Consider the following 115343-nt stretch of genomic DNA (forward strand, 5'->3'; position numbering starts at 1 on the left):
TGGATACGGCCGCCGAGTCCATCGGCCTCGATGCTCGACTGTGCCTGGTTCAGCAGGTCGATCATCAAGGACTCGCCCGCGCGGTCCTGTGTGAGCAGATCGCTGAGATTATCGCATTCGGCGGTGGCATATTCGGGGTGCGAGCCGACGTCGAGGTAGAGCCGGGAACCGTTGGGCAGGAACACGTTCGAGGAACGTCCCCATTCGACGATGGGTCGAAACAGATAGCGTGCGATCTCCTCGGGACCGATGCGTCGGTCACCCTCTCCTGCCGAATGGGCAAGCCCGTATTCGGTTTCGAGTCCGTAGATTCTGGCCATCAGTCCTCCCGCAGCTGCGCCATCATGGCGTCACTGAGTCGCTTGAATGTGCGGTGTCCGCTTGCATTCCGGTCGAGCACGGCTGCCTCGAGGTCCTGGGTCGGCAATGTGCCGGATGCCGCGGAGGCAAGAGCGCGCACACCATGGTCGAAGACCTCGCGCAGCGGCAGCACCGAGGTGGACAGGTCCTTCAGCGTTGCTGTGATGTCATCGGCCCGTCCCCCGATCGCCACATGTTCGGTCTCATCCATCACGGAACCGTCGTAGCTGAGCCGGTAGAGCTGATCGGTCTCGGCTGTGAGTCCGAGCTCAGCGACGACGAGTTCGACCTCGAAGGGCTTCGACTCGGTCGTGAAGACCCCGGCCAGCGTCTGCGCGTATGCGTTCGTCAGCCCCCGCGCGGTGACATCGCTGCGGTGGTAGAATATCCTCGCAGGTCCGCGTACCTCACACCGGCTTGGCGCATCGTCTCGAACTCGTTGTACTTGCCGACTGCGGCGAAGCCGATGCGGTCGTAGATCTCTCGCGATCTTGTGCAGCGTCGGAGAAGGATTCTCTGCCAAAAGGAGGATGCCTTCGTCGTAGCGCAGCACCACGACCGACCGACCCCGGGCGATGCCCTTGCGGGCGAAGTCGGCCCGGTCCTTCATCAGCTGTTCGGGTGAGACGTAGAACGGTGCCTGGCTCATGGGCGTGCCTCATTCATTACTGTGCCTTTTCTGGTCCGACGTTCGATGACCTCAGCGGCAATAGACATCACGTCGGCCGAAGGGATCTCGATAACCCCGTGCTCAAGGTCAACGGTGAAGATCGTCGGAGCGATCTGTCTGACGAAGTCAGGGCCACCGGTGGCCGAGTCATCATCAGAGGCATCGAAGAGGGCTTCAACGGCCACCGAGATCGCAGCATCGGTGTGAAGGTCGGGCTGCCACAGCTTCTTCAGCGCCCCACGCGCGTAGCCGGAGCCGGAGCCGATCGAATGGAATCGATGCTCTTCGTATTTGCCGCCGGTGACATCGAAGCTGAAGATCTGCCCGGCAGGAGTCGCTTCGTCGACGCCGGCGAAGAGCGGAACAACGGACAGCCCCTGCATGGCCAAGTTCAGGTTTCCGCGCAGCATCGACGCCAGACGGTTGGCCTTGCCTCCCAGCGACAGGCGGGCACCTTCGATCTTCTCGTAGTGTTCGAGTTCGAGCTGGTAGAGACGGATGAGATCGAGCGCGAGTCCCGCGGTTCCGGCGATGCCGATGACCGAGAAATCGTCGGCTGGTCGCACCTTCTCCATGGAGTGGGAGGCGATCATGGTCCCGATCGTCGCGCGCCGGTCTCCTGCCATGAGGATGCCCGTGGCGGTGCGGAAGCAGATGATCGTCGTGCCCTCCGGAGCCAGATTCCCCAGATCATGCCCGGCCGTGGTCGGCAGCGCCTCGGGTGCCACGGCTCGGGCGAGTTCGACGAACGAATTGCTCGTCGAACTCAGAAATGCAGGAGAGAATCCTGACATCTCATTGGCCGCCCTTCTGGACGAAGTTGCGCACGAACTCCTCTGCGTTCGATTCGAGGACTCCGTCGATCTCGTCGAGGATCGAATCCACGTTCTGAGTGTTGATCTGGCCCTGCACGGCCTCAGGCGGTTCCGCGGGTGGTTCTCCCCCCGCCCGAATGGTCTCTCTGAACCTGTTCCTGCGAACTCATTTCGCACCTCTTTCATCGTTCGTCGTTTTCAGTCTATCCACTCCCAGTGCCTGCAGCAGTGCCTGTGAGTCGTGCACTTCAGCCAGTCTGTCCTCGAGGAGTTCACGGTTGCCCTTGAGCGGTTCGCTCATCGGCAGACGCACGATTCCGTACTCTCCGGCGTCGAGGACGAGCGAGTCCCAGCTCGCTGCCACCAGTGAGTCCGAGAATCGGGTCACGGCCAGGGATCTCAGGTAGGCCCGGGTTCCGTCGGGCGCGGAGACCACGGCCTTTTCGACTTCACCATCGGTCGTCAGCCGTCGGATCCGGTCGGCTTTCTCAAGCTTGTAGAACAGACCCTTCTCGGGCCGAACGTCGTGGTATTGGACGTCGATGAGCGCGAGCTTCGGATGGTCCCAATCAAGGTTCTCCTTCTTTCGGTAGCCTTCGAGCAGCACCCATTTGGCAATCCAGTCGATGGAGTCGGACAGGCTGCGTGGGTCTGTGGCCAAGCCGTCGAGGAATCTCTTCCATTCGCTGAGAACCTCGGTGGTGTCTGCGTCATCTCCGGCGTGTTCGAAGCAGGCCGAGTAGTAGGTGTCCTGGATCTCGAGAGCCGTCATCGAGGTGCCGTCGGACATGGGCAGCTTCGTGCTCAGGCTCAGGTCATGGCTGACGTCCCACAGAGCCTGCATCGGGTCGGCGAGTTCGAGCCTGGGGACGAGTCCTGCCTCGATGAGGCCGAGCACGAGGGAGGTCGACCCGAATCTGACCAGCGTGGCCGGCTCGGCCATTGTGGCATCGCCGATGATGACGTGCAGCCGACGATATTTGGCCGGATCGGCGTGAGGTTCGTCGCGGGTGTTGACGATCGGCCTGCGCAGGGTGGTCTCGAGGCCCACCTGGGCTTCGAAGAAGTCCGCGCGCGAGGAGATCTGGAAGCCCGCGGTCTCACCTTCGCGTCCGATGCCCACTCGACCGGACCCGCAGAGAATCTGCCGGCTGATGAAGAACGGGATCAGTCCGGCGACGAGGTCGTCGAAATCAACTGCCCGATCAACGAGGTAGTTCTCGTGGGTGCCGTAGGAGGACCCCTTCGAATCGGTGTTGTTCTTGTAGAGGTTGACGGGTTCATCCGTTGCCTCCAGCCTGCGCACCGAGGCCAATGCCACCAGGTCTCCCGCACGATCGAAGGTGACGAGATCACGCGGAGTCAGCACCTCCGGTGAGGAGTATTCCGGGTGGGCGTGGTCCACGTAGTAGCGGGCGCCGTTCTCGGTCACGACATTGGCCAGGTACTGTGCTTCGACGGATTCCTGGGGCATGTGGGTGAGCTGGGAGATGTCGGCGTCGGCGACGTTCATGAAGAAGCCGCGTGCGTCCGCGAGTGGCGATTCGGTGGCGAAGTCCCAGAAGTTCTGTGAGGACCTGAGTCCGCGCGGTCCCGCGTAGGCGTCGACGACACGCGCCGAGTCACGCATCGGATTCGCTCCCGGATTGCCCGGTTGGCTCAGTCCGAACTCGGTTTCGGAACCCATCACACGGTGGACACTGAGCATCTGAACTCCCTCTAACGTTTAGACTCGGGGACGTGGCTGCGAAGAAATCTCATCTCCCGATCGCGTTGATCGTCGACCTCGTCCTAGTTGTCCTATTCACCATCATCGGTCATTACACACATTCTCATAATTTCGATCCCCAGGGGCTTCTGACCACAGCGTGGCCGTTCCTGGCCGGACTCGGCATCGCCTGGCTGCTCTCGGCAATCTGGGATCGCCCGATCGCCCCGTTGGCCACGGGGACCGCTGTGTGGGCGATCACCGTGCTGGTCGGGCTCGTCATCCGTGGCGTCACCGGTGCCGGAGGCGACCCAGGACAGGTGCCTGTGAGCTTCATGATCGTCGCCACCAGCCTCAACCTCATCACCCTGGTCGGATGGCGGCTCATCGCCACGGCCGTGACCGGCGGCACCAGCCCACGCCGACGCCGACGCTGATCCGCAGCCGGTGCTGATCCGTACCGGACAGGGCCGGAGAGCCGGCTCAGACCAGGTCTGAGTTCGGATACACCTCGGCGATATCCTTCTCGAGCGGAACCGCAGGAGCTCCACGCGTCGTATCCAGGTGCATCATCCGCAGATGTGTCACCCGCTCGCCCTTGCGACCGGAGATCCGCGCCCACTCGTCGGGATTCGTCGTATTGGGCAGATCCTCGTGCTCGCTGAATTCCTCGGCGATGGCCTCTTCGAAGTGCTTCGGCTGGAGACCGCGCTCACCGTTTCCAGCAGTGATTTGATCGCACTCTTCTTGGCCCGGTCCACGATGTTGTGGATCATGGCTCCGGAGGCGAAGTCCGCGAAGTGGAGAACTTCCTTAGCACCGTCGGCGTAGGTGACCTCGACGAATTCGTTCTCCGGTGACAGTGCATACATGCGGTCGACACAGAACGAGATCAGGGCCGACACCCCCTCGGCGGGGGTCTCATGACCGGTCTGCACGCTCGCATGCAGGGGCAGTTCTGCGGTGAGGTACTTCTCGAAGATGTCGCGAGCCGCATCCGCATCGGGACGTTCGATGCGGATCTTCACATCGAGGCGTCCCGGACGCAGGATTGCGGGGTCGATGAGGTCTTCGCGGTTCGATGCGCCGATCACGATGACGTTGTCGAGCTGTTCGACACCGTCGATCTCGGTCAGCAGCTGGGGCACGATGGTGGTCTCCACGTCAGAGGACTTCCCGGTACCGCGGGTGCGGAACAGGGACTCCATCTCGTCGAAGAAGACGACCACGGGGAATCCTGCAGAAGCCTTCTCCCTGGCCCGGGCGAAGATGAGACGAAGCTGACGTTCGGTCTCGCCGACGTACTTGTCGAGCAGCTCCGGGCCCTTGATGTTGAGGAAGTAGGTCTTGCGGGACTGACCGGCACCGGTCCGGTCGGCCAGAGAATTGGCCACGGCCTTCGCGATCAGGGTCTTGCCACAGCCGGGAGGGCCGTAGAGCAGGATGCCCTTCGGCGGTTTGAGACCGTGCTCGGTGTAGAGCTGCGGGTGCTCGAAGGGCAGTTCCACTGCGTCCTTGATCTGGCCGATCTGATCGGCCAGCCCACCGATGTCGGAGTAGGTGATGTCCGGGACCTCTTCGAGCAGAAGCGAAGAGACCTCCGGCTTCTCAACGACCTGAAGGGCATAGTGTGTGCGGGAATCGACGACCACGGCATCGCCGACGCGCAGGCCGGCATCGACGAGGTCCTCGCCGAGGATGAAGACCTGTTCGTCGTCGCCGGGAGCACCGACGAAGATCCGGGTGTCGTCGACGAATTCGCGCACATTGACGACGGAGCCGACCGGGGCGAAGGACCCGGTCCCGATGATGACGAGACCTTCCGAGAGCAGGACATCGGCACCGGCACGCAGGTGTGCCGGCTCCACCTCGGGTCCGACGGCGACACGCATTCTGCGGCCGCCGACGATCACGTCGGCGCTCAGCCCCGATTCACCGAGAGCGATGAGTGTGCCCCAGCTGTTGGGCGGCTCCGTCAGTCGACGGGCCTCCTCCTTGATCCGGTTCAGCTCATCTCGTGCTGTGCGCAGGGTCTTCGACAGGGCTTCATTGCGTTTCCCGGCGCTGAAGAGCTGTTGGCGCAATGACGCAGTGTCCTCGCGCAGTCGTTTGACTTCGGTCGTTGTTTCGGTCATTGGTCCTCCTTCGACCCGGGGGTGTTCGAGGCTTGGCTGGCTGGCTCTCGGTGGTTGGCTTCGAGGGTCGACAGTTCTTGGTTCAACCGTTTTCCCGCCTCACGCATGACGCGGCGCAGCTTCTTTCCCTGTGCGACTCTGGCTCCGACTGCTTCATCGGTGACTTCCGGCTTCGTCCACGCATCGACGTCTTCGGTCGATGCCGGGGTGCCCTGGGGTCGCTTTTTCTTCTCCAGCGGGGCCACTCCGGGTGCCATGCGACGGGCGATGACCAGGAAGCCGGTGTGCGCGATCATCCGGTGGTCGGGCCGCACTGCGAGCCCATCCACATGCCATCCACGGACCATGGCCTCCATGGACTGCGGTTCGCTGAAGCAGTCCGTGGCACGCAGCGCTTCGACGAAACGGGAGAGCTGTGGGACGGTCGCAACGTAGGCGATGACGACTCCCCCGGGTGCCAGTGCGGTGGCGACTGCGTCCAGGGTGTTCCATGGTGTGAGCATGTCGAGGACAACCCGGTCGACGGTGCCTGCCTCGTAGGAGCGGGGCAGCTCATCGGAGAGATCCGCCACCGTGACCGACCAGTTCTCGGGTCGACCATCGAAGAAGTCGGCGATGTTCCCGGCTGCGATGGTGGCGAATTCCTCGCGGAGTTCGAAGGAGTGGAGCCTGCCTGTAGGCCCGACTGCCCGCAGCAGAGCCATCGACAGCGCCCCGGAACCAACGCCGGCTTCTACGACCACTGCACCGGGGAAGATATCGCCGAGGGTGACGATGAGTCCCGAGTCCTTGGGATAGACGACCGCTGCCCCGCGGGGCATGGACAGGACGAAGTCCTCGTAGCGCGGACGGAAGACCTGGAAGTCGATGCCCCCGGTGTTCGCCACGATGATTCCCTCGGTGCGACCGATGATGGCATCGTGTTCGATGAGTCCCTTGTGGGTGTGGAACAGCTCTCCGGGAGCCAGCACGATCGTGTGCATTCGGCCCTTGGGGTCGGTGAGCTGAATCTTCTCGCCGGTCTTCAGGGCCCGGTCGGGTTCGGTATGGCTTGCCTCAGTCATGATGCGTCCACTCTACGCTGATGAGAAGTGTCTCAGCACACCCGGTTCAGGCTGCGAGCAGCTCGTCGAAGAATTCCTGCAGATCGATCACGCCGACGAGGGTGTTCTCGTCCATGACCAGGCTGAACTGCGCCTTGGGGCGATGGGTCAGGGACTCAAGCAGGTGCGGTGCCGTGATGTCCTTGGGGACTCCGATCCACCCGGCCAGGGGCCTGGCCACTTCGCCTGCCGGGACCTGGTCCAGAGACTCGGCCAGACGACCGGCTGCCGCATGCCTGTCGACGAGCCCGTAGGGCAGGCCTTTCTGGTCGAGGACGACGATGAGGGTGCGTTCCTTTGCGTTGCCCAGCGTGTTCGCATAGTCGAGTGTGTCGGCAAGATCCGCGTCCCAGGTTGCTGCGATGGCAGGCTGGATGACCTGCGAGAGGTCGTAGGTCTCCATCTTCCGGGCTCGCTTCGCATGAGTCGCGGCGTCCCCTGCGGAGAACCAGAGCATGATGGCGATCAGCGACATCCACGCCACGGTCAGCGGGTCAGGGCGCTCACCTGCCAACAGCGGTGTGATGACGGACCAGCCGATGAAGCCGACTGCGATGACTCGACCGACCCAGCTGGCGACGATCGTTCCCAGGTACTGCGAACCTGTCAGGGCCACATCAGGGCCTGCAGCGCCCACCCGCCGTCCAGCGGAATTCCGGGCAGGAGGTTGATGGCACCGAGTGCGACGTTCGCGAATGTCACTGCGATGAGCAGGAGCCATGGAACCGAGGTCGGCGAGACCGCGCTCAGACACCACCAGCCCAACAGGGCCAAGACGATGTTGACGATCGGACCGACGATGGAGATGACGAAGCTGGTCAGCGCGGCCTTATCACGCGGATTATCCGCCTGAGGCTCGAACCTGGTGAACCCGCCCCAGATATTGAGCTCGATCGCGGCGACCTTGAGTCCATAGAACTGTCCGGCGACACCGTGCGCCAGTTCGTGGAGGAAGACCGAGCCGAACAGCAGAACCGCATACGCGAACGCGACGAACCAGGCCCAGACACCGAGGTCGGGTCGGACGGTATTCACCCACGGGGCGAACAGAATCGTGATCACGAAAGCGGCGAGGAACCATGACCAGGCCAAGATCACCGGGGCGCCGAGAACAGTGCCCAGGCGCAAGCCCGAAGAGGCACCAGTCTGGTGTTTTTTCGCGGCCATCGATGGAGTTCCTCTAGCTTGGGGTCGGGTTCGCTCAGCCTATCAGCGACAGGCTCTCCACCACGGTCTCACGCGTCGTGTCAGACCAAGTCGTTACAGTGGTGACATGGCCGAGCTGATCAGTCTTTCGCCCTCACGGGCCAACGACTTCGTACAATGTCCCTTGAAATTTCGATTTCGCAGCATCGACAAGCTTCCGGAACCGCCGTCGCAGGCCGCTTTCAGAGGGACCGTCGTCCATTCCGTCCTTGAGAAACTCTTCGAACTTCCCGCGCCACAGCGGACGCAGGAGGTCGCCGAGTCCCTGCTTCGTCCCAGCTGGGACGAGCTCGTCGAGAAGGATCCAGCTGTGCTCGAGATCTTCGGCGATGAAGGCGAGAAGGAGACATTCTTCACAACTGCGGGCAAGTTGCTGCAGGCTTACTTCACGCTCGAGTTCCCGGAGCACCTCGAGCCCGATGAGACGGAGAAGTACGTGCGCACGCGGCTCGACAGCGGCCTCGAGCTGCGGGGCTTCATCGACCGCGTTGATGTCGCACCGGGAGGTGAGAAGCGTCTGGTCGACTACAAGACCGGAAAGCAGCCCAAGCCCCAGTACGGCAGGGAGGCCCATTTCCAGATGGGTTTCTACGCCCTCGTCGAGTATCGCCTCACGGGTGAGCTCGTGCACACGCTCCAGCTCATGTACCTGGGTCGCAGAGCATCCTCAAGTCTCACCCCACGATGAGTGACATCGAGCGTACGGAGTTCGAGATCGAGTCGATCTGGAAGGACATCATCGCTTCCGCCGAGGCGGACCGCTGGCGCCCGAAGAAGTCACCGCTGTGTAACTGGTGCACTTTCAAACCGCTGTGCCCGGCGTGGGGCAACACTCCCCCGCCGACCCCGGAGATCACACGGATTGTCGGGACGTGAGTTCTCTCAGGTCAGCAAGTCCGCGCCCTTCGAGGCTCGACCACAGGATCCGGCCGGGTCGCTCCTCGAGCTCCACCAGATGGGGAATGCCGATGGCGATGGTGCCTGCTGCTTCTGCGCTGGCGAGTCCTGGTTTCGAATCCTCGAGCGCCACACAGGCTCCCGGGTCGAGCTCAAGCAGCGCCGCTCCCTTGAGATAGGGCTCTGGATCGGGTTTGCCGGCGGTGACCTCGTCACCGGAGATGAGGCCGACGAAGCTGCCGTCCGGGCATGCTGAGATGACCGCCTCGGCGAGTCGCCGGTAGGACATCGTGACCATCACACAGGGTATGCCGGCGGTGACGATCGCAGCGAGGAACTCGAGAGCTCCGGGACGAAACGGCACTGCTTCCTCGATCTTCGCGACGACCTGGTCGAGAAGGGTGTCGACGATGACTGCGGCTGGAAGGTCGAGTCCAGCATCCTGCATCATCGCGGCGGAGGTGAGAAGATCGTTGCCCACGAACTCCAGACCCTGCTCTTCGCTCCAGCTGATGCCGTGCGCGTTCATCAGTTCGGTCTCGGCTCTGATCCAATACGGTTCCGTATCAACCAGAGTTCCATCCATGTCCCAGAGGACTGCGGCAGGATTCGTCATGATTCCAGCGTAATCTTGAAGCATGACTTTTCTTCCATCAGGGTCCGGGGCACTCGTGTTCATCGCCTTCGAAGGACAGGACGCGGATGCCTCCGAGGCCGCCAGTTCACTGGTCAAGGATCTCATCGAGTCATGGCGACTGGACGAGAGTGAGATCTTGGACACCGACGGATTCTACGAGTTCAGATTCTCAGAGCCTGAGATCGTTCGGGACGAAACGGGCCGAGCCACGATCGCGTGGCCGGGGATAGAAGTCCACCGGGGGCAGCATCTGGGCACACCGGTCACCGTCATCCAGGGACATGAGCCGGGACTGAAGTGGCGAGAATTCCTCTCGCTCATCCTGTCCGAGGTCACTGCCGAGGATCGTGTGGTCCTGCTCGGAGGTCTGCACGCGGAGGTCCCCCATACGCGGCCTCTGCCTGTCGTCGCGAACACAGAGGATGCGGTGCTCGCCGCAGATCTGAACATCGACGTCAACGGCTATGCGGGACCGATCGGCATCCTCGGCCTCCTCGGCGTCGAATGCGCCAGACGTGGACGCCACGCGATCAACCTGTGGGTCGGTGTCCCCGACTATCTCACCGACTCCCCTTCGCCCAAGGCTGAATTGGCTCTGGCGTCAGCGGTGGAGAAGTACACGGGACTCGAGATCGACATTCCCATCCTCGAGGAGGAGAGCCGCGCATGGGAGCTCGGTGCCGATGAGCTGGTCGCGAACAACCCGCACCTCGTCGAACTGCTCAAGGGACTCGAACAGCTCAACGATTCCACGGAGCTGCCCGAAGCCAGCGGCGATGCGATCGCCGCCGAGTTCGAACGCTACCTGCGCAAACGCGGTCGCGAGAAGTAGAGGGCTCCGGCTCAGCCGTGCAGGTCGATGCCGAGCAGGGCATCGACGGCGTCGGCGACCCGGTCACCGCACACCGGTGCGGTCTCGGCAGCGGGTGAGTCCGCATAGTGCTCGGCCCATTCGTCGAGGATTCCCAATGCACGGGGGCTGTCGAGGTCATCGGCCAGAGACTCACGCAGCAGACCGATGATGTGTCCGCGCAGCCCCTCCCGGCATTCGGCTTCGCACATTGCCGCATGCTTCCAGGCCTGCAGTCGCGCCGAGGCGGACTCGAGCAGATCGTCGGTGAAGATCCAGTCGCTGCGATAGTGGTTGGACAGCAGCACTGTGCGAATGACCATCGGGTCGACGCCCTGTTCGCGCAGCTTCGAGACGAGGACCAGGTTGCCCTTGGACTTGCTCATCTTCTCGCCCTGGTAGCCGACCATGCCTGTGTGCATATAGGTCCGGGCCAGCGGTTTCTGCTTCCACGCCGCTGCGTGAGCTGCGCTCATCTCGTGGTGTGGGAACACCAGGTCGCTGCCGCCGCCCTGAACATCGACGGGCAGTCCCGCGTAGTTGTTGGCGATGACGGTGCATTCGATGTGCCAGCCCGGGCGTCCCGGCCCGAGTTTCCCGCCGTCCCAGGACGGTTCGCCCTCGCGTGCGGCCTTCCACAGCAGAGGATCGATCTGATCGTCTTTGCCCGGCGTTTCCGGGTCGCCGCCGCGCTCAGCCGAGAGCTTGGCCATCGTGGCCCTGTCATCGTGGCTGACGCTGCCGAAGGGCGGATTGATCGGAGTTGAGACGCGGTAGTACACGTCCCCGTTGTCGAGGGTGTAGGCAGCCCGCGACTCGACGAGGTCCTCGACCGCTGCGACGATCTGTTCGACCGACTCCACGACGCCGATGTAGTTCTGCGGCGGAAGCACGCGCAGCGCCGCCATGTCTTCGCGGAACAGCTCGATCTGGGACTCCGCGAGTTCACGCCAGTCGACTCCGGTGGCGTTCGCCCTCTCCAGCAGAGGGTCATCGACATCGGTGGTGTTCTGCACATAGACGACGTCGAGCCCGGCGTCGCGCCACACCCTGTTCAAGAGGTCGAAGGCGACATAGGTCGCCGCGTGACCGAGATGGGTGGCATCGTACGGGGTGATTCCACATACATAGAGACCAGCCGCCTGGTCACGCCCTTTGAGTCTGCGTGGGCTCCGGGTGCCGGTGTCGAAGACTGTCGGCACCTTTCCGGAGCTGGTGAGGCGGGGTAGCTGAGGTTCGGACCATGACTTCACGGAGACCAGCCTAACCGAGTCATAGCAGAACGGCACCTCCGGTCTCAGACGGTGCCGTCTCTAGATCGGCGGCCAGGGAATGACGGTCCGATCCTGCGGCGGATCGGGGAACGTTCCGGCCTCCCCCAGACGCTCCGCCCGGGCGCGCAGGCTCTCGATCTCTGCCTCCTCCAAAGACTCATCCAACACGGTCCGCAGCTCCGTGGGCATTCGGACCACCTCGTCGAGGGCGTCGATCTCTTCGACCCTGAACGACTGATGAGAGAAACCCCACAGCACGGTGCGCACCTTCTCCTCGGCGTGGAACGTCAGACCGTTGTCGATGCCGTAGGTGCCGATGCTGGCCGCACCGCTGCCCGGCAGGTAGCTGCCGGTGATGATGTGGCCCGCCTTCCGGTCGGCGTTGTTCGCGAGGAGGTCGAAGAAGGCGATCGCGCGCAGCCCCTCCCGTGTGTCGTGGGACAGCACCAGATCGGTGCCGTCCTCGGTTCGCAAGGCGAACATCGGAGTGTGATCGGCAGGGATGCCGTCGACCCCGGTGAGGACGACGGCGTCATCGTCCCCGGAGTCCTCGACATAGGCCTGGAGCGACCCTGGCCCCGCTCCCAGGTCTGCTCGGAGGACGGTCGGCGGGACCACGTTCAAGTCGAGGTGAGCGCTCAGCCGGTAGGACGCCACCTCGCGCAGCGAGAGCGTGTGCGGTGGGAAGTCTGCCAGCGGTCGCTCTCCCGATGCCGGTTTGTAGACGGCTTTCAGGTGGGTGCCGGCGTGGTCGACGACCACGAGTCGAGTGTCGTTGCTGGCCCGCGGGATCGCTCCCATGACGGTGCAAGTGCCCTGTTCCAGGGCCTGCTGGGCGAAGGCTTCGTGCATGACTCTCTTAAACGCGGGCGATGCCGTTGGCACGGGGGCACAGGTGCCCTTCGGGCTCCAGCGGCAGCGAGCAGAAGGGGCAGTCGCCGCGACCGGCGGAGACGACCTGATCGGCCCGGCGGGCGAACTCGCGGGAACCGGCGGCGTCGAGAACGATGCGCAGCACCTCTCGCTCGACTTCATCGTCATCCGGCTCTGCTGAGGTGCCCGTCTGAGCATCCTCCTCGGTGAGTTCGAAGCATTCGACCACAAGCTCATGGGCGACCGTGTCCCAGCCAAGGCTCATGGTGCCGACCCGGAATTCAGGCTCGATCGGGACGTTGAGTCCGGCGTTGTCGATGCGTTCGTCGATCGCAGACTGGGGCACTCGCGCCGCGGGATCCTTGACCATGACCATATCGAGCAGTTCGGTGACGCGATCGGCGAGGATTTCGACCTGCTCCTTCTCGACCACCACTGTGGTCAGCGAAGTTCCGGATTTCGCCTGCAAGAGGAACGTTCGCTCGCCGGGCAGACCGATCGTGCCGACGACGAATCGATCTGGGGTGGGGTGGTCGTACAAAGCTGCCATGCCTTCAGCCTAGTTCAAAGACTTACATGTCCGACTTCCCTGGGATACATTTGAGTCATGAGCACTGATCCTCGTGAGGCCCTGGACGCATTCCTCGAAGCAGTGGGTGAACACTTCGCTGCATCCGCACACCGCAATGGAGACCAAGACCCCCGTGTCGAAGCCGCCTACATGGCCTTGGCCGACGCCTTCGAAATCTATGAAGACGCGATCTACACCGCGTACGACGAGGTCACCCCGTTTGAGCTCTTCGACGATGTCGAAGATGCCAAGGAGGACGACGAGAACAACGAACTCGACGGTGATTTCGCCATCGACGAGGACGACGAAGACGACTGAATCAGGTACGAACCGGCCGCAACCTCAGGAGATCTGGTCGAATTCAGGAGATCTGGTCGAGCACCTCGGCGATCTCGGGTTCGAGTTCGATTTCGCTGCTGAGCAGCTGAGTCATCTGCTCAGGGGTGCGGGCCGAGACCAAGGATGACGCGACTCCCTGGTACCTGTTGAACGCCAGCGCAATGTCTGTCGTCGTCACTCCCAGTGCCGCAGCCGCCTTGCGGACTCCTGCCAGCACGCGCGTCGCCCGCTCGTCGAGATAGGCCCCGACGTAGTCGGTGAGTTCACCCACCGCGAAGCGTGAGTCCTGTGGGGTGCCTCGCCGATATTTGTCGCTCAGCACTCCTCTGCCCAGGCCGGCACCGGCGATGAGTCCCACGCCTGCGTAGTTCGCAGCCGGCAGAAGATCGTGCTCTGCCTCCCGGTTGAGCAGGGAGTATTCGGCGATCGCGCAGGCGATCGGCAGACCTGCTCCGCGCATCTCCGCCAGCTCCCAACCGGCATGGTGGGACACGCCGACGTAGCGGATCTTGCCCAACGTCAGCAGGGTATCGATCGCCGAGGCGGTCTCTGCCCTGTCCACCACAGCATCGAAGACATCGAGGATGAGCATGTCAATGTGGGAACGTCCGGTGGCGCTGAGCAGGGCATCGACCTGGCTGAGAATCCGAGCCCTGCCCAGACCCACCTCGATGTGGGATGACTCACTCATGGACACGCCCACTCGGGCAACCAACACGATCTGCTCAGGAAGACTCAGCTGAGACAGCACCTGAGCCGCGTGCACTCCCGAACTGGGAAGCTCAATGAGGTTCCCACCAGCGTCGACGTACTCATCGACGAGTCGCTGTGCGACTGCGGCGTCGACTCGGTGTCCCCACTCGAATGTGCCGAGACCCACATCGCTGACTTCAAGACCGGTTCTGCCGAGGCGTTGATGCTTCATGATTGTTGAGGTTACCTGATTCGGCGACTACCGTGGTTTCGTTCCCATCCCACTTTCTCAAGGAGACGCATGTACGACTGGCTGGTCGCAGCTGTGCTTGGCATCGTTCAGGCACTGACAGAATTTCTGCCGATCTCGTCCTCAGCGCATGTGCGCATCGTCGGTGAGTTCATGTTGCCGGGCCAGGATCCGGGCGCGTTCTTCACCGCGATCATCCAGATCGGCACCGAGGCAGCTGTCGTCGTGTACTTCTGGCGCGACATCGTCTCCATCATCTCCAAATGGTGCAAGGCGCTGGTCGGCAAGCACGACCGCAAGGACCCTGAAGTCCGGCTCGGCTGGCTGATCATCGTCGGATCGATTCCGATCGTCATCCTCGGTCTGCTGTTCCAGGACGCCATTGAGGGCGCGCTGCGCAGCCTGTGGATCACCGCGACCATGCTCATCGTCTTCGGACTCATCATCGGCCTCGCCGACTGGGTGGGCAAGAGGGAACGCACCCTTGAGGACATGAGCTGGGGCCAGGGCATCGCCTACGGATTCGCCCAGGCGCTGGCGCTCATCCCCGGTGTCTCACGCTCCGGCGGGACGATCATGGCCGGACGCTTCATGGGCTTCGACCGTCCTGCCGCTGCCCGCTACTCGTTCCTGCTCGCCATTCCAGCGGTCTTGGGATCCGGTTTCTACAGCGTCTTCCAGACGCTCGGCACCACAGACATGGTCATCGGCTGGGGACCGACGATCCTGGCCACCATCATCGCCTTCGGACTCGGACTCCTCGTCATCCACTGGTTCCTCGGCTACGTGAAGACCAAGTCGTTCGCGATCTTCGTCTGGTACCGCGTGGCACTGGGCATCGTGCTCTACATCCTGCTGGGCACAGGAGTCCTCGCCGCCACTTGATTGGCGCAGGCTGATCGGCGCCGGCTGGCTCGGTTGTGCGTCAGCGCAGTCCGCCGCCGCCGGGTTCGCTCCCCTCGGAGAGCCCGGCGGCGGTGACCGACATCGCCGTCAGCACCGGCCGTGGCCCCGAGAAGTCGATGACGGTGAAGGAGCCCGGGGCAACGCTTATTCGTTGAAAATCATCGAGAGGCATCGCCAGCGCATCGGCAATGATCGCCTTGATGATGTCGCCGTGGGAGACGAGCATCGCCCAACGTTCGGCTCTGCCCTCACGATCCTCGATGCCGTGGCTGCGCTCTTCCTCGTCGCTGCGCTCTTCCGTGCGGAGCTCGTCGACGACGGTTCTCACTTGTGACACGGCACGGTCGGCCGCCTCGGCGATGGACTCTCCACCGGGGAACCGCGCCTGCGAAGCACTCTCGACGACGGTCTTCCACAGCTCTTCGCCGCCGAGCTCCTTCAGGCTCCGCCCGGTCCATTCTCCGTAGTCGAGTTCGATGAGGTCATCGACGGCGGCAACAGAATCGGCGGTGACCGCAGACGCCGCGATCTGAGCCGTCTGCTCACATCGCATGAGGGGCGAATGCAGCAGGCGGGAAAAGTGGCGGTGCGGAAGCATCTGCAGGGTGTTGCGAAGGGCGCTGACACCCTGATCGGTCAGCGACACGCCGGGAGCGCGTCCGGCGAGGATCCCTGCCGTATTCGCACTGGAGACGCCGTGCCGGAGGAGAACGATGACGGGCATATGATCAACACTAGCCCAGATCGTTTACAGTGGGCCTATGAAGCGTCAGCGTCCCAGCATGGCCTATGAGTTTCGCAAGGTCTCGTTCTCCAGAGAAACCCCACGATCTGTCAGTCTCCAGGAACTCAATGATGAGGCGGAGTACGGCAAATGGGAGCTCGCCCGGACCCGGATCTCCGTGGGAGGCACCAAGACCGTCTGGCTGCGTCGTAAGATCATGCCTCTGACATTGAGCAGCTGACACCGACCCTGTGAAGTCACCCGCTGCGCTCCTCCCCGTCCTCTTCGCCGGCCTCGTCACCATCGTGGCCGGCGGTGCCATGTCCCTCCAAGGTCGTGCCAACGGCCTGCTCGGTCCGATCCTGGGTCACTCTGTCTTCGCCGCACTCGTCTCGTTCATCATCGGACTCATCCTCGTGGGCACGACTCTGCTGTGCTCCTCCCGGTCTCGGGCCAGCGCCAGAATCCTGATCCGACTCCTCCGCACCCACGCGATGTCCTGGTGGATGCTGCTCGGCGGTCTCAGCGGTGGCCTCGTCGTCATCGCTCAGGCATCCACCGTGCCGATCATGGGCGTCGCGATGTTCACCATGGCCTTCGTCTCCGGCCAGGTGACCGGTGGTCTCGCCGTCGATTCCACACGCCTGCCACCGGGAGGGAGGCAGCGTCTGACGTTCTTCCGGGTCTTCGGGGTCCTCGTCGTCATCGCCGCCCTGGTCTACGGCGCGTCGGAGCGACTCAACCTGGGAGTCCCGCTCTGGGCCCTGCTGCTGCCCTTCGTCTCTGGTGCCCTGACCTCCGTCCAGCAGGCGTTCAATGGGCGGATCAAAGCCGCCACCGGCTCGGTCGTCGTCGCCACCACTGTGAACTTCGCCGTCGGCTTCCTCGCCCTGCTCGCGGCTGCTGGGGTCATCATGGCCTCCGGGGTGACCTGGACAGGATTTCCGACGGAGCCCACTCAGTGGTGGATGCTGCTCGGCGGCGCCTTCGGCGTCATCTTCATCGGGTTGACCGCGCTGACCGTGGCGAAGCTCGGCGTGCTGCTGCTCAGCCTCTTCTCGCTGTTCGGAAATCTCCTCGGCGCGCTCCTGCTCGATCTCCTTCTGCCCATGCCCGGATCCCTGGTGAGCACCACGACGGTCATCAGTGCCGCCCTGGTGCTCCTCGGGATCGCGATTACGATTATGCCTTCATCAGGAAATCGCCCAGAACCCTCGCCCCGAACTTGAGTGCGGAGATCGGCACTCGCTCGTCGACGCCGTGGAACATCGCAGGGAAGTCGAGGTCACCGGTCAGCTGCAGCGGCGCAAACCCGTAGCCGGTGATGCCCAGCTCTGCCATGGACTTATTGTCCGTTCCGCCCGACAGCGTATACGGCAGAACCTTCGCTGTGGGGTCGTCATCGAGCAGGCTCTTTTGCATCTGCGCGACCAGCGGCGTGTCGAAGGGCGCCTCCAAAGCATCTCCCTCGTCATTGGCCTCGATGTCGATGCCCTCCCCCGCGAGTTCCTTGATCTTGAGCATCACATCCTCGTGCTGACCTGGCAGGGTCCGGCAGTCGACGTAGGCCGTGGCCGTGCCAGGGATGACGTTGTGCTTGTAGCCGGCGTTGAGGAATGACGGATTCGAGGTGTTCTGCAGCGTCGGGGCGACGAACTTCTCGACAGAGCCGAGTTCGGCCAGGAGCTCACCGATCGTATCGGCCCGGAATTCGATGCCGGTGATCTCCGCAACTCCTTCGAGGAGCTGCCTTGTTGCGACCGGGATCTCCTGCGGCCATGGATATTCGCCGATGCGGGCGATGGCTGCGGCAAGCCGGGTGACCGGGTTGTCATCGTTGCGCTGGGAGCCGTGACCGGCCGTGCCATGGGCGATGAGGTTGAGCCAGGCGAGACCCTTCTCTGCGGTCTGGACGAGGTACACGCGCTGGCCGCGGACATCGACGGAATAGCCGCCGACCTCGGAGATGGCCTCTGTGGCTCCGGCGAAGAGCTCCGGGTGGTTGCGGACCATATAGCGGGCGCCGTAGTTCCCACCGGCTTCCTCGTCGGCGAAGAAGGCGATGATGAGGTCTCGGCGCGGACGCAGACCCTGGCGGAGCATATCGCGGACGGCGGCGATGATCATCGCGTCCATGTCCTTCATGTCAACTGCTCCGCGACCCCAGAGCAGCTCGTCCTTGATGACACCGGCGAAGGGGTCGACGCTCCAGTCCTCTGCTGCCGCCGGAACCACATCGGTGTGGCCGTGGACGACGAGCGCGTCAGCCTGGGGATCGGTTCCCTTGATCCGGGCGACCAGGGAGGCCCTGCCCGGCTCCGATTCGATGATCGTCGACGTCAGTCCCACCTCGTCGAACCAGCCTGCGATGAGATCCGCTGCTGGCCGTTCGGGGTTGACCTTGTTGCCTCCCCAATTCTGTGTGTCGATGCGAATGAGCTGCTGGCACAGAGAGGTGACCTCGGCCTCGGCGGCGCTGAAATCGTACACGGTGTCTCCCGTCGGATAGGTGCAAAGATGCTGACGTGATCCACGTTATAGCAACTGCGGCAGTCCGACCCATGGTGTCCGCCGATCGTGATTTCCGGGTCAGCGGCAGGAGTGAATGAGAAATGGCCTCCGGATCAGATCCGGAGGCCATTTCCTCTGTTGTGCGCGAAGGGGGACTTGAACCCCCACGCCCGATAAGTTGGGCACTAGCACCTCAAGCTAGCGCGTCTACCAATTCCGCCACTCGCGCTGGCAACAGAGATTACTTTACACGCGACTTTCGGCCGTGCAAAATCAGATCGGCCGATTGTGACGCACGGCACTCAGGCGATTCTGCTGAGGCGCTCACCGGGGCCTGCACAGGCTCATTCACGAAGTTCTGAGACCTCTGAGAGGATGTGCGGTTTGCCGGACTTGAGATCGAAGACGGCGAACTTCGCGGCCTCATGCCTCTGTCCCTCGGTGATGGCGAAGCCAACGGTCGAGGGCAGCAGCACGGGCTTGGCGAATGACACATCCCAGCGGTATGACTCGAGCCTCGTATCGACCGCGGACAGGGCGCGCGAGGCACCGTACATGCCGTGGGCGATGAGGCGCGGGAAGCCGAAGCCCTTCGCCGCCAATCCGTTGAGGTGGATCGGGTTGTAGTCACCCGAGGCGCGGGCATAGCGCTGGCCGATGATCGGGTCGAGTCGCCACAGTGCCGTGTGCCGAGGAGCAACGAAATCTTCCCGCTCCAGCTGCACCTTAGGCTCCGCGTTCGGCAGCTTCTTACCCTTGGCCAGGTACGTCGACGTCTCACTCAGCTTCGGCTCACCGTCGACCTTCATCGTCACGAGGACTTCGATGGTCGTTCCCGACGGATGCTGGAAAGGACCGGCAAGCTCCACGTGCATGTCGACGCTGTCTCCGATGTGCACCGGCCCGAGAACGTCGACCCGGTTGGCGACATGGACCAGGCCCATCATCGGCAGCGGCACCTCAGGGTCGCTGAGCAGTTGCATGCTCAGCGGGAAGCCAAGCACGTGAAGGTAACCCGGATGGACGATGTTGCCCAATCCGGCGCCGACGACGCTGGTGAACCCTGCATAGGCCTCGGCTTCGATGGGCACGCTGCGATCGAGCGACCGCTTCGGCAGGTCGGGACCGGTCCTGCCTCCCAGTGGCAGCGCCTTGAGCAGTGCCTTGCCGTAGATCGGCAGCATTGAGTCCTTGGCCATCAGGCACCCACCATGTTCTGGCCGCATACGCGCAGCGTCGTGCCGTTGATCCCGCGGGCTCCCGCCGAGGCGAGGAATCCGATGGTCTCAGCCACGTCGACCGGGTGTCCGCCCTGCTGCAGGCTGGAGAGGCGACGTGCGACCTGACGGGTCAGCGGCGGCATCTTCGCAGTCATGTCGGTTTCGATGAACCCGGGTGCGACGGCGTTGATCGTTCCACCGCGGTGGGCGAAGTCCTTCGCCGAGGCGGCTGTGAGTCCGATGACACCGGCCTTCGAGGTCGCGTAGTTCGTCTGCCCGCGGTTGCCCGCGATGCCCGAGGTCGAAGCCAGGGAGACGACCTGAGCGCCATCGGCGAACAGGCCTTTCCCACTCAGGTGGGCGTTGACCCGGGCCTGAGCGGCGATGTTGACGGCGATGACCGAGTTCCAGCGTGCGGCGTCCATGTTCGCGAGCATCTTGTCGCGAGTGATTCCGGCATTGTGAATGAGGATGTCGACGGGACCGCCGACCGCCTCGGCGATCTTCTGTGCCGCGGTCTCCGCGGTGATGTCGAGTTGGAGGGTCTTCCCGCCGATCTCATTCATCACCTCGGCCAGCGCCTGCCCTGCCTGGGGCATGTCGACGCCGATGACGTGGGCGCCGTCGCGGGCGAGGTTGCGGGCGATAGCGGCGCCGATTCCGCGGGCAGCTCCGGTCACGACGGCACTGCGGCCGGCCAGGGGGCCGGAGGTGCCGGTGGACAGGAACTGCTCCATGCTGACCGGTGTCCCCTCCGGCGAGGAGACCGTGACGAACTGGCCGGACACGTAGGCCGACTTGCCCGAGAGGAGGAACCACAGAGCGGTGGCCACCGATGGTGCCTGCAGATCGACACCGTCGACCAGGATGCCGTTGGCCGTCGAGCCTGCGCGCATCTCGTGTGCCAGGGAACGGGTCAGACCCGTGACGCCCTGGGCGGCCGCGGCGAGCTCCGGCGTCTGGTTCGCAGCGTCGGGTGCCTTCGAGATCGTGATGACACGGCCGCACTTGCCTAGTGAGCGCAGGGCGGCGCCGATGTCGAGCACTGTCTCCGACAGGTCGCTGGGCGTGTTCGCATCGTCGAGGACGGCGATGATCGCGCGCAGGGACTCCCCCGAGGCGGAGTGGCGGCGGACTTCAAGGCCGTTCTCCAGCAGCAGGTCGGCGAGCTTCTGCGCCTCCGGGCCGGCGCCCAGGACGAGGACAGGCTTGCGTCGATAGCTCTCAGGTGTCGAGTCGAAGCGCTGGAGCTCGACGGGCTGCGGCAGCCCGAGGGTCTTCGCGACCTGCTTCAGCGGACCGTTGACAAGGTTGAGGTATGTGTCTTTCATACTGCCTCCACAATCGCGGTGAGGCCCTGTCCGCCTGCTGCGCAGATCGAGACCAGTGACCTCTTCTTTCCGGTGAGCTTGAGGTGCTTCGCGGTGCTGGCGATGATGCGTCCGCCAGTCGCTGCGAAGGGGTGGCCAGCAGCCAAGCTCGAGCCCAGCGGGTTGAGCTTGGACCGGTCGATCGAACCGAGAGCCTTGTCGAGTCCGGCCTTTTCACGGCAGAACTCCTCGGACTCCCATGCGGCCATATGGCACAGCACGGTCGAGGCGAAGGCTTCGTGGATCTCGAAGACGTCGAAGTCGTCGAACGTCAGACCGTTGCGAGCGAGCAGTCGCGGCACCGCATAGGCGGGTGCCATGAGCAGTCCCTCAGCACCGTCGACGAAATCGACGGCCGCTGCTTCGGCATCGACCAGGCGGGCCAGCGGAGTGTAACCGTGCTCAGCGGCCCAGTCTTCGCTGCCGAGAAGGACGGAGGAGGCTCCGTCGGTGAGCGGAGTCGAGTTGCCCGCAGTCATCGTCGCCGCACTGGACAGCTTCTTGCCGAACACCGGCGAGAGCTTGGCCATTGTCTCCGGAGTCGAATCCGGGCGCAGGTTCGTGTCGCGGCTGACGCCGAGGTACGGGGTCGTCAAGTCGTCGAAGAATCCCTCGTCCCAGGCGGCCGCGAGATTGCGGTGCGAGGCCGCGGCGAGTTCATCCTGAGCCGCACGCGTGATCTGCCATTCGGCGGTCGTGATGGCCTGGTGCTCACCCATGCTCAACCCGGTGCGCGGCTCTCCGGTGGACGGAGCCTGCGGCGCCAGATGGGCCGGTCGGATCTGAGCGGCGATCTTCGCCCGCTGCGCCAGGGTCTTGGCCCGGGACAGGTCGAGCAGGATCTCACGCAGCGAATCGCTGACGGCGATCGGCGCATCCGAGGTCGAGTCCACGCCTGACGCGATGGCTGACTCGAGCTGCCCGGCGTTGATCTTGTTGTTGAGGCTGACGACCGCCTCTAGCCCTGTGGCACAGGCCTGACCGAGGTCGAAGGCCGGCGTCGTGGGCGACAGCGCAGAGCCGAGAACGGCTTCGCGGGTGAGGTTGAAGTCCTTCGAATGCTTGAGCACAGCACCTCCGGCGACTTCGCCGATGTTCTCACCGGCGAGGCCGAAGCGAGCAACGAGTCCGTCGAGGGTGCTCGTGAGCATATCGAGATTGCTGGCCTTCGAGTACTGCTTGTTCGAACGAGCGAACGGAATACGGTTACCGCCAAGGATGACGGCACGCTGATTGGGAGTGGACATTTGCACCTCCGGTATGTGGATTTAACTGTTACCGACAGTACCTGATACCGTCTGTCACATGAAATCGCTCACAGATGGCCGGTCCACTCGGTGGCAGCAGCATCGCGACCTCAGGCGCCGGGAGCTATTGCGCGCCGTCCGGCATGTCGTCGACGAGCACGGAGACGAGCTGTCGATGGAGCAGATCTCAGAGTATTCGGGCACAACAAAGTCAGTGCTCTACCGGTATTTCACGGATCGTGCCGGACTGCAGGCGGCAATGGGCGAATGGGCGATGGATGTCATCTCCAAGTCGCTCGATGACGCCACAGCAACCTCGGCGCAGGATGCACTCACCAAGATGATCCATGCGTTCGTCGCGCTCGCCGCAGAATCACCGAATATCTACCGATTCTGCGATACGGCAGTCAACCGCTTCGCACCCACGGAGACCGGCGGATTCTTCAATTCGATTGCCAGCCTCCTCGCCGATCGGCTTGTCCTCGAGGGTACTCAGGGACAGCTGTGGGCAGCAGGTGCAATCGGGTTCGTGCGTGCTGCGACCGAAAACTGGCTGGCCGATCCCAGCCGTCCCGATGAATTCGCCACCGCAATCAGTCAATGGCTCTGGGCCTCGTTGCCCGCAAAACTAGGAGTAGACGAATGAAGCTTTCCCTTGATCCAAAGGCGATCAACACCGCCCTCGACGGCCAGTGGGCCGAGGCCCGGCGCCAGGGACGGACCCTGGCACTCGAAGAGATCACTCATGAGGATCCCGCCGATGACCTTGAGACCACACGGGCGAAGACGCTCGCCGGTGTCGGGCTCATGGCTGACACCGGACTGCCGTTGCTGAGCCTGCCGACGTCCCTGGGCGGCCGCAACGAACATGCGGCGAACGTCTCGGCGTTTGAAGAGACCGTCACCGCCTCCCCCAGCCTCCAGATCAAGGCAGGCGTCCAGTTCGGCCTCTTCGGCGGGGCGATCCTTCACCTGGGCAACTCCGAGCAGCACGATGCCTGGCTGCTGGATGCCCAGAAGGGCACACTGCTGGGCTCATTCGCGATGACAGAGATCGGCCACGGCTCCGATGTCGCCGCCGTCGGGACCACCGCGACCTATTCGGTGGAGGACGAAGAATTCGTCATCACCACCCCTTTTCGGGCCGCGACGAAGGAATTCATCGGAAATGCGGCGCGTGACGCTCGTGCGGCTGTGGTCTTCGCTCAGCTCATCACCGGTGGGGTCAATCATGGTGTGCACGCGTTCTTCGTGCCGATCCGCGACGAAGACGGCGAGGTGCTGCCGGGCATCACCATCGAAGACGACGCGTTCAAGGGCGGTCTCAAGGGCGTCGACAACGGACGGATCTCCTTCGACGGAATCCGTATTCCAGGCTTCAACCTCCTCGACCGCTATGGTGCAGTGGCCGCCGATGGTGCGTATTCCTCGTCCATCGACTCTCCGGGACGTCGCTTCTTCACGATGCTCGGCACCCTAGTCCAGGGACGTGTCTCCCTCGACGGTGCAGCCATCGTCGCTTCGAAGTTGGCACTCGACATCGCCGTTCGCTACGGCCTCGAACGCAAACAGTTCACCTCAGTTGATGACATCAATGAGACCACATTGTTGGACTACCAACAGCACCAGCGTCGACTGATGCCGGCCATCGCCTCGGTCTACGCCTCGGCCTTCGCACACGAGAAGCTGCTGACCTCATTCGAAGAGGTGTTCTCCGGGGCCGATGAGAGCGATGAGAATCGTGCGCTGCTTGAGACTCGGGCCGCGGCATTCAAAGCCGACACCACATGGATGGCCCTCGACGTCATCCAGGAAAGCCGCGAAGCATGCGGCGGTGCCGGCTTCATGGCTGAGAACCGTCTTGTGGGTCTCCGCGCCGATCTCGATGTCTATGCCACATTCGAAGGCGACAACACTGTGCTCCTGCAACTGGCCGGTAAGCGCCTCCTCGGTGACTACGCCAAAGAACTCGCGCATATCGATGTCGGCGGAGCCGCACGCTTCATCGGAACTCAGGCCGCCGAACACACGCTCTACCGCACCGGCATCGCCAATGCGGGACTCGCGATCTCCGATGTCTTTACCCTGAACTTGAACGAGAAGCGGATCCGTTCCGGTAAACTTCAGCGTTCGTTGCTTGAGACCAGGCTCGAGGTCATGCTCTCGAATCTCGCCCAGGCACTGCGTCCTGCCGCGAAGATGTCGCAAGCCGATGCGGCGGAGGTCTTCAACGACAATCAGCACGAGTTCATTGAGATGGCGCGCGCGTACGTCGAACTGGAGAAGTGGAAGGCCCTCGATGAGACGATGAGGGAACAGACAGACCCCGAGCAGAGCAAGGTCTTCCGCCGTCTGCGCGATACCTTCGGTCTGACTCTCATTGAGAAGCATGTCGGCTGGCACCTCATGTACGGTCGCCTCCCGATGATGCGTGCCCGCCAGTTGAACGAGACGATCAACCGTCTGTGTGCGAAGCTCTCGGCCAACGCCTTGGACCTTGTCGACGCTTTCGGCTACGGTGACGATCATCGCCGCGCAACGATTGCGACCGGCATCGAGGCGAAGCGTCAGGCAGAGGCCGCAGACTACTACCGTCACTCCCGCGCGCAGGAGGATTACCCTGTCGAGGAGAAGCAGCTGCGCAAGGCTGCGAAAGCGGCGCAGAAGGCTGCCGGCAAAGGCGGACGCAAGGCGAAAGCTAGTAAGTAGCAGGTAGATAAGAAGATGCGAGAGGGGCCGTGCAGCTTGATTGCTGCACGGCCCCTCTCGCATGTGGCTCGTTTGCTCTGGGCTCGTTTGCTGCGAGCTCGTTCGGTTTCAGGCGCGGAGAAAGTCCTGCAGCGCCGCCGAGACCGCCGCAGTCTCCGTGAGGAAACCGTCGTGACCGACCTCGGATTCGATGACGTGATGGCTGACCGCTCCGGGCAGATTCTGCGCGAGCAGTTCGACCTGTGCGGTCGGGAACAGCCGATCGGAGGAGACTGAGACGACGAGGTTGTCGGTGCAGGCATCGGCCAATGCAGTCGCTAAGTCCTGTGAGCGACCGGTGCGCACGTCGTGGTCGCGCAGGGCGCGAGAAAGCACGACGTAGCTGTGTGGGTCGAATCGGGCGGTGAGCTTCTTCGCCTGGTAATCGAGGTACGAAGTGACCTCGTGATAGTCAGGCGATCTGCGCCGGCTGGAGAACCGGTGGTTGAGCTCCGCATCATTGCGGTAGGTCAGGTGGGCGATCTGGCGGGCCAGGCCCAACCCTTGTGCAGGGAAGGCGCCGACCGCGGTGTAGTCACCGGAATAGTAGTCGGGGTCGAGTTCGATCGCGCGTTCCTGCATCATCGCCCAGGCGATCTGATCGGCGTCGCAGAAGGCCGGTGCTGCGATGATCGCGCACTTCTTCACCTTGCACTTGTCGAGGAGTGCGAATTCGAGGGCTCTGGCTCCGCCCATCGATCCGCCGATGACGGCATGCCAAGAGTCGATGCCGAGGATCTGTGCGAGATTGTGTTCCAGTCGGGCCATATCGCGGATCGTGACCGCAGGGAATCGTGATCCGTAGGGCAGGCCGTCGTCATAGACAGACTGCGGACCGGTGGTTCCCGAGCATCCGCCGAGCGAATTCGCACACACCACGAAGTATTCGTCCGTGTCGATCGCCTCGCCCGGACCGACGATTCCTGCCCACCAGTCGGTGACGCTGGTATCGCCGGTCAGGGCGTGTTCGACCAGGATCGCATTGCTGCGGTCCGTGTTGAGTGTGCCGAAGGTCTCATAGGCGACTTCGACGGTCCCGAACGTGTGTCCGGATTCTGTGACGAAGCCCAGAATTCGCTCGACGGAAGTGCTCTGGGTAGTCATGTCAGGCGGCGGCCGATGCCTTCGCTGCGGCAGCGGCGAAGCCCTTGTCGATGTCGGCGATGATGTCGTCGCTGCCTTCGAGTCCCACGGACAGACGCACGAAGGCGGGGTTCACGCCGGCGGCGATCTGTGCCTCTTCGTCCAGCTGGGCATGGGTCGTCGATGCCGGGTGGATGACCAGCGAGCGGACGTCGCCGATATTGGCCACGTGGGAGTGCAGTTCAAGCGCATCGACGAATGCCACAGCGGCGTCGAAACCTCCGGCGATGTCGAAGCCGAGGACCGATCCGACACCGTTCGGCAGGTACTTCTCGGCCTTGTCGTGCCAGGGGCTGGACTCGAGTCCGGCGAAGGCGACCCGGCTGACCTGTTCGTGGTTCTCGAGGTAGGAGGCAACCTTGTTCGCGTTCTCGACATGGCGGTCGATGCGCAGGCTCAGGGTTTCGATTCCCTGGGCGATGAGGAATGCATTGAACGGGCTGGCGGCCGGTCCGAGGTCGCGCAGACCCTGCACACGGGCCTTGAGGCCGAAGGAGACGTTTGCACCGAACGGCGAATCCGCGCCGAGATCGCGAGCGTAGACCAGGCCGTTGTAGGACTCATCCGGGGTGTTGAAGCCGGGGAACTTCTCCGGCTGCGTGCCGTAGTCGAAGTTTCCGCTGTCGATGACGACACCGGCGATCGAGTTGCCGTGCCCGCCGAGATATTTCGTGGCCGAGTGGAGGACGACGTCGGCACCGTGCTCGATCGGACGCACCAGGTAGGGGGTGGCCAGGGTGTTGTCGGTGAAGAGCGGAACACCGGCCTCGTGAGCGATGTCAGCCACAGCGGCAATGTCGAGGACATCGGAGCGGGGGTTGGAGACGACCTCGGCGAAGAAGAGCTTGGTGTTGTCCTGCACTGCTGACTTCCAGCCATCGAGGTCATCGACGTCGACGAACGTGGTCTCGATGCCCAGCTTGCGCAGGGTCACGTGAAGCAGGTTGTAGGTTCCGCCGTAGAGGCTGGAGCTGGCGACGATGTGGTCACCGGCCTCGGCGATGTTCGTGATCGCCAGCAGGGCTGCTGACTGTCCCGAAGCTGTGAGTACGGCGTGGACGCCGCCTTCGAGGTCGGCGATGCGGTTCTCCACGACCTCGGTGGTCGGGTTGGTGATGCGGGTGTAGATGGGGCCGAGCTCGGCGAGTGCGAAGCGATTCGCGGCAGTCTCATTGCTGTCGAAGACGAACGAGGTCGTCTGGTGGATGGGCAGCGCGCGGGATCCGGTGACCGGATCGGGTGTCTGACCGGCGTGGATCTGGCGGGTTTCGAATGACTGAGCCATGATGTCTCCTTCGGATGCGGCGGGTTCGCCCGCAATCGTTCATGCGGGTGATGCGAGTGGTGGGGATGGCTCTACTCTCATGGACTCTGTGACTTCCCCGATGTGATCTCGTCATCTTCGTGTCATGTGTCGTCATGTTCCGTCACACATCATCAGCGGAAGTTGCGGGCCTTGGTCGGCAGCTGCACCTCGAGCGGGATGAGCTTGTGGGCGTAGAGGCTCACGACCTCTCCCCCGCGTTGGATCAGCCCGGTGACCACGAGCGCGTTGCGCGAGGTCGCGATCGGCCGGAACCGTTTCATCAGCCCGGCCGTGGCGACGACGTTGAGCATCCCGAATTCGTCCTCGAGGTTGATGAATGTGATCCCCGAGGCGGTGGCCGGGCGCTGTCGGTGTGTGACGATGGCGGCCACCGTCATCCGGGTCCCGTCCGCAGCCGCTGCGGCATCCGCCGTCGAGGCATAGCCCCGTTCGATCAGGGACGCTCGCAGGATCTCGGTCGGGTATCCGTCGACGGTGATTCCGGTGGAGAAGAGTTCGGCCAGGGTCGTGTCGAAGGCATCCATGGTCGGCAGGCTCGGCGCCGAGGAGATCGTGGCGGTTCCCGGGAGCACGCCCGGGTGTGCTCCCGCGACGCCTCCGGCCAGCCACAGCGCCTGTCTGCGGTCGAGATCGAAGCTGCTCAGTGCCCCTGCGGTGGCGAGCCCCTCGAGTGCCTGCTTTCCGATTCCGGTCCTCTCTGCCAGGTCCGTCACCGAGGTGAATGGTGCGCTCGCGCGTTCGGTCACGATCACCTCGGCGAAGGAGCCGACATGGGCCACAGAGTCCAGACCCAGCCGGATCCCGAACTCGCCTGAGGTCTCGACGCGCTCCAGATCGCTGCCGGCCATCGAGTGGCGAATGTCCACGGGCAGGATCTTCACACCGTGGCGACGGGCGTCGGCGACGAGGGACTGCGGTGAGTAGAAGCCCATCGGCTGACTGCGCAGCAGCCCCACGGTGAACGCCGCATGGTGGTGGTATTTGAACCAGGCCGACTGGTAGACGAGGTTCGCGAAGCTGATCGCATGGGATTCGGGGAACCCGTAGTTCGCGAACGCGGCAATCGTGGAGAAGATGGACTCCGCGGTCTCCTCGTCGACGCCCTTGGCTGCAGCCCCGGTCTGGAACTTCTGCGCCAGTTCGGTCATCCGCTTCTCTGACCGCCGTGATCCCATGGCCTGCCGCAGCTGGTCGGCATCGGCTCCGGTGAAGCCGCCGACGTCGATGGCCATCTGCATGAGCTGCTCTTGGAACAGCGGCACCCCGTAGGTCTTGGCCAGGGATTTCTGCAGCAGTGGGTGGAGGTATTCGACCTCGTCGAGGCCCTGCCGTCTGCGGATGTAGGGGTGGACGGATCCGCCCTGGATGGGACCGGGCCTGATCAGGGCGACCTGGACGGCGAGATCGTAGAACGTCTCCGGGCGCAGACGGGGAAGGGTCGCCAGCTGGGCTCGCGATTCGACCTGGAAGACACCCACCGCATCGGCTTTCTGCAGCATCTCGTAGACACGGTCGTCCTCGTCGTCGATGTGGGCGCGTTCGATGAGCTCACCCGTGTGCCGGTGGACGAGATCGACCATCTCGTGGAGTGCTGTGAGCATGCCCAGCCCCAACAGGTCAAACTTCACCAGGTCCATGGCGGCGCAGTCGTCCTTGTCCCATTGGACGACGGTACGATGGCCCATCGTGGCCTTCTCGATCGGGACGACCTCACCGATGGGACGGTCGGCAAGGATCATGCCACCGGAGTGGATGCCCAGGTGACGGGGTGAGCCCAGGAGGTCACCGGCGATTCTGAGCACCGGAGCCGGGACCGGGGAATCGGAGGCTTCGGGCAGGGTCGACCAGCGGTTGCTGGCTTTTGAGAACGCATCCTGCTGACCCGGTTCGTAGCCCAGGCTGAAGGCCGCGTCCCGGATCGCCGACTTCGCCCGGTAGGTGATGACGTTGGCGACCTGAGCGGCCCGTTCACGGCCGAAATGATCATAGACGTATTGGATGACCTCCTCCCGCCTGCCCGATTCGATGTCGATGTCGATGTCCGGATAGCCCTTGCGATCCGGTGAGAGGAAACGGTCGAAGAGGAGTCCGTGCTTGACCGCGTCGACGGCGGTGATGTCGAGGACATAGCAGACGGCGGAGTTCGCTGCCGAGCCTCTGCCCTGGCAGAAGATGGCCACCCGATGGCAGAACTCGGTGATGTCGTAGACGATGAGGAAGTATCCGCAGAACCCCAGCGTCGCGATCATGTTCATCTCCCGATCGAGCTGCGCCCATGCCTTCGGATTCGCAGCCCGGGATCCGTAGCGCCTGGCGCCGCGGTCCTCGATGAGCTCGCGCAGATACTCTTCGGCCCCGCGGGCATCGGGCATCGGGGCACGCGGCAGGTCAGGGCGGGCCGAATTCAGGACGAAGGAGCATTCCCTGCCGATGGCCACGGCGTTCTCCAAGGCCTGCCGAGGGAAGCGTGCGGCCATCTCCTCGCCCGTATGGATCCGGGCATTCGCTGTCGCCGGCAGCCACCCGGCCAGCTCGTCGAGGGACAGCCGAGACCTCACCGAGGCCCTCACCTGCGCGGACTTCCATTGCGCCCGGGTAGCGAAGTGCACACTGTTGCTGGCCACGACCGGCAGATTGGTCCGCTGAGCAAGCTCGCCGAGGTGGCGCAGCCGTTCATCGTCGTCCGGGGTTCCGTCCCGGCTGAGTTCGACCGCGATCCGCTCGCGCCCGAAGAGCGCGATGAGCTCACGCAGGGCACCGAGCCCACCGTCAGGATCGTTCAGGGCTCGGCGCAGGGGGCCTTTGCGACAGCCGGTGAGGATCGTCCAGTCCCCGCTCATCGAGGCCAGCTCTTCGAGACCGAACACCGGCCGGTTCTTCTCGCCCGCCAGATTGGCCTCGGTGATGGCCATCGACAGTCGGTGGTATCCCTCGACTCCGCGGGCAAGGACCAGAAGGTGGGTGGCATCGGGATCGGTCTGGCCGGGGATCTTCTCCTCCAACCCCACGGACAGCTCCGCGCCGAAGACGGTGGGCAGCCCCACCTCGGCGGCGGCATGGGCGAACCGCACCGCACCGTAGAGACCGTTGTGATCGGTCAGCGCCAAGTACGTCAGCCCCGCGGCCGCACCTGCGGCCACGAGCTCCTCCGGGTCGGAGGCCCCGTCGAGGAAGCTGAACTGGGAGTGCACATGCAGCTCGGCCCACTCGACGGTCGAAGTGCGCAGAATGGGCCCCTGGCCAAGTCCCGAATACCGGCCGGTGCCATCGGAGCCGCCGGGTCCCACCGACACCTGATGGCGGTCGGGGCGGGAGAAGGCGGGCGCGTCGGATCCGTCGGCGTGTTCGTCAACCGTCTGCCTGTTGACCGTCTGCCTGTCGGCGACCTGTTTGCGGCTGGCCTGTTTGCCCTCCAGCCTCTGAGCCAGCTGGGACCAGGGGGTGCGCGGATTCGAGAAGCCCATCAGCGGTACCGGCCGGTGATGTACCACTGGCCGTTCTCTTTGCTCAGCAGCAGTGCCTGCCCCGAGTCGGTGACGACCTGCAGCCGGGTCCGGTAGATGGCTTTCGTCGGATCCCACCAACCGGATTCGACAGGCCAGGAGCCCGAATAGTCAATGACCGCCTCGGCGGTTCCGGTTGGAAAGCGGATCGCATACGGCGCCGATTCCAGGCCCGCGGGACGTGCTCCCACCGGTCGGCCTCCCGCGGCGAGCACGTCGACGGGCAGACGTTCGACCGTCGTCGGTCGGGGTGCGTGCAGTGCCCCGGGCCAGGGTGCGCCGGGGCTGCGCACAGGTGATGCCGCTTGCTGCCACGGTGTCCACAGGTTCGTCTCGGCCGGATCCCATCCGCCCTGCAGACCCGGGACCAGGACCGAATCGGGACCGAACAGTCCCTGCAGTCGCTCCAGCGTGTGGGTGACCTGCCCGGTGTTCTCATCGAACAGGCTCTTCGTCGCACCGATGGGGGTGGTCAGCTCCGCGGCCACGAGGCCCAGAGCGATGATGCCCTCTTCGGAGAAGTCTTCCGGGTCGGGACCGGGTTCGTCGGGAGCCGGCTCGAACTGGGGAGTCGGCCAGGACTGGGGTGCGGCCGGTCCCTTTCGAGCGGCCCCGGCCAACCATCCCTCTGCCTGCCACCGCAGACGATCGGCGATGGTGTTCTCGCTCATGTCCTCGATCCGCCAAGTCCGCTTCGAGGACTGCCCTGAGACAGCGATGAGCTCGATTGTGATCTGCGTGCACACGAGCCCTCGGCGCCGCACTGTCGTCAGCAGGTCGGCGGCGAGCTGGCGGGTCAGGAATCCCAAAGTGTCACTGCGGGTGGTCGGCGTGTCCAGACCGAGTTCGACATCGAGTCGTTCCTCCCGGACATGATCATTCAGCGGCGTCCACTCGGTTCCTGTGGCCAGATCGTGCGCGCGCTTGCCCAGTGCCCCGAATCGTGAGTTCACGTCCCGCGCGTCGATTTCGGCCAGATCCCCCAGGGTTCGCAGACCCAGCTGGGTGAAGGTGTCGATGAGTTCGGTCGCGCCTGCCCCGGCGTATTCGAGGGTGCTGATCGGCTGAGCGGCCAAGAACTCCGCAGTCTGCCCTGGCTCGACCCGGCGCGCCTGTCCCGCGGCGAGGACTGCCGCGAACACGGTGTCAGCAATGCCGGGGAAGAACTCCCACCCGGTGACCGATACGAGTGCGGAGATCAGCGCCTCCACGGCGCTGGGCTCATCGTCATAGCCGTGTTTGAGCGAGTCGAGGGGAATGGCAAGCGTGCCGGGGCTGAGCAGAGTGAACCGCGCCACGAGTTCCTCGAGCGCTCCGACTCCTGCGGAGAAGTGCCTGTTGTCTGCCTCCTCGTCCCAGGCCACCACGTGTGCTTCGGGACAGCGGTACCCGACCGCGCGTTTGTTGTTGCCCAGAGCGATTCCGGCTGCGCGCGCAGGCGCATTGGCTGCCATCACCTTGCCCCCGCTGAGAACCGCCACCGGAGTGCGAGGGCTGAGGTCATGCTCGGCCGCGGCCGCCACCGCGGACCAATCGGGAACGGTCAGAACCAGCGTGCGCCGGTCAGCGGTGCCTCCGTCGGCAAAGACACTGCCCCCACCTGCAGGGTCACTGCTTGTGGTGCCGGTGCGCACAGCCCTGGGCTCAGCAGCGGCGTCAGCTGACACTGCGGATCACCGGCCGTTCGAATACACCCTCAGATGGGGAAGGTGCGGGTGCCTCGGCAGGAGTCCCGTCCGGTCCGGGCAACAGGAACCGGTGGACGCCGGTCTGGGATCGTGCCTGCACGAGGCAGGAGCGGAGACGTCCATGGCCGTGTTCCGTGCCCGACCACTGTGTGTCGGTGATCTCGATCTGCTCCGTGCTTCCGGGCATCGACGTCAGACTGATGAGGCTGATCTTACGTTCGCGCACCTTCGCCAGCAGCCGGGCGCGTTCCCCAGCGCTGGGCAGAAATCCCGGGTCGATGACGAGGATATCGAAGGACTCGATGAGGATGGAGGCCACCCGCAGCCAGTCCTCGGCGGGGGTGACGAGGTTGACGAAATGGTCGAGGTCAACGCCCAGATCGGCAATGGACGACACGGCCGGTTCTCCGAGTCCGATGCCGGCGCACCATTTCTGTTCCTGGGTTGCGACGGCGATCGCAGCGAGGGCACAGCTCAAGGACTGGCCCCCGGTCAGTGTCACGATCTCGCCTCTGGGAAGACCGCCTCGGCGAAACATCGGTGCCAGCACCGGATCCACAGCGCGGGGGGCAGGCCCATCGAACAGAGCAGTGGCCGTGGAGATACCCATCTCCCGGCTGAGCTGTTCAACGAGTGGCACTGCAGACATGACATCCATTATCGAACTAGTGTTCTAAATAGGCAAGATTTAGGCAGCGGCATTGTTCGCCCGGGCGTGTCGCCATTCCGCTTCGAACATCCACGCAATGCAATAGTCCAGGCTGAAGCCGTACCCACCGCCGAGAGTGCTCGGATCCGCTTCGGCTACCGCCTTTTCGGCAACTTTCACCAGCCGCGCCGTGTCGAAGACGTGGCGCCCTCGCCTTCTCTCCTCGAGGGGAAGCAGCTGCGAGCCGTCGGGCAGGAAGAAGGCGAATGCCGCCTGTCCGTCCAGCGTTCCGGCGAAAGGTGCTGGGGTCCGTGAGATATTCAACTCATATTTGTGCACGGCCGTGTGGTGCGTGCGGCAGAGCAGGATGAGATTGTCCAGGTCCGTTGCTCCGCCCTGTGACCACGGACGGATATGGTGAGCGTCGCACCTCCTGCGGGCGCGGCAGCCGGGGAATTGGCATCCCATATCCCGTGCGCTCAGCGCCAGGCGTTGACGTCTGCTCACCAGCCTCTTCGAACGGCCGAGCATGAGCACGTCTCCGTCGGCGTCCTTGATCACCCCACTGACCAGGGCTTCGCAGCTCAGCCGTTCCGCCGTCGCCGAGGTGATGCCTCCGAAGCCGTCAACCCGACAGGTCAGGTCCTTCTTCCCGACCACAGGCGTCCCCGCGGGGACGTCGTCGAGGACAGCATCGGTGGTCTCGTGCTCAGCGACTGCAGTATCGAGGGCACCGAATCTGGTCACCACCTCGGCGGAGGCATGCACGAGCATGCGGGCGCGGTCGACGTCAACGGTGCCGGGCGACTCGGCCTGCGGAAACGCATGCACGATCTCCATCAGGCACATGACCTGCGAGATCGGCTCGTACGGCGGCTTCTCCTGCTCGTCCGCGTCGACCTCTTCAGTGTCAGACCGTCCTTCCGTGTCGGACTGCTGTTCGAGGACATGCCGAGCAGCGTCGAGCATCGAGGAGAACTCAGCGGCTTCATCCTCGCCCAGGTCGATCGTGATGCGGGTCCGCCCGGGTTCGGTGGTCCGCATACTCACGCTGTCGCTTGGAAGAAAGCGGGGTGGCCCACCGGCCTCGTTCGCGTCGGACAGCTGGAGGTAATTGCGAGCTATCACACCGATCTGGCTTCCGGTGGAGACATCGGCTAAGCGCAAGGCTTCCTCATCGGGGATCCGCCCCACCAGCCTGGTGACCTCGCGCACCTTGGAGAAGCTGACATTCCCCTCCCCCAGACTCTCCTTGACCTTCGGCATGTCGCGCAGCGCCATCATCACGCGGACGTATTCCCGTGCGGTGTGTGCGCTGACAGCAGCGATGTGCATGACCCATTGAGGCAGCGATGTCACGCCCACCCACTGTGCCCACAGTCCTCGGCGTTCGACCTCGTCGATGAGTGCAATGACACGGGCATGGCAGAAGGCGATGCACGAGATGTTGCGTCGAATGTCGGCAACCAGCTCCTCGGAGGTGAGGTCGCCGAGCCCAGTCCCCGTGTCCGTCTCAGGGTCCGCATCCGTCTCACCGCCAGAGCGACCTCCAGGGCTCGGCCCGTCGTGCGGAGCTTCCACCTGCGCCCTCGAGCCTCTGCCGTAGTCGCTGGGATCGACGCTCATCGATTTGAGAATCTCTGCATCTGAAAACGGATCCGGATAGTCCGCAAATGGATCTGCAGCCGTGTTCTCGACCATGGTCCCCACCTTTCCCCTTCGGCCCCTGTGGCCGTTCGGTTCGCGAGTCCCCATGACCTCGAACCTGCTTTCACCATACGAGGCGCCACTGACATGACATCCGAAACATCATGATCGAATCTGCTGAATCAGTCTTTCATCTTCTAATCTGATTCGCTTTCTAAATACCGGCGTTCTAGGGCATTAGAATCTCCCGAATGTGAATGCGTCCCCGCGGGGGCGCACCAGGCTCAATCGCAGCGTCACACCGTAGGCTGTTCGCATGAGCGATGAGACGAATGACGACGCGGTCCTCTCCCGTAGCAGCCCCCACCTCTCCCATAGCAGCCCCCAGGATTCGGACCGGGAGGCAGCCACCCGAGCCTCCTACGATGCGATCGCCGAGACCTATACGGGCTGGATTGCAGACGAGCTCACGGCCAAGCCACACGATCGAGCAGTTCTCGGTGCCTTTTCGGAACTCGTGCTCGCCACAGGGGATTCCCAGACTCTGGAAATCGGGTGCGGCCCCGGTCGGATCACCGCATTCCTTGCCGCCCTGGGTCTGACTCCCTCGGGCCTCGACCTCTCCCCCGCCATGATCGCCCTGGCAACGCGCCACTACCCCACCTTCGACTTCGCCACCGGAACCATGACCGCACTGCCGTACGGCGACGACAGCTTCTCCGGACTCCTCGCGTGGTACTCCATCATCCACGTTCCCGATGAGTCCCTGCACACAGTCTTTGCTGAGGCGGCACGAGTGCTGCGGCCGGGTGGGCTGTTCCAATTGGCCTTCCAGCTCGGCGATCGAATCGACCATCAGGCGAAGGCCGCCGGCTTCACGGTCGATCTCGACTTCCACCGTCGCTCGATCGATCAGGTTCTCACGGTTCTCGCTGACCACGGCTTCGTCCCCGTGACCCGGCTCGAACGGGAACCGGACCAAGCGGGCCGATTCCCAGAGGTGACACGACAGGGCTACCTGCTCGTCCGCCGGCCAGCCTGACTTCCGTCCCCAGGAAACAGCCCGTATCGCCTACCCAGTCACAAGGAACCGGACCAACAGTCACGAAAGTATGACATCATCCGCCGAGGTGGAGCGTCGGACAGGTCCTCGTCATCGAGGCCACCTGGCTGGAATGACGGCAGAAGCGGCCTGCAAACGTGACAAAATGGAACTCATATGAACATCGACATCGTCTTCCACACTCCTGAGATCCCCGGCAACACCGGCAACGCCATACGCCTGGCCGCAGTCACGGGGGCCCACCTCCACCTCGTCGAACCCTTGGGCTTCGACCTCTCTGATGCGAAGCTGCGTCGTGCGGGACTCGATTATCACGATCTTGCCCACGTCACGGTCCACGCCTCTCTGACGGATCTGTGGAACCGCCTCGGCGAGCGTCGGGTCATCGCATTCACCACCCATACGGAGCAGTCCTTCGCCGAGGTGGACTACTGTGACGGTGATGTCCTCCTCTTCGGTCAGGAGTCGACGGGCCTGCCCGATGCAGTCGTCGATGATGAGCATGTGGACCTGTCCGTGCGCATCCCGATGCTGCCGTCGCGGCGCTCGCTCAACCTCGCCAATTCCGCGTCGATCGCGATTTACGAGGCCTGGCGACAGCAGGGATACGCCGGTGCCTGAACGCGCGTAGACTTCTGCCCGACAGCAATTCCCGAAAGGACCACTATGACCTCCAAAGTGCTCACGATCGCCGGCTCCGATGTCTCAGGCGGAGCAGGGCTCGAAGCTGACCTGAAGATGTTCGAAGAGTATGGCGCGTTCGGCACCGCCGCCGTGACCTGCATCGTCACCTTCGAACCGAATGACGGCTTCAGCCACGTCATCGAATTCATCGACCCCGAGGTTGTGACCAGGCAGCTCGAATCGACGCTGGCGGTGCACAAGTTCGACGCGATCAAGTCGGGCATGCTCGGGTCCGTGGAGAACGCTCTCGTTCTGGCCGAGAAGCTCAAGACCAATGAGCTTCCCTATGTCTTCGACCCTGTCCTCGTGTGCAAGGGTGCGGGCACGATGGTCGATCTCAAGGATCTCTTCGTCGACAACCTCGTGCCCTTGGCCACCGTCATCACCCCGAACCTCGAGGAAGCCGCAACGCTGGCTGGCATCGAACCGATCGATTCGGTTGAGGGCATGATCGAGGCCGCGAAGATCATCCACGACCAGGGCGCCGAAAACGTCGTCGTCAAGGGCGGAGCACGTCTGGCCGGTGCGGACGCGATCGACATTCTCTTCGATGGCCAGAAGGTCACGACGCTGCGTTCGCGCAAGGTCAATGAGAAGCTCGTCAACGGTGCAGGCTGTTCATTCGCCTCATCCATCGCCGCTGGCATCGCCACCGGTCTCAGCGTTGAGGACGCGGTCGTCTCGGCGAAGGAGAAGGTCGCCCACGGCATCGCGAACTGTCTCGACAATGCCACCGGCGTGGCCTCGCTGTTCCACCCCGCGGCACGCACTCAGCCGTCACCCGATGTCCGCGTCAGTGTGGACTGAGCTAAATCACAGAGCAAAAGAACTGCCCCGCACACCGTCTCAGGTGTGCGGGGCAGTTCGCATGAGTCATGCGTGACGGCCGGAACCGTCTGATCGGTCGAAACCGACAGGGGATCAGCGCTTGCCGAAGCCCTTGTAGCGATCCTTGAACTTCTCGACGCGGCCTGCGGAGTCGAGGATGCGCTGCTTTCCGGTGTAGAACGGGTGCGATGCGCTCGAGATCTCAACGTCGATGACTGGGTAGGTGTTGCCGTCTTCCCATTCGATCGTCTTTTCGCTCGTCGCGGTCGAACGGGTGAGGATCTTGGTTCCCGACGACAGATCGTTGAACACGATCGGTGCGTATTCCGGGTGGATGTCCTTTTTCATATTCTTACCTTTGCTGAATCCGCTCAGGCGCCTGGTATGGGTCGACCCATCCGCCAGTGCCCGAATTCGTCTGCTGGACACGCCCCGTACCGTAGGAACCGGACACGAAGCGACAGTCCAGTCTATCTGATGGACCGACCCAAAGCGATTCCCCTGCCGTCTCCTAAACTGTGGCCATGAACACCAAGGAACGCATCTCCGCGCAATTCGACCTCACTCCCGCAGCATCGGATCCCGATCTCATGGCCAAGCCCACCGCCGAGGCGATCCCGTCGATCACCGGCGATGTCGCCGCCTTCGCCATCGACCCGCAGATCGCTGACACTTCTGCCCTGCTCGACGCCACCGGCCTAGGGCCTGAGACTTCAGCCAACTGTGTTCTCGTCGCAGGTTCACGCGCCGGTGAGGAAAGGATCGCGGCCTGCATGGTGCTCGCGAACACGCGCGCCGATGTGAACAAGCGCGTGAAGAAGCTCCTCGACGTCCGCAAGGCCTCATTCCTGCCCATGGATCGTGCGGTCGGCGAATCGGGTATGGAGTACGGCGGTATCGGGCCGATCGGACTGCCCGCCAACTACCGGATTCTCATCGACTCACGTGTGGCCGAGGCCAAAGAACTCATCATCGGCTCGGGCATCCGCGGGTCCAAGCTCATGCTCTCAGGCGCGGCATTGGCGTCACTTCCCACCGCCGAGGTGGTCGAGGGGCTCGCCAACGAGATCGAATGATCGTGCTCAGCTGACCGTGCCGATGGGAATCGCGGGGGCAACACGGGCAGAACCGATCCCGCGGTTGGCCTTTCCCAGTCGGAACCGCACATGTGATTTGAGGATCGTGCCCGAGGCCGCCAGCCCGTCCACGAGCTCGTCTCCGACGAAGAGTGTGAACGTCCACGCCTCGTTGTGTTCGGTGTCCGGCAAAGGACCGGTGCCCGCCTGCAGGACTCGTGATCCCCACAGCTGCCTGGTCATCGGCAACCGCACGTCGTGACCGGCGACCGTGTATTCGACATCGCTGGCCGAACTGATGTCCTCATAGCTGCCTGCTGAGATCCCGTATTCGCCGACGCAAGTGAGAAAAAGCTGCCCGTTGGCCCCCTCAGGCACGAGATCACGACCCTCATTCAGCCGGGCGTCGACAACGTCGCCGAGGAGATCCGAACGCTGTTCCTGCCGCGTCTGAGGTGGCATTGCTGTGCGCACGTCGAGGACTGCGGGTTTGGGAACGTAGAGCAGTCCCAGCTCGACCTGCTCGCAGAATCGTCTGCCCTCCATCCATGCGCTCATCTCGGCTCCAAGCTCTTCCGCGTCAGACCACCAGGCTCGGTTTTGGCTGGAGACGAACCTGGACGCCTCATCAGCGATGTCCCTGGGCACAGAGTCAAGCGTCGCCCAACCGCTGGAGCCCATGCGTGCGATCTCGCGGTCTCGTTCTATCCTCTGCACCGCTTCTCCTCCGGTCGTTTTGATGGGATCCGTGCGCGGTCAGTCCAACCCTGCCCGTTCGAGGACGAAGTCGATGAGCGGTTCGTAGAGGTAGGGGACGACGTCGTCGTCGAGGGGCACGGTGACCTCGATGGATCCCTGAGCTTCGGCGACGAAGAGAGCAGGATCGTTGCAGTCGGCGTAGCCCAGCGTGCGCAGTCCACGAGTCGAAGCCGCACCGGCCCACCCGTGATCGGCCACGATCAGATCCGGGGTCTGGCCGCCTCGGCGGGTGATGTCGTCGAGAAGTGCGTGCATGGGTTCGGCGAGGTGGGTGTGCGGGGTGCCACCGTGCTGATGCCAGGTCCACACACGATTGATCTGCCTGCAGTCGCCGCCGAGGCCGGGGACGGGAACGGCGTTGGTCTGCTGTGTGATTGTGGCACCGCGGGTTTCGGCAGCTGCGGCGATGGCCATGTGCACGGGAAGCAGGCCGGCAGGGTGGCCGGTGGCGAAGAGGATCTCTCCCCCGGCTCGAGTGACATCCCCGATTGCCGCTGCCAACTGCTCGAGTGCCTCGATGCAGCGCTCGGTCGATATCGTATCGACGCCTTCAATGAAGTCCGTCTCGGGACGCAGCCCGCACCGGTCGACCATGAGGGAGAACACGGAGTCGAAGTTCCATTCGCGGGTGAGTTCGACGCCGAAGTCGAACTGCCTCTCCTGTGCGAGGAAACGGTGGATGTGAGAGAGGTTGTTCTCTCTGGGAGTGGCGACTTGGCCGGTGATGCGAGCGGTTTCGAGGGCGTTGGCGAGTGTGGTGCGATCCACTGGTCTCCTCAGTCAGAGTCACGATGTTCGAGGTTACGAAAACTGCGGGCGAAATGCCTGCCACCAGTCTCCCACAGCCAATTTCGTCCCCGGTCAGCGCGCCGGAGGACTCTTACCCAGAGGCCCCCGGTCAACGCTGCGGAGGACCCCGCGTCGGAATAGGAGTGTTAGCCGGGGACGCGTCAGGCTCCGTCTCAGAGAGCGGCAGCAGGCTCTGACTGCAGGGCGAAGCAGGCCACCGCCGAGGCGGCTGCGACGTTGAGGGAGTCGACTCCCCCGGACATCGGGATCATGACAGTCGAATCGCAGGCGGCGATCGTTGATCGTCGCAGACCGTCGCCCTCGGTGCCGAAGACGATGGCGGTGCGTTCGGGGGCATCAGCGGCGAACTCTCGGATCGCCACGGAGTCCTCGTCGAGGGCCAGTGCCGCGACATGGAAACCGAGCTCACGCAGGGTATCGACTCCGGCGGGCCAAGTTTCTATTCGCGTCCACGGCACCTGGAACACGGTGCCCATGGACACTCGGATGGAACGTCTGTAGAGAGGATCGGCGCACCTCGGCGTCACCAGGACAGCATCGACGCCGAACGCGGCAGCGGACCGGAATATCGCACCTATGTTCGTATGATCGACGACGTCTTCGATGACGACGATGCGACTGGCTTTGGCCACGAGCTGGCCGACATCGGCCATCTCCGGGCGATGCATGGCTGCCAGAGCACCTCGGTGCAGGTGGAAGCCGGTGAGGGCTTCGACTGCGGCATCGGTGCCGATGAAGATCGGAGCATCGTTGGTGGCGATGAGGTCGGCTAAGTCGAAGAGCCATTTGGGGCTGGTCAGGTATGACCGGGGAACCATGCCTGCGGCGTGGGCGCGGCGAATGATCTTCGAGGACTCGGCGATGAAGAGTCCTTCGGCTGGCTCACGGATGCTGCGAAGCGCCACATCGGTCAGCTGAGTGTAGTCATGCAGGTCCTCCGCGGATGAGGCCAGCAGTGTCTCCTCATCGAAGAATCGCAGGCGGTGGGCTTTGATGCCGAGCTCGGTGGCACGGTCGATGACCTGCTGCCTTGTCAGTGGTGCCTTGGCCGGAGTGTTCATGCGATCACAGTGTGAGGATGCGCCAGATGGCGACGATGCCGAGGATGACGATGATGGTGCGCAGCAGCACGGGAGAGAACTTGCGTCCGACGCGGGCGCCGAAGTAGCCGCCGATGAGCGAGCCGATCGCGATGCAGATCACGGCGACCCAGTTGATCCGGTCGTGACCGACGATGATGTAGGTGCTCGCCGAGACCGTGTTGACGACGAGGACCAGAACGTTCTTCAGCCCGTTGAGTCGCTGCAGGTCATCGGGCAGGATCAGCCCGAGCAGAGCGATGAGGATGATCCCCTGAGCTGCGGCGAAGTAGCCGCCGTAGATCGCGGTGAGAAAGACGACGAGCAGGACCAGGATGTAGCGACCGGTGGAGAGCTTATCGCCGACTGAGGCCGCCACATGCTCTCTGCCTGCCTTTTCAGCACGACGAACCGCTCGGCTCTTCAGATGACGCGAGAGCGCCGGCTGGGCCACGACCATGACGAGAGCGACGACCAGGAGTACTGGGACGATCGTCTCGAAAGCATCTTCGGGCAGGTGCAGCAGCAGATAGGCACCGGTCAGCGAACCCAAGATGGAGGCCGGCACGAAGCCGAGGATCCGTCGCCATTGGCCCTTCAGCTCCTCTCGATAGCCGAAGGACGACGCAATGTTGCCGGGAATCAGACCGACAGCATTGCTCATCGTCGACACGACCGGCGGCACACCGAAGGCCACGAGAACCGGGAAGGTGATGAGGGTACCGGAACCGACGACGGCGTTGATGCCGCCAGCACCGATTCCGGCGAGGACGATCAGCGCAATCTGCCACAGTTCCATTCCGAGAACTGGGTCCATGCTCAGTAAGGGGATCGGGCGTGGAACCGCTGCCCGTCGCGGGTGAGCTTCACGTCGATGCCGAAGGTCGCCGACAGATTGTCGGCGGTCAGGGTCTCATCGATGGGGCCGGCGGCAAGATCAGTGCCTTCGGCCAGCAGCAGCACGTGTGTGATGCCCACAGGAATCTCCTCGACATGGTGGGTGACCATGATCGTCGCCGGAGCCCACTTCGAGGACAGGATCTCCGTCAACGCGGCCAGCAGCTCCTCGCGTCCGCCCAGGTCGAGTCCGGAGGCAGGCTCGTCGAGCAGCAGCAGCTCCGGGTCGGTCATGAGTGAGCGGGCGATCTGCACGCGTTTGCGCTCACCCTCGGACAGTGTGCCGAAGGTGCGATCGGCCAGATGCGAGATGTTGAACGCGGCGAGGAGGTCCTTGGCCCGTTCGATGTCGGTGGTCTCATATTCCTCGACCCAGCGCCCGGTGACGCCATAGGCGGCGGTCAGCACGGTGTCGAGGACGGCTTCGGACAGAGGAATGCGGTTGGCCAGGGCCGTCGAGGAGTAGCCGATGCGCGGGCGCAGTTCGAAGACGTCGACGCGCCCGAGGCGCTCCTCCAGGATTCCGACCGAACCTGTCGTCGGGTGCATTCGTCCTGCGGCCAGTTCCAGCAGAGTCGTCTTCCCGGCGCCGTTGGGTCCGAGAACGGCCCAATGCTCACCTTCGGAGACGGTCAGGGAAAAATCTTGGAGGAGGAAATTCTCTCCTCGGCGCACGGAAACAGAATCCAAAGTCAGGACATCACTCATATCAGCCAACTCTATCGCAGGCTCGGCGTCTATTCTGGTTCGACATGGACTTGACTACCGACTCACTGCTGCTGACCCTGGCGATGAACCATCGCCTGCACTCCAGCCTCGCCCCTGACGAGGTCAGTGCCGCATTCCTCGACGATGATCGTGATGTCCCTCTCATCGTCTCCGACGATGTCTTCGGCAGCTCGCCGCCGACGGGTCTGCTCCTCTTCACCGCCGAGGCTGGCGCCGCTGGAATCACGCATGCCCGGCTCGCACTGCACCACCCCTCGCTGCCGCATACGACTCCGCCGGTGGACAAGGCCGATCGGCTCAAGGTCGGCCGGCATACGGCACCGATCGTCCTCCACTCCGGCCCCCACCAAGTTGCGGTGGTCCTCCTGGGCACCGAGGCGAACGTCGAGGTCATCGCCTGCCGTGACACGGTCTTTCATCCGGTCACCGTGGCTACCCCCGCCGAGGCTCTGCGCCGACTCCGGCTCCTTGTGATGGAGGGACTGAACCTCATCGAGTCGATCGAGGTTCCCGCCGACTGGCGAGAGGGGCCGTGGCGGGACTGGCAGGAGGAGCTGAGCCTTAGCCACCCGATCTCGAAGCTCATCCCCTCGGTCGCCGACGCTCGAGCCATCTATGCCGCCCTCGATATCCATGAGCGGATGCGCACAGTACTGGCTCCGGCCACGGTCGCACCTCCCGCCTTCGGTGATCTGCTCTCGCGTCTCCACCCCGCGGCCGCCGACTACATCATGGCGGTCGCTACGATGAAGGGGTGAATGACTCAGACTCCGCAATCCCGATGCCAGGCAACGCCATCCAGCTTCTCGTCATGGACGTCGATTCGACGTTCATCAATGAGGAGGTCATCGATCTCATCGCCGTCCACGCCGAGGTGGGCGCCCAGGTTGCTGACATCACGGAGCGTGCCATGACCGGCCAGTTGGACTTCGCCGCATCGCTGGCCGAGCGAGTGGCGCTGCTCAAAGGTCTGCCGGTCTCCGTCCTCCATGAGGTGCGAGCCCAGATCACGCTGACCGAAGGTGCCCGCGAACTTGTCGCGGCTGTTCAGTCAGGCGGTGGCGTCGTTGCCCTGATCTCCGGTGGCTTCACCCCGATCATCGAGCCGGTCGCGGAGACGATGGGCATCACCGAGGTCTACGCCAATGGTCTCGACTCCGACGACGGACTGCTGACCGGCATCACGAGCGGTCGCGTCATCGATCCGAGTGCGAAGGCGGAGATCTTCGCGCAGCTGTCATCGAAATACGGATGTGATCGGGCCCGAACAGTGGCCATCGGCGACGGTGCCAACGACATCGGCATGATCCAGGCCGCGGGTCTGGGTGTCGCCTTCTGTGCGAAACCGGCGCTTGTCGCCGCCGCAGACGTTTCGGTGACGAATCGTGATCTGCGTGAGGTGCTCACCCTCATCGAGGCACGCGCACATGTGTGAACGTCACCGCGGGTGAATGGAACTCAGGCGCCTGAACCTCGTTCAGACGCCTGGTTCTGTGTCAGCTGCAGCGCTCAGACTCCGAGGAAGACCCTGAGTTCTGGTGCGGGATAGCTCCCGGGCTCGACGTCCCAGCTCTCAAGGACGAACACCGCAAGCGAGGAAGGTCGGAACGCGTCCGGGACTCCGGTGGCAGGGCTCAGGTGGCCGACCACCTCGGCGACGGTGGGCTGATGGCCCACGATGTAGGCGCACTGGGAATCGGACGGGATCGAATTGATCGCGTCGATCCAGTCGCCGACTCCCCCGTTGTAGAGGGACTCGTCCTGGCGCAGTTCGAGGCCCGTACCGGTCTCAGGTTCCCCGTTGTGCCGGTTGACGGCTTCGACCACGGCCTGCCCTGTCTGGACGGTGCGCCTGGCCGCCGAGGCGATGGCCACGTCAGGTGACCAGCGCTCGGCGATCTCGGCTCCGGCCTCGACGGCTTGAGCAAGACCGTTGGCGTTCAACGAGCGTTCGAAGTCCGTCGGCCCCTCGGCCTCGGCCTTCGCATGGCGGGCGAGAATGAGCACAGGCATCGTCGTGTTCTCCGGATCAGTATGGGTGTCGGGTGGTCCGGTTCAGGCGCCGGTGGAGTGGAATCCGCCGTCGACGTGGACCATCTCGCCGGTTGTGGCGGGGAACCAGTCCGAGAGGAGGGCGACGATCGCCTTGCCTGCCGGAGTGGTGTCCTTCTGGTCCCAGCCCAGCGGTGCGCGGTCGCCCCACATGTCTTCGAGGGTCCCGAATCCGGGAATCGAGGTGGCGGCCGTGGTCTTCAGCGGTCCGGCCGAGACGAGGTTGACGCGGACTCCGTCCTCGCCGACGTACTTCGCGAGGTAGCGAGCAGTGGACTCGAAGGCGGCCTTGGCCACGCCCATCCAGTCGTAGACCGGCCAGGAGATGGTGGCGTCGAAGGTCAGACCCACGACACCCGCACCCTTGTTGAGCACGGGCTTCGCGGCCACGGTGATGGCCTTGAGCGAGAACGCCGAGACATGGATCGCTGCGGACACGGAGTCCCAGGGGGTGTCGAGGAACACGCCGCCGAGTGCGTCCTTGGGGGCGAACGCGATGGCGTGGACGATGCCGTCGATGTTGCCCTCGAGGCGCTCAGGCAGTGCGGCCAGGTCATCCTCGTTGGTGGCATCGAGTTCGATGACCTTCGGGGTCTCGGGCAGGCGTTCGGCGATCACCTGGGTGATCCTCATCTGGCGGCCGAAGCTGGAGAGGATGACTTCGGCACCCTGCTCCTGGGCGATGCGGGCGGCCGCGAAGGCGATGGATGCCTCGGTCAGAACGCCGGTGACGAGGATGCGCTTTCCGTCAAGAATTCCCATTGTGGTCCTTTCGAAATGTTCAAACGTGGGTGAAATCGTTGCCATCGACGCCGTGGGAGCCGATGTCCTTGTTGTGAAGTCTAGATGTTGACGGGGCTCAGTGCCCCATCCCCAGTCCGCCGTCGACGGGAATGACGGCGCCGGAGATGTAGGCGGCCTCGTCCGAGGACACCCAGCGCACGACCTTCGCGACCTCGCTGGCCTCGGCGAATCGCTTGGCGGGGATCGTGGCGAGGTATTCCTTCTGCTGTTTCTCGGGCAGCTCATCCGTCATGTCGGTGCGGATGAAGCCCGGTGCGACGACGTTGGCGGTGATGCCGCGTGAACCCAGCTCACGGGTGACCGAGCGGGCGAGACCGACGAGACCGGCCTTCGACGCCGAGTAGTTCGCCTGACCGGGGACCCCGTAGAGTCCCGACACGGACGAGATGAGCACGATGCGGCCCTTCTTCGCACGAATCATTCCGGTGATGGCACGTTTGACGGTGCGGAAGGTGCCGGTGAGGTTGGTGTCGACGACGGCCTCGAACTCCTCGTCACTCATCCGCATGAGCAGATTGTCACGGGTGATGCCGGCGTTCGCCACGACCACCTCGACTGGGCCCAGCTTCTCCTCGATCTGCGCGAATGCCGCGTCGAGGGACGCGGTATCGGTGACGTCTGCGGACACGGCCAGAGCACCTTCTGGTGCGTCTCCGTTGCGGGAGGTGACGGCAACTGTGTCGCCCTGGGCGAGGAATTCCTCGGCGATGGTGCGGCCGATTCCGCGGTTTCCTCCGGTCACGAGGACTATGCGTGGTTCTGACACGAATCTCTCCTGTTGGTGGACAATACAGATTGATCAGCGTTTGAGATCAAACTTACCGTCACTAACCTATCGCGAACCGGCAGGCGTCGATACGACTCTCACAAACGAAGAGTATGATTTTGTAGCAGTAATCGAACGAAGAAGGCTATGTCCAAGCACCCGCAGCAGATCACCACGGCAGACACCGCCCTTGATGACGACATGAAGTCGCGGATCATCAAATACTCGATCACCATGGCAATTCGCACGCTCTGCTTCGTGGCGGCCTATTTCATGTTCCGGGCAGATCTGACCGTGTTGATGTGGATCTGCGTGGCCGGTGCCGTGCTCCTCCCCTATCCGGCTGTGATCTTCGCCAATGCCGGTCGTGAGCGCACCACCAATGACGATTCGGCTCTGCTGGACAACGCGCCGATGCCCGAGCTGCCGCCGGCTTCCGGTGAGACCGTCCCCGGGGAGACGATCGCCGGGGAATCCGAGGACTCAGCGCCAGACGATGGTGAAACTTCGGCAGACCCGACTCGAGGTGATGAAGCATGACCGAGACGCTCCAGTGCTCGGCGAAGGGATGCCGGGCAGAGGCCACCCGCGCAATTCTGTGGAACAATCCCCGCCTGCACATGCCCAAACGCCGCAAGACCTGGCTGGCCTGTGACGAACATCTCGACTATCTGCGAGAGTTCCTGACCATGCGCAACTTCTATCAGAGCGACGTTGCCGTCGACGACATCCCGGAGGACGCCGGTTGATGTCACGCTATTCCTTCCTCTTCAGTCCGCGGTGGCTGAAATACATCGCCATGACCATCATCATCGTCATCGCCTGCATCTTCCTGGCATTGTGGCAGAAGGACCGACAGGATCAGCGGCAGCATGAGATCGCTACGATCAACGCGAACTATTCGTCGGCACCGGTCGACATCACGAGCATCCTGGGTTCCACCTCGGCGAACCTCGACGAGTCCGATGAATGGCGACAGGTGTCGCTGACCGGACACTACCGGACGTCCGATACCGTGTTCGCGCGCAACCGCACAGTCAATGACAAGGTCGGCTACTACGTCGTCGTTCCGTTCGAACTCACGTCCGGAGACACGATCGCGATCGTCAGGGGATGGATCGCAGAACCCGATCGGGTCCCGCCGACGCCCACCGGGGAGCAGACCATCGCTGCCCGTCTCCAACCGGCCCAGGACGGTTCCGAGGACAACAATCCGGATGGGCTGATCAAGGCCATCGATCCCGCCCGGATCCCCGGCATGGACTCGGCCTACGAAAACGTCTACGCGGAGACCGTCCACACCGGCAGCGGCCTACCACCCGACGAATCTGGGCTGACGCCGCTGCCGGCACCGGATCTCGACCCGGGCAACCACCTGTCCTACATGCTCCAGTGGTTCACCTTCGGCATCATGATCATCATCGCCGTGTCGATCTCGGCCAGACGAGAACGCAGAGCCGACGCCGAGGCGGCTGAGAGATCCACCGGCGACGTCGAATACGTCGTGGTGGACAAGGCAGCACTGGGAGCGGGAGCGAAGATCTCCCGGCCGGGCAACCGCTATGGCCGCAACCGGTTGAGATCACCGGGCGTGCACGGCCGTGACGAGGCCGAAGAGGACGAATTCATCGAGGACCGGTTCAAGCACTCCTGAACCGGCGGTCGCCGGGACCACCGGCGAAGAGGTCGAGCCTCAGGCCAGTGTGACGAGATCCAGGTAGGTGTCGTTCCACAGGTCCTCGTCGCCGTCGGGCAACAGCAGCACACGGTCGGGGTCGAGAGCGGAGACGGCCCCCTCATCGTGGGTGACGAGGATGATGGCGCCCTCATAGCGGCGGATGGCTGAGAGGATCTCCTCACGAGAGGCCGGATCGAGGTTGTTCGTCGGCTCATCGAGGAGGAGGACGTTGGCGCTGGAGACCACGAGTGTGGCCAGCGCCAGACGGGTCTTCTCACCGCCGGAGAGCACCTTTGAGGGCTTGTGCACGTCGTCGCCGGAGAACAGGAACGAACCGAGGACATTGCGCACCGCGGTGTCGTCGAGGTGCGGGGAGTTGCGCTTCATATTCTCCAACACGCTGCGATCGAGATCGAGCGTCTCGTGTTCCTGTGCGTAGTAGCCGAGCTTGAGGCCGAAGCCCGGGACGACCTCACCCGAGTCCGGCTCGTCGAGACCGGCCAGCAGACGCAGCAGCGTTGTCTTGCCGGCACCGTTGTAGCCGAGGATGACCACTCGTGAGCCCTTGTCGATGGCCAGGTCGACGCCGGTGAAGACCTCTGTCGAACCGAAGCTGCGCGAGAGTCCCTCAGCCGTCAGCGGCACCCTTCCGCAGTCGGCGGGGGCCGGGAACCGCAGGTTCGCGACCTTCTCGGTGCTGCGTTCGGCATCGAGTCCCGACAGCAGGCGTTCGGCACGTTTGGCCATCTGCTGGGCGGCCACGGTCTTCGTCGCCTTCGCCATCATCTTGTTCGCCTGGGCGTTCAGTGCCGAAGCCTTCTTCTCGGCATTGGCACGCTCGCGACGGCGGCGGCGCTCATCATCTTCGCGCTGCTTGAGGTAGAGACGGTAGCCCATCGAATAGATGTCGATGGTCTGGCGGGTCGCGTCGAGGAAGAACACCTTGTTGACGACTTCGTCAATGAGGTCGAGGTCGTGACTGATGATGATGAGTCCGCCGGAGTAGCCCTTGAGATAGTCGCGCAGCCACAACACGGATTCTGCGTCCAGGTGGTTCGTCGGCTCGTCGAGGATCATCGTGTCCGGGGCTGAGAAGAGGATCCGGGCAAGTTCGACGCGGCGCCTCTGGCCGCCGGAGAGGGTGCCGATCTCCTGGTTGATGAGGTCTTCGTCGAGGCCCAGGTTCGCTGCGATCGCGTAGGCTTCGGACTCCGCTGAGTAGCCGCCTGCGGCCATGAATTCGGCTTCGATGCGCGGGTAGCGCTCGATGGCCTTCATCGAGACGTTCTCATCAGACGAGGCCATCTGGTGTTCTGCCTTGCGCAGACGCTTGACTAAGACGTCGAGCTCGCGGGCGGAAAGGACGCGTTCCATGCCGGTGGCCTGTGGGTCGCCGCTGCGCGGATCCTGAGGCAGGTACCCCACCGACCCGGAGACGGACACACTGCCCTTCGAGGCACTGTGTCCACCCATGATCACCTTCGTCAGGGTGGTCTTGCCTGCCCCGTTGCGTCCGACCAGGCCGACACGGTCGCCCTTGTCCACGCGGAAGGAGACCTCGGACATCAGCGTACGGGCGCCGACGGTGACTTCGAGGTCGGATGCCTGAATCATTCATTCTCCAAACTGCGACCGATGATGTCGGCCAAGAATTCTTGCGGGTGGATTCCCTGAGCCTGTGCCCGGGAGACGAGTTCGTCTGCAATGTGTGTGGGCACTCGACACGACACGAGCGTGGTGGCCGCGGCTCCCGGGGCCTCGTCGGCGACCGGCGTCTCGACGCCGACCGGCGCGTCTTGAGTCGACGCAGCCGTGATCGACCGGGACGTCCCCGCGGGGACGTATCCGGGTCCGGCCGGAACCTTGGTGCCCTTCTGATACGCGGTGGCGGCTGCCCGTGCACGGTCGTCTGCCGCTTCGTTCATTGCGTGGTTGCTGTGGCCCTTGACCCACTCGAATTCGACCTCGCGGCCCTTCAGCGCGGAATCGAGCTGTTCGAGGAGATCCTTGTTGAGGACGTCCTTGCCGTCGGCCTTCTTCCATCCTTTGCGCTTCCAGCCGGGCATCCACTTCGTGCACGCGTTGATGACGTATTTGGAGTCGCAGAAGACCTTGAGATCCTCATTGGCTTCCGCTGTCGAGTTCAGCAAGTCGAGGACGGCCATGAGTTCGCCGCGGTTATTCGTCGATTCGGTCCAACCGCCGGCGTGCCAGCAGTCATCATCGACGTACCAGGCCCAGCCGGCGGGTCCGGGGTTGCCGAGGGCTGACCCGTCTGCGGCAGCGATGATCGTCAATGGTTCTCCTAGGAAAGTCGGTCTTCATTCTTTCATGCCGAGCCTGGTCCCCTGCATTCAGGGCAGGTGATCTCCGCAACCCCGACCCACGACATCGCCGAGGTGGGAGCACCGGAATCGGCGCTCCCACCTCGGCGAGGTGAGGGTGTGACGTCCCCGCGGGGACGTCGGCAGTATCAGAACTCAGATGTTGAAGCCGAGGGCACGCATCTGTTCGCGACCGTCGTCGGTGATCTTCTCGGGGCCCCATGGCGGCATCCAGACCCAGTTGATCCGGTAGGCCGGCACGATGCCTTCGAGGCACTGAGCGGTCTGGTCTTCGATGACATCGGTCAGCGGGCAGGCCGCAGATGTCAGGGTCATCTCGACGACGGCGGTGCCGTCGTCTTCGACGGAGAGTCCGTAGACGAGTCCGAGATCGACGATGTTGACGCCGAGCTCCGGGTCGACGACGTCCATCATCGCTTCGCGCACCTCGTCGATGCTGGCGTTCTGCGGTGCGTCAATCACTTCGGGCATTCCTACTCCTTCAGAGACGTTTGGGCTTGGTTGAGTGCGTCCTTGAACGCGACCCAGGACAGGAGCGCGCACTTGATCCTGGCGGGGAACTTCGACACTCCGCTGAACGCCGCAGCGTCGCCGAGTATTTCCTCATCTCCCGCAATTGTCCCACGAGAGTGCATCAGCTCGTGGAACTTCGCTTCGATGTCGAGCATGCCCTCTACGCTGTTCTCCGAAGCGAGCTCGGAGAGAACTGAGGCCGAGGCCATCGAGATCGAGCACCCGTCGCCGGACCAACGCACAGCGATTGCGCCGTCATCGCTGATCTCGGTCTCGAGTTCGATCTCGTCTCCGCACGTGGGATTGATTTGGTGCGAGGAGCCGTGAGGTCCCGCTGCGCCCTCGCGCAGCAGAGCCGCATTGCCGATCCGCGACCGGGAGTGGTCGAGGATGACCTGTTGGTAGAGCTGTTGCATCTGCGTGCTCATGACACGATCCTCACTGAACTCCGAAGAAGGGACGGACCTCGGCCAGAGCGGCCAGGAACTGTTCGCAGTCCTCGGTGTTGTTGTACAGATAGGTGCTCGCCCGCGTCGTGGCGGTGACGCCGAAGCGCCGGTGCAGCGGTTGAGCGCAATGGTGGCCGACCCGGACCGCAACTCCTTGGGAGTCGAGGTACTGTCCCACGTCGTGGGCGTGGACGCCGTCGACGTCGAAGGCCACGGTTCCGATCCGATCATCGGCGGCGCCGAGCACGGTGATGCCGGGAATCTTCGCGATGCCGTCGAGGAGGACTCCGGCGAGCTCTCGCTCATGGTCGAAGATCTTCTTCAGGCCTACCTCGGCGAGGTAGTTGACCGCTGTGGTGAACGCCGCGACCTCGGCCACGGGCTGTGTTCCGGCCTCGAACCGCTGTGGTGCGTCCATGAACGCCGAGTCCTCCATGGTCACTGTGGTGATCATGGATCCCCCGGTCAAGACCGGGGGCAGCGAGTTCAGCAGGTCCGTCTTCCCCCAGAGGGTACCGAGACCGGTGGGTCCCAACGCCTTGTGGGCGGAGAACGCCGCGAAGTCGACATCGAGGTCGACGAAGTTCACTGGCATGTGCGGGACGGATTGGCAGGCGTCGAGGACGACGAGCGCACCCACCTGCCGGGCCCGGGCGACGAGTGTGTCGACCGGGTTGATGGTGCCGAGCACATTCGATACATGGGTGAAGGCGAAGACCTTGGTCGTCTCGTCGACGATGGATTCCAGATCGCTGAGATCGAGCTCTCCGGCGTCCGTGACCGGGAGCCAGCGGAGTTGAGCACCCGTGGACTGGGCGAGCTGCTGCCAGGGGACGAGGTTTGCGTGGTGTTCCATCTCGGTGACGACGATGGAGTCGGCGGGTCCGAGCCCGAAGCGCTGAGCGGCCTCTCCCCCGAAGCCATGGCTGGCTCGGTCGATGCCCAATGCGACCACGTTGAGTGCCTCGGTGGCGTTCTTCGTCCAGACCACCTGTTCGGGTGCTCCGCCGACGAGGTCTGCCACTGCCTCACGGCCTGCCTCGAACGCGTCGGTTGCCATCACCGCAAGAGAGTGTGCTCCACGGTGGACGGCGGCATTGCGCTGCGAGTAGTACTCGGTGAATGTGTCGATGACGCACTGCGGCTTCTGGGAAGTCGCGCCAGAGTCGAGATAGCTCAGAGACGACTCCCCGACCCTGGTGTCCAGGATCGGGAAGTCGTTCCGCAGGCGGGAGAACATCAGACCGAGGCCTGCAGGAAGCGGTCGTAGCCCTCGTTCTCGAGGCGATCGGCCAGCTCGGGTCCGCCCTCTTCAGCAACCTTGCCCTTGATGATCACGTGCACGTGGTCGGGCTTGATGTAGCTGAGGATGCGGGTGTAGTGCGTGATGAGCAGGACGCCGACATCGGTCGACTCGCGCACCCGGTTGATGCCCTCGGACACGATGCGCAGAGCATCGACGTCAAGGCCGGAGTCGGTCTCGTCGAGGACGGAGAACTTGGGCTTGAGCATCTCCATCTGCAGGATCTCGTGGCGCTTCTTCTCGCCGCCTGAGAATCCTTCGTTGACGTTGCGGCTGGCGAACTCAGGATCCACGCGAAGGTTCTCCATCGCGGACTTGAGGTCCTTGGTCCAGTTACGCAGCTTCGGTGCTTCACCGTCGATTGCGGTCTTGGCCGAACGCAGGAAGTTCGTCACGGTCACGCCGGGGACCTCGACGGGGTACTGCATGGCCAGGAACAGTCCGGCCTTGGCGCGCTCGTCGACGGACATCGCGAGGACGTCCACGCCGTCGAGGGTGACGGAGCCCGAGGTCACCTGGTACTTCGGGTGACCGGCCAGGGAGTAGGCAAGTGTGGACTTGCCGGAGCCGTTGGGGCCCATGATGGCGTGAGTCTCGTTGGAGTTGATCTCCAGGTTGATGCCGTTGAGGATCGGCTTGGGACCGGTTTCGGTGTTGACGCTGACGTGCAGGTCAGTGATTTTCAGAGTGGACATGTCAATCCTTTTCAATTCAGGTAAGCGTGGTGATCAGTTGAGCGTGCTGGTCAATTGACCACTGTGCTCGGGTCAAGCAGGATGCGGCCGGCGATCTCCTTGCAGTCATAGACTGCGACGGGTTCGAAGGCCGGTGGGCTCAGTGGGCGGCCGGTCTTGAGGTCGAACTGGGAGCCGTGCAGCCAGCATTCGATGGCGCAGCCCTCCACTTCTCCCTCGGCCAGCGATACCTCGCCGTGAGTGCAGACATCGTCGATGGCATGGATCGTGCCGTCGGAGTCGCGGGCGATGCAGATCTCGAAGTTGTTCACTTCGATCCGCATCGTCGCGCCCGCGGCCACCTCGTCGGCGGCCGCAACGTCGATCATGGTCACAGAACGCTCCGGGAGAGTTCTTCCTCGATTCGTTCGTTGAGGACCTCTTCGATCTCTGGCACCTGGATCTTCTGGATCACTTCGTTGAAGAATCCGCGAACCACGAGCTGACGGGCAACGTCCTCGGGGATGCCGCGGCTCATCAGGTAGAACAGGTGCTCCTCGTCGAAGCGTCCGGTCGACGAAGCGTGTCCGGCGCCGGCGATGTCGCCGGTCTCGATCTCGAGGTTCGGCACCGAGTCCGCCCTGGCCCCATCGGAGAGGATGAGGTTGCGGTTGAGCTCGTAGGTGTCGATGTCGAGTGCCTCGGGGCGGATGAGCACATCGCCGATCCAGACGCTGCGTGCGTCCTTGCCCTGGAGAGCGCCCTTGTAGTGGACGTTCGAGGTGGCCTTCGGCGTGTTGTGGTCGACGTAGGTGCGGTGCTCGAAGTGCTGGCCGGCATCGGCGAAGTAGAGTCCGAGCAGTTCGGCCTCTCCCCCGGCTGCCGAGTAGCGCACGTTCGTGTTCAGGCGCACGATGTCTCCGCCGAGGCTGATGACGATGTGCTTGAACTTCGCATCCTTGCCCACGATCGCGTCGTGCTGGCCCAGGTGCTGTGTCTCGTCGTCCCAGAGCTGCAGGGACACGAATGTCACATTTGCGCCATCACCGATGACGAGGGACACGAGCTCGGAGTGCCGAGCGAGTCCTTCGTGCTCGACGACGATGGTCGCCTTGGCATTCGCTCCGACGGAGACGACGACATGTCCATGGGAGATGTCGTTGCCGGTGCCGTCGGCGTGGATGATCACGGCGCCGTCGATCTCGGTTCCCGCGGGAACCGAGTAGTGGGTGACGGTTGCGGCACGGTTGGCTGCCACGGCGGCGGCCCGATCCTCGGGTTCGAGGATTCCCAGTTCCTGCGCGGCTTCGAGCGAGATCTCCTCCACGGAGATGCCTTCAGGCAGGTCGCCGGTCGTGGTCAGCTTCGTCTCGGAGGCAGCGTCGGTGAAGAAATCACTGAGCTTGCGCACCGGCGAGAACCGCCATTCCTCTTCGCGTCCGTTCGGGACGGAGAAGTCGGAGACGTCGAAGCTGCGTGTGCGAGCGTCCCGCTTGGAATCGGGGACTTGGACGTCGGCGCCATGAGAGTGCTCATCGAGGCCCAACGGATTGGTGGTATCAGTCACTTAGAAAACTCCTTGTCGTGGTCGGTGGTGGGCGTAGATCAGCCCACGCCACCTTCCATCTGGATTTCGATGAGGCGGTTGAGCTCGAGTGCGTATTCCATCGGCAGCTCGCGAGCAATCGGCTCGACGAATCCGCGCACGATCATCGCCATTGCCTCGGTCTCCTCCATGCCGCGGCTCATGAGGTAAAAGAGCTGATCCTCACTCACCTTCGACACGGTCGCCTCATGACCCAGCGTCACATCGTCCTCGCGGATGTCGATGTACGGGTAGGTGTCAGAACGTGACATGTTGTCGACCAGAAGTGCGTCACAGAGGACGTTGTTCGACGAGCCCTTGGCTCCGGGGTGCACGTGGACGAGTCCGCGGTAACCGGAACGTCCGCCGCCACGGGCCACGGACTTCGCCACGATCGAGGAGTGGGTGTTCGGAGCGGCGTGAACCATCTTCGCACCGGTGTCCTGGTGCTGGCCCTCGCCGGCGAATGCCACGGACAGCGTCTCGCCGCGTGCGTGCTCACCGGTCAGCCAGATGGCCGGGTACTTCATGGTGACCTTCGAACCGATGTTGCCGTCGACCCATTCCATGGAGGCGCCCTCTTCAGCGATCGCACGCTTGGTGACGAGGTTGTACACGTTGTTCGACCAGTTCTGGATGGTCGTGTAGCGAACCTTCGCGTCCTTCTTGGCCACGATCTCGACGACTGCGGAGTGCAGTGAGTCGGTCTTGTAGATCGGTGCGGTGCAGCCCTCAACGTAGTGCACTGACGAGCCTTCGTCGGCGATGATGAGGGTGCGCTCGAACTGGCCCATGTTCTCCGTGTTGATACGGAAGTAGGCCTGCAGAGGGATCTCGACGTGGACGCCCTTGGGGACGTAGACGAAGGAACCGCCCGACCAGACTGCGGTGTTGAGCGCCGAGAACTTGTTGTCTCCGGCGGGGATGATCGAGCCGAAGTACTCTTCGAAGATCTCCGGGTACTCGCGCAGCCCAGTGTCGGTGTCCATGAAGATGACACCCTGCTTCTCGAGCTCTTCGTTGATCTGGTGGTAGACGACCTCGGACTCGTACTGAGCGGCCACACCGGCGACGAGGCGCTGCTTCTCAGCCTCGGGGATGCCGAGCTTGTCGTAGGTATTGCGGATGTCCTCGGGCAGATCCTCCCAGGACGTCGCCTGACCCTCCGTCGAGCGCACGAAGTACTTGATGTCGTCGAAGTGGATGCCGGTGAGGTCTGCACCCCAGCTGGGCATCGGCTTCTTCTCAAACAGTTTGAGCGCCTTGAGTCGGCGCTGCAGCATCCAGTCCGGCTCGTCCTTCAACTTCGAGATGTTGCGGACGACGTCTTCTGAAAGACCGCGCGCCGCGAACTCTCCGGCGTCGTTTCCGTCGTGCCAACCGTATGCGTACTGCCCGAGGTCTTTGAGCTCGGGGTTAGCATCGATGATCCGATTGCCTGTGTCAGTCATCGGGAACCTCCTTGAGGTCGATCATTGCTGTGGATGAGTGGTCTGGTGAGTTCCGAGGTCGGAATGTGGGTGGTGCAGACATGGTCGCCGTGGGCCAATGAGGACAGACGGCGAACATCGACGCCCAGGTAGTCCGAGAACATGGCGAGTTCTGCTTCGCAGATCTCGGGGAACTCGGAGGCGACTGCCTGGATCGGACAATGTCCTTGGCACAGCTGCATCGCTTCGAGAGGGGTGCCGGCCGCCACCGGTGTCGCCGAGGCGGCATATCCCTCCTTGGTCAATGCCGCAGCCAGTCCCCGGGAGCGGGAAGCCACTGTGGTGCCTCCCCGTCGATCCAGTTCCCCGCCGAGGCGGTCGCGGAGTTTCGCAACCAGGTCCTCGGTGAACTCCTCAACGGCCTCATGGCCGACTCGGTCCTTCATGAACCGGAGGATATCGACTGCCAGCTGGTCATAGGAATGCGTGACCGAGCCATGCCCACGCGAGGTGACCACGTAGTGTCTGGCCGGCCTGCCGCGGCCTGCCTGCTTGCCGGCGAGCTCTCGGACCTCGATGAGGCCCTCGCTCTCCAGCGCATCCATGTGACGACGAATCGCCGCTGGAGTCAGGTCAAGACCCTTTGCCAACGCCGAGGCAGTGATCGGCCCTTCATCGAGCACCGATCGAAATACCTTCTCTCGGGTACGGCGATCTTCTGTGTCGTTCGCAGCCATTCTCCACCTCCTTGACTAACACAACACTATTGTTGCGTAATTTGTTTCGTAAAACTAGGTGAGCCTAACTACGACCCGATTCGACGCGTCGTAGAATGGTCAGGTGTCAGAATCGGCCCTCACCATACGTGGTCTCCATTACTCGTACGGCGCACACCACGTCGTCGACGGGATCGACCTCGATGCCGCCACCGGATCCATCCTCGGTGTGCTCGGACCCAATGGTGCAGGCAAGTCGACGACGATCTCCCTGGCGGTGGGCACACGGGCCCCCGATGCCGGTCGCGTGGAGATCTTCGGCCAGGATCCGTTCCGTGACCATGCCTCGACATCTCTGCTCGCAGGCGTCATGCTCCAGGACGGCGGACTGCCGATGAGCGCGAAGCCGCTCCAGGTTCTGCGACACCTCGCGTCCCTCTATCCCAATCCGCTCAGCGTCGATGAACTCGCCGATCCCTTGGGTCTGCACGAGTTCTCCACACGCACGATTCGGCGCCTGTCGGGAGGCCAGAAGCAACGAGTGGCCCTGGCCGCCGCACTCATCGGCCGACCGCGCCTGGTCTTCCTCGATGAGCCCTGTGCCGGGCTCGATCCTCAGGCACGGGAGGTCGTCCACGGTTTCATCCGGGAGCTGGCAGCAGCCTCGGTGGCCGTGGTCCTGACGACCCATGACCTCGCCGAGGCGGAGGAGCTGGCCGACGAGGTCGTCGTCATCGATCGCGGTCGCATCATCGCCCAGGGCGCTCCCGAGGATCTGCGCAACGCATCACCTTCCGGTCGCCGACTCGTCATCAGGGTCAGTCAGCCGCTGGAGCCGGCTCCTCGTGAACTCCTGGCCACGATGAATGGAATCGCGGCCACCTCGGTGGTGGGACCGGCCCTCGTCGTCGACGGGGACCTCGACAGCACCCAGATCGCTGGCCTGTGCACGGCCGTCGCCGAGGCGGGGCTGGCGATCAAGGACATCGACATGCACTCCCAATCGCTGGCAGATGTGTTCTTCGAACTCACGGGCAGGCCGCTGCGATGAGAACCAGACGTGTCCTGGCGCAGGTGAGGTTCGAGACGATCTCCGTCCTGCGCAACGGCGAACAGCTGCTGCTCTCACTCATCCTGCCGCTGGGTATGCTCATCTTCCTCGCGAAGGCTCCACTGCTCAGCGGCCTCGGCATCGTCGGGCCTGGGGCGGATCCGCTCACCGTGGCGCTGCCCGGTGCACTGAGCCTGTGCCTGGCATCGACCGCCTTCACTGGTCAGGCGATCGCCACGGCCTTCGACCGCCGCTATGGGGTGCTGCGACAGCTGGCGACGACGCCGCTGGGCACGAATGGCCTCATCCTCGGCAAGCTCGGCGCGGTCATCGCCGTCGTCATCATCCAATTCATCCTTGCCTTCGCCATCGCTGTGGGCCTCGGCTTCAACAGTCCCGTGAACCCACTCGCATTGATCCTGACCACGCTTCTTGGCACCGCAGCGCTGCTGTCCTTAGGCTTGCTAATGGCAGGAACCGTGCGGGCGGAGGCCACCCTGGCCGGCGCGAACCTGATCTGGGTCCTCATGGCCGGTGTGGGCGGGCTCGTCATCGCCCACCCGGGAGAATGGGGCACCGTGGTCGGCTATCTGCCCTCCGGCGCGCTCGGCGATGCGATGCGTGCGGCCGTCGGCGGCGCGGGCTTCGATGTCAAAGCACTGATCGTGCTCCTCGTGTGGGGGCTGGTGGGGGCGCTTGCAGCACGCAGGTGGTTCCGATTCGAATGAGGAGAGAAATGGTCACTAAGAGGATCCGTGTAGCTGCATGGGCCATGCTCATCGCGCAGGCCACCATCATCGTCAGCGGTGGCATCGTACGGCTCACCGGCTCCGGCCTCGGCTGCACGGACTGGCCCAAGTGCACCCCCGATTCACTCGTGACGACCCCGGAGATGGGCATCCACGGCCTCATCGAATTCGGCAACCGCACGCTGGCGGTGGCGCTGGCCATGCTCGGAGTCGTCATCCTCTTCATGCTCTGGAGGCATCGGAAGCAGCGCCCCGACCTGTTCTGGCTCAACCTCGGGCTGCTGGCCATTGTCCCCATCCAGGCCCTCGTCGGCGGCATCACCGTGTGGACCAAGCTCAACCCGTGGGTCGTGGCCGGACACTTCGTGCCCTCTGCCATCGCCATCGGCGTCGCCGCGTACTTCGTTCGCCGCACCTACGACACCGGCGTGCGCACAGCTGAGAAGGCTCCGTCTCCGCTGCCGGCACTCGGCTGGACCATCCTCGGGCTGACCGCGATCGTGGTGATCTTCGGTGTCCTGACCACGGGCGCGGGTCCGCACTCGGGCTCGACGATGTCGACCCGCAACGGCCTCGATAACGTCTGGATCACCCGCGCACATGCCGCACCGGTCTGGCTGCTGGTCATCGCGACCATCGCCTCGCTCGTCCTGGCAGTGAAGAAGCACACCGTCATGGTCCGACCGCTGGCCGTGCTCCTCGTCATCGAGGTGCTCCAGGGGATCATCGGCTACGTCCAGTACTTCACCGGCGTGCCCATCGTGCTCGTGGCATTCCATATGATCGGCATCTCGGCTACTATCGCGGCAAGCGTTGCCGTCCTCGACAGCGCATACCCGAGGAGCACCCATCATGCCGACACCGATCACGCCGTGCCTGTGGTTCACTGACCACGCCGAGGAGGCGATGAGGTTCTACTGCTCCGTCTTCCCCAACTCGCACATCGTCTCCATCGACCGCTACCCCGATGAATCCCTCGATCCGCATTACGCGGGGATGCGCGGCAAGGTCATCAATGGGGTCTTCGAGCTCGACGGCAATCGCTTCATCTGCCTCGACGGCGGACCTGCATTCGCGTTCAACGAGGCGATCTCACTGACCGTCGAATGTGCCGACCAGGCCGAGATCGACCACTACTGGTCAGCGCTGTCGGCCGTTCCCGCCAGCGAGCAGTGCGGCTGGCTCAAGGACAAATTCGGGATCAGCTGGCAGATTGTTCCCGCACACCTCGACGAGCTGATGACCGGAGACGCTCAGGTCAAGGCGCTGATGGGGATGAAGAAGATCGTCATCAAGGAACTCGTCGACGCGGGCTGAGTAGGGACCTACCAGAAGCCGGGGAGGACGAACGGGTCGATCGCGACGGCGAGGAAGAGCAGCGACAAATAGGTGATCGAGCCGTGGAAGACCTTCATCGCCTTCAGCGAGGTTCCGCTCTTGCCCTTCTTCGCCCGGGAGACGAGTGCATAGCAGGAGAACAGGAACCAAGCGCCGGCGAGAACCGCGACGCCTGTGTAGACAGGGCCCATCGGGGCGAGCGGAATGAGTGCCAGTGAACACGCCACCATCGCCCAGGTGTAGGCGATCATCTGGCGACCGACGTTCGTCGGCGGAACCTTCGAGGGCAGCATCGGAACGTCTGCGGCATCGTAGTCGGCCTTGTACTTGATCGCCAGCGGCCAGTAGTGCGGCGGCGTCCAGAAGAAGACCACGAGGAAGAGTAGGAGAGCTTCCCAGGCCAGCCCGCCGGTGACGGCAGACCAGCCGATGAGCACAGGCATGCAGCCCGCGGCGCCGCCCCAGACGATGTTCTGCGTGGTGCGACGCTTGAGGACCAGGGTGTAGAAGACCGCGTAGAGCAGGATCGCGCAGGCGGTGAGTCCAGCGGTCACCCAGTTCGTGAAGCCGCCGAGCCAGAAGATCGATCCCAGGCCCAGTGCGAAGGCGAAGATGAGTGCCGCCCGTGGTGTGATCTCACCGGTCACGAGTGGGCGATGCTTGGTGCGTTCCATCTTCGCGTCGATGTCACGATCGACGTAGCAGTTGAAGACCGAAGCGGAGGCTGCGGCTGCAGCGCCGCCGATGAGGGTGTTGATGACCAGCCAGATATTCGGCATTCCCTGCGCGGCGAGGAACATCACCGGAGCAGTGGTCACCAGCAGGAGTTCGATCACTCGAGGCTTGGTCAGTGCGATGTAGGCACTGATGATCGAGCGGGGGTGTTTTGAGAGTCGTTCCTCGTCGACTGCCCTCTGCAGAGGGCGTTCACTCTGCGTGTCCTGGTTCTGACGAAGTTCACTCACGTCGTCGATTCTACCCTCTGTCGAATTTTTTGCCAGTCGGTGGAGGCTGTGTTTCGGAGCCTGATTCTGCAGCCTATCTGAGCCACAGTATCCAGATGCCGGGTGCGACCGCCGCGAACAGGAATCACGACCCCGCTGCCGAGGTGCAACGCGCTTGCGATATCAGGGTCGGCGATCTCACCCCTCGCGTTTGGGACCCGGCGCGGTAGAGTTTGAGTGCACGCCTCTAAGACGAACGAAGGATCGCTCGAAGACATGAACTCCCTGTCCTGGACAGAACTCGACAACCGCGCAGTCGACACCGCCCGCCTCCTCGCCGCAGATGCAGTGCAGAAGGCCGGACACGGTCACCCCGGAACCGCGATGAGTCTTGCTCCCGTTGCACACTACCTCTACCAGTACGGTCTCAATCATGATCCCGCCGATCCGAGTTGGGCCGGCCGCGATCGCTTCGTTCTCTCATGCGGGCACAGCTCGCTGACCCAGTACGTCCAGCTCTACCTCTCGGGCTTCGGCCTCGAGCTCGACGATCTGAAGGCACTGCGCACCTGGGGTTCACTGACTCCCGGTCACCCGGAGGTCGGACACACTGCAGGCGTCGAGATCACGACGGGACCGCTGGGATCCGGCCTCGCCTCGGCGGTGGGAATGGTCATGGCCTCTCGCCGCGAACGCGGCCTCTTCGATCCTGATGCTGCTCCCGGTGCCTCGCCCTTCGATCATTCCGTCGTCGTCCTGGCATCCGACGGCGACCTTGAGGAAGGCGTATCGGGTGAGGCTTCGTCCCTGGCCGGAACCCAGGAGCTGTCCAACCTGGTCGTGATCTGGGACGACAACCGGATCTCCATCGAAGACGACACCGCGATCGCCTTCAGCGAGGACACCGCGGCCCGCTACGCCGCGTACGGCTGGCACGTCCAGCACGTCGACTTCAGAGCCGGCGACGAGTACAAGGAGGACGTGGAAGCCTTCCACGCCGCTATGGAAGCGGCAAAGACCGATCCCCGCCCCTCCTTCATCCGTCTCTCGACCATCATCGCCTGGCCCGCCCCGAACGCGCAGAACACCGGCGGCTCTCACGGTTCCGCACTCGGCGACGACGAGATCAAGGCGACGAAGGAGATCCTCGGCTTCGATCCCGAAGAGACATTCGCAGTGCCCGCCGAGGTGCTCAACCACACCCGCTCGGCACTGGACCGCGGCCGCGGAGCCCACATCGAATGGAACGAGTCCTACAGCGCCTGGCGCGAGGCGAACCCGGCCAACGCCGAACTCTTCGACCGCCTGGCCAAGCGTGAACTTCCAGCCGGACTCGACAACCAGTTCCCTGTCTTCGAAACCAGCGACAAGGGCATCGCGACTCGCGCCGCCTCCGGGCAGGTCCTCAACGCCATCGCGGCAACCATGCCCGAACTGTGGGGCGGATCCGCCGACCTCGCCGGATCGAACAACACACTGATCAAGGGCGACCCGAGCTTCCTGCCCGAGCATCGTTCGACCGGTGCTTTCTCCGGTAACGTCTACGGGCGCAACATCCACTACGGCGTCCGCGAATTCTCCGCCGGACTCATCGGCAACGGCATCGCCCTGCACGGCGGCACGCGCCCCTACAGCGGCACCTTCCTCGTCTTCAGCGACTACCAGCGTCCGGCCATACGGCTGGCCGCTCTGCAGCAGCTGCCGAACGTGTTCGTGTGGACGCACGATTCGATCGGCCTCGGCGAAGACGGACCCACGCACCAGCCGATCGAGCATCTCTCCGCCTTGCGTGCGATTCCCGGCCTTGATCTTGTGCGTCCAGCCGATGCGAATGAGACCTCGGTCGTGTGGCGCAGGATTCTCGATCGCACCGACGGGCCCAGCGGACTCGTGCTCACCCGTCAGGCCGTTCCGGTCTTCGACCGTGAGAAGTACGCCCCTGCCTCCGAGGCCGCTCGCGGCGGCTACGTGCTCTTCGATACCGCGGATGAACCCGAGGTGGCCATCCTCGCCAGCGGTTCCGAGGTCGCCATTGCGATCGCGGCAGCCGAAGAGCTGCAGGCCGCAGGCACCCCAGCACGCGTCATTTCGATGCCGTGCCAGGAATGGTTCGACGCTCAGCCCGAGGACTACCGCAGAGCGGTCCTGCCCCGCGGTCTCAAGGCTCGTGTGAGCATCGAAGCCGCCTCGGCGATGAGCTGGCACAAGTACCTCGGCGATGCCGGCCGTGCCGTGTCGATCGAGCACTTCGGTGCTTCGGCCGATTACGCCACACTGTACGAGAAATTCGGAATCACCCCGGCGGCTGTCGTCACCGCCGCCGAGGAATCGATCGCAGCGGCGAAGGAGGACGCATGAGCGGCAATCTGGCACAGCTGAGCGAGCACGGAGTCTCCATCTGGCTCGATGACCTGTCACGGACTCGTCTCGAGTCCGGCGACCTGGCACGCCTCATCGAGGACTCGAACGTCACCGGAGTGACGACGAATCCGACGATCTTCGCAAATGCCATCGCCGGGTCGGACAGCTATGACTCCGCCGTTGCAGAGCTCGGCGAGGGCAAGGTCTCCGCCGATGAGGCGATCGAGTCCCTGACCACCTCGGATGTCGCGGCCGCTGCCAGACTCTTCCGTCCTGTCTACGACGCCACCAACGGCGAAGACGGGCGTGTGTCCATCGAGGTCGCTCCCCCGCTGGCACACGATGCTGAGGGCACCGTCGCGGCGGCGAAGGCTCTGTGGGAGCGCGTGGGCGAACCCAATGCGATGATCAAGATCCCCGCGACCGAAGCCGGACTGCGCGCGATCTCCGAGACCATCGCAGCAGGCATCAGCGTCAACGTCACCTTGGTGTTCTCCCTGACCCGCTACCGACATGTCGTCGAAGCCTTCCTCCAGGGCCTGGAGAAGGCTCGTGTCGCCGGGCATGATCTCAGTCAGATCAAGTCGGTGGCCTCGATCTTCGTCTCTCGCGTGGATGCGGAGATCGACGCACGGCTGGACGGCCTCGATGATCCGGCCGGGGCGGAGCTCAAGGGGCGGGCGGGAATCGCGAACTGCGTGCTGGCCCATGAGATCCACTCGCAGCTGTTCACGTCCGAGCGCTTCCGGGTCCTCGAGCTCGCGGGCGCCACGCCGCAGCGACTGCTGTGGGCCTCGACCGGAGTCAAGAACCCCGACTACCCCGACACGATGTACGTGGCTGGACTCGTTGCCCAGAACACTGTGAACACGATGCCTGAACCCACGATGCAGGCCTTCGCCGACCACGGTGAGGTGTCTGCCGAGATCTCACCGGAGAACTACCGGGCCGCCGACGGGGTCTTCGACCGTCTGGCGCGGCTCGGAATCGACTATGCGGAGGTGATGACCGTGCTTGAGACGCAAGGACTTGAGAAGTTCGACGTCAGCTGGGCGGAGCTGCAGGACACGATTCGCACTGCATTGGACCGTGCATGAGACTCCAGCACAGCGTTCCGGTCTCTGAGGACTATGAGGCCGAGGTAGGGCGCCTCCTCGAAGCACGTGTCCCCTCCCGCCTGGCGGCCAAGGATGCGTCGTTGTTCACCGACGACGAGCAGCCTGTGCCGCGCATGGGCTGGGTGGATCTGCCCCAGCGGGCTGCGGAGCTCGTCGATGAGATCGAGGCTCTGCGTGCCCGACTGGAGGCGCAGGGTCTGCGCTCGATCAGCCTGACGGGGATGGGCGGTTCATCGCTGGCCCCGGAGGTCATGGCTCAATCCGCGGGGGTCAGGCTCGAGGTCGTGGACTCCACCGATCCCAATCAGGTCGCCGAGGCGATCGGGACCGATCTGTCGCACACCGTTCTGATCGTCGCTTCCAAATCAGGCACGACGATCGAGACAGACGCGATTCGCCGCGCATTCTCAGCGGCCTTCGAATCGGTGGGCATCGATCCAGCGTCTCGTCTGATCGCCATCACCGATCCGGGGACCGAGCTCGACGCTTTGGCCACCGAGCAGGGTTTTCTGGCTACCTTCCACGCGGATGCGACCGTCGGCGGGCGCTACAGTGCGCTGTCGGCCTTCGGTCTCGTCCCTGCCGGTCTTGCCGGTGTCGATGTCCGCGCGATCGCGGAGTCGGCGGCAGGGGCTGTCGGAGGTCTGGGAACCGATGCTCCTGACAATCCTGCACTGCAGTTCGGGACCTGGATGGGCATCGGTCATGCCAGGGCAACAGAGAAGCTCGTCCTCGCCGAGACCACCCCAGCGTTGTCTGGGATGAGCAAATGGGTCGAACAGCTGGTGGCGGAGTCCTTGGGCAAGGACGGTCAGGGCATCCTGCCCGTCGTCGTCGACGGTGCCGCTGACGTCGGCTTTTTCGACGCCCGTGCAGACGCCATGCTGTGCACTCTGGGTCCCATCACCGAGGTCGAGGCACCATCCGGTTTCAACTCGGAACTCGAAGGTGACCTTGGTGAGCTGTTCGTCTTCTGGGAATTCGCCACTGCGATCGCCGGCTACAGCATCGGGGTCGATCCCTTCGACCAGCCGGATGTTGAGGCCGCTAAGGAACATGCCAGGCAAGCTCTCTCACAGGGTTCGTCGGCAGCACCGGAAGCGCCTGCGTTCCGCGAGCAACAGGTTGAGGTCTTCGGTCAGTTCGAGGAGGCTGCTGACCTCGTCGGCGCCATCGGAGAGCTCTTCGAACAGGTCGACGAGTACGGATTCGTCGGTGTGCAGGCGTTCATCGACCGCATCGCCGACGCCGATGCCGAAGGCCTCCGAGCCCTGGTCTCACAGCATTCGGGTGTGCAGACGACGTTCGGATTCGGACCGCGCTATCTGCATTCGACAGGTCAGTACCACAAGGGCGGTCACCCCAACGGAGTGTTCCTGCAGATCACAGCCGAGCCCCGGACGGATCTGCTGGTTCCCGGTCGCCCCTATGGTTTCACTGAGCTGCAGCGTGCTCAGGCCCTCGGCGATGCCGCGGCTCTGCGGGACAAGGGACGCCCCGTGCTCAGGGTTCACCTGCTCGACCGTGCACAGGGCCTTGATCAGCTGCGTCGCGCGATCGCAGACGTGGAGCCCCTGCACCACTACGGAGTTGACTGACTTCCGACCTGCGCTGACTTCCGGCTGGAGGTCACTCATCTGGGCACGACGAAGGACCCTGACCAATCGGTCAGGGTCCTTCGTTGTGGCAGATGAACTGCGCGTCATGGTGGCTGGAACGCCGAGGTGGTCTCAGACGATCTTCCGTCCACAGCGCTCAGACTGTGCCTTCGCAGCCAAGGGCAGGCGTGCGGAGCGGGCTTCGTCGACCGACGTCTCAGTCAGGCGTTGAAACGGGTGATGAGGCCCAGCAGGATGATGCATGCGCCCCAGATGATCGCCATCAGAGTCGTGAACCGATTGAGGTTGCGCTCAGCCACGCCCGAGGAACCCAGCGACGAGGACATGCCGCCACCGAACATGTCTGACATGCCTCCGCCCTTGCCCTTGTGCATGAGGATGAGGAGTGTCAGGAAGATGCTCGTGAGAACGAGCAGCACGATGAGTATGATGTTGAGGATTTCCACGTCGAGAACTACCTATATTTCGTCAGAGGATTTGTTGGTCAGTCTACTTTGCTACTGCGGCCCGGCACAAAGCGGCGAAATCAGGCCCGTTGAGGCTCGCTCCCCCGACGAGCGCGCCGTCGACATCGTCGGAGGCCAGGATCTGCGCGACGTTATCGGTCTTGACCGAACCACCGTAGAGGATCCGGGTGCTCGACGCCAATGCGGAGCCGTGCTTCTCTTCCAGGTGGACGCGGATGGCCGCGGCCATCTCGGCTGCGTCCTCTGCCGTCGCGGTCTCCCCTGTGCCGATCGCCCAGACAGGTTCGTACGCGATGACGAGCCTTTCGAGTGCGGCGGCATCGAGGTCGGCCATGGACTCCTCGAGCTGCGTCAGAGTGAAGTCCACGTGGGTCTTCTCCCGACGCTCTTCCAGTGACTCACCGATGCACAGGATGGGTGTGATCTCCTGCGCCAGTGCGGCCTTGACCTTGGCTGCGACGACGTCATTGGTCTCACCGTTGTTCGCACGCCGCTCGCTGTGGCCGACGACGACATATGTACAGCCGAGTCGGGCCAGGAACGATGCTGCGATCTCTCCGGTGTGCGCTCCCGGTTCGTGCTGCGAGACATCCTGTGCACCGTAGGTCAGCCACAGTTTGTCACCCTGGATGAGAGTCTGCACGGATCGGATGTCGGTGAACGGAGGGATGACGACGACATCGCACTGCGTCCCGTCGAGTTTGGCGTCCTCGAGTGCCCAAGCAAGCTTCTGGACACTCGAGATCGCTTCGAGATGATCGTGGTTCATCTTCCAGTTGCCGGCCAGCAGCAGGGTCCGATCGCTCATTGTCGTCTTCTTTCTCACGCGAGTGCTTCGAGTCCGGGCAGCGTCTTGCCTTCGAGGTATTCGAGGCTGGCACCGCCTCCTGTGGAGATGTGCCCGAACTCGTCATCGCTGAAGCCGAGTGTGCGCACGGCAGCAGCAGAGTCGCCTCCGCCGACGACAGTCAGTCGGGACGAGTCGGTGTCTGGCTTGTTGGTCAGTGCCGTTGCCACTGCCTTGGTTCCGGCGGCGAAGGCGGGGAATTCGAAGACTCCCATGGGGCCGTTCCAGAAGACGGTGGTCGAGTCTGAGATCACCTCAGCATAGGCTTTGGCCGATTCGGGACCGATGTCGAGGCCCAGGCCCTGCGCACCTGCTTGTGTCGCCTCGAGCTCCGCGACGGGGCGCACCCAGTTCTCGGCGTCGGCGGCGAAGGACGCGGCCATCACGATGTCCGTGGGCAGGACGATGTTGGCTCCCCCGCCTTCGGCACGTCTGAGGTAGCCCTTGACGTCGTCGATTCGATCCTTCTCCACGAGGCTGGATCCGATATCGTGGCCGAGCGCGGCGAGGAAGGTGAAGACCATCCCCCCGCCGATGAGCAGGTTGTCGGCACGATCGATGAGGTTGTCGATGACGCCGAGCTTGTCTGAGACCTTCGATCCGCCGAGGACGACCGTGAATGGTGCTTGTGGGGAGTTCAGCAGTCGATCACTGACTTCGACCTCGGTCCGGACGAGGGATCCGGCATAGTGCGGCAGCAGGGCTGCGATGTCATAGACGGATGCCTGTTTGCGGTGGACGACTCCGAAGCCGTCGGAGACGAAGTCATCCGCCAGTGCGGCCAGCTGCTGGGCGAAGGCCTTCCGCTCACCGTCGTCCTTTGAGGTCTCGCCGGAGTTGAAGCGCAGATTTTCGAGCAGGAGGACTTCACCGTCACCCAGTGCCGCCGCTTTGGTCGTCGCTTCGTCACCGACGGTGTCGGCGGCGAATACGACATCGCGACCGATAGCCTCGGCGAGTTCCGGAGCCAGCGGATGCAGCGAGAACTGCGGATCGGGAGCGCCCTTGGGCCGCCCCAGGTGGGACATGACAATCACCCGTGCCCCCGCCTCGGCGAGGGACTTGATCGTGCCGGCCGAGGCCAGGATGCGACCACGGTCGGTGATCGTGCCCTCGTCCATCGGCACGTTCAGGTCGCTGCGAACGAGGACCGTGCGGTGGGAGAAGATCTGCGGGTCGTCGTATGTCCTCATTTGTTCCTTTCACCGAGGATGTAGCTGACCATGTCCTTGAGGCGGTTGGTGTAGCCCCATTCGTTGTCGTACCAGGCCACGACCTTGATCTGGTTGCCAAGCGTCATTGTGAGCTGGGAATCCACGATCGCCGAGGCGGTGGTGCCGACGATATCGGTCGACACCAGAGGTGCCGTGGAGTATTCGAGATACGGCGAGGACTCTGCGGCCTTCGCCAGGATCTCGTTGACCTCCTCGGTCGTGGCGCCCTGCTTCGGGGTGAAGGTGAAGTCGATGATCGATCCGGCGGGGACGGGGACGCGGATTGCGAGTCCGTCGAGCTTGCCTGCCAGGTGCGGCATCACCTTGCCGACGGTGCGTGCGGCACCGGTGGTCGTCGGGACGATGTTGACGGCTGCGGCACGGGCGCGACGCAGGTCGCGGTGCGGACCGTCGACGAGCATCTGATCACCGGTGTAGGCGTGGACCGTGTTGAGCAGGCCGGATTCAACGCCGATGGCGTCATCGACGGCCCTGACGATGGTGGCCATGCAGTTCGTCGTGCAGGAGGCGTTGGAGACGACGGTGTGCTGGGCCGGGTCGAAGTCGGCTTCGTTGACGCCCATGACGAACGTTCCGTCCACGTCCTTGCCCGGCGCCGAGAGCACGACTGTCTTCACGGTCCCGCCGAGGTGAACCTCGGCCTGGTCACGTCGGGTGAATCGTCCGGTGGATTCGACCACGAGTTCAGCTTCGTATGCGGACCAGTCGATCTGCGAAGGATCGGCCTGGCTGAGAACCGCGATGGTGGCCCCATCGACGGTCAGTGAGTCTTCGTCGGCCTCGACCGTGTGGTCGAAGCGCGGCCACACGGAGTCATAGGCCAGCAGATGAGCCAGAGTCTGGGTGTCGGTGAGATCGTTGATGGCGACGACCTCGAAGTCAGATGAGGATTCAAGGGACAGGCGGTACAGGGCACGACCGATACGGCCGAAGCCGTTGATAGCGATTCGTCTCATACCTCGATCTTAGCGATCTTCGAGCATTTCCGGGGTGAGACTGGCCTCTGTGCCCGGAATTCCCAGATCTTCGGCATGTTTGTCGGCAGTCGAGAGAAGTCGCCGGATCCGACCGGCGACGGCGTCCTTGGTCATCGGCGGATCGGCCAGCTGGCCCAGTTCCTCCAGCGATGCCTGCTTGTGTGTCACACGCAGCTGACCGGCGTAGCGCAGGTGTTCGGGCACCTCATCACCGAGGATCTCCAAGGCCCGCTCGACTCGGGCTCCGGCGGCCACTGCCGCTCTGGCGGAGCGGCGCAGGTTCGCATCGTCGAAGTTGGCCAGACGGTTCGCTGTGGCACGGACCTCGCGCCGCATTCGACGCTCTTCCCACACGAGGACGGCACTGTGGGAGCCCATGCGGGTGAGCAGGGCCGCGATGTCGTCACCGTCGCGGATGACGACGCGGTCGACGCCGCGAACCTCGCGTGCCTTCGCGCTCAGTCCCAGCCTTCGGGCCGCGCCGACCAGGGCGAGTGCAGCCTCTGGTCCCGGGCAGGTGACTTCGAGGGCAGAGGAACGGCCTGGTTCGGTCAGGGATCCGTGGGCGAGGAAGGCTCCACGCCAGGCGGCTTCGGCATCGGCAACAGAGCCGTTGACGATTGCAGATGGCAGTCCACGCACTGGTCGTCCGCGGTTGTCGACGAGACCGGTCTGGCGGGCCAGAGCACCCCCGTCGCGGGTGACTCGCAGGAGGTAGCGGTTCGAGCGGCGGATTCCGGCGGCGTTGATGACGACGATATCAGCGTATTGGCCGTAGAGATCCTTGATCTCGCTGCGCAGACGCTTTGCTGCCTGTGCGGTGTCGAGTTCGGCTTCGAGCACGATCGAACCGTTGACGAGGTGAAGTGCGGAGGAGAAGCGGAAAATCGCCGACACTTCGGCTTTGCGAGCAGAGGTGCGGGTGATCTTCACCCGTGCCAACTCGTCCTTGACCTGAGCGGTCAGTGCCATTGTTCGTCCTCCTGCAACTGAATTTGCTACCACTGCTCGTCCACGCCGATCCCAGCGTCTACCAACATGTCACGGTAACACGCGGCGAGCTTGAGGGTGTCATGCTGTCCTGCCCGCCGTGAGTGCAGCGGACGGGCCCACAGTTTGGCGTTGAACATCTCACGTGCGCACCGCTCGAGATCAGGTTCCACCAGGGTTGCGGCCTCGTCGACGAGCACATAGCTCAGCTCGAGCGAGGGGGCGTGCCTGTGCAGGGATACGAGGTGTTCGCTGAGACTGAGATCTCTTGTTTCGCCGTCGCTGGAGCTGAGGTTCAACGTGAGGGACTTCACGGCGGAGGATCGTCCGATGGCTTCCGCAAGGGAGGGAACGAGAAGATGCGGCATCACCGAGGTGTACCAGGAGCCGGGCCCGAGATTGAGCACATCCGCCTCGGCGACGGCTTCGATCGTCTCGTGTCGGGCTGGCGGGACCGGAGGATCGAGCCGGACGGTCTCGACATGGCCCAGGGTGGAAGCGAGCACGGACTGACCGCGCACGACTTGGAAGGATCCAGGGAACTTCACATCGGCTTCGATCGTCAGGGGGACCGAGGACATGGGCAGAACCCGACCGTGGGCACGCAGCAGCTTGGCCATCCAGTCGAGGCCGGCGACATGATCTCCATGGATCTGCCACAGAGCCGAGATGAGCAGGTTGCCCACGGAATGTCCGCTGAGCTCACCGTCGGAGTCGAAGCGGTGCTGGATCACATCGCGCCAGGTCTTACCCCAGTTCCCGTCGTCGCAGAGGGCGGCCAGAGCCATTCGCAGGTCTCCAGGAGGCAGGCCGCCGAGTTCGTCGCGGAGCCTGCCGGAGGAACCTCCGTCATCGGCCACCGTGACGACTGCTGTCAGAGACTCAGTGAGCAGACGGAAGGCGCGCAGGGCAGAGTAGAGGCCGTGGCCTCCCCCGAAGGAGACGATCTTGGGTCCCTTGTCTTTGACGGCAGGGATGATCTGCGGGAGATCTTCGGTCTCCATCTCACTCTCTCCCCAGATCACGGTGGCGCACGGTGACCGGAATACCGGTCTGCGCGGCGAGGCTCTTGGCGACGCGTTCGCTGATCGCCACCGAGCGATGCTTTCCGCCGGTGCAGCCGATGCCGATCATCGCGTAGCCGCGACCTTCGTGGAGGTAACCCTGTGAGACCGTGTCAAGGGTCGCGGTGTAGCGCTCGATGAACTGTTCTGCCCCGTTCTGACCCAGGACGAAGTCCGCGACGTCGGAGTCGAGTCCGTTGTGTCCCCGCAGGTGCGGAATCCAGTACGGGTTGGGCAGGAAACGGACATCTGCGATGTGGTCGGCGTCCTTGGGCAGTCCGTATTTGAAGCCGAAGCTCATCACGGTCAGGCGCAGCAGCGGAGTGTCGACGGTGCTGAAGCGTTTGCGCACCTGGGTCGAGAGCTGATGGACGTTGAGTTCCGAGGTGTCGATGATGATGTCGGCCCGGTGTTTGAGCGATTCGAGGGCCGAACGTTCGCCCTCGATGCCTTCCAGCAGCGTCCCTTCGCCCTGGAGCGGGTGGGGGCGGCGAGTGGACTCGAAGCGTCGGACGAGAACCTCGTCGGCTGCTTCGAGGTAGAGGATGCGCAGCGACAGCCCCTGATCGAGGAAGTCACTGATCGTGTCTTCGAGCTCCTCATACTTCGCCCGCCCCTTCGAATCGGTGACGATGGCGATCTTGGGCAGAGCCCCATCGGCACGGGCGACGAGTTCGACGAGGGGACGCATCATCTGCGGAGGCAGATTGTCGACGACGTACCAATCCATGTCCTCGAGCACATTGGCCACTGTGGTCCGACCCGCTCCGGACATTCCCGTCACAAGGACGACCTCGATGGGATGGTCGGAGCCGTTCGATTCGGCCTGCGTACTCACACGTCCTCCTTGGGGCTGCGCGGTTGAAGACAGCTGTCGAAGACTACTCTAGAGCAGTTGTCCGCCAGTCGGCTCAGTGCCTGCCGACCCGCCGGACACCGAGCACCATGAGATCAATCCGCGACGGCAGCCGCGACCTTCTCCGCGAGAGCCCGGCCGATGCCCTGAACCTCGCACAGTTCTTCGATGCTGGCCGCTCGCACCTTCTTCACGGAGCCGAAATGTCGCAGCAGCGCGGTCCTCTTGGACTCGCCCAGTCCGGAGATGTCATCGAGGACGGAGCTGGTCATCGCCTTGGCCCGCTTCGATCGGTGGTAGCTGATGGCGAACCGGTGAGCCTCGTCGCGCAGGCGCTGCATGAGGAACAGCCCCTCTGAGTTCCGGGGCAGGATGACGGGGAACGGATCGTCTGGGACCCAGACCTCTTCGAGTCGCTTGGCCAAACCGACCACCGAGATGTCGACGATGCCCAGATCGTGCAGGGCCCTGGTGGCCGCCGCGACCTGTGGGCCGGCCCCGTCGACGACAAGCAGGCTGGGACGGTACCCGAACCGTTCATCGGGTTCATCGGAGCTCATCTGTTCGAGATAACGGCTGAAGCGACGTGAGACGACGTCGTACATCGACGCCGTATCATCGGTTGCGGCCTCGCCGTGAATGGCGAAGTGACGGTAGTCGCGCTTCTTCACGAGTCCGTCTTCGAACACTACGAGTGAGGCCACGACATTGGAGCCTTGGGTGTGCGAGATGTCGATGCATTCGATGCGCAGAGGCGCTTCGGGCAGCGACAGGTACTCCTGGATCTCCTTGAGCGCCGTGCTGCGTGTGGTCAGATCGGAGGAACGCTTGAGCTTGTGCTGGAGCAGAGCCTCTTTCGCGTTCTTCGCCACGGTCTCGAGAACGGCCTTCTTCTCTCCGCGTTCAGGAACCCGCACGCTGACTCTGGATCCGCGCTGTTCACTCAGCCAGCTCTCGAGCGAGTCGATATCGGCAGGGACCGTGTCGACGAGGATCTCGCGGGGAATGGCATCCGCATCGAGACCCGTGTAGGCCTGACGCAGGTAGTCGGTGGTGAGTTCGGCCGGGCTGTGGTCGTCAGAGCGTTCGATGATCCAGCCGCGCTGTCCCCGAATGCGTCCCTGACGGACGTGGAAGACCTGCACCGAAGCTTCGAGCTCCTCGGTGACGAGAGCGAACACATCGCAGTCTGCGTTGACGGAGAGCACGACCGCTGACTTGTCGAGCACCTTCTGCAGCGCCGTGATCTCATCCCGCAGGCGGGCCGCCCGTTCGTAGTCGAGTTCCTCGGCGGCCGAAGCCATCTCCTTCTGCCGGTAGCTGATGAATCGTCCCGTGTTGCCGGACATGAAGTCAGAGATGCTGCGGGCCAGGTCCTTGTGGCCCTCGACACTGATCTGTCCCACACAGGGGGCGGCGCATTTGTCGATGTATCCCAACAGGCAGGGACGGCCGCTGCGTTCGGCTCGTCTGTACACTCCGGCGGTGCAGGTGCGCATCGGAAAGGCCCGCAGCAGCAGGTCGAGCGTGTCCTTGATCGCCCACACCTGGGCAAAGGGTCCGAAGTACTTCACGCCCTTACGACGTTTGCCACGGGTGATGAAGGCCCGCGGCACCTCGTCGTTCATCGTGATCGCGAGATACGGGTAGGACTTGTCGTCGCGGAACATGACGTTGAACCGCGGGTTGAATTCGTTGATCCACGTCCACTCGAGCTGCAGCGCCTCGACCTCAGTGTCGACGACGGTCCATTCCACTGAGGCAGCGGTGTGGACCATCGTCGAGGTCCGGGGATGCAGCTGTACGGGGTTCGAGAAGTACGAGTTCAACCGATTTCGGAGGTTCTTCGCCTTCCCGACATAGATCACCCGCCGGTCGGGGTCGCGGAATTTGTAGACCCCGGCCGAGGTCGGAATGCTGCCCGTGGCTGGGCGGTAGGACGTTGGATCAGCCATCGAGCATCGCTTTGAGGAATCGCCCGGTGTGACTCTTCTTATTGACCGCCACCTCTTCCGGCGTGCCCTGGGCGATGATCTTTCCACCGCCTCGTCCGCCCTCGGGGCCCAGGTCGATGACATGGTCGGCGTTGCCGATGACATCGAGATTGTGTTCGATGACGATGACCGTGTTGCCCTTCTCGACGAGCCCCTGCAGCACATGCAGCAGCTTCGAGATGTCCTCGAAGTGCAGTCCGGTGGTCGGTTCGTCGAGAACGTAGGCGGTGCGACCGCGGGACCGTTTCTGGAGCTCAGCCGCGAGCTTGACTCGTTGGGCTTCACCACCGGAGAGAGTGGTTGCGGGCTGGCCGAGGCGAACATAGCCCAGCCCCACTTCCACAAGGGTGCTGAGGTGTCGGGCGATGGCAGGGATCGCGGCGAAGAACTCGGCACCCTGTTCGATGGGCATCTCGAGCACCTCGGCGATGGACTTGCCCTTGAAGGTCACTTCGAGCGTCTCGCGGTTGTAGCGGGCTCCCCCGCAGACCTCACAGGTGACATAGACGTCGGGCAGGAAGTTCATCTCGATCTTGATCGTGCCGTCGCCGCTGCAGTTCTCGCAGCGTCCTCCCTTGACGTTGAAGGAGAATCGCCCCGGCTGGTAGCCGCGGATCTTCGCCGATTCGGTCTCTGCGAACAGACGCCGGATGCGGTCGAATACCCCGGTGTAGGTCGCCGGGTTCGACCGTGGCGTACGGCCGATCGGTGATTGGTCGACGTGGACGACCTTGTCGAGGTTGTCCAGTCCGGTGACTCGCTTGTGTCGGCCGGGTACCCGAGAGGCACCGTTGAGGACATTGGCCATCTGGGTGTAGAGGATCTCGTTGACGAGGGTCGACTTGCCTGAGCCGGAGACACCGGTGACGGCGGTGAGCACACCGAGTGGGAATGAGACAGAGACGTCACGTAGGTTGTTCTCGACGGCCTTCTCAACCGTGACGACACGGTCTTTGTCCACAGGCCTGCGGGTGGTCGGGACCTGGATGGCTCTGCGTCCGGCGAGATAGTCACCGGTGATGGAGCGATCTGCGGCCTTGAGACCGTCGACGGGGCCCGAGTAGATGACCTCTCCCCCGTGCTCGCCCGCACCTGGACCGATGTCGACGATCCAGTCGGCCGAATAGATGGTGTCTTCGTCGTGTTCGACGACGATGAGGGTGTTGCCGAGCTCCTTGAGCTTGTTCAGAGTCTCGATGAGTCGTCTGTTGTCGCGCTGGTGGAGACCGATCGAGGGCTCGTCGAGGACATAGAGGACCCCGACGAGGCCGGAGCCGATCTGTGTGGCCAAGCGGATGCGCTGGGCCTCACCGCCGGACAGCGAGCCGGCGGGACGGTCGAGGCTGAGGTAGTCGAGTCCGACGTCGAGGAGGAAGCCAAGACGTGCGTTGATCTCCTTCATCACCTGGGCCGCGACTGCCGCATCACGAGAGTCCAGTTCCAGCTGTGAGAGGAACTCGGCGGATTCGTCGAGAGCCAGCTCGGAGACCTCGGCGATCGACTTTCCGCCGACCTTGACGGCGAGGATCTCCGGTTTGAGTCGGGCACCGTTGCAGCTCGCACAGGGAATTTCGCGCATGTAGGACTCGTAGCGTTCCCGCGACCATTCCGACTCTGTTTCCTCGTGCTTGCGCTGGATGTACTGGTAGACGCCTTCGAATCCGGTGGAGTAGGTGCGTTCGCGTCCGAACCGGTTCTTGTATTTGACGTGGACCTTGTAATCCTTGCCCGTCAGGATCGCAGTCTTGTCAGACGTGCGCAGATCCTTCCACGCGGTCTTCATATCGAAGCCGAGTTCGTCGCCAAGACCTTTGAGGAGGCGGTTGAAGTACTTCGTCACCTGTTTTCCACCGGCCCAGGGCGCGATCGATCCCTCGCCGAGACTGAGGTCCTCATCGGGAACGACGAGTGACTCATCGACCTGGAGCCGAGTGCCGATGCCGTCACAGGTGGGGCAGGCACCGAAGGGCGAGTTGAACGAGAATGTGCGGGGTTCGATCTCGTCGATCGCCAGCGGGTGTTCGTTCGGGCACGACATGTGCTCCGAGAAGGTTCGGGTCACGCCTTCATCGACCATCTCGACATCGATACGTCCGTCGGCCAGGCCCAGAGCAGTCTCGACGGAGTCGGTCAGGCGTGGGCGCAGACCCGACTTCGCCACCAAGCGGTCGACGACGACGGAGATCGTGTGCTTGTACTGCTTCTCCAAGGTGGGAGGTTCGCTGAGGCTGATCTGCTCTCCATCGACGATGGCGCGAGAGAAGCCCTTGGCCTGCAGCTCGGTGAAGAGGTCGACGAACTCGCCCTTGCGGGAGCGGACGATGGGAGCCAGCACGAGGAACTTCGTCCGCTCTTCGAGTTCGAGCAGCTGGTCCACGATCTGCTGTGGAGTCTGCTTCGTGATGATCTCACCGCACACGGGGCAGTGCGGCACGCCGATTCGAGCCCACAGCAGGCGCAGGAAGTCATACACCTCGGTGATGGTGCCGACCGTGGAACGAGGGTTGCGGGAGGTCGACTTCTGGTCGATCGACACCGCCGGTGACAGGCCCTCGATGAAATCGACGTCGGGTTTGTCCATCTGGCCCAAAAACATTCGGGCGTATGAGGACAGGGACTCGACGTAACGGCGCTGCCCCTCGGCGAAGATCGTATCGAAGGCCAAGGATGACTTCCCCGACCCCGAGAGACCGGTGAAGACGATCATGGAGTCGCGGGGCAGGGCGACCTCCACGTTCTTGAGGTTATGGGCGCGTGCGCCCTTGACCCACAGAGTGTCGAGATGTGACACGCCTGCCGACTGCTCACCGCTGTTAGTTTTCATCACCTGACCACTGTATTACTCGGCACTGACATTGCTTGAATGGGGACGGGCGCTGATCTCTCCGACCGCGAGGACCCGGAGCACGATGTCTCCGGCTTCGTCGCTTGACGGCACGTCCACCTCGGCGTCGATGGCCCAGTCCCTGTTGTCATCGGGATCGGCCAAGGTCTGACGGACGGTCCACGTCTGTGAACCAGGTTCGATCGAGATATATTCCTTGCCTCTGGCCTTCCCGTCGGTGAGGAGGTCGCCGTACTCCTCGTAGAAGTCTTCGATCGCGTCTTCCCAAGCTGTGGCGTCGAAGCCGCTGTCGGCGTCGAGGCGGCCCAGTTCCGCGTAGTCGGCACGTTCGGCCAACAGCACCCGGTGGAACAGGGCATTGCGCACCTCGGCGGTGAAGACTCGCTCGTTGTCTGAGAACTTCCGATCGAGATCGGGCAGCTCTTCGTCGGCGAAGTCCGTCGGCGACAGCCCCTGCAGGGTGCGCCATTCGTCGAGCAGGGACGAGTCAGTGCGGGCGATCGTCTCCCCCAGCCATTCGATGATGGTCGAGAGCTCGTCCGTCCTGTTGTCGGCGGGCACATTGTGTGTCAGCGCGCGGAAGACGTCGGTGAGGTAGCGAAGGAGGCTGCCCTCCACCCTGGTGAGACTGTAGTAGCTGACGAACTGGGTGAAGCCCATCGCCTGTTCGACCATGTCGCGCACGATCGACTTCGGTTCGAAGTTCCCCGCTCGTAGCCATGGGTGCACCTCGATGAAGTGTTCGAAGGCGGGCTCGAGGACGTCTGCCAGCGGCTTCGGGCCTTCGATCTCGTCGAGGATGGCCATGCGTTCGGGGTATTCGAGGCCATCAGCCTTGAGTTCGGCCAAGGTGTCCTTCTTGAGCCGATCGAGTTGGCCCTTGAGGACCGGAAACGGCACCGGCGTGGTGGATTCGACGAGCGAGACCACATCGAGGGCGTAGGTCTCTGACTCAGCGTCGAGCAGTTCGAGTCCGGCGAGAACGAAGGGCGCCAGAGGCTGGTTGAGGGCGAACTGGGGCCCCAGATCGGTGGTCGGGACCAGTTCGTCTCCCTTCGATTCGATGAGGCCGGCATTGATGAGAGAGCGACCGATGCTCAGGGCTGTGAGTTTGAGGTCGAGGTGACGTTCCCGGCTTTCGTGGGTTTTGTCGATGAAGCGGCTGATCGTGGCCACGTCCGACCCCGGGCGGGCGACGAGGTTGAGGATCGTCGAATGGTCGATCTTCATACGTGAGCGCAGAGATTCGGCCTGGGATTCGATGAGTTTGGTGTAGGTCTCCTCCGACCAGCCGACGAACCCGGCCGGGGCTGATTTCTTCTTGACCTTCTTCTTTTTCTTGTCCGCATTGGCTGCCTTGGCCTCTGCCCGCATGTTCTCGATGACATGTTCGGGTGCCTGCGCGATGACGTAGCCGCGGGTGTCGAACCCCGCGCGACCCGCACGGCCTGCCAGCTGCTGGAACTCGCGGACGCTGAGTTTGCGCATCTTCCGGCCGTCGAACTTCGTCAGCCCAGTCAGCAGCACAGAACGGATGGGAACGTTGATGCCGACGCCGAGCGTGTCGGTGCCTGAGATCACCAACAGCAGCCCCTTGAGTGCGAGCTGTTCGACCAGCCGGCGATATTTGGGCAGCATGCCGGCGTGGTGGACACCGACGCCGTGCAGGAGCAGCTTGCGCAGGCTCTGTCCGAATCCCTTCGCGAAGGTGAAGCCCTTGATCGCTGCAGCGACCGCGGCCTTCTGCTCCTTCGACGCCAGGTCGACGGACAGCAGGCTCGTGGCCAGATCGATGGCGCCCGCCTGGGAGTAGGACACGACATAGACGGGGGCTTTGTCGTTGCGCACCAGGGAGCGCAATGTGTCGGAGAGTGTCTCGGTGGAGTACTCGTACTCGAGCGGAACCGGTCGGGTCGCCGAGGTGACGACGGAGCTGTCGCGGCCAGTGGTCTCTTCCATGGTGCGACAGATTTCACTCGTGTCGCCCAGTGTCGCCGACATGAGAACGAACTGCGCCTGGGGCATCTCGAGCAGGGGCACCTGCCATGCCCATCCACGCGAGGGATCGGCGACATAGTGGAATTCGTCCATCACGACCATGCCTGCGTCGACCATTCCGCCTTCGCGCAGAGCCTGGTTCGCCAGGATCTCGGCCGTCGCACAGATCACGGGCGCATCCCCGTTGACGGTGGAATCGCCGGTGATCATACCGACATTCTCCGCGCCGAAGGCGTCGATGAGGGAGAAGAACTTCTCACTCACCAGCGCCTTGAGCGGGGCCGTGTAGTAGGCCCTGATCCCGCGGGTGAATGATTGGTAGAGGGCGAAGAGTGCCACGAGGGACTTGCCCGAACCCGTGGGAGTGGCCACAATCGTGTTGTCGCCGGCCAAAATGTTGAGGATGGCTTCGTCCTGGGCGGGATACGGTTCGATTCCCAGCTCTTCGCAGTAGTGGACGAACGCCTCATACACTGCGTCTTCATCAGCGAATTCCGCTGGGATCTCCTGCAATCGCACCACAACTATGCACAGACCTTTCCGTTTAGACTGATGTCCATCCTATTGATCGAACCTCAGGAGTTTCAGATGCCGGTTTTCGCCGTCAACTATGTCTATGGACCAGATACTGACACCCGTATGGAGTCACGACCCGCACACCGCGCGTGGCAGGCCGATCTGTATGAAGCCGGAACCATTCTGGCCTCGGGCCCATTGGACAATGAGCCGGTTCCCGGAGGTCTGCTGTTGCTGCAGGCCGCCGACCGCAAAGAAATCGACGCCCTTCTGGCGAACGATCCCTATGCTTCGATCGGTGTCATCGACGACACGATCGTTCGGGAGTGGACCCCAGTCTTCGGTCCGTTCTCCTAAGACTGAGCATATTCTCTGTGGCTTGGGTCCTGGGGCGCGAGCCTCCGAAGCCCTTGAGCCTCGGGCCACATGGCCCACGTGCGCGGGCGTCCCCATTCGGGAGGACACCCGCGCACAGTCGCACCTGCGGCAACAGGAACGGTCGCTCAGTTCTGCGAGTCGTCTGACTCTTCGGCATTGGAGCTGCGAATGGGGATGCCGTCCTTCTTCATCTTCGCCAACGAGGCGAGTGTCGCCACCACCATGGCAAAGACGATGAAGCTCAGCGACAGCCACGTCGGCACCTCGGGGACTGCTTTGCCCCAGGACAGGAACTCCCAGTCCGATTCGTGCAGAGCATGAATGAAGAGCTTCACACCGATGAAGGCGAGGATCGCCGCGATGCCGTAATGCAGGTAGACGAGCTTGTCGACGAGACCGCCGAGCAGGAAGTAGAGCTGGCGCAGACCCATCAGCGCGAAGACGTTCGCAGTGAAGACGAGGAACGTATTCTGTGTGACGCCGAAGATCGCCGGAATCGAGTCGAGGGCGAACATGACGTCCGTGGACCCGATCGCGATGAACACGATGAACATGGGCGTCCAGTACTTCTTGCCCTCGATCGTCACGCGCAGGCTGTTGCCGTGGTACTCGTCGACGACATTGATCCGTTTGCGCAGGAGTCGAATGAGACCGTTCTCTCCGTCGCCCTCATCTTCATTGTTGAATGCCTGTCGGTAGGCGACGATGAGGAGGAAGATGCCGAAGATGAAGAAGACCTCGACGAAGGCCGTGATGATTGCGGAACCGGCCAAGATGAAGATGCCGCGGAATACGATGGCGATGATGATGCCCACCATCAGGACTTCCTGCTGATATTTCCGCGGAACCGAGAAGCTGCCCATGATGATGATGAACACGAACAGGTTGTCGATGCTCAGCGAGTATTCGAGCAGCCAGCCGGTGAGGAACTCACTGCCGTGTGTTGAGTCTCCGATGGCGAAGAGCGCACCGGCGAATATGATGGCGAGGCCGACGTAGAAGGCGACCCAGATGCCCGCTTCCTTCATCGACGGAGTGTGGGGCCGTTTGACCACGAGAAGCAGGTCGAAGACGAGGATCGCAACGACGACGATGCCTGAGGTGATCATGAACCACGCGGGGATGGCGGACTCACTTCCAGCTGCGGCTTGACCGCCTGCGGCGAGTGTGGAGGACAGGATATCCATGGATGCCTTTCAAAGGTGTCAGTGATGTATCCGTGCCGAAAGTCTCTCCCACGCTATGACCACTGTGACAGTGGCGGCGTGCGCTCCGTGACCGGACCCTCTGAGGGATCGTGGTGACGAGCACGGATGGACGGGATACTCCCTTTCGCCAGCCACACCAGTATAGTCGTGCGGATGCACGTGCATGAGCACGCGGGTCGAATCAGGCGTGCCCGGCCTGCTTCATCTGCCGCAGTTCCTTCTTGAGATCCGAGAGTTCATCCCTCAGGCGAGCAGCGAGCTCGAACTGCAGCTCCGCTGCCGCCGTGTGCATCTGCGAGGTCAGGGACTCGATGAGCTCGGTCAGGTCGGCTGCTGGTGGGCGCAGAGAACCGGACGTGCCTGCTGCCTGACGCTGTTCGTCGGTGAGCGTCGAGTTGTACCCGCGTTTGCCCTTGCCGTAGTCGAATTCGGTGAGGAGCTCACGCGTGTCCGCGTCCTCTCGCTGCAGCCGTTCGGTGATGTCGGCGATCTTCTTGACCAGCGGCATGGGGTCGATGCCGTGTTCCTTGTTGTGCGCGACCTGTATCTCGCGTCGACGATCGGTCTCGTCGATGGCCTCACGCATGGACCTCGTGATGGTGTCGGCGTACATGTGAACCTGGCCGTTGATGTTACGAGCCGCGCGACCGATCGTCTGGATCAGGGAGGTGGCCGAACGCAGGAAGCCCTCCTTGTCGGCATCGAGGATGGCCACAAGGGAGACTTCTGGCAGGTCGAGGCCCTCACGCAGAAGGTTGATTCCGACGAGGACATCGAACTCGCCGCCCCTGAGCTCTGTCAGTAGTTCGACTCGGCGCAGGGTGTCGACGTCCGAGTGGAGGTACTGCACTCTCACATCGTGTTCGAGGAGGTAGTCCGTGAGATCCTCGGCCATCTTCTTCGTCAGCGTGGTGACCAGGACTCGTTCCTGAGCATCGACGCGAGTTCTGATCTCGTCGAGCAGGTCGTCGATCTGTCCCTTTGTCGGCTTGACGACGATCTCCGGGTCGACGAGACCAGTGGGTCGGATGATCTGCTGGACGTAGCCATTCGCATTTCCCAGCTCGAAGTTGCCCGGAGTCGCCGACAGATACACCGCCTGTCCGATGCGTTCACGGAACTCGTCGAACTTCAGGGGCCTGTTGTCCATCGCGCTGGGGAGTCGGAATCCGTGTTCGACCAGCGTGCGCTTGCGCGACATGTCGCCTTCGTACATGCCGCCGATCTGAGGGATCGTGACGTGGGATTCGTCGATGACGAGGAGAAAGTCCTCTGGGAAGTAGTCGAGCAGACAGTTCGGTGCCGACCCGGCGGGACGTCCGTCGATGTGCCGGGAGTAGTTCTCGATGCCGGAGGTGAACCCCATCGACTCCATCATCTCGAGGTCATAGGTGGTGCGCATCTTCAGGCGTTGGGCCTCGAGGAGTTTGTTCTGCGATTCGAACTCGCTCAACCGCGTCTGCAGTTCGTTCTCGATCTCGCTGACGGCTCGCCCCATCCGGTTCTCACCTGCGACGTAGTGCGAAGCGGGGAAGACGTGGATCGTCTCCTCTTCCCGGACGATCTCGCCTGTCAGAGGATGCAGCGTCTGAAGGGTTTCGATCTCGTCGCCGAAGAACTCGATCCGCAGGGCAAGTTCCTCATACTGCGGGATGATCTCGACGGTGTCGCCTCGGACGCGGAAAGTGCCACGTGTGAATGCCATGTCGTTGCGTGCGTACTGCATCGAAACGAAGCGTTTGAGGAGCTCGTCGCGGTCGCACTGTTCGCCCCGTTTGAGGGTCACCATCCGATCGACGTACTCCTCCGGTGTGCCCAGGCCGTAGATGCAGGACACGGTGGAGACGACGACGACGTCTCGGCGGGTCAGCAGGGAGTTCGTCGCGGAGTGGCGCAGACGTTCGACCTCATCGTTGACCGAGGAGTCCTTCTCGATGAAGGTGTCGGTCTGCGGGACGTAGGCCTCGGGCTGATAGTAGTCGTAGTAGGAGACGAAGTATTCGACCGCGTTGTTGGGCAGCAGCTGCCGGAACTCATTGGCCAACTGCGCGGCCAGAGTCTTGTTCGGTGCCATGATCAGGGTTGGTCGCTGAACCTGTTCGATCAGCCAGGCTGTGGTCGCGGACTTGCCTGTACCGGTGGCGCCCAGCAGCACGATGTCCCGCTCTCCCTGGTCGAGGCGCTCCGAGATCTCGGTGATTGCGGTGGGCTGATCGCCGGATGGAGAGTATTCGGAGACGACTTCGAACGGGGCGACTGTGCGCGTGACATCGGGCCGGTGGCCGATGGCTGGCAGGGGACGTTTCGAGCTCATGGTCCAACACTAACCCTCGCCCATGACACAGTGAACCGCTGAGCCGAGACTCCGCTGTGAACTGCTCAGTCGAAGCTTGCTGGGACGAGTCGTCGGCGCATCGTCAGGAAGTACGATTCCTTCGCGTCCGCATATCCCGCGGTGTGCCCGTCGCGGGCATGGTCATCGGCCAGAGTTCGCTTCACCTGTGCGTACCTCTCGCGTTCGGCTGAGTCCGTGCGCATCAGTTCGACGAACTCCCGTGCGAAGACGGCACCGACGGAATCCTCGGTTCGGACATGAAGATTGACGGCCCGCCCCGGGTCCGTGTTCGCGTGGAATCGTTTGGACTCGAACTGCCCCTCGCCGAGGTTGTCGATCGCGTCATCGCCCGGATATCCCAGATCGGCCAGAGTGGCAGACAGGTCACGTGCGGTGTCGAGATCGGGCACGAGGAGCTGCAGGTCGATGACGTCCTTGGCCGCCAGGCCCCGAACAGCTGTGGAACCGATGTGGTCGATGCGGAACCGTGTGCCGATGCCGTGGTGCAGCTTCGCGATGATCCGCTGCGCCTGCATCGGCCAGTCCTGATCAGTCGGGTCGACGAGCTCGACCGGCCCCCGTTCCGCACGACGCTGAGCTTCCAGATTGGCCGCGAACGGCAGAATCCGGTCGTCGACGAGGCGCGCAACTCTGTCCTGCGTCTGACTGACCGGCCCGGCATTGTCGATGATCACGTCGCAGACCGCATAGCGTTCTTCGTCGTCGGCCTGCCTTGCGATACGCGATTCGGCATCGGCGCGGTCCATGCCGCGGGCGCTCATCAGACGCTGCAGCCGGAGGTCGGGCGGAACGTCGACGAGAAGATTGAGGTGATAGGCAGGGGTCATCGCATTCTCGACCAGCAGCGGCACATCGTGAACGACCACCTCGGCGTCGGAATACCTGGCGAAGTGCTCGAGGGTGCGGTCGCGGATCGCGGGATGCATGAGTGCGTTCAGCGCGTCGGTCGACTCCTCGTCGACGAATGCCGCTGCTGCCAGCTGCGCCCGGTCGAGCCCTCCGTCGTCGGCGATGACATCGGCACCGAATCTCTCGGCAAGCTCCTCGAGCAGGGGCTCCCCCGGCGCGACGACCTCCCGGGCGATCTTGTCGGCATCGATGATCACAGCACCATGTGCGGCGAGGATCTCGGACACGGTTGACTTCCCTGCACCGATTCCACCGGTGAGACCAATTTTCAGCATGAGCTCAGCCTAACGATTCAGCGGGTAGACCAGTACCCCGTCGTCGGCGAAGGAGGGTGTGCCGAGACTGGCGTTGAGGAAGTCCTCGTACTCTCCGGGCTCGCCGGGCAGGAGCGGCGCATCCGGGGCAAGGACCACGTAGTCGACCCCTGAGCCACGCAGCTCATCGACGGCTGCGCTGACCTCACCGCTGTCAGGGTCAGGGAAGGGTGCGCTCGAGTACACCGTCTCGTGCAGCAGCTCGTCGAGAGCGTCCTCGGGTGCCACATATGTGACTGCCGCATCGGGGCTCGAACCGATGAAGTAGCCGCCCGTCTCCCGATAGTGGAAACCGCTCACGGACTGCCACACCATGGCTTCATCGGCATGTGGTTCGGCCCAGGCCAGAGGGCGGGGTACGGTCTTGACGACTGCTCCGGCGGGTACCACCTCGGCGATGGAATCGGTGTAGAAGTCGGGCACGTAGACCTCACGTGAGTTCTGCACACCGGGGATCACGCAGACCGCGGCGACCACCAGCAGGCCCAGCAGAGCTTGGGCGGAGTGCCTCCGAATATGGCCGAGGGCCCATTGCAGTCCGCAGCCCAGGATCGCGAACAGTGCAATCGTCGAATGCAGTACCAGGCGCATGGGGAGGATGTTGTTGAGCACCGGTATGGCTTCGACGAGCGCGAAGGGACCGGTTTCGAAGACGGCCGTCCCGTTGAAGAGGACCGGTGAGCCCAGTGATAGGACGAAGACCAGGAGCCCCGTCGCCGAGGCGATGCGCAGAATCGTCGCATACCTGGGGCTGCGCACGAGGCAGATGACGATGACGGCAGCGGCGATGAGCGCGGGAACTCCGACGTAGGCCCCGAGCTCTGCGGCATCGATGTCCATCACGCGCGGGATCGGCGATGAACCGGACCCGAGAAGGGTCGGACCTGCGGGGATGATGGGATCGAGCAGGTCTGTGTTCCATACCCCGTGGGGTCTGATCGCACCGTCGGGAGCGTTCGGTCCGCGCATCGTGAGCAGGAGCGGCAGTGCGATGAACAGGGCAAGTGCGGAGCCGAGCACACCTCCCAGCGCCAACCGGACCCAATTTGTCAGCGTCCGGGCCTTCCGTCCGAAGACGGCGATGCCCACCAGCAGACACAGCGCGGCGATGAAAGTGCCGGCGAGGACCTCGGTGGAGACGTAGAACTGGAATCCCAGGACGGCTCCCAGGCCGAGGCTCAGCGTCCAGAACTCACGATTGAAGAGCACGGACGAGGGCGTGCGGAACAGCAGTCGAATGATGATGAGTGCCACCAGCGGTGGTGCCACGGCGAATGCGAGATTGGGATGGCCTGAGGTCTGGGCGATCACGTAGCTGGAGAAGCCAACACCGCCGGCTGCGAGGAAGGCGGGGATTCGGGTCAGGAAACGCGTGAAGAGTGCTGCGGTCGCGAGGCTGACCAGGACCGGGATGGAGATGATGAGGAGGTTGTAGCTGACGATGGGTCCGGCCGCCCAGGTGACAGGGGCCAGGATCAGGGCCAGTCCGGCCAGGGACGTGTTCCAGGCACCATTGACACCCCCGTTGAGGGTGTTCATCGCCTCCGTGTAGAGAAGCCCGTTCGCTGTTCCCGCTGGGGTTCCGTCAGTGCCGAAGCCCAGTTGGGTGGCGACGATGTCCGCCGCGTGCCCGAGCCACCAGATGAAGAGTGATGAGTCGTCGTTGCCGGCGGCGACCTGCCCTCCGGGATCGGCGGCGACCTGCCCGAACACGCAGATGCTGGCGACAGTGAGCAGCAGCGCGTACCACAGCCATGGTCGGGCTCGCTGTCGCAGAGTGGGTGCATACACAAAGGGCTCCCGATCAATCGACCGGGAGCCCTTGTGAGTGCTGTTATCAGCTGCCTGCAAGCTTCTCACGCAGAGCTGCGAGAGCTTCGTCGCTGGCCAGTGTTCCTTCGTCGCCTGCCTCTTCCGAGGAGAACGATCCGGTGGCTGGTGCAGCTTCGGCAGGAGCGCTGCCGGCCTCTTCGGAGCCTGCTTCGGCGTCCGCAGCGATGGCCTTGGCGACCTGCTTCTTGTGCTCTTCCCAACGCTCCTGAGCGGCAGCGTACTGCTGCTCCCAGATCTCGCGCTGTGAATCGAAGCCTTCCATCCACTCGTTGGTCTCGGGATCGAAGCCTTCTGGGTACTTGTAGTTGCCGTCTTCGTCGTATTCCTGCGGCATGCCGTAGAGGGCAGGGTCGAGGAATTCGTCGGCCTCGGGGTCGACGCCCTCGTTCGCCTGCTTCAGCGACAGCGAGATGCGGCGGCGTTCGAGGTCGATGTCGATGACCTTGACGTAGATGGTCTCGTCAACGGAGACGACCTGCTCCGGCAGGTCCACGTGGCGAACTGCGAGTTCGGAGATGTGGACGAGGCCTTCGATGCCGTCTTCGACGCGCACGAACGCACCGAACGGAACCAGCTTGGTGACCTTGCCGGGAACGATCTGGCCGATGACGTGGGTGCGAGCGAAGTGCTGCCATGGGTCTTCCTGAGTCGCTTTGAGCGACAGGGAGACACGTTCGCGATCCATATCGACGTCGAGCACCTCAACGGTGACCTCGTCACCGACGGTGACGACCTCACCTGGGTGATCGATGTGCTTCCAGGACAGTTCGGAGACGTGAACGAGTCCGTCGACACCACCGAGGTCGACGAATGCACCGAAGTTGACGATCGAAGACACGACGCCGGGACGGACCTGGCCCTTCTGGAGGGTCTGCAGGAAGTCGTGGCGGACCGCGGACTGGGTCTGCTCGAGCCATGCGCGACGGGACAGAACGACGTTGTTGCGGTTCTTGTCCAGTTCGATGATCTTGGCTTCGACCTGCTGGCCGATGTAAGGAGCCAGATCGCGGACGCGACGCATCTCAACGAGGGAAGCAGGCAGGAAGCCGCGCAGACCGATGTCCACGATCAGGCCGCCCTTGACAACCTCGATGACGGTACCGGTGACAACACCGTCGTCTTCCTTGATCTTCTCGATGTCGCCCCAGGCGCGCTCGTACTGCGCACGCTTCTTGGACAACATGAGTCGGCCTTCTTTGTCTTCCTTCTGAAGAACGAGGGCTTCGATTTCGTCCCCGACCTCGACGACTTCGCCGGGATCGACATCATGCTTGATGGAGAGTTCTCGCGAAAGGACGACGCCTTCCGTCTTGTATCCGATGTCGACGAGCACTTCGTCGCGATCGACCTTGACGACGGTGCCCTCAACGATGTCGCCATCGTTGAAGTACTTGATCGTCTCGTCGACTGCGGCGAGAAAGTCCTCAGCGGTTCCGATGTCGTTGACAGCGACCTGCTTCGGCTGCACCGATTCCGGCGTGGTGGTGGTCATATAGGTTGGGACTCCGATGGAATTATGGTCCAGATCCGATACTCTGAGGCGATGCTGTGAAACAGCCCGAGAACTGGATCCGGTCTCGATTACGATTTTGGACATGTATGCATACGCGCATACGGTTGTCAATACTAGCATCATCCATGGCGTGAATGCACGCCGAAGTCGGAAACAGAACATGGCGATCGCCACGGAGGAATGATGAGCGACGGAAGTTATCAGGCCGAGGTCATCAGCGGCGGCTATCTGCCCATCGATGAAGAGGCATCAGTCCGCGCCAACAGAGGCTATTGGGACAATTCTGCCGAGGATTACCTGGCCGAGCACGGCAGTGCGCTCGGCGACACAGATTTCATCTGGTGCCCAGAGGGAATCCGCGAATCCGATGTGAATCTGCTCGGCAATGTCGCTCGCAGGCAGATCCTCGAGGTCGGCTGCGGAGCCGGGCAGTGCTCGCGCTGGCTGGCCGAGGAAGGGGCGATCGCGACCGGCGTCGACGTATCCTCAGGCATGCTCGAGCAGGCCTCCAGACTTCAGCGCGAACACCCGCTCAGCGACGATGCCACTCCCCCGACTTTCCTCCACGCCGATGCCCGACAGCTGCCGTTCGCGTCGAACAGCTTCGATGTCGGGTTCTCCTCCTACGGCGCACTGCCCTTCGTGAAGGACGCCGATGTCGTCTTCTCCGAGGTCGCTCGTGTGCTTCGACCGGGCGGACGGTGGGCCTTCTCCACCACCCACCCGCTGCGCTGGATGTTTCCCGATGTACCCGGCGAAGCGGGGCTGACCGTCGAGTACTCATACTTCGACCGCACGCCGTACGTGGAGATCTCCGCGGACGGGCAGCCGGTGTACGCCGAGCACCACCGGACAATGGGCGATTGGGTGAATCTGCTGGTCACGGCCGGCTTCACAATCGATTCGGTGACCGAGCCGGAATGGCCGGAGTCCAATCAGACCGCCTGGGGCGGCTGGTCTCCCCTGCGCGGTTCGCTCATGCCCGGCACCGTCATCTTCTCCACCACTCTGAATAAGGACTGACTCCCGCACTGCTATTGCTGCGCACCCGCCAGGGTCTCCGCCGCGAACTGCAATGCACAGCACAGCACCTCTTCACCTCTTCACCTCTTCGTCGACCTCACTTCGCACTGAACCTGCGTTCATTGTGCGATTACGTTCGCCCACAGCCGCATTCTCGAACGTAATCGCACAATGAATCCCGGTTCACGTTCGCGTGAGGTTCACGTTCGCGTGAGGTTTACGTCCGCGTGAGGTTTACCTCCGCGTCTGGTTCACCTCTGCGTCAGTGAGCTGCGTCGTGCCAGGAGACTCCGGTGCCGACGTTGACGTCGAGAGGCACGTCCAACTCGAAGGCCGATCCCATCTCCTCGGTCACAATCGACGTTACTGAGTCGACCTCGTCAGGGTGGACGTCGACGATGATCTCGTCGTGGACCTGGAGCAGGACCGTCGACTTGAAATCGCGGAGGCGGTCGCTGACCTTGAGCATCGCAATCTTCATGATGTCGGCGGCCGATCCCTGAATCGGGGCGTTGAGGGCCGCGCGTTCGGCCATGTCCCGCAGCTGCCGCCGGTCGCTGTGCAGGGCCGGCAGGTACCGCCTGCGCCCCATGATGGTCTCGGTGTAGCCGTTGGCTCGAGCCTGTTCGACGATCTCGTCGAGGTAGTCCTTGACCGCGCCGAAGCGCTCGAAGTACTGCTCCATGAGGTTCTTCGCTTCGTCCACACCGATCGCCAGCTGTCGGGACAGGCCATAGGCGGAGAGCCCGTAGACCAGTCCGTAGGACATGGCCTTGACCTTCGACCGCATTGCGGAGTCCACTTCGTCGATGCCGACTCCGAAGACCTTCGAACCGACGTAGGAATGCAGATCCTCGCCGTCCTTGAATGCCTGGATCAGTGCGGCATCGCCGGACAGGTGAGCCATGATGCGCATTTCGATCTGCGAGTAGTCGGCTGTCAGGAGCCGAGAGCCTTCGATCTCTGGGTCGGAGATGAAGATCTCACGGATACGCCGCCCTGATTCGGTGCGGACCGGAATGTTCTGCAGATTCGGGTCGAGCGAGGACAGTCGGCCTGTCGCGGCGACGGTCTGCTGGTAGGTCGTGTGGATGCGACCGTCCTCGGCCACGGTCTTGAGCAGACCCACGACGGTCTGCTTGAGCTTCGTCGAATCACGGTAGGCCAGCAGATGCTGCAGGAACGGATGCTCGGTTTTGATGAACAGCTCCGCCAGCGCCTCGGCGTCGGTGGTGTATCCGGTCTTCGTGCGTTTGGTTTTGGGCATGTCGAGTTCGTCGAAGAGCACGGCCTGCAGCTGCTTGGGCGATCCGAGGTTGACCTCATGGCCGATCGCCTCATAGGCGAGCTTCGCGCTTTCCTCCGCCTGTTTGGTGAACTCATCGATGAGCCCGGACAGACCCGCTTCATCGACTGCGATGCCTGCCAGCTCCATCTTGGCCAGCACCGGAACCAGCGGCAGTTCGATGTGGCGGTAGACCTGGCTCATGTTCGCTTCATCGATTGCCAGAGCCAGAATCTCGTGGACTTCGAGCAGCGCGGCAGCCCTGTGTCCGTGTGTCTGAGCGGTCTGGTGCGAGTCGAGGTCGAGGGCCAGCTGTCCGCTGTCACTTCCGGGCTCGCTCAGTTCGATTCCGGCACGTTCGAGTGCGATCTGCGGCAGGTCATAGCTGCGCTGATCGGGCACCAGGAGGTAAGCGGCCAGAGCCGTGTCACCGGCGAGGTCGTCGACCTCGAGGCCCAGTGAGCGCCAGGCCTTGATCTGCGTCTTCGCGCTGTGCATGATGAGGGTCTTCGTCCGCAGCGCCGAACTCAGATTCGCAACGGCGCTCTCCCCCGCCTCGGCGAGGTCGACGACCCAGGCTTCCTCCGGTGTGCCGGAAACGGCGAGGACCCGAACATCGCCGTGCCCGAGTTCGTAACTCGCATCGGAGTCAAGCGCGAGCACATCGGAATCAGCCATCTTCTCAAGCAGGCCCGGAACATCGAGAGTCTCTACGATGACTTCGTGGGCGGGTCCGACGGCTTCCTCTGGTACGGCTTCCTCACCGAAGATCGCGCTCAGTCGTTTGCCGAGAGCCTGGAATTCGAGCTGGTCGAATAGGCTCGATAGTTCACTCGGGTCACCCTCGCCCCATTTCAGGTCGGCGTAGGTCAAGCCAAGGTCGACATCGTCGAGGAGGCGATTGAGTCGGAAGTTGCGTTCGACCTCAGAGACGTGGTCGCGAAGCTTCTCACCGACCTTGCCCTTGATCGATTCCGCGTTCTCGAGCACTCCGGGCAGGTCACCGTAAGTCGACAGCCACTTCGCCGCGGTCTTGTCACCGACCCCGGGCACTCCGGGAAGGTTGTCGGCCTTCTCTCCCACCAGAGCAGCGAGCCCGCGGTAGTTCGCGGGAGTCACCGCGTACTTCTCTTCGATCGCGGCTGGTGTCATGCGATTGAGGTCGCTGACGCCGCGTTTGGGGTAGAGGATCGTCACGGACTCATTGGAGAGCTGGAACGAGTCCTTGTCTCCGGTCATCACCTCGACGCTGGCGCCTGCTTCGGTGCCCATGCGGGCCATGGTCGCCAGCGCATCGTCGGCCTCGAAGCCCTCTTTGGTCACCACAGTGATCCCCATCGCGATGACGATGTCCTTGATCAGGTCGATCTGGGGGTGGAACTCCGGTGGCGTCTTGGCCCGTCCAGCCTTGTACTCCGGATACTCTTCGAGGCGGAACGTCTGACGGCCCAGGTCGAAGGCCACGGCCACATGGCTGGGAGACTCGTCCCTGAGGACATTGATGAGCATCGAGATGAAGCCGTAGATGGCGTTCGTCGACTGGCCGGTGCTGGTGGCGAAGTTCTCCACCGGCAGGGCGTGGAATGCCCGGTAGGCCAGAGAGTGTCCATCGATGAGCAGGAGGGATTCGTTTACTTGAGTCACATGGCATAGCCTATCGTTCAAAACTGACATGAAGGAGAACGATGTTCAGACCGGACGCATCACTGACTGCGGAGACCACCGAGGAGCAGTGCAGACAGCTGCTCGGCCAGCTCAACGCCCCCGACGCAGTCGGTGATCTGGCGGCGAAGATGGGGATCGAGTTCACAGAGCTGACCCACGACCACGTCATGGGCACCACACCGGTAGCGGGCAACACTCAGCCCATGGGCCTCTTCCACGGCGGCGGCCATGTCGTACTCGCCGAGTCCCTGGCCTCGATGCATTCGTTCCTCATCTCCGGCGGGAAGAACGTCGTCGGCGTCGACCTCAATGCCACACATCTGCGAGCGGCGAGGGACGGCACAGTGACCGGCCGCGCCGAGGTGCTTCACCAGGGACGCACGATCGTGTCTCACGAGGTGAAGATGACCGATGCCGCCGGTCGGCTCCTCTCAATCGTGCGCATCACGAACATGATCCTCAAAACCGAGCCCAAATGATCTGCAGGCAGTGACTGCACAACACGTAGGAGGCCGGCGAATCCTCATCGGATTCGTCGGCCTCAATGTGTGTTGGGGGTGTGTCGGGGTGGACGCTGACTACTTGTCGGAGCCGATCTGCTTGAGAACGGTGTCCGCGACCTCGCGCATGGTCAGGCGACGATCCATCGAAGTCTTCTGGATCCAGCGGAAGGCTTCGGGCTCGCTCAGACCCATCGAGGTCTGGAGCAGGCTCTTGGCGCGCTCTACGACCTTGCGGGTTTCGAAGCGTTCAGTCAGATCGGAGATCTCGCTCTCTAGCGAGCTGATCTCTGCATGACGCGACAAGGCGATCTCGAGGGCCGGAATGAGGTCCGCAGCGGTGAAGGGCTTGACCACGTAGGCCATTGCTCCCGCATCACGAGCCCGCTCGACGAGCTCCTTCTGCGAGAAGGCCGTGAGTAGGACCACCGGAGCGATGCGCGCCTTGGCGATCCTCTCGGCTGCGGAGATTCCGTCGAGGATAGGCATCTTGATGTCCATCACGACGAGATCGGGGCGCAGCTCTTCGGCCAGGCGGATTGCGGATTCGCCGTCTGCGGCTTCGCCGACGACGTCGTATCCGACCTCGCGCAGCATCTCGACGATATCGAGACGAATCACGGCCTCGTCTTCCGCCACTACGACGCGGCGAACCGGCACGGACTCATCTGAAGTTGGTTGTTCGCTGTTTGAAAGCACGGCACCAGTCTAAACCAGGCCCACGCGCGCACCGACCTCGGTACCCAAGTTTCTTCTGTGATGGTAGCCACCCGTGTGATGGTCACCACCGCCGCCGATTGTGCAATCACATAAAAGCTGTCGTAAACTCAACCCTGTCGCGGATACTCTCCGCGGCCGAGCCGGATTGGCGGAATCGGTAGACGCGGTGCACTCAAAATGCATTGTCGAAAGACGTGTGGGTTCGAGTCCCACATCCGGTACTTATGCTCAGACAGTCAGCGGACAGTCACAGGGCACGAATCAGCAGTGAAGGGGCCGGCTAACTCATGTTCGCCGGCCCCTTCACTCATTCCGCCAGGAACTTTCCTCAGCGAACTCGGCCAACAGCGAAGCGCTCTGCGCTGTGAGTCGCAGCGGTAAGTAGCATGGTTCACGCAGTGTTTAGTGGCCGATGAGCAGTGCCTGGCGCGCGGCTTCGTGAGCCGAGGACCAAGTCGACTGCGCGTGCTGCTGCTCAAGAGTGTCAGTGGTCGGGTTTCCGCTCGACGAGTTCGCTTGGGGGTGACCGAGATTGAAGCTTCTATCATTGCGGAGTCACTATCGTTCCGATCCTGTTCCCGCAGGAGTAGGCAGCGGTGAGGCTGTGATCTGCCAAGCGTGCCCGTCCGTATCGGTGCAGACTCCGGTGAACCCCCAGTCCTGATGCTCGGGTTCTGCCAGGATCGTTCCGCCGGCCGCGTGCATCCTCTCGATGGTGTCGGTGACACCCGATGCTGATTCTTGCGACAGTCCCAGCAGGCATTCACTGACTGTTGGCGGGGCGACCTCACGGTCACCGATGACCCAGCCGAAGCCACCAGTGGGGATCAGGGCCAGCACAGTGTGCGCGGTGAGTCGGAACTGCAGCGGCTCGGGAACGCCGTCTTCGGTCGGCTCGCCCAGCGGCTCGAAGCCGAGGCAGTCGCGGTAGAAGACCATCGCTCGGTGCCGGTCGGCGATGGGCAGGCTGAAAATGAGGTCAACCGGCGTAGTGGACATGGTTTCTCCATTCATGTGGTGTATGAAGTTTTCGCTCGTGGAGAGCGCCGCCGCGTAGCGAGGATCTCGTAAAAGAGCAGTCGACCGCACAAGAGCCACAAATCAGTCGCGAGGTGCCCAGGAGGGGAGGTCGTTCACCTTGCTGTTTGCGGGACGTGGTAACGAGCTCCCTCTTCGACAGAGTCCTTGCCGTCCTCCACGGTCGCGGTCGCCGCGACGAACTCGCGCGGTTCCATCACGAGAGAGGTGACGCCGCTGGCGGTGATGGTGCCGCTGGTCACTGCTAGGGAGTGTGCGGGTCCGTCGGCCTCGAACAGGCGCGATCCGGAGCCTACGACGACCGGCGCGACGAGCAGCCGGTAGATGTCGACCAGCCCGGCCTCGTGCAGGCTCCTGGCGAGGCGGACGCTGCCGTGCACCTGGAGCTCGTCGCCGTCCTGGGCTTTGAGTTCACGGATGCGGTCCAGGGCATCGGAGCTCAGGACCGTGGTCGTGTCCGCCCAGACCTCGCCGGTCGGCGAGGAGGTGACGACGTACTTGCGCAAGGTGTTGATGGCCGTCGCGACCCGGTCCTCGGGGTTGGTGACGCGCGGCCAGTGGCCGGTGAAGGTGTCGTAGGTATGGCGGCCCAGGAGCAGGGCCGTGGTGTGGCGGTACCACTCGTCGACCGCCTCCCCGCAGCCCTCGTCGAAGTGCGGCAGGAGCCAGCCGCCGCGGGTGAATCCGCCGCGGGTGTCTTCCTTCGCACCGCCGGGTGATTGGCTGACGCCGTCCAATGTCGTGAACAGGTTGATGCTGAGCTTCATGGTGGTGTCCTTTCAGGGGGTGGATGATGACAGTGGGATGTGGAAGGAGCGGGAGAACTCTTCGAGGAGATGGCGGCTCCCCGCGATGGTGACGTCACCCGAGGCCAGTGCCTCCTCGGGCGTCAGGGTTCCTGCGAGTAGGAGACGCAGCTCGGGGCCGGCGTTGATGGTGAGCTCCGGATCCGACGAGGGCTCGCCGGGGCCCACCGTCACCTCGTCGCCGCAGGTAGTCGCCCAGGCCGAAGCCGCGCCCGAGCGCACGTGGTAGGTGAGCGGCCCGGCGGGGCCGTCGGGCCGATGGGCGGAGCGCAGCGCGGCGGCCAGCGAGGAATCCGTGACGACTTCAGACTCCCGGGGAGTGTCCATCGCTTCGGCACCCCACCGCCCGAGGGCGTCCAGGATCGGTTGCAGGTCGTGGCCGCGGGGCGTCAGCTCGTAGAGCACCCCGCGGGCCGGGGCCGGCGCGGCCCGGCGCGTGATCACGGCCGATTCCTCCAGCTCACGGAGCCTGGTGGTCAGCACCGTGGTGGGGATGCCGGGCAGCCCCTCGTGCAGGTCCGTGAACCGGCGGGGGCTGACGGTGAGATCGCGGACAATCATCAGTGCCCATCGTTCTCCGAGCACCTGTGCCGCTCTCGAGATGCCGCAGAACTGTCCGTAGTCCTTACTCATGCATCCATAATACAGAGTGCACTTCGTAAAACACAGTGCCTGCAAGGCTTATCTAAAGTCCCCGTTTAGCAGGGGCGGGGCCCGAGATGACCTCATTCGGTAGGCAGTTCGCCATCGTGCGGATGCTTGACTAACTCGGCCTTGAACCTTCGTCGCCTGATCAACATCGTGCACGACTTCCTCAGCAGTCCATCCTGCAAGGGTGCCGTCAGCATAGAAAGGGCCGTCCCAGTTCCTTGGTAGTGGGACACCGACCCAGACCGGCATCCCGGCCGAACGGATCTATGTGGACAAGTAGTCCGAATCCACGGTCGACCGTCCAGGACTGCGTGCAGTCATGGAATACGCCCGCGACGGTGACGTCATCGTCGTCCACACACTCGATCGGCTTGGGCACACAGTGCGCGACGGTGCGCACCCATCGCTATATCGGTCTGTGCTGGGGGCCGCCTGGGGTCGGCAAGACACTTTCCGTCCGGCACTACTCCGGTGTCGATGACTGGGAACAATGGGAATCCCTTTTCACCGACACCCTCGGCCCTGTGCCGAAACGCGTCCTCGAGGCCCGCACCGCGTTTTTCACTCCCACGGTCATGGCCACCCCGAAACAAATAGACCAGGGCCTGGCCCGAGCATGCCAGCGCATCTCCTTCGCCGCCGACTTCGCCGAGCACAGCATCGTCGACCCCTACGTCCATACCGAGTCCCGCTCCAGCGGAAGTACCGAGCTGCTCATCATTGACGAGGCCGATCGTCTCAAGGCCACCGGCTTTGAACAAGTCCGTGTCTACTTCGACCATCACCGCATGGGCGTCATCCTCATTGGTATGCCCGGCATCGAGAAACGCCTCGCCCGCTACCCGCCGCTCTACAGCCGTATCGGCTTCGCCCACGAGTACCGCCAGCTGACCGCGGACGAACTCACCGCAGTCCTGGCCAGACGACTTCCTGCTGAAGGCGACGCAACCGACGGCGGCGTCGCCCACGCAACCGCCATCGCGACCATCGTCCGGATCACCGTAGGCAACTTCCGCCTCGTCGACCGTTTACTCATCCAGATCGAGCGCGTGCAGACCGTGGACGACCTAAAGGAGTTGACACCCGAGGTTGTAGAGGCAGCTCGGCAGGCTCTCCTCATCGGCCACTAAACGCCGCGAGAAACGTGCCATTTACCGCTGAGACTCACACGCTCTGCGCCGCAACAGCTCGAAAGACACTTCTGGCCGACATGAGCGAAATGCTCATGCCGGCCAGGTGCCCGACTGTGTCAGGAACGCGTTCCACTCGAGGGCTGTTCGAGTTCAGCCTCATCGGAATCGCCGGCACTGTCCTCTGCGTCCTCATCGACCGGCACATAGCCGTCTACACGAGCAGCATCGTAGCGGTCGACATCGAGGATACCGTGGCGTTTGGCCACAATGGCAGGGACTAGAGCCTGTCCCGAGACATTGAGCGCTGTGCGTCCCATGTCGACGATCGGCTCGATCGCCAGGAGCAGACCCACACCTTCAAGGGGCAGTCCGAGAGTGGACAGCGTGAGCGTCAGCATCACGGTGGCACCGGTCGTTCCGGCCGTTGCCGCCGAGCCGATGACGGAGACGAACACGATCAGGAAGTACTGCACGATCGTGAGATCGATTCCAAAGAACTGGGCCACAAAGACAGCGGCGATCGCCGGATAGATCGCGGCACAGCCATCCATCTTCGTTGTCGCCCCGAATGGGACTGCGAAGGCGGCGTAACTCTGCGGAACGCCGAAGTTGTCGGTCGAGACCTTCTGGGTCACCGGCATGGTGCCGATCGATGACCGGGATACGAAGCCCATCTGGGCGGCCGGCCACACACCGGAGAAATACTGACGAGCTGAGAGACCGTTGAGCTTGGCCAGTGTCGGATAGACGACGAAGAAGACGATCGCCAGTCCCACGTACACAGCAACGACAAACCACAGCAGGGAACCCATGGTCGACCACCCGTAGGAGTTGACCGCGTTGCCGATGAGGCCGAGGGTGCCGATAGGTGCAATGCGCACGATCCACCAGACCACCTTCTGCACGACGGCCAAGGCCGCTTCGACGAACTGGAGGAAGGGTTCGGCGGCCTTGCCGACCTTGACCGCGGCGATGCCGATGGCACCGGAGACGATGATGAGCTGAAGGATGTTGAAGTCGACCTCGGAGACCAGGCCGCCGGCCTCATCGGGTGAGGTCGCGACCTCGAGGCCGAGGAAGTTCACGGGCACAAGACCGGTCAGGAAGCCGATCCAGCTGCCTTGCGAATCAGGGGCGGAACCGCTCAACGATGCGGCGTCCGCGTGCGTACCCGGCTGAATCACAAGACCGAGGATAAGTCCGATGAGAACGGCGATGAGCGCGGTGAAGGCGAACCACAGAAGCGTGGAGACTGCGAGCCTGGCTGCATTCGTGACCTTGCGCAGGTTGCCGATGCTGGCGATGATCGCGGTGATGACGAGGGGCACAACGGCCGCCTTGAGGAGTGTCACATAGGACGATCCGATGGTGTCCAGGGTCTGACCGAGCCAGTTGTCCTGCCCCTCACTGACCGGACCCCAGGATCGGGCGATCAGCCCGAGGATCACGCCCGCAATCAGGGCTATGGTGACCTGCACCCCGAATGATCGGCTCCACTTGGGCAATCTCATGCCATTCCTCTTCTTCGTCTGTCGGTTTCCGAATGATGCTCAACCCGAACGCTGCTCAATTCGAGCGAATCTCAGTTCAGGCAATGTTCAACTCACAGCACAACTGTTGAGCAATCTCAGAAATTCCGCAAGACCAAGTGAAGTGGCTCTCACTCGCGCCAACCGCTCAGGTGGCTGCTCGCACATATGACAACGGGACATGACAACGGCGGCCGCCCCGGAAAGGGGCAGCCGCCGTTTCAGAGAGCCTCAGTGCCTCGGCGTGCCGTTCTCCTTGACGATCGGCACCTCATGAGTGACCGGCGTTTCGGAGACGATGCCGTACCCGGCCAAAGGATCTTCCTCATCATCCGAGGAGTCTTCGTAGGCCGCAGCAACGCCCTTGGCAGCATCGCCCATCGTGTGGATGCGCAGGGCATTGGTCGACCCTGGGATTCCGGGAGGTGACCCGGCCACGAGGATGGACTGATCACCTTCGTGGGCGGTTCCGTCCGCGAGCAGCACGGCATCGACCTGTCTGGCCATCTGGTCCGTGTGCCGCACGGTCTTCACCAGGTAGGGGCGCACGCCCCAGGTCAGTGCTAACTGGTGGCGAACCTGAGCATCGGGGGTGAAGCCGAGGATCGGCCAGGCGGGACGCAGACGCGACATCCGGCGCACGGAGTCACCCGTTTGGGAGAAGGTGCACAGCAGATCGATGTCGAGCTGTTCAGCAATCTGGACCGCAGCGGCTGTCACGGCCCCACCCTTGGTGTGAGGAACTGTACCCAACTGCGGGATCCGTTCCATGCCGTGTTCCTCGGTGGACTCGATGATGCGGCTCATGGTCCGGATCGCTTCGACCCAGTAGTCGCCCACTGAAGTCTCACCGGAGAGCATCAGAGCATCGGCTCCATCGAGGACGGCGTTGGCGCAGTCGCTCGCCTCGGCGCGAGTGGGCCTGGCCGCATCGATCATGGTCTCGAGCATCTGTGTGGCCACGATCACGGGCTTAGCCTGCTGACGGGCGATCTCGACCGCACGCTTCTGCACGATCGGAACCTGCTCCAAGGGCAGCTCCACGCCGAGGTCGCCGCGAGCGACCATGATTCCGTCGAACGCATCGATGACCGCATCGAGCTGATCGACGGCCTGCGGCTTCTCCAGCTTGGCGATGACGGGTGCGGTGATGCCGACCTCGTCCATGACTGCCCTGACATCATCCATGTCCTCGGGGCTGCGGACGAAGGACAGTGCCACCCAGTCGAAGCCGAGCCTGAGGCCCCACTTGAGGTCCTCGATGTCCTTCTCCGACAGCGCCGGCACGGAGACCGGAACACCGGGAAGGTTGATGCCCTTGTGGTTCGAGATCGTTCCGCCGATCTCCACCTCGGTGACGACATCGGTGTCGGTGACCTCGGTGGCACGCAGACGCAGGCGCCCATCATCGATGAGCAGCGGATCGCCGACGGACACATCGCTCGGCAGAGTCGACAGTGTGGTGCTCACGACCTCGGCGGTGCCGGCGATGTCGCGGCTGGTGATGGTGAAGGCTGCGCCTTCGACCAGCTCTTCCTTGCCGTTGGCGAAATTGCCGACCCTGATCTTCGGGCCCTGCAGATCGAGCAGCAACGCGACGGCGCGGCCGGTGTCGAGTGCGGCCTGGCGAACCCAGGCGAATTTCTCTTCGTGTTCTTCCCGCTTGCCGTGGCTGAGATTGAATCTGGCCACATCGACGCCCTCGTCGACGAGCGCGCGGATCTCTTCATAGGAGTTCTGATTCGGACCTAATGTTGCGACTATCTTTGCACGCCTCATGCACACCACCCTACCTGTACCATGGCGGGCGATCCGAACCGCCCGCCACGTCTGTTCGTCGGAGGAGAATCACGCACACCAATGTGCGGACTTCTCATTAATTGACACAGACCATCTTAACATTTAAAACGATCTGTCGTGTGGTCCGACCGGTACAGGCAGCCGAGTCGACCCCGTGAGGAACCGGTCGACCTCGGCCGCGACCGACCGCCCCTCGGCGATCGCCCAGACGATGAGCGACTGACCCCGCCCAGCGTCACCGGCGATGAACACTCCGGGAGTCGACCCGAGATAGGTCTCATCGCGGGCGAAGGCCCCACTGTCGCTGACGTCGAGACCGAGAGCTTCGGATTCCGGCCCCGAGAAGCCGAGAGCCAGGAGCACGAGGTCTGCATCCAAGCGGTGCTCGGTACCAGGAGTCGGCGCACGGCGACCGTCGACGAACTGGGTCTCTGCCACATCGATCCCGATCACCCGGCCCTCCGCGTCTCCGGCGAACCCTGTCGTCGATGCGAGGTAGCGCCGCGTGCCGCCCTCCTCATGGGAAGACTGGACCTCGAAGATGCGCGGGACCGTGGGCCAGGGATCTGCCTCGCTGCGGTCGATGGGCGGCTGAGCTCCGATCGCCAGCGTCGTGACCGAGGCTGCAGACTGCCGCAGGGCCGTGCCAAGACAGTCCGCACCCGTGTCACCACCGCCGATGATGACCACGTGCTTTCCCGCAGCGTCGATGTGGCTCTTGACTCCACCGGGTCCAGGCTGCTCCCCCGCCTGCACACGATTCGAGGGCACAAGATAGTCCATCGCGAATTCGACTCCGCGAAGGTCGCGGCCGGAGATGTTCATATCACGGGGCACTGTGGCACCTGTGCACACGATGACGGCGTCGAAGCTCGACTGCAGGTCCTCAAGACTGATGTCCCTGCCGATCTCGACCGAGGTCTTGAACCGGGTGCCTTCTGCGCGCATCTGATCGAGGCGACGGTCGATGTGCTGCTTCTCGAGCTTGAAGTCCGGGATCCCGTAGCGCAGCAGTCCGCCGAGGCGGTCGTCGCGTTCGTGGACGACGACGGTGTGCCCGGCCCGGGTCAGCTGCTGGGCTGCGGCGAGTCCGGCCGGACCGGAACCGATGACGGCAACGGTCTGCCCGGTGATCCGTTCGGGAATCATCGGCTGGATGAGTCCGGCTGCGAACCCCTGGTCGACGATCGAGACCTCGACCTGCTTGATCGTCACTGCAGGCTGATTGATCCCGAGGACGCACGCATTCTCACATGGTGCCGGGCAGGCGCGACCGGTGAATTCCGGGAAGTTATTCGTTGCATGCAGAAGTTCGACGGCCCGCGGAAGCTCACCGCGATACATCGCATCGTTGAACTCCGGAATCAGATTGCCAAGGGGGCAGCCCTGATGGCAGAACGGAACGCCGCAGTCCATGCAGCGCGATGCCTGCCTGCGCAGCTGCTCCGGATCGCCTGCTTCATAGACCTCGCGGTAGTCCATGAGTCGGATGGGAACCGGGCGCCGTCGTGGCAGCTCGCGCTGATCGGTGGTGAGGAATCCATGTGGATCAGCCATTGGCGACCTCCAGAATCTTGTGCCAGGCGTCGTCCGAATCCGCGGACTGACCTGCCGCGGTGAACTCTTCCTGGACATCCTTGACCATCGCATAGGCGACGGGAATGATCTTTGTGAAGCGGGAGAGGACGTCCTCTCCTCGGCGCAGTCCGTCAAGCAGCTGGGCAGCCAAGGGCGAACCCGTCCACTGAACATGTTCATCCAACAGGCGCTGAAGGACTTCCATATCGGTGATTCCCACCCCGGTGAACCGGAATACACCGGCAGCGCGTTCCTTGGGGTTGAGCTTGGCGGGGTTGAAGTCCAGGACGTAGGCCGTGCCGCCCGACATGCCGGCGGCGAAGTTGCGTCCGGTGCTGCCGAGGATCACGGCCAGGCCGCCGGTCATGTATTCGAGCCCGTGGTCACCGATGCCTTCGACCACCGCCTCGGCGCCCGAGTTGCGCACCATGAACCGCTCCCCCACCTGGCCGGAGACGAACAGCTTACCGGCGGTCGCGCCGTAGCCCAGCACGTTGCCGGCGATGACGTTGTGCTCTGGTCTGGTCGGGTTCTCCTCGTGCGGATGCACGCTGATGGTCCCGCCCGAGAGTCCCTTGCCGACGTAGTCGTTGGCGTCGCCGTGCAGGTCGATGGTGACTCCGCGAGGCAGGAAGGCACCAAGTGACTGCCCGGCCGTGCCGTGCAGATCGAGCCTGATCGTGTGCTCGGGCAGGCCCGCATCCGCATGGGCGAGCGTGACATTGTGCCCCAGCAGCGTGCCGACGCTGCGGTCCGTGTTCTCGATCGCCGAGGTGATCGTGACCTTCGCCCCGGTCCTGATCGACTCCCCGGCCTCGGCCAGCAGACGCAGGTCCAGTTCCCCCGCGAAGTCGCGGTTGACCTCAGTGGTGCGTTTGCGAGGCACTTCGGTGTTGCCGTGGACGTCCTCGGGCACGGTGAGGATCGAGGCCAGATCGAGGTCGAGGCCAGAGGCCTCGGCACGCTTCTCATCGATGCGCAGCCTCTCGACAGCACCGATCGCCTCGTCGAGCGAGCGCAAGCCCAGCTGCGCAAGGTAGCCGCGGACCTCCTCGGCGATGAAGGTGAAGAAGTTCACGACGTGATCGGCCTGGCCGTGGAAGCGTTCGCGCAGCTTCGGGTTCTGGGTCGCGACGCCGACGGGACATGTGTCCTTGTGGCACACACGCATCATGATGCAGCCGGAGACCACGAGGGCCGTGGTCGCGAATCCGAACTCCTCACCACCCAGCAGGGCGGCGATGATGACGTCACGGCCGGTCTTGAGCTGGCCGTCGACCTGCACGCTGACCTTCTCTCGCAGCCCGTTGAGCACCAGGGTCTGCTGGGCCTCGGCCAGGCCGAGTTCCCAGGGGGTGCCGGCATGCTTGAGCGAGTTCAGCGGGCTGGCCCCGGTGCCTCCGTCGTGACCGGAGACGAGGACGACATCCGCCCCGGCCTTGGCCACCCCTGCGGCCACCGTGCCGACGCCGATCCCGGACACGAGTTTCACGTGCACGCGGGCCCTGGCATTGGCGCGACCGAGATCGTGGATGAGCTGAGCAAGGTCCTCGATCGAATAGATGTCGTGATGCGGCGGCGGAGAGATCAGCCCCACTCCGGGAGTGGCGTGTCTGGTCTTCGCGATCCACGGGTAGACCTTCGCCCCGGGCAGCTGTCCGCCCTCCCCCGGCTTCGCGCCCTGAGCCATCTTGATCTGCAGGTCATCGGCCTCGGTGAGGTAATGGCTGGTGACCCCGAAACGTCCGCTGGCGATCTGCTTGACAGCCGATCGGCGTTCGGGGTCGACGAGACGTTCGGTGTCCTCTCCACCCTCGCCCGTGTTCGACCTCCCGCCGATGCGGTTCATGGCGATGGCCAGAGTCTCATGTGCCTCTTGGGACAGTGAGCCGTAGCTCATGGCGCCTGTCGAGAAGCGCTTCATGATCTCGCTGGCCGGCTCCACCTCGGCGATGTCGATCGGCCCCGATTCCGTGGGCACGAGGTCGAACAATCCGCGCAGAGTCATGAGCTCACGTGACTGCTCATCAACGGCGTGGGTGTACTGCTCGAAGATGTCGAAGCGTCCTGTGGCAGTGGAGTGCTGGAGCTTGAAGATCGTCTCCGGGTTGAATAGATGGCCCGGACCTTCCCGCCGCCACTGATATTCGCCTCCGACCAGCAGATTCCGGTGCGAGGGCCGTGGATGGTCATCACGGTAGGCGTCGGCATGCCGAGCGCTCGATTCCGCGGTGATCTCGATGATCCCCTTGCCCCCGAGCTGGTGCGGGGTGGAGGTGAAGTACTCGTCGATGAAGTCATCCGAGAGCCCGAGGGACTCGAAGGTCTGTGCACCGTGGTAGGACTGGACGGTCGAGATCCCCATCTTCGACATGATCTTCAGCAGACCCTTGTTCAGAGCCGTGAGCACATTCGCCACGGCCGCGGATTCGCTGATGCCGCGGATCCTGTCTGAGCGCACGAGCGCCTCGGCGGTCTCCATGACGAGGTACGGGTTGACTGCGGAGGCACCGAATGCGACCAGAGTGGCGACATGGTGGACCTCACGGACATCGCCGGCCTCGACGATGATGGACACCCGCGTCCGCGAACGCTGCCGCACCAGGTGGTGGTGAAGGGCCGAAGTCAGCAACAGCGACGGAATCGGAGCAAGATCAGCCGTCGAGTCCCGATCGCTGAGGATGATGAACACTGCTCCGGCCTCAACGGCCGCGCTGGCCTCCCGGCAAAGCGCCTCAAGGCGCTTGGCCATGGCATCGGGCCCTGCATTCACCGAATACAGGCCGGCCAGCGTCACACTGGGTCGTCCATCGTCGACGCCGAGGTGGTGGCCCTGGACGTGTGAGATCGCCGTCAGTTCGTCGTTGTCGATGACCGGCTGATCGAGCAGGATATGCGCGGAGTCCGGCTGGGCGAACTGCAGCAGGTTGCCTTCGCGCCCGATGCCCGAGGACATGCTGGTGACGATGTCTTCGCGGATGGAGTCCAGCGGCGGGTTCGTCACCTGAGCGAAGTTCTGATGGAAGTAGTCGAAGAGCAGCCTCGGCCGTTGGCTCAATGCCGCGATCGCCGTATCGGTGCCCATGGCTCCCAGGGGCTCTGCCCCGGTCTCGGCCATCGGCGAGATGAGGATACGCAGCTCCTCCTCGGTGTAGCCGAAGGTCCGCTGACGCCTGCGCACCGATGACTGCGGGTGGGTGACGTGGATCCGGGTGGGCAGATCCGCGAGTCGACGCGAACAGCTCTTGACCCAGTCCTCATAGGGGTGCTCGGTGGCGAGCTGATTCTTGATCTCCGTGTCGGAGATGATCCGTTCGGACTCGGTGTCGACGAGGAACATGCGTCCCGGGGTCAGTCGACCGCGAGCGACGATGTCCGCTTCGGGCAGGTCGACGACGCCGATCTCACTGGCCAGGACCACGGTGTCGGAGGTCATGACGTAGCGCGCAGGACGCAGGCCGTTGCGATCGAGGACCGCCCCTGCCAGCTTCCCGTCGGTGAATGCCACACAGGCGGGTCCGTCCCACGGCTCCATCAGCAGCGAGTGGTATTCGTAGAACGCCTTGCGGGACTCCCCCATGCCTGGGTTGTTCTCCCAGGCCTCCGGGATCATCATCAGCATTGCCTGCGGCAGCGACCTGCCCGAGGCGACCATGAGTTCGAGCACCGAATTGAATGACGCCGAGTCCGAGGCGCCGGGCGGCACGATCGGGCACAGTCTGTCCAGGCTCGTCGAGGTGCCGGGCACCGGGGAGACGAGCAGGTCCGAGGCGAGCTTCGATTCCCTGGCCTGCATCCAGTTGCGGTTGCCGCGCACCGTGTTGATCTCACCGTTGTGGGCGATCGTGCCGAAGGGCTGCGCCAGCTGCCAGGACGGGAACGTGTTCGTCGAGAAGCGAGAATGCACGAGTGCGATCCGAGAAGTCAGCCGTTCGTCGAGCAGTTCCGTGTAGAAGGCAGAGAGCTGACCCGTTGAGAGCATGCCCTTATAGGTGATGGTGCCCGGGTTGAGAGAAGGGCAGTAGAGACCACCATGGTCGAGGCGCTTCCTCACGATGTAGGACCGGCGGCTCAGATCCTGTGGGTCCCGGGAGGGATACCGCTCATCGATGGCGAGGAAGAGCTGGCGCATGCGCGGCATCGTGGTGCGTGCGGTCTCGCCCAGCACGCTCGCGTCATGGGGTACGTCGCGGAAGGCAAGGACCTTCAGTCCCTCTTCGGCGGCGATCCGCTTGACGAGGTCGTCCTGATCCTCGTGCGAATCGTTCATGCCCTCCGTGACCGAAGCGTCCCTGTCGTCCGTGGGGAAAGCCACGTCGGGGATGAGATCCTGTCGGTAGTCCTGAGCGAAGAAACCGATGCCTGCGGCGTAGCTGCCCGGCTCCGGAAGTTCGACGCCGTCGGCACCGAGCACCTCGGCGAAATAGTCGTGGGGAATCTGCAGGGTGATCCCGGCACCATCCCCTGTGCCTTCATCGGAGCCGATGCCGCCTCGGTGTTCGAGTTTGCGCAGTGCGGTCAGAGCCTGTTCGACGACCTCATGGTCTGCCGGGCCACGGTAGCGGACGATGAGCGCCAGCCCACATGCGTCGTGCTCGAGTGCGGGATCGTAGAGTCCGGCACGAACTGGTTGACGCGGAGCTTTCGGGGTCGTTGAGTGTTCACTGTACATCGCTGCCTTCACGGGGTGTAGGAGTTTACGTTAAAGACGGCGCTGTCCCTAGCTGTTTTCGCGGTGCCTTTCGAAGATCGTCCTCAGACACAGTTGTGACGTGGTTCTCACAGTCGGTTTTCCAACCTACACCACGCACCGGCTCTGAACGGCACAGAAAAAGGACCGTAAAACGAACCTAAAAGTCTCAGTCGTCGGACTTCGGACCGCTGTCGCCCCGAGTTCTCCGCTTCACATCGGGGGTGATCGAGATCGCCGAGGTGACCGCTCCGAAATATCCGAAGCCGTGTCCACCGAAGCCCTCACCGCCCTCTTTCGAGGCGCCTTCTGTTGCTCGGGCGATCTTTCGGGCACGACGAGCGAGGACGAAGAAGACGATTCCCACGATGAGCAGGACCACACCGAGGCCGAGCACCCACAGGGCCCACCCGGGGATCGTGGCAGAACCGAGCTGCAGTGCGCTATTCGATGTGAGCAGCTGCGCCCGGCTCATGCACAGCCCTCGGCGAGTTCAGCGGCCAAGCTGGCGATTCCGCTGACTCCGTCGCTGTCGAGAGCGCGCACGAGCGCCGAGCCGACGATCACGCCGTCAGCGTATTCGGCGACCTCTGCAGCCTGTTCGCGCGTCGAGACGCCGAGCCCGACGCAGGCGTGCGGCGCTCCGGCGTCTTTGAGTCGAGTTACGAGCTCACGAGCGTGATTGTCGACCTCGGAGCGGACGCCGGTCACGCCCATCGTCGAGGCGGCATAGACGAATCCGCGGCTCGCGTCGACGATGGTGGCCAGTCGTTCAGGTGTCGATGAAGGGGCAGCGAGGAAGATGCGGTCCAGATCGAATTCGTCCGAGGCACTCACCCATTCGGATGCCTCATCGGGAATGAGATCCGGGGTGATGATGCCTCCGCCGCCGGCAGAGTCCAGGTCACGGGCGAAGGCCGAGACACCGTGCTGCAGCACGATGTTCCAATAGCTCATCACCACCGCGGTTCCGCCGGCCTCGGCGACGGCTGAGACGGCAGAGAAGATGTCGGAGGTGCGCACCCCGGCGGCCAGCCCCTGCTCGGCGGCACGTTGGATGACGGGGCCATCCATTCCCGGGTCCGAGTACGGCATCCCGACCTCGACGATGTCGACTCCGGATTTCACCAGTTCGACCATGGCCTCGATGGAACCCGCGACAGAGGGGAAGCCGACCGGAAGGTATCCGATCAGGGCGGCCTTGCGGCCTGCCTGCGCGACTGCATCGAGAGTGGTACCGGTTCGGGGGCCTGAGCTCGTCATACCTGCACAGCTCCTTCATCGAAGTAGTTGAACCATTTGGCCGCGGTCGTCATATCCTTGTCGCCTCGGCCGGAGAGGTTGACGAGCAGGACCGCCTCGCTGCCGAGTTCCCGTCCGATGCGCAGAGCGCCGGCCAGGGCGTGGGCGGATTCGATTGCGGGGATGATGCCTTCGGTCCGCGACAGCAGCTGCATGGCTTCCATCGCCTCCTCATCGACGACAGGTTCGTAGGTGACGCGCTGAATGTCGTGGAGGTGGGAATGCTCGGGGCCGACCGATGGATAGTCGAGTCCCGCCGAGATCGAGTGGGATCCCTGGGTCTGGCCGTCGTCGTTCTGGAGGATGTAGGTGGCCGAGCCATGCAGGACTCCGGGGCGTCCACCGGAGAAGCGGGCGGCGTGACGGCCGCTGTCGACGCCGTCTCCTCCGGCTTCGAAGCCGAAGATCTTCACCTCGGGATCGGCGAGGAATGCGGCGAAGAGGCCCATAGCGTTCGACCCGCCGCCGACACACGCGCAGACCGCGTCGGGCAGACGACCGACGGCGTTCTGGATCTGTTCGCGGGCTTCGATGCCGATGATGTCCTGGAAGGACCGGACCATGGCCGGGAACGGGTGCGGGCCGGCGACCGTGCCGATGATGTAGTGCGTGTTCTCAACGTTGGCGACCCAGTCGCGCATCGCCTCGTTCATCGCGTCTTTGAGCGTCTTGGTGCCGTTGGACACGGAGTTGACTTTCGCTCCGAGCAGTCGCATCCGAGCGACATTGAGCGCCTGCCGCTGGGTGTCTTCCTCACCCATGTAGACCTCGCACTCCATATCCAGCAGAGCGGCGGCCGTTGCTGCGGCAACACCGTGCTGTCCGGCTCCGGTTTCGGCGATGACACGGGTCTTTCCCATGCGCTTGGCCAACAGGGCCTGGCCCACGGCGTTGTTGATCTTATGGCTGCCGGTGTGGTTGAGGTCCTCGCGTTTGAGGAAGACCCGCGCCCCACCGCAGTGCGCGGCGAACCGGGTGGCCTCGGTGAGAAGGCTGGGACGGCCGATGTAGTTCTGCTGCAGGTCGAGCAGCTGCTGCGTGAACTCCGGGTCGACCTGGGATTTGCGCCATGTCTCCTCGATCTCATCGAGTGCGGGGATCAGCGCTTCGGGGAAGAACCTGCCTCCGTACGAACCGAAGTAGGGTCCGTTCTCCTGGCTCAAATCGGTCATTGCCGTCCTTCGTGGTTCGAAATGGTGGTCGGGTGGATCAAGACTGACGACTGGTCGCCGCCCGGCGCTCCTGCCCGGTCGAGGTGAACGCGGCCACGGCGGACTCGGCGTCGCCGCCGGTGACGAGTGCTTCGCCCACGAGCACGAGATCGGCGCCGGCTCCGGCGTAGACATCGACATCATCGGGACCGGTGACTCCGGACTCTGCGACGAGAGTGCAGTCCGCTGGTGCCAGATCGGCCAAGGGTGCGAAGCGGCTCTTATCGACGCTGAGGTCCTTGAGGTTGCGGGTGTTGATGCCGATCAGAGGGGCATTAAGTTCGGCCGCGATCGCCAGTTCATCAGCGTTGTGGGTCTCCACCAGGGCCGTCATCCCGAGTTCGTGGGCGAGAGCATGGAACTCGTGGAGCTGTTCGACGTCGAGTGCTGCGACGATGAGGAGGACGAGATCGGCACCGTGGGCGCGGGCCTCATGGAACTGGTACTCCTCGACCATGAAATCCTTGCGCAGGACGGGAACGTCAACGGCTGCGCGGACGGAGTCGAGGTCCGTCAGGCTTCCTGAGAAGCGACGTCCTTCGGTGAGGACGCTGATCGCCCGTGCTCCCCCAGCGGCATAGAGGCCGGCCAGGGTCCCAGGATCCGGGATGTGGGCGAGGTCTCCGCGGGAGGGAGAGCGTCGTTTCACCTCGGCGATGACCCCGAAGTCGGCTTCGAGATCGAACGCACGCGCAGGCTGGGCCGCGCGTGCACGGTCGATGACGTCTGCCAGCGGTGTCTGCCTCCGGCGTTCGGCGAGATCTTCGCGTACTCCGGCGACGATATCGTCGAGAACTGTCATTTCTTCTTCGGCTTGTTTCCCAGGCCGACGGCACGCAGGATGATGCCGGCGATGAGGCCGAGCACGACGACGCCGATGCCGACGTAGGTGATGGTCGCGGTGTGGATCGTGAATCCGACGCAGCCGATCGTGACGCCGATCAGCATGACGATGACACCGGTCCAACCGGCCACGGAGTTTCCGTGTCCCGGGTCGGCGATGGCTGCATAGTCGATCGTCGATTTGTCGAGATCGGATGCGCCGTTACGAGCGACGGTTTGCGACATGGTGCTCCTTAGAGATGCAGGCGTGGCACGCGTGAAAACTTGTTGCATCCATTGTGACACGCTTCGAGTTCGGTTCAGACACCGACCCGGTCACGAGGTCATTTCGATTCATCATCGGCCCCACCAGCGGTGGGATCGGGGTCATCTCCGCGGGAGAGGGCGTCCCAGGTCGCTGCCGAATCGAACTCGTCGCCTGCGGCTTCCGCCGTCCTGGCGTACCGGTTCGAATTGGCCCATCTCGCCGAGGCGAAGGCGATGTAGACGATGACGATGAATGCGATGGCTGCCGCAAACAGGGCCACGATCGGCCAGGCGGTGGCCCCAGGGGATGAAACCGACTGCAGCGCGGTCATGCCGTAGCCGATGGCGGCCAGAGCAGCGAAGCCGAGAACGACGAAACGTCCGATCTTGCCCAACATGGCTGACAGCAGCCCGGTGACGGCGATGATTGCGACGCAGGCGGTCGCGACCGGCGATGCCTGAGAGCTTGCGTCCTCCGAAACATCGGCCACACCTGCGGGCCCCAGTGAGTCACCGGCGACACCGGCCTGCCAGGACGCCAGGCTGATCGCCCACAGTGCACCGGCCAGGATGAGGACGAGGAGTACTCCGCGTGATTTCGTCATCTCAGCCGCGTTCCCTGCTCGAGGCTCCGAGCTTGTCCACCGCGCCGGCTGCTGCCGCAGCTCCCAGGACTGCGGCCGCCTTGTTCTGCGATTCCTGATATTCGGTCTCGGGAACCGAATCGGCGACGAGCCCACCGCCGGCATAGACGCTCATGACCGAGTCACGCAGGACTCCGGTGCGGATGGCGATCGCCAGGTCGAGGTCGCCGGTGAACGACATGTAGCCGACGACTCCCCCATATATTCCGCGGCCGATGGTTTCGAGCTCGTCGATGATCTGCAGAGCGCGGGGTTTCGGCGCTCCGGAGAGGGTGCCTGCCGGGAACGTAGCACGCAGCACCTCTACGGCTCCGTGTCCTGGTGCGAGCTCTCCGCGCACGGTCGAGGAGATGTGCATGATGTGGCTGTAACGCACGATGTCCATGAACTCACTGACATCGACTGTGCCTGCCCGACAGACCTTTGCGAGGTCGTTGCGGGCAAGGTCGACGAGCATGAGGTGTTCGGCACGTTCCTTCTCGTCGCTGATGAGGTCTCTGGCCAGTGCGGAGTCCTCTTCGGTCGTAGCGCCTCGAGGGCGCGAGCCGGCAATCGGGTGGGTGACGACGTCACCGGAGCGGACCGTGACGAGAGCTTCCGGGGACGAGCCGATGATGCTGGCAGGCTGTCCCTGGTCGTCATGGAGGTTGAGCAGGTACATGAATGGGCTGGGATTCGAATGGCGCAGCATCCGATAGACGGTCAGCGGGTCGGCTGTGCAGTCGATGTCGAAGCGCTGGCCGAGGACAACCTGGAAGATCTCTCCATCGACGATCTCGCGTTTGGCCTGTTCGACATTGTCGAGGTAGACCTGCGGGTCGGTGCGGGTCGACACCTCGGGTTTGACGAAGTGCGTGCTCAGGATCTCGGCGTCGCTGGGCCTGCTGATCCTCGACAGCATCGCCTCGATCCGATCGATGCCTGCGTGGTAGGCATCGTCGATGCCGGTATCGGCACCATTGACGTTGAATACGTTGGCCACGAGGGTGAGAGTTCCGGAGTAGTGGTCATAGACCGCGATGTCGCCGGGGATCATCAGCTGCACGGTCGGGAGGTGGTGTTCGTTGGCTCGGGCGGGGCCGAGCCTCTCGAACTGCCGCACGATGTCCCAGCCGAAGTATCCGACGAAGCTTGAGACCATCGGTGGAAGAGCCGACTCGGTCCCGTCGACGGCGAGCAGTTCGAGGGTCGCCGTGACCGCGTCCAAAACGCTGCCTTCGGTCGGGATCCCCACCGGAGGTGTGCCCTCCCACCGAAAGCTCTCGCCCTCGGAGATCAGTGTGGCGACAGGTGCGGAGCCGATGAACGAGTAGCGCGCCCATGCTCCGGACACGGCCGACTCGAAGAGAAAGCTGCCAGGACCGCCGTCCGTGAGTTTGCGGTACAGGCTCAGCGGGGTCTCGGAGTCGGCGAGGACTTCCGCGTGGACTGGCACCAAGCGGTGATCGGCGCCCGAAGCGCGGAACTCATCGAGGCTGGGCCGGATCGTCAGCCCGGTGTCGGTCGTGCGTGTGTCAGTTGGCACTGATGGTCCTTCCGGTGAAGCACGTCGGGGTCAGGGTGTGGCAGGCGGGCCCGGTCTGTTCGACCTCCATAAGCAGAGCGTCCGCATCGCAGTCGAGGCTCAGGGATGCCACCTTCTGAGTGTGTCCAGAGGTCTCGCCTTTGACCCAGTATTCCTGGCGGGACCGCGACCAGTACACTGCGGCACCGCTGCTCAGGGTGCGTTCGATGGCTTCGGTGTCCATCCAGGCCATCATGAGGACCTCACGGGTGGTGACCTCTTGGACGATGACGGGAATGAGCCCGTCTGCGTTTACCGTGATCAGTTCGCGCCAGTTCTCCGGAGTGGCATCGATCTGGGCGGCAGAATCGTGTGTGCTCAACGGACTTCGATCCCTTCCTTGCGCAGTGCGTCCTTGACTTCGCCGATGCTCAGTGTCCCGAAGTGGAAGACACTCGCGGCCAGCAGCGCGTCGGCCCCGGCAGCCACGGCCGGAGCGAAGTGTTCGACTCGGCCGGCTCCTCCGGACGCGATCAGCGGAACGTCGACGGCGGCCCGCGCGGCGGCGATGAGTTCGAGATCGAAGCCGTCACGGGTGCCGTCCGCGTCGATGGAGTTGAGGAGGATCTCGCCGACGCCGCGCTCGGCCGCCTCGGTGATCCAGTCGATCGCGCAGCGACCGGTTCCCTCACGGCCACCGCGGGTGGTGACTTCGAAGCCAGAGGGCGTCTGCGTCCCCTGCGCGCGTCTGGCGTCGAGAGACAGGACGAGGACCTGGTTGCCGAAGTGGTGGGCGATATCGCTGATGAGCTGGGGGTTCGCGACAGCGGAGGTATTGACGGAGACCTTGTCTGCCCCATCGCGCAGCAGGCGGTCGACGTCGGTGACGCTGCGGATTCCGCCGCCGACGGTCAGCGGAATGAAGACCTCTTCGGCACAGGCCCGGACGATATCGTGAACGGTCTCGCGATCACCGCTGCTGGCGGTGACATCGAGGAATGTCAGCTCGTCCGCACCGGATTCCCCGTAGCGTCGGGCCAATTCGACCGGATCGCCGGCGTCCTTGAGGTCCGCGAACTTCACTCCCTTGACGACCCGTCCTTCGTCGACGTCGAGGCACGGAATGACTCTGATGGCAACCATGTGACTCTCCTAGATTCCTTGTCGACGTTCAGATTCCGAGGGTGCGATACCGCTCCATCCGGCGCGCCAAGCGGCGGTCGGATGGTTCACGCATGAGCTCGATGAGTTCGTACTCCAGTGTCGCACCCACCCGGGACACGAAGTCCAATGGCTCCGCACTGGCATCTGGATGCTCGGCGATGATGCGATCGACGACTCCCGTCGCCTTGAGCATGGGTGCATGCACACCTTGGCTCTGGGCCATCTCCGGCGCGCGGTCGGTCGTCCGGTGCACGATCGCCGAGGCGCCTTCCGGGGGCAGGGGCGAAAGCCACCCGTTTTCGGCACTGAGCACTCGATCCGCGGGAATCAGTGCGAGGGCTCCCCCGCCTGACCCCTCACCGAGGATGAGGGACACCGAGGGTGCATCGAGGTTCGCGAGGTCGGCGAGGCTGCGGGCGATCTCGCCGGCGATTCCGCCCTCTTCAGCAGATTTCGAGAGTGCAGCACCAGGGGTGTCGATGACGGTCACCAGCGGCAGATCGAGTTCAGCGGCCAAACGCATCCCGCGCCTGGCCTCTCGCAGTGCCGCTGGCCCGAGAGGTGCCCGGGAATCCTGGCGGAAACGATCCTGACCGAGGACGATGCACGGGGCGGAGCCGAACTTCGCCAGCGCCAACAGGAGTCCCGGGTCCTTCTCGCCTTGTCCGGTGCCGTTGAGGGGCAGCACGGTGTTGGCCGCGGTGCGCAGCAGGTCGCGAACTCCGGGACGATCGGCGTTGCGGGAACGGGTGATCGCATCCCAGGCGTCGGAGTCCGGATCGACGATCTCGGGGCGTGTGTCCGGGTCGGCGACGCGCGGCGGAATCTCCTTGGCGCCCATGAGCACGTCGAGGACTCGGGCGACGGTGGTCTGGATCCGTTCGGGACTGATCACTGCGTCGATGATCCCGTGCTTGTGCAGGTTCTCACCCGTCTGCACGTTCTCGGGGAACTTCTCTCCGTAGATGGCCTCAAAGACGCGCGGGCCGAGGAAGCCGATGAGTGATCCAGCCTCGGCGACGGTGACATGGCCCATCGAACCCCAGGAGGCGAACACGCCGCCTGTGGTGGGATGCCGCAGGTACACGAGGTAGGGCAGGGCTGCCCGACGATGGGCCATCACGGCATTGGTGATCTTGACCATCGACAGGAATGCGATCGTGCCCTCCTGCATCCTGGTCCCGCCCGAGGCAGGCCCGGCCAGCAGCGGCAGTCCTTCGAGCGTGG

The 115343-nt window shown here is 63.4% G+C and carries 107 protein-coding genes, 2 tRNA genes and 2 pseudogenes (1 of these 111 running past the window's edge); 31 read left to right on the forward strand and 80 right to left on the reverse strand.

Annotation, left to right across the window (positions count from 1 at the left end; translation table 11 throughout):
- The 5 genes from HX613_RS04610 to dop all read right to left on the reverse strand — a co-directional run.
- Positions 1-320 (reverse strand): proteasome accessory factor PafA2 family protein (locus tag HX613_RS04610; RefSeq protein WP_235344269.1); only part of this gene is annotated, 320 nt, incomplete at its 3' end.
- Positions 320-1009 carry a proteasome subunit alpha gene (gene prcA, locus HX613_RS04615; RefSeq protein ID WP_235344270.1) on the reverse strand — a complete coding sequence of 230 codons (690 nt, stop codon included), beginning with the start codon at positions 1007-1009 and terminating at the stop codon, positions 320-322. The genes HX613_RS04610 and prcA, both read right to left, overlap by 1 nt.
- Entirely contained in the window at positions 1006-1824 is an 819-nt protein-coding gene (gene prcB / locus HX613_RS04620; RefSeq protein ID WP_235344271.1) for a proteasome subunit beta, read from the reverse strand. Before prcB ends, prcA begins: the two co-directional genes overlap by 4 nt.
- A gap of 1 nt (position 1825) precedes the next feature.
- Positions 1826-1984: a ubiquitin-like protein Pup gene (locus tag HX613_RS04625; protein WP_442862587.1), complete on the reverse strand. Its 159-nt coding sequence runs from the start codon at positions 1982-1984 to the stop codon at positions 1826-1828.
- Positions 1985-2011: 27 nt separating this feature from the next.
- Complete coding sequence (gene dop / locus HX613_RS04630) at positions 2012-3553, reverse strand: depupylase/deamidase Dop (RefSeq protein ID WP_235344272.1); 1542 nt, start codon at positions 3551-3553, stop codon at positions 2012-2014.
- A gap of 32 nt (positions 3554-3585) precedes the next feature.
- Between dop and HX613_RS04635 the strand changes: the two genes are divergently transcribed.
- Positions 3586-3990, forward strand: a complete 405-nt coding sequence (locus tag HX613_RS04635; protein ID WP_235344273.1) for a DUF3054 domain-containing protein — start codon at positions 3586-3588, stop codon at positions 3988-3990.
- A gap of 46 nt (positions 3991-4036) precedes the next feature.
- Here the strand turns inward: HX613_RS04635 and arc are convergent.
- The 4 genes and pseudogenes from arc to HX613_RS04655 form a co-directional block, all read right to left on the reverse strand.
- Positions 4037-5688: pseudogene (arc, locus tag HX613_RS04640) on the reverse strand (proteasome ATPase).
- Positions 5685-6752, reverse strand: a complete 1068-nt coding sequence (locus HX613_RS04645; RefSeq protein ID WP_235344274.1) for a tRNA (adenine-N1)-methyltransferase — start codon at positions 6750-6752, stop codon at positions 5685-5687. Before HX613_RS04645 ends, arc begins: the two are co-directional and overlap by 4 nt.
- A gap of 46 nt (positions 6753-6798) precedes the next feature.
- Entirely contained in the window at positions 6799-7428 is a 630-nt protein-coding gene (locus HX613_RS04650; protein ID WP_235344275.1) for a hypothetical protein, read from the reverse strand.
- Positions 7398-7958, reverse strand: coding sequence for a site-2 protease family protein (locus HX613_RS04655; RefSeq protein WP_235344276.1), 561 nt, complete (start codon positions 7956-7958; stop codon positions 7398-7400). Before HX613_RS04655 ends, HX613_RS04650 begins: the two co-directional genes overlap by 31 nt.
- Before the next feature lie 106 nt (positions 7959-8064).
- On the opposite strand from HX613_RS04655, the pseudogene HX613_RS04660 reads away from it, so the two are divergent.
- Positions 8065-8873 (forward strand): annotated as a pseudogene (locus HX613_RS04660) (RecB family exonuclease).
- On the opposite strand, the gene HX613_RS04665 reads toward HX613_RS04660, so the two are convergent.
- Positions 8851-9510, reverse strand: a complete 660-nt coding sequence (locus HX613_RS04665) for an HAD family hydrolase (RefSeq protein ID WP_235344277.1) — start codon at positions 9508-9510, stop codon at positions 8851-8853. The pseudogene HX613_RS04660 and the gene HX613_RS04665 overlap by 23 nt on opposite strands.
- Before the next feature lie 22 nt (positions 9511-9532).
- On the opposite strand from HX613_RS04665, the gene HX613_RS04670 reads away from it, so the two are divergent.
- The gene (locus HX613_RS04670) at positions 9533-10363 is read left to right on the forward strand and encodes a proteasome assembly chaperone family protein (protein WP_235344278.1); all 831 of its coding nucleotides are present in this window, start codon (positions 9533-9535) and stop codon (positions 10361-10363) included.
- 11 nt (positions 10364-10374) lie between these two features.
- Here the strand turns inward: HX613_RS04670 and mshC are convergent, their stop codons facing one another.
- Genes mshC through HX613_RS04685 form a run of 3 tightly spaced genes read right to left on the reverse strand, consistent with a single transcriptional unit; the run spans position 10375 to position 13078 of the window.
- On the reverse strand, positions 10375-11634 hold the full coding sequence (mshC, locus tag HX613_RS04675) for a cysteine--1-D-myo-inosityl 2-amino-2-deoxy-alpha-D-glucopyranoside ligase (RefSeq protein WP_235344279.1): 1260 nt from the start codon (positions 11632-11634) through the stop codon (positions 10375-10377).
- Positions 11635-11694: 60 nt separating this feature from the next.
- A complete protein-coding gene (locus tag HX613_RS04680; protein ID WP_235344280.1) occupies positions 11695-12507 on the reverse strand; it encodes an SCO1664 family protein in 813 nt (270 codons plus the stop codon).
- 7 nt (positions 12508-12514) lie between these two features.
- Entirely contained in the window at positions 12515-13078 is a 564-nt protein-coding gene (locus HX613_RS04685) for a DUF3090 domain-containing protein (RefSeq protein WP_143921690.1), read from the reverse strand.
- A gap of 57 nt (positions 13079-13135) precedes the next feature.
- On the opposite strand from HX613_RS04685, the gene HX613_RS04690 reads away from it, so the two are divergent.
- Positions 13136-13417 (forward strand): hypothetical protein, encoded by a 282-nt coding sequence (locus tag HX613_RS04690; RefSeq protein ID WP_198396201.1) that lies wholly within the window; start codon positions 13136-13138, stop codon positions 13415-13417.
- Positions 13418-13460: 43 nt separating this feature from the next.
- On the opposite strand, the gene HX613_RS04695 is transcribed toward HX613_RS04690, so the two are convergent.
- Positions 13461-14363: an aldo/keto reductase gene (locus HX613_RS04695; protein ID WP_235344281.1), complete on the reverse strand. Its 903-nt coding sequence runs from the start codon at positions 14361-14363 to the stop codon at positions 13461-13463.
- 69 nt (positions 14364-14432) lie between these two features.
- Between HX613_RS04695 and HX613_RS04700 the strand changes: the two genes are divergently transcribed.
- Positions 14433-15266: an undecaprenyl-diphosphate phosphatase gene (locus HX613_RS04700; protein WP_235344282.1), complete on the forward strand. Its 834-nt coding sequence runs from the start codon at positions 14433-14435 to the stop codon at positions 15264-15266.
- Between the two features lie 40 nt (positions 15267-15306).
- Here HX613_RS04700 and HX613_RS04705 read toward each other — a convergent pair whose 3' ends face one another.
- Positions 15307-16011: a histidine phosphatase family protein gene (locus HX613_RS04705; RefSeq protein ID WP_235344283.1), complete on the reverse strand. Its 705-nt coding sequence runs from the start codon at positions 16009-16011 to the stop codon at positions 15307-15309.
- A gap of 37 nt (positions 16012-16048) precedes the next feature.
- Between HX613_RS04705 and HX613_RS04710 the strand changes: the two genes are divergently transcribed.
- A complete protein-coding gene (locus tag HX613_RS04710; protein ID WP_232488267.1) occupies positions 16049-16252 on the forward strand; it encodes a DUF5703 family protein in 204 nt (67 codons plus the stop codon).
- A 10-nt stretch (positions 16253-16262) separates the two neighbouring features.
- Complete coding sequence (locus HX613_RS22535) at positions 16263-17240, forward strand: DMT family transporter (protein ID WP_235344284.1); 978 nt, start codon at positions 16263-16265, stop codon at positions 17238-17240.
- Here the strand turns inward: HX613_RS22535 and HX613_RS04720 are convergent.
- The 5 genes from HX613_RS04720 to HX613_RS04740 all read right to left on the reverse strand — a co-directional run bounded on the left by HX613_RS04720 (position 17194) and on the right by HX613_RS04740 (position 22359).
- Positions 17194-18501 (reverse strand): M20/M25/M40 family metallo-hydrolase, encoded by a 1308-nt coding sequence (locus tag HX613_RS04720; RefSeq protein ID WP_235344285.1) that lies wholly within the window; start codon positions 18499-18501, stop codon positions 17194-17196. The two genes, HX613_RS22535 and HX613_RS04720, sit on opposite strands and share 47 nt — an antisense overlap.
- 162 nt (positions 18502-18663) lie before the next feature.
- Positions 18664-18751 (reverse strand) — tRNA-Leu (locus HX613_RS04725).
- A 115-nt stretch (positions 18752-18866) separates the two neighbouring features.
- The gene (locus HX613_RS04730; protein ID WP_235344286.1) at positions 18867-19721 is read right to left on the reverse strand and encodes a MaoC/PaaZ C-terminal domain-containing protein; all 855 of its coding nucleotides are present in this window, start codon (positions 19719-19721) and stop codon (positions 18867-18869) included.
- Positions 19721-21073, reverse strand: a complete 1353-nt coding sequence (locus HX613_RS04735; protein ID WP_235344287.1) for a 3-oxoacyl-ACP reductase — start codon at positions 21071-21073, stop codon at positions 19721-19723. The genes HX613_RS04730 and HX613_RS04735 overlap by 1 nt, the downstream gene beginning before the upstream one ends.
- Positions 21070-22359, reverse strand: coding sequence for an acetyl-CoA C-acetyltransferase (locus HX613_RS04740; RefSeq protein ID WP_235344288.1), 1290 nt, complete (start codon positions 22357-22359; stop codon positions 21070-21072). Before HX613_RS04740 ends, HX613_RS04735 begins: the two co-directional genes overlap by 4 nt.
- A gap of 58 nt (positions 22360-22417) precedes the next feature.
- Here HX613_RS04740 and HX613_RS04745 point away from each other — a divergent pair, with 58 nt between their 5' ends.
- Together HX613_RS04745 and HX613_RS04750 are read left to right on the forward strand one after the other, a co-directional pair.
- Positions 22418-23005, forward strand: coding sequence for a TetR/AcrR family transcriptional regulator (locus HX613_RS04745; protein WP_235344289.1), 588 nt, complete (start codon positions 22418-22420; stop codon positions 23003-23005).
- Entirely contained in the window at positions 23002-25068 is a 2067-nt protein-coding gene (locus tag HX613_RS04750; protein WP_235344290.1) for an acyl-CoA dehydrogenase family protein, read from the forward strand. Before HX613_RS04745 ends, HX613_RS04750 begins: the two co-directional genes overlap by 4 nt.
- Before the next feature lie 108 nt (positions 25069-25176).
- On the opposite strand, the gene metX is transcribed toward HX613_RS04750, so the two are convergent.
- The 6 genes from metX to HX613_RS04780 form a co-directional block, all read right to left on the reverse strand.
- Positions 25177-26211: a homoserine O-acetyltransferase MetX gene (gene metX / locus HX613_RS04755; protein WP_235344291.1), complete on the reverse strand. Its 1035-nt coding sequence runs from the start codon at positions 26209-26211 to the stop codon at positions 25177-25179.
- A gap of 1 nt (position 26212) precedes the next feature.
- Entirely contained in the window at positions 26213-27535 is a 1323-nt protein-coding gene (locus HX613_RS04760) for an O-acetylhomoserine aminocarboxypropyltransferase/cysteine synthase family protein (protein WP_235344292.1), read from the reverse strand.
- A gap of 152 nt (positions 27536-27687) precedes the next feature.
- Positions 27688-31041, reverse strand: a complete 3354-nt coding sequence (locus HX613_RS04765; RefSeq protein ID WP_235344293.1) for an error-prone DNA polymerase — start codon at positions 31039-31041, stop codon at positions 27688-27690.
- Positions 31041-32747: a DNA polymerase Y family protein gene (locus HX613_RS04770; RefSeq protein ID WP_235344294.1), complete on the reverse strand. Its 1707-nt coding sequence runs from the start codon at positions 32745-32747 to the stop codon at positions 31041-31043. Before HX613_RS04770 ends, HX613_RS04765 begins: the two co-directional genes overlap by 1 nt.
- The gene (locus HX613_RS04775) at positions 32737-33417 is read right to left on the reverse strand and encodes a DNA recombination/repair protein RecA (protein WP_235344295.1); all 681 of its coding nucleotides are present in this window, start codon (positions 33415-33417) and stop codon (positions 32737-32739) included. The genes HX613_RS04770 and HX613_RS04775 overlap by 11 nt, the downstream gene beginning before the upstream one ends.
- Before the next feature lie 39 nt (positions 33418-33456).
- A complete protein-coding gene (locus HX613_RS04780) occupies positions 33457-35118 on the reverse strand; it encodes an HNH endonuclease signature motif containing protein (RefSeq protein ID WP_235344296.1) in 1662 nt (553 codons plus the stop codon).
- A 262-nt stretch (positions 35119-35380) separates the two neighbouring features.
- Between HX613_RS04780 and HX613_RS04785 the strand changes: the two genes are divergently transcribed.
- From HX613_RS04785 to HX613_RS04795, 3 genes are all read left to right on the forward strand, one after another.
- Entirely contained in the window at positions 35381-36106 is a 726-nt protein-coding gene (locus tag HX613_RS04785) for a class I SAM-dependent methyltransferase (RefSeq protein ID WP_235344297.1), read from the forward strand.
- 177 nt (positions 36107-36283) lie between these two features.
- Positions 36284-36748: a tRNA (cytidine(34)-2'-O)-methyltransferase gene (locus tag HX613_RS04790; protein WP_235344298.1), complete on the forward strand. Its 465-nt coding sequence runs from the start codon at positions 36284-36286 to the stop codon at positions 36746-36748.
- Between the two features lie 45 nt (positions 36749-36793).
- A complete protein-coding gene (locus HX613_RS04795; protein WP_235344299.1) occupies positions 36794-37618 on the forward strand; it encodes a PfkB family carbohydrate kinase in 825 nt (274 codons plus the stop codon).
- Positions 37619-37732: 114 nt separating this feature from the next.
- Here the strand turns inward: HX613_RS04795 and HX613_RS04800 are convergent, their stop codons facing one another.
- Entirely contained in the window at positions 37733-37987 is a 255-nt protein-coding gene (locus tag HX613_RS04800) for a type B 50S ribosomal protein L31 (protein WP_092108246.1), read from the reverse strand.
- Between the two features lie 176 nt (positions 37988-38163).
- Between HX613_RS04800 and HX613_RS04805 the strand changes: the two genes are divergently transcribed.
- Positions 38164-38715: a YbaK/EbsC family protein gene (locus tag HX613_RS04805; protein WP_235344300.1), complete on the forward strand. Its 552-nt coding sequence runs from the start codon at positions 38164-38166 to the stop codon at positions 38713-38715.
- 6 nt (positions 38716-38721) lie between these two features.
- On the opposite strand, the gene HX613_RS04810 is transcribed toward HX613_RS04805, so the two are convergent.
- The 5 genes from HX613_RS04810 to HX613_RS04830 form a co-directional block, all read right to left on the reverse strand.
- On the reverse strand, positions 38722-39432 hold the full coding sequence (locus tag HX613_RS04810) for a hypothetical protein (protein WP_235344301.1): 711 nt from the start codon (positions 39430-39432) through the stop codon (positions 38722-38724).
- A 39-nt stretch (positions 39433-39471) separates the two neighbouring features.
- Positions 39472-40242: a phosphatase gene (locus HX613_RS04815; protein ID WP_235344302.1), complete on the reverse strand. Its 771-nt coding sequence runs from the start codon at positions 40240-40242 to the stop codon at positions 39472-39474.
- A 194-nt stretch (positions 40243-40436) separates the two neighbouring features.
- Positions 40437-41345, reverse strand: a complete 909-nt coding sequence (locus HX613_RS04820) for a TrmH family RNA methyltransferase (protein ID WP_235344303.1) — start codon at positions 41343-41345, stop codon at positions 40437-40439.
- Between the two features lie 4 nt (positions 41346-41349).
- On the reverse strand, positions 41350-42162 hold the full coding sequence (locus HX613_RS04825; protein WP_235344408.1) for a sulfite exporter TauE/SafE family protein: 813 nt from the start codon (positions 42160-42162) through the stop codon (positions 41350-41352).
- 20 nt (positions 42163-42182) lie between these two features.
- Positions 42183-42968, reverse strand: a complete 786-nt coding sequence (locus HX613_RS04830; RefSeq protein WP_235344304.1) for an ABC transporter ATP-binding protein — start codon at positions 42966-42968, stop codon at positions 42183-42185.
- 44 nt (positions 42969-43012) lie between these two features.
- Between HX613_RS04830 and HX613_RS04835 the strand changes: the two genes are divergently transcribed.
- A complete protein-coding gene (locus tag HX613_RS04835; protein WP_235344305.1) occupies positions 43013-43747 on the forward strand; it encodes a hypothetical protein in 735 nt (244 codons plus the stop codon).
- Positions 43744-44424 carry a phosphoserine phosphatase SerB gene (serB, locus tag HX613_RS04840; RefSeq protein ID WP_235344306.1) on the forward strand — a complete coding sequence of 227 codons (681 nt, stop codon included), beginning with the start codon at positions 43744-43746 and terminating at the stop codon, positions 44422-44424. Before HX613_RS04835 ends, serB begins: the two co-directional genes overlap by 4 nt.
- A gap of 74 nt (positions 44425-44498) precedes the next feature.
- Here serB and HX613_RS04845 read toward each other — a convergent pair whose 3' ends face one another.
- The 3 genes from HX613_RS04845 to HX613_RS04855 form a co-directional block, all read right to left on the reverse strand.
- A complete protein-coding gene (locus HX613_RS04845) occupies positions 44499-45002 on the reverse strand; it encodes a SixA phosphatase family protein (RefSeq protein WP_235344307.1) in 504 nt (167 codons plus the stop codon).
- A 42-nt stretch (positions 45003-45044) separates the two neighbouring features.
- Positions 45045-45803 carry an enoyl-ACP reductase FabI gene (fabI, locus tag HX613_RS04850; RefSeq protein WP_204235697.1) on the reverse strand — a complete coding sequence of 253 codons (759 nt, stop codon included), beginning with the start codon at positions 45801-45803 and terminating at the stop codon, positions 45045-45047.
- 97 nt (positions 45804-45900) lie between these two features.
- Complete coding sequence (locus HX613_RS04855) at positions 45901-46611, reverse strand: beta-ketoacyl-ACP reductase (protein WP_198396227.1); 711 nt, start codon at positions 46609-46611, stop codon at positions 45901-45903.
- 147 nt (positions 46612-46758) lie between these two features.
- Here HX613_RS04855 and HX613_RS04860 point away from each other — a divergent pair, with 147 nt between their 5' ends.
- From HX613_RS04860 to HX613_RS04870, 3 genes are read left to right on the forward strand one after another with little or no spacing between them, the layout of a single operon-like run.
- Positions 46759-47151 (forward strand): DUF3099 domain-containing protein, encoded by a 393-nt coding sequence (locus HX613_RS04860; RefSeq protein ID WP_235344308.1) that lies wholly within the window; start codon positions 46759-46761, stop codon positions 47149-47151.
- On the forward strand, positions 47148-47360 hold the full coding sequence (locus HX613_RS04865) for a hypothetical protein (RefSeq protein ID WP_235344309.1): 213 nt from the start codon (positions 47148-47150) through the stop codon (positions 47358-47360). The genes HX613_RS04860 and HX613_RS04865 overlap by 4 nt, the downstream gene beginning before the upstream one ends.
- A complete protein-coding gene (locus tag HX613_RS04870) occupies positions 47360-48265 on the forward strand; it encodes an SURF1 family cytochrome oxidase biogenesis protein (protein WP_235344310.1) in 906 nt (301 codons plus the stop codon). Before HX613_RS04865 ends, HX613_RS04870 begins: the two co-directional genes overlap by 1 nt.
- Positions 48266-48304: 39 nt before the next feature.
- On the opposite strand, the gene HX613_RS04875 is transcribed toward HX613_RS04870, so the two are convergent.
- The 10 genes from HX613_RS04875 to HX613_RS04920 all read right to left on the reverse strand — a co-directional run bounded on the left by HX613_RS04875 (position 48305) and on the right by HX613_RS04920 (position 57325).
- The gene (locus HX613_RS04875) at positions 48305-49903 is read right to left on the reverse strand and encodes an ABC-F family ATP-binding cassette domain-containing protein (RefSeq protein WP_235344311.1); all 1599 of its coding nucleotides are present in this window, start codon (positions 49901-49903) and stop codon (positions 48305-48307) included.
- Positions 49900-50586, reverse strand: coding sequence for a ribonuclease H family protein (locus HX613_RS04880; RefSeq protein WP_328284900.1), 687 nt, complete (start codon positions 50584-50586; stop codon positions 49900-49902). The genes HX613_RS04875 and HX613_RS04880 overlap by 4 nt, the downstream gene beginning before the upstream one ends.
- Positions 50587-50769: 183 nt before the next feature.
- Positions 50770-51105: a metal-sulfur cluster assembly factor gene (locus HX613_RS04885; RefSeq protein WP_009881355.1), complete on the reverse strand. Its 336-nt coding sequence runs from the start codon at positions 51103-51105 to the stop codon at positions 50770-50772.
- Positions 51106-51107: 2 nt separating this feature from the next.
- Positions 51108-51575 carry a Fe-S cluster assembly sulfur transfer protein SufU gene (gene sufU, locus HX613_RS04890; RefSeq protein WP_235344312.1) on the reverse strand — a complete coding sequence of 156 codons (468 nt, stop codon included), beginning with the start codon at positions 51573-51575 and terminating at the stop codon, positions 51108-51110.
- 10 nt (positions 51576-51585) lie between these two features.
- The gene (locus HX613_RS04895) at positions 51586-52836 is read right to left on the reverse strand and encodes a SufS family cysteine desulfurase (RefSeq protein WP_235344313.1); all 1251 of its coding nucleotides are present in this window, start codon (positions 52834-52836) and stop codon (positions 51586-51588) included.
- On the reverse strand, positions 52836-53594 hold the full coding sequence (sufC, locus tag HX613_RS04900; RefSeq protein ID WP_235344314.1) for a Fe-S cluster assembly ATPase SufC: 759 nt from the start codon (positions 53592-53594) through the stop codon (positions 52836-52838). The genes HX613_RS04895 and sufC overlap by 1 nt, the downstream gene beginning before the upstream one ends.
- Before the next feature lie 50 nt (positions 53595-53644).
- A complete protein-coding gene (locus tag HX613_RS04905) occupies positions 53645-53968 on the reverse strand; it encodes a non-heme iron oxygenase ferredoxin subunit (protein WP_408610727.1) in 324 nt (107 codons plus the stop codon).
- On the reverse strand, positions 53965-55140 hold the full coding sequence (gene sufD / locus HX613_RS04910) for a Fe-S cluster assembly protein SufD (protein ID WP_235344315.1): 1176 nt from the start codon (positions 55138-55140) through the stop codon (positions 53965-53967). The genes HX613_RS04905 and sufD overlap by 4 nt, the downstream gene beginning before the upstream one ends.
- A gap of 38 nt (positions 55141-55178) precedes the next feature.
- The gene (gene sufB, locus HX613_RS04915) at positions 55179-56609 is read right to left on the reverse strand and encodes a Fe-S cluster assembly protein SufB (RefSeq protein ID WP_235344316.1); all 1431 of its coding nucleotides are present in this window, start codon (positions 56607-56609) and stop codon (positions 55179-55181) included.
- Positions 56606-57325, reverse strand: coding sequence for a helix-turn-helix transcriptional regulator (locus HX613_RS04920; RefSeq protein ID WP_143921740.1), 720 nt, complete (start codon positions 57323-57325; stop codon positions 56606-56608). The genes sufB and HX613_RS04920 overlap by 4 nt, the downstream gene beginning before the upstream one ends.
- 103 nt (positions 57326-57428) lie before the next feature.
- Here HX613_RS04920 and HX613_RS04925 point away from each other — a divergent pair, with 103 nt between their 5' ends.
- From HX613_RS04925 to HX613_RS04940, 4 genes are read left to right on the forward strand one after another with little or no spacing between them, the layout of a single operon-like run.
- Complete coding sequence (locus HX613_RS04925) at positions 57429-58355, forward strand: ABC transporter ATP-binding protein (protein ID WP_235344317.1); 927 nt, start codon at positions 57429-57431, stop codon at positions 58353-58355.
- The gene (locus tag HX613_RS04930) at positions 58352-59083 is read left to right on the forward strand and encodes an ABC transporter permease (protein ID WP_235344318.1); all 732 of its coding nucleotides are present in this window, start codon (positions 58352-58354) and stop codon (positions 59081-59083) included. The genes HX613_RS04925 and HX613_RS04930 overlap by 4 nt, the downstream gene beginning before the upstream one ends.
- 8 nt (positions 59084-59091) lie before the next feature.
- Positions 59092-59994, forward strand: a complete 903-nt coding sequence (locus HX613_RS04935; protein WP_235344319.1) for a COX15/CtaA family protein — start codon at positions 59092-59094, stop codon at positions 59992-59994.
- Positions 59957-60421, forward strand: coding sequence for a VOC family protein (locus tag HX613_RS04940; protein ID WP_235344320.1), 465 nt, complete (start codon positions 59957-59959; stop codon positions 60419-60421). The genes HX613_RS04935 and HX613_RS04940 overlap by 38 nt, the downstream gene beginning before the upstream one ends.
- A gap of 8 nt (positions 60422-60429) precedes the next feature.
- Here HX613_RS04940 and HX613_RS04945 read toward each other — a convergent pair whose 3' ends face one another.
- A complete protein-coding gene (locus tag HX613_RS04945; RefSeq protein WP_235344321.1) occupies positions 60430-61407 on the reverse strand; it encodes a heme o synthase in 978 nt (325 codons plus the stop codon).
- A 255-nt stretch (positions 61408-61662) separates the two neighbouring features.
- Here HX613_RS04945 and tkt point away from each other — a divergent pair, with 255 nt between their 5' ends.
- From tkt to HX613_RS04960, 3 genes are read left to right on the forward strand one after another with little or no spacing between them, the layout of a single operon-like run.
- Positions 61663-63744 carry a transketolase gene (tkt, locus tag HX613_RS04950; protein WP_235344322.1) on the forward strand — a complete coding sequence of 694 codons (2082 nt, stop codon included), beginning with the start codon at positions 61663-61665 and terminating at the stop codon, positions 63742-63744.
- On the forward strand, positions 63741-64844 hold the full coding sequence (tal, locus tag HX613_RS04955; protein WP_235344323.1) for a transaldolase: 1104 nt from the start codon (positions 63741-63743) through the stop codon (positions 64842-64844). Before tkt ends, tal begins: the two co-directional genes overlap by 4 nt.
- Positions 64841-66463 carry a glucose-6-phosphate isomerase gene (locus tag HX613_RS04960; protein ID WP_235344324.1) on the forward strand — a complete coding sequence of 541 codons (1623 nt, stop codon included), beginning with the start codon at positions 64841-64843 and terminating at the stop codon, positions 66461-66463. Before tal ends, HX613_RS04960 begins: the two co-directional genes overlap by 4 nt.
- A 221-nt stretch (positions 66464-66684) precedes the next feature.
- Here the strand turns inward: HX613_RS04960 and secG are convergent, their stop codons facing one another.
- From secG to HX613_RS05010, 10 genes are all read right to left on the reverse strand, one after another.
- Positions 66685-66930: a preprotein translocase subunit SecG gene (gene secG / locus HX613_RS04965; RefSeq protein ID WP_198396247.1), complete on the reverse strand. Its 246-nt coding sequence runs from the start codon at positions 66928-66930 to the stop codon at positions 66685-66687.
- 43 nt (positions 66931-66973) lie between these two features.
- On the reverse strand, positions 66974-67759 hold the full coding sequence (tpiA, locus tag HX613_RS04970; protein WP_235344325.1) for a triose-phosphate isomerase: 786 nt from the start codon (positions 67757-67759) through the stop codon (positions 66974-66976).
- A gap of 14 nt (positions 67760-67773) precedes the next feature.
- The gene (locus HX613_RS04975) at positions 67774-68991 is read right to left on the reverse strand and encodes a phosphoglycerate kinase (protein WP_235344326.1); all 1218 of its coding nucleotides are present in this window, start codon (positions 68989-68991) and stop codon (positions 67774-67776) included.
- Positions 68988-69989: a type I glyceraldehyde-3-phosphate dehydrogenase gene (gene gap / locus HX613_RS04980; protein WP_235344327.1), complete on the reverse strand. Its 1002-nt coding sequence runs from the start codon at positions 69987-69989 to the stop codon at positions 68988-68990. Before gap ends, HX613_RS04975 begins: the two co-directional genes overlap by 4 nt.
- A 9-nt stretch (positions 69990-69998) precedes the next feature.
- Positions 69999-70982, reverse strand: coding sequence for a DNA-binding protein WhiA (gene whiA, locus HX613_RS04985; RefSeq protein ID WP_009881375.1), 984 nt, complete (start codon positions 70980-70982; stop codon positions 69999-70001).
- 26 nt (positions 70983-71008) lie between these two features.
- Positions 71009-72004: a gluconeogenesis factor YvcK family protein gene (locus HX613_RS04990; protein ID WP_235344328.1), complete on the reverse strand. Its 996-nt coding sequence runs from the start codon at positions 72002-72004 to the stop codon at positions 71009-71011.
- A 1-nt stretch (position 72005) separates the two neighbouring features.
- On the reverse strand, positions 72006-72902 hold the full coding sequence (gene rapZ / locus HX613_RS04995; protein WP_235344329.1) for an RNase adapter RapZ: 897 nt from the start codon (positions 72900-72902) through the stop codon (positions 72006-72008).
- Between the two features lie 113 nt (positions 72903-73015).
- Positions 73016-74875, reverse strand: a complete 1860-nt coding sequence (gene uvrC, locus HX613_RS05000) for an excinuclease ABC subunit UvrC (RefSeq protein ID WP_235344330.1) — start codon at positions 74873-74875, stop codon at positions 73016-73018.
- Positions 74868-77738, reverse strand: a complete 2871-nt coding sequence (gene uvrA, locus HX613_RS05005) for an excinuclease ABC subunit UvrA (RefSeq protein ID WP_235344409.1) — start codon at positions 77736-77738, stop codon at positions 74868-74870. Before uvrA ends, uvrC begins: the two co-directional genes overlap by 8 nt.
- Before the next feature lie 15 nt (positions 77739-77753).
- Complete coding sequence (locus tag HX613_RS05010) at positions 77754-80279, reverse strand: DEAD/DEAH box helicase (RefSeq protein ID WP_235344331.1); 2526 nt, start codon at positions 80277-80279, stop codon at positions 77754-77756.
- A 66-nt stretch (positions 80280-80345) separates the two neighbouring features.
- Here HX613_RS05010 and HX613_RS05015 point away from each other — a divergent pair, with 66 nt between their 5' ends.
- Positions 80346-80630 (forward strand): YciI family protein, encoded by a 285-nt coding sequence (locus HX613_RS05015; protein ID WP_235344332.1) that lies wholly within the window; start codon positions 80346-80348, stop codon positions 80628-80630.
- Between the two features lie 146 nt (positions 80631-80776).
- Here HX613_RS05015 and HX613_RS05020 read toward each other — a convergent pair whose 3' ends face one another.
- From HX613_RS05020 to rpsA, 5 genes are all read right to left on the reverse strand, one after another.
- A complete protein-coding gene (locus HX613_RS05020) occupies positions 80777-81838 on the reverse strand; it encodes a TerC family protein (RefSeq protein ID WP_235344333.1) in 1062 nt (353 codons plus the stop codon).
- Positions 81839-82040: 202 nt separating this feature from the next.
- Positions 82041-84173 (reverse strand): excinuclease ABC subunit UvrB, encoded by a 2133-nt coding sequence (uvrB, locus tag HX613_RS05025; RefSeq protein ID WP_235344334.1) that lies wholly within the window; start codon positions 84171-84173, stop codon positions 82041-82043.
- Between the two features lie 65 nt (positions 84174-84238).
- The gene (gene coaE / locus HX613_RS05030; RefSeq protein WP_235344335.1) at positions 84239-85399 is read right to left on the reverse strand and encodes a dephospho-CoA kinase; all 1161 of its coding nucleotides are present in this window, start codon (positions 85397-85399) and stop codon (positions 84239-84241) included.
- A 9-nt stretch (positions 85400-85408) separates the two neighbouring features.
- Positions 85409-87229, reverse strand: coding sequence for a hypothetical protein (locus HX613_RS05035; protein ID WP_235344336.1), 1821 nt, complete (start codon positions 87227-87229; stop codon positions 85409-85411).
- Positions 87230-87275: 46 nt separating this feature from the next.
- On the reverse strand, positions 87276-88763 hold the full coding sequence (gene rpsA, locus HX613_RS05040; RefSeq protein WP_235344337.1) for a 30S ribosomal protein S1: 1488 nt from the start codon (positions 88761-88763) through the stop codon (positions 87276-87278).
- A gap of 204 nt (positions 88764-88967) precedes the next feature.
- Between rpsA and HX613_RS05045 the strand changes: the two genes are divergently transcribed.
- Complete coding sequence (locus tag HX613_RS05045; protein WP_198396260.1) at positions 88968-89807, forward strand: class I SAM-dependent methyltransferase; 840 nt, start codon at positions 88968-88970, stop codon at positions 89805-89807.
- Positions 89808-90069: 262 nt separating this feature from the next.
- Here the strand turns inward: HX613_RS05045 and polA are convergent, their stop codons facing one another.
- On the reverse strand, positions 90070-92736 hold the full coding sequence (gene polA, locus HX613_RS05050) for a DNA polymerase I (protein ID WP_235344338.1): 2667 nt from the start codon (positions 92734-92736) through the stop codon (positions 90070-90072).
- A gap of 41 nt (positions 92737-92777) precedes the next feature.
- On the opposite strand from polA, the gene HX613_RS05055 reads away from it, so the two are divergent.
- The gene (locus tag HX613_RS05055; protein WP_235344339.1) at positions 92778-93236 is read left to right on the forward strand and encodes a PaaI family thioesterase; all 459 of its coding nucleotides are present in this window, start codon (positions 92778-92780) and stop codon (positions 93234-93236) included.
- Positions 93237-93335: 99 nt separating this feature from the next.
- On the opposite strand, the gene HX613_RS05060 is transcribed toward HX613_RS05055, so the two are convergent.
- Complete coding sequence (locus HX613_RS05060; RefSeq protein ID WP_374701013.1) at positions 93336-93956, reverse strand: ANTAR domain-containing response regulator; 621 nt, start codon at positions 93954-93956, stop codon at positions 93336-93338.
- A 160-nt stretch (positions 93957-94116) separates the two neighbouring features.
- Between HX613_RS05060 and HX613_RS05065 the strand changes: the two genes are divergently transcribed.
- Positions 94117-94198 (forward strand) — tRNA-Leu (locus HX613_RS05065).
- Between the two features lie 337 nt (positions 94199-94535).
- On the opposite strand, the gene HX613_RS05070 is transcribed toward HX613_RS05065, so the two are convergent.
- The 3 genes from HX613_RS05070 to HX613_RS05080 form a co-directional block, all read right to left on the reverse strand.
- Complete coding sequence (locus HX613_RS05070) at positions 94536-94976, reverse strand: VOC family protein (RefSeq protein WP_235344340.1); 441 nt, start codon at positions 94974-94976, stop codon at positions 94536-94538.
- A 134-nt stretch (positions 94977-95110) separates the two neighbouring features.
- On the reverse strand, positions 95111-95782 hold the full coding sequence (locus tag HX613_RS05075; RefSeq protein ID WP_235344341.1) for a dihydrofolate reductase family protein: 672 nt from the start codon (positions 95780-95782) through the stop codon (positions 95111-95113).
- 12 nt (positions 95783-95794) lie between these two features.
- Complete coding sequence (locus HX613_RS05080) at positions 95795-96454, reverse strand: winged helix-turn-helix transcriptional regulator (protein WP_235344342.1); 660 nt, start codon at positions 96452-96454, stop codon at positions 95795-95797.
- Between the two features lie 337 nt (positions 96455-96791).
- On the opposite strand from HX613_RS05080, the gene HX613_RS22540 reads away from it, so the two are divergent.
- Positions 96792-96953, forward strand: a complete 162-nt coding sequence (locus HX613_RS22540; RefSeq protein ID WP_235344343.1) for a hypothetical protein — start codon at positions 96792-96794, stop codon at positions 96951-96953.
- Positions 96883-97602: an ATP-binding protein gene (locus tag HX613_RS05090; RefSeq protein WP_328284906.1), complete on the forward strand. Its 720-nt coding sequence runs from the start codon at positions 96883-96885 to the stop codon at positions 97600-97602. The genes HX613_RS22540 and HX613_RS05090 overlap by 71 nt, the downstream gene beginning before the upstream one ends.
- A gap of 119 nt (positions 97603-97721) precedes the next feature.
- Here HX613_RS05090 and HX613_RS05095 read toward each other — a convergent pair whose 3' ends face one another.
- The 14 genes from HX613_RS05095 to HX613_RS05160 all read right to left on the reverse strand — a co-directional run.
- Positions 97722-99116 carry a dicarboxylate/amino acid:cation symporter gene (locus tag HX613_RS05095; RefSeq protein WP_235344344.1) on the reverse strand — a complete coding sequence of 465 codons (1395 nt, stop codon included), beginning with the start codon at positions 99114-99116 and terminating at the stop codon, positions 97722-97724.
- A 249-nt stretch (positions 99117-99365) separates the two neighbouring features.
- Complete coding sequence (gene pyk, locus HX613_RS05100) at positions 99366-100913, reverse strand: pyruvate kinase (RefSeq protein ID WP_235344345.1); 1548 nt, start codon at positions 100911-100913, stop codon at positions 99366-99368.
- Between the two features lie 123 nt (positions 100914-101036).
- Positions 101037-102491 carry a glutamate synthase subunit beta gene (locus HX613_RS05105; RefSeq protein WP_235344346.1) on the reverse strand — a complete coding sequence of 485 codons (1455 nt, stop codon included), beginning with the start codon at positions 102489-102491 and terminating at the stop codon, positions 101037-101039.
- On the reverse strand, positions 102484-107184 hold the full coding sequence (gltB, locus tag HX613_RS05110) for a glutamate synthase large subunit (protein WP_235344347.1): 4701 nt from the start codon (positions 107182-107184) through the stop codon (positions 102484-102486). Before gltB ends, HX613_RS05105 begins: the two co-directional genes overlap by 8 nt.
- A 187-nt stretch (positions 107185-107371) precedes the next feature.
- On the reverse strand, positions 107372-107677 hold the full coding sequence (locus HX613_RS05115) for a hypothetical protein (protein ID WP_235344348.1): 306 nt from the start codon (positions 107675-107677) through the stop codon (positions 107372-107374).
- Positions 107674-108465 carry a tryptophan synthase subunit alpha gene (trpA, locus tag HX613_RS05120; RefSeq protein WP_235344349.1) on the reverse strand — a complete coding sequence of 264 codons (792 nt, stop codon included), beginning with the start codon at positions 108463-108465 and terminating at the stop codon, positions 107674-107676. Before trpA ends, HX613_RS05115 begins: the two co-directional genes overlap by 4 nt.
- Entirely contained in the window at positions 108462-109676 is a 1215-nt protein-coding gene (trpB, locus tag HX613_RS05125; RefSeq protein ID WP_235344350.1) for a tryptophan synthase subunit beta, read from the reverse strand. Before trpB ends, trpA begins: the two co-directional genes overlap by 4 nt.
- Positions 109677-109713: 37 nt before the next feature.
- Positions 109714-110517: an indole-3-glycerol phosphate synthase TrpC gene (gene trpC / locus HX613_RS05130; protein ID WP_235344351.1), complete on the reverse strand. Its 804-nt coding sequence runs from the start codon at positions 110515-110517 to the stop codon at positions 109714-109716.
- Positions 110514-110783, reverse strand: a complete 270-nt coding sequence (locus tag HX613_RS05135) for an HGxxPAAW family protein (protein WP_235344352.1) — start codon at positions 110781-110783, stop codon at positions 110514-110516. The genes trpC and HX613_RS05135 overlap by 4 nt, the downstream gene beginning before the upstream one ends.
- Positions 110784-110881: 98 nt before the next feature.
- Positions 110882-111409, reverse strand: a complete 528-nt coding sequence (locus HX613_RS05140) for a Trp biosynthesis-associated membrane protein (RefSeq protein ID WP_235344353.1) — start codon at positions 111407-111409, stop codon at positions 110882-110884.
- Position 111410: 1 nt separating this feature from the next.
- Entirely contained in the window at positions 111411-112973 is a 1563-nt protein-coding gene (trpE, locus tag HX613_RS05145; protein WP_235344354.1) for an anthranilate synthase component I, read from the reverse strand.
- A complete protein-coding gene (gene hisI, locus HX613_RS05150) occupies positions 112963-113334 on the reverse strand; it encodes a phosphoribosyl-AMP cyclohydrolase (protein WP_198396273.1) in 372 nt (123 codons plus the stop codon). The genes trpE and hisI overlap by 11 nt, the downstream gene beginning before the upstream one ends.
- Positions 113331-114095: an imidazole glycerol phosphate synthase subunit HisF gene (gene hisF, locus HX613_RS05155; RefSeq protein WP_198396274.1), complete on the reverse strand. Its 765-nt coding sequence runs from the start codon at positions 114093-114095 to the stop codon at positions 113331-113333. The genes hisI and hisF overlap by 4 nt, the downstream gene beginning before the upstream one ends.
- A 28-nt stretch (positions 114096-114123) precedes the next feature.
- Positions 114124-115343: the 3' portion of an acetyl-CoA carboxylase carboxyltransferase subunit alpha/beta gene (locus tag HX613_RS05160; RefSeq protein ID WP_235344355.1), read on the reverse strand. It continues 283 nt past the right edge of the window; the window shows 1220 of its 1503 coding nt (coding positions 284-1503); the start codon falls outside the window, past its right edge; its stop codon occupies positions 114124-114126.

This window comes from Brevibacterium sp. UCMA 11754, assembly GCF_021532275.1.
Taxonomy (GTDB): Bacteria; Actinomycetota; Actinomycetes; order Actinomycetales; family Brevibacteriaceae; genus Brevibacterium.

Coding starts and splice junctions, on each gene's coding strand:
- prcA (WP_235344270.1), bottom strand. CDS start 1,009: ATGAGCCAGGCACCGTTCTACGTCTCACCCGAACAGCTGATGAAGGAC.
- prcB (WP_235344271.1), bottom strand. CDS start 1,824: ATGTCAGGATTCTCTCCTGCATTTCTGAGTTCGACGAGCAATTCGTTC.
- dop (WP_235344272.1), bottom strand. CDS start 3,553: ATGCTCAGTGTCCACCGTGTGATGGGTTCCGAAACCGAGTTCGGACTG.
- HX613_RS04645 (WP_235344274.1), bottom strand. CDS start 6,752: ATGACTGAGGCAAGCCATACCGAACCCGACCGGGCCCTGAAGACCGGC.
- HX613_RS04655 (WP_235344276.1), bottom strand. CDS start 7,958: ATGGCCGCGAAAAAACACCAGACTGGTGCCTCTTCGGGCTTGCGCCTG.
- HX613_RS04665 (WP_235344277.1), bottom strand. CDS start 9,510: ATGACGAATCCTGCCGCAGTCCTCTGGGACATGGATGGAACTCTGGTT.
- HX613_RS04670 (WP_235344278.1), top strand. CDS start 9,533: ATGACTTTTCTTCCATCAGGGTCCGGGGCACTCGTGTTCATCGCCTTC.
- HX613_RS04680 (WP_235344280.1), bottom strand. CDS start 12,507: ATGCACGAAGCCTTCGCCCAGCAGGCCCTGGAACAGGGCACTTGCACC.
- HX613_RS04685 (WP_143921690.1), bottom strand. CDS start 13,078: ATGGCAGCTTTGTACGACCACCCCACCCCAGATCGATTCGTCGTCGGC.
- HX613_RS04690 (WP_198396201.1), top strand. CDS start 13,136: ATGAGCACTGATCCTCGTGAGGCCCTGGACGCATTCCTCGAAGCAGTG.
- HX613_RS04695 (WP_235344281.1), bottom strand. CDS start 14,363: ATGAAGCATCAACGCCTCGGCAGAACCGGTCTTGAAGTCAGCGATGTG.
- HX613_RS04700 (WP_235344282.1), top strand. CDS start 14,433: ATGTACGACTGGCTGGTCGCAGCTGTGCTTGGCATCGTTCAGGCACTG.
- HX613_RS04705 (WP_235344283.1), bottom strand. CDS start 16,011: ATGCCCGTCATCGTTCTCCTCCGGCACGGCGTCTCCAGTGCGAATACG.
- HX613_RS04710 (WP_232488267.1), top strand. CDS start 16,049: ATGAAGCGTCAGCGTCCCAGCATGGCCTATGAGTTTCGCAAGGTCTCG.
- HX613_RS04730 (WP_235344286.1), bottom strand. CDS start 19,721: ATGGCCAAGGACTCAATGCTGCCGATCTACGGCAAGGCACTGCTCAAG.
- HX613_RS04735 (WP_235344287.1), bottom strand. CDS start 21,073: ATGAAAGACACATACCTCAACCTTGTCAACGGTCCGCTGAAGCAGGTC.
- HX613_RS04740 (WP_235344288.1), bottom strand. CDS start 22,359: ATGTCCACTCCCAATCAGCGTGCCGTCATCCTTGGCGGTAACCGTATT.
- HX613_RS04745 (WP_235344289.1), top strand. CDS start 22,418: ATGAAATCGCTCACAGATGGCCGGTCCACTCGGTGGCAGCAGCATCGC.
- HX613_RS04750 (WP_235344290.1), top strand. CDS start 23,002: ATGAAGCTTTCCCTTGATCCAAAGGCGATCAACACCGCCCTCGACGGC.
- metX (WP_235344291.1), bottom strand. CDS start 26,211: ATGACTACCCAGAGCACTTCCGTCGAGCGAATTCTGGGCTTCGTCACA.
- HX613_RS04760 (WP_235344292.1), bottom strand. CDS start 27,535: ATGGCTCAGTCATTCGAAACCCGCCAGATCCACGCCGGTCAGACACCC.
- HX613_RS04765 (WP_235344293.1), bottom strand. CDS start 31,041: ATGGGCTTCTCGAATCCGCGCACCCCCTGGTCCCAGCTGGCTCAGAGG.
- HX613_RS04775 (WP_235344295.1), bottom strand. CDS start 33,417: ATGTCTGCAGTGCCACTCGTTGAACAGCTCAGCCGGGAGATGGGTATC.
- HX613_RS04780 (WP_235344296.1), bottom strand. CDS start 35,118: ATGGTCGAGAACACGGCTGCAGATCCATTTGCGGACTATCCGGATCCG.
- HX613_RS04785 (WP_235344297.1), top strand. CDS start 35,381: ATGAGCGATGAGACGAATGACGACGCGGTCCTCTCCCGTAGCAGCCCC.
- HX613_RS04790 (WP_235344298.1), top strand. CDS start 36,284: ATGAACATCGACATCGTCTTCCACACTCCTGAGATCCCCGGCAACACC.
- HX613_RS04795 (WP_235344299.1), top strand. CDS start 36,794: ATGACCTCCAAAGTGCTCACGATCGCCGGCTCCGATGTCTCAGGCGGA.
- HX613_RS04800 (WP_092108246.1), bottom strand. CDS start 37,987: ATGAAAAAGGACATCCACCCGGAATACGCACCGATCGTGTTCAACGAT.
- HX613_RS04805 (WP_235344300.1), top strand. CDS start 38,164: ATGAACACCAAGGAACGCATCTCCGCGCAATTCGACCTCACTCCCGCA.
- HX613_RS04820 (WP_235344303.1), bottom strand. CDS start 41,345: ATGAACACTCCGGCCAAGGCACCACTGACAAGGCAGCAGGTCATCGAC.
- HX613_RS04825 (WP_235344408.1), bottom strand. CDS start 42,162: ATGGAACTGTGGCAGATTGCGCTGATCGTCCTCGCCGGAATCGGTGCT.
- HX613_RS04830 (WP_235344304.1), bottom strand. CDS start 42,968: ATGAGTGATGTCCTGACTTTGGATTCTGTTTCCGTGCGCCGAGGAGAG.
- HX613_RS04835 (WP_235344305.1), top strand. CDS start 43,013: ATGGACTTGACTACCGACTCACTGCTGCTGACCCTGGCGATGAACCAT.
- HX613_RS04845 (WP_235344307.1), bottom strand. CDS start 45,002: ATGCCTGTGCTCATTCTCGCCCGCCATGCGAAGGCCGAGGCCGAGGGG.
- fabI (WP_204235697.1), bottom strand. CDS start 45,803: ATGGGAATTCTTGACGGAAAGCGCATCCTCGTCACCGGCGTTCTGACC.
- HX613_RS04860 (WP_235344308.1), top strand. CDS start 46,759: ATGTCCAAGCACCCGCAGCAGATCACCACGGCAGACACCGCCCTTGAT.
- HX613_RS04865 (WP_235344309.1), top strand. CDS start 47,148: ATGACCGAGACGCTCCAGTGCTCGGCGAAGGGATGCCGGGCAGAGGCC.
- HX613_RS04870 (WP_235344310.1), top strand. CDS start 47,360: ATGTCACGCTATTCCTTCCTCTTCAGTCCGCGGTGGCTGAAATACATC.
- HX613_RS04875 (WP_235344311.1), bottom strand. CDS start 49,903: ATGATTCAGGCATCCGACCTCGAAGTCACCGTCGGCGCCCGTACGCTG.
- HX613_RS04885 (WP_009881355.1), bottom strand. CDS start 51,105: ATGCCCGAAGTGATTGACGCACCGCAGAACGCCAGCATCGACGAGGTG.
- sufU (WP_235344312.1), bottom strand. CDS start 51,575: ATGAGCACGCAGATGCAACAGCTCTACCAACAGGTCATCCTCGACCAC.
- HX613_RS04895 (WP_235344313.1), bottom strand. CDS start 52,836: ATGTTCTCCCGCCTGCGGAACGACTTCCCGATCCTGGACACCAGGGTC.
- sufC (WP_235344314.1), bottom strand. CDS start 53,594: ATGTCCACTCTGAAAATCACTGACCTGCACGTCAGCGTCAACACCGAA.
- sufB (WP_235344316.1), bottom strand. CDS start 56,609: ATGACTGACACAGGCAATCGGATCATCGATGCTAACCCCGAGCTCAAA.
- HX613_RS04920 (WP_143921740.1), bottom strand. CDS start 57,325: ATGGCTGCGAACGACACAGAAGATCGCCGTACCCGAGAGAAGGTATTT.
- HX613_RS04930 (WP_235344318.1), top strand. CDS start 58,352: ATGAGAACCAGACGTGTCCTGGCGCAGGTGAGGTTCGAGACGATCTCC.
- HX613_RS04935 (WP_235344319.1), top strand. CDS start 59,092: ATGGTCACTAAGAGGATCCGTGTAGCTGCATGGGCCATGCTCATCGCG.
- HX613_RS04940 (WP_235344320.1), top strand. CDS start 59,957: ATGCCGACACCGATCACGCCGTGCCTGTGGTTCACTGACCACGCCGAG.
- tkt (WP_235344322.1), top strand. CDS start 61,663: ATGAACTCCCTGTCCTGGACAGAACTCGACAACCGCGCAGTCGACACC.
- tal (WP_235344323.1), top strand. CDS start 63,741: ATGAGCGGCAATCTGGCACAGCTGAGCGAGCACGGAGTCTCCATCTGG.
- HX613_RS04960 (WP_235344324.1), top strand. CDS start 64,841: ATGAGACTCCAGCACAGCGTTCCGGTCTCTGAGGACTATGAGGCCGAG.
- tpiA (WP_235344325.1), bottom strand. CDS start 67,759: ATGAGCGATCGGACCCTGCTGCTGGCCGGCAACTGGAAGATGAACCAC.
- HX613_RS04975 (WP_235344326.1), bottom strand. CDS start 68,991: ATGAGGACATACGACGACCCGCAGATCTTCTCCCACCGCACGGTCCTC.
- gap (WP_235344327.1), bottom strand. CDS start 69,989: ATGAGACGAATCGCTATCAACGGCTTCGGCCGTATCGGTCGTGCCCTG.
- whiA (WP_009881375.1), bottom strand. CDS start 70,982: ATGGCACTGACCGCTCAGGTCAAGGACGAGTTGGCACGGGTGAAGATC.
- HX613_RS04990 (WP_235344328.1), bottom strand. CDS start 72,004: ATGGAGACCGAAGATCTCCCGCAGATCATCCCTGCCGTCAAAGACAAG.
- uvrC (WP_235344330.1), bottom strand. CDS start 74,875: ATGGCTGATCCAACGTCCTACCGCCCAGCCACGGGCAGCATTCCGACC.
- uvrA (WP_235344409.1), bottom strand. CDS start 77,738: ATGAAAACTAACAGCGGTGAGCAGTCGGCAGGCGTGTCACATCTCGAC.
- HX613_RS05015 (WP_235344332.1), top strand. CDS start 80,346: ATGCCGGTTTTCGCCGTCAACTATGTCTATGGACCAGATACTGACACC.
- HX613_RS05020 (WP_235344333.1), bottom strand. CDS start 81,838: ATGGATATCCTGTCCTCCACACTCGCCGCAGGCGGTCAAGCCGCAGCT.
- uvrB (WP_235344334.1), bottom strand. CDS start 84,173: ATGAGCTCGAAACGTCCCCTGCCAGCCATCGGCCACCGGCCCGATGTC.
- coaE (WP_235344335.1), bottom strand. CDS start 85,399: ATGCTGAAAATTGGTCTCACCGGTGGAATCGGTGCAGGGAAGTCAACC.
- rpsA (WP_235344337.1), bottom strand. CDS start 88,763: ATGACCACCACCACGCCGGAATCGGTGCAGCCGAAGCAGGTCGCTGTC.
- HX613_RS05045 (WP_198396260.1), top strand. CDS start 88,968: ATGAGCGACGGAAGTTATCAGGCCGAGGTCATCAGCGGCGGCTATCTG.
- HX613_RS05055 (WP_235344339.1), top strand. CDS start 92,778: ATGTTCAGACCGGACGCATCACTGACTGCGGAGACCACCGAGGAGCAG.
- HX613_RS05070 (WP_235344340.1), bottom strand. CDS start 94,976: ATGTCCACTACGCCGGTTGACCTCATTTTCAGCCTGCCCATCGCCGAC.
- HX613_RS05075 (WP_235344341.1), bottom strand. CDS start 95,782: ATGAAGCTCAGCATCAACCTGTTCACGACATTGGACGGCGTCAGCCAA.
- HX613_RS05080 (WP_235344342.1), bottom strand. CDS start 96,454: ATGAGTAAGGACTACGGACAGTTCTGCGGCATCTCGAGAGCGGCACAG.
- HX613_RS22540 (WP_235344343.1), top strand. CDS start 96,792: ATGGAATACGCCCGCGACGGTGACGTCATCGTCGTCCACACACTCGAT.
- HX613_RS05095 (WP_235344344.1), bottom strand. CDS start 99,116: ATGAGATTGCCCAAGTGGAGCCGATCATTCGGGGTGCAGGTCACCATA.
- pyk (WP_235344345.1), bottom strand. CDS start 100,913: ATGAGGCGTGCAAAGATAGTCGCAACATTAGGTCCGAATCAGAACTCC.
- HX613_RS05105 (WP_235344346.1), bottom strand. CDS start 102,491: ATGGCTGATCCACATGGATTCCTCACCACCGATCAGCGCGAGCTGCCA.
- gltB (WP_235344347.1), bottom strand. CDS start 107,184: ATGTACAGTGAACACTCAACGACCCCGAAAGCTCCGCGTCAACCAGTT.
- HX613_RS05115 (WP_235344348.1), bottom strand. CDS start 107,677: ATGAGCCGGGCGCAGCTGCTCACATCGAATAGCGCACTGCAGCTCGGT.
- trpA (WP_235344349.1), bottom strand. CDS start 108,465: ATGACGAGCTCAGGCCCCCGAACCGGTACCACTCTCGATGCAGTCGCG.
- trpB (WP_235344350.1), bottom strand. CDS start 109,676: ATGACCGATTTGAGCCAGGAGAACGGACCCTACTTCGGTTCGTACGGA.
- trpC (WP_235344351.1), bottom strand. CDS start 110,517: ATGACAGTTCTCGACGATATCGTCGCCGGAGTACGCGAAGATCTCGCC.
- HX613_RS05135 (WP_235344352.1), bottom strand. CDS start 110,783: ATGTCGCAAACCGTCGCTCGTAACGGCGCATCCGATCTCGACAAATCG.
- HX613_RS05140 (WP_235344353.1), bottom strand. CDS start 111,409: ATGACGAAATCACGCGGAGTACTCCTCGTCCTCATCCTGGCCGGTGCA.
- hisF (WP_198396274.1), bottom strand. CDS start 114,095: ATGGTTGCCATCAGAGTCATTCCGTGCCTCGACGTCGACGAAGGACGG.